The organism is Paenibacillus anaericanus, from assembly GCF_003994475.1.
In the GTDB taxonomy this organism is placed as follows: domain Bacteria; phylum Bacillota; class Bacilli; order Paenibacillales; family Paenibacillaceae; genus Fontibacillus; species Fontibacillus anaericanus.
This window is the reverse complement of sequence record NZ_RZNY01000016.1, coordinates 57,672-146,960: the sequence shown is the minus strand read 5'-3', so window position 1 is coordinate 146,960 and position 89,289 is coordinate 57,672. Positions and strand designations below refer to the sequence as shown.

Genomic DNA, 89,289 nt, shown 5'->3' with positions numbered 1-89,289 from the left:
GGAGGCTTAGCTCAGCTGGGAGAGCATCTGCCTTACAAGCAGAGGGTCGGGGGTTCGAACCCCTCAGCCTCCACCATAGTACTTCTTTTATTGGGGATTAGCCAAGCGGTAAGGCAACGGACTTTGACTCCGTCACCCATAGGTTCGAATCCTATATCCCCAGCCATTATTATTAAGAGCCATTAGCTCAGTTGGTAGAGCACCTGACTTTTAATCAGGGTGTCGAAGGTTCGAGTCCTTCATGGCTCACCACTTTATTGTTAAAGTGATGCCTAGTAACATTGTGCGCGTGTGGCGGAATGGCAGACGCACCAGACTTAGGATCTGGCGTTTCACGACGTGGGGGTTCAAGTCCCTTCACGCGCACCATATTTTTGCGGACGTGGCTCAGCGGTAGAGCATCGCCTTGCCAAGGCGAGGGTCGCGGGTTCGATTCCCGTCGTCCGCTCCATAATTTGCGCCCTTAGCTCAGCTGGATAGAGCGTTTGACTACGAATCAAAAGGCCGGGAGTTCGAATCTCTCAGGGCGCGCCATATTATCTTTATAACTTCATAAATCATGAAGCATTTTATTTCGGGACGTAGCTCAGCTTGGTAGAGCACCTGGTTTGGGACCAGGGGGTCGCATGTTCAAATCGTGTCGTCCCGACCATTATAAAATGCGGGTGTAGTTCAATGGTAGAACTTCAGCCTTCCAAGCTGATAGCGTGGGTTCGATTCCCATCACCCGCTTTTATGTATAACAGTAACATCATCTGACACGATGATGTTTTTTGTTATAATTTTTTCGTATTCCACAAACCTTGCAATTCACCGCTTCACCGTGTTAGAGTTAATGGAAGGTCGTTTTGCCATAATTGCAATATAGAAATAAGTGCATAAATATTAATTTAACCTTCAATGATGCGACGGGTCAATTCCTTTTAGAAAAAGGTGGAAAATAGGTTATCGGCGATTCGAATTATGCGAACTATTGAATAATAAATCATTAGACTTCATTGTTTTTTTGCTGAATTTCTGAAGTTTTTACAAATAAAGTGAAGATTTTCAGGGGAGTTTATTGTATTATGTTAAGAAGGCTTTAGAAAGACGGTAAAGGGACGAAATGGGGGAGAAATATGACTGAATTAACGGTAACCGCAGGAAAGAGCAACTCCAATAACCTGCTTCGACGCGACATTCGTTTTTTGGGCAATATTCTAGGAGAGGTCCTTGTCCATCAAGGCGGTAATGAACTCTTGGATATTGTCGAGAAGATTCGTGAAGCGAGTAAGTCACTGAGGGCTGTATTTTTACCCGAACTATATGAAGAGTTCAAAGCGATGATCAATTCTCTTGAACCCGGGATTCGTCACCAAGTTATTCGAGCATTTGCGATTTATTTTCAATTAGTAAATATTGCTGAGCAAAATCACCGAATTCGTCGAAAGAGGGATTATGAACGTTCAGCAGGGGAAAGTGTACAGCTAGGCACTCTTGAAGCCTCTGTTAAGGATTTGAAGGACCGAGGATTTACTTTTGTAGAAGCTCAAGAGATATTGGAAGGGATGTCACTAGAACTTGTTATGACAGCCCACCCGACGGAAGCTATGCGACGGGCCATTCTAGATATTCACAAGCGGATCGCTGATGATGTTATGCAACTTGATAATCCTACCCTTACTTTCCGTGAACGGGAGCAACTAAGAGAAAAACTTCTTAATGAAGTAATTACTCTCTGGCAGACGGATGAACTACGTGATCGTAAGCCAACAGTACTTGATGAAGTGCGTAATGGGATGTATTACTTTCACGAGACGCTATTCCATGTGCTTCCTGAGGTATATCAGGAATTAGAACGTTGTCTTAGCAAGTATTACCCAGAGCATTTGTGGCATGTACCGACGTATTTGCGCTTTGGTTCGTGGATTGGAGGAGACCGAGATGGTAACCCGTCTGTAACCTCTGATATTACTTGGGAGACCTTGCGGATGCAACGGAAGCTAGCTGTACGTGAATATCAGCGTATTCTGTCGGAATTATTCAAACACCTCAGTTTCAGTACAACGATTGTTGATGTAACAGATGAGTTGTTGGCATCGATTCAGAAGGACCGCTTACAGGTTACATTGAACAAAACACCTAAGTGGAACAACGAGAAAGAACCATACCGTGTAAAGCTGACATATATGACAGAGAAGTTGCACAATCTTCTGGATGAATCGAAAAAGGATACAGAGGAACGGTATTCTGATGTAAGTGGTTTGATTGAGGATTTGAAAATTATAGATCGTAGTCTGCGTCATCACTATGCTGACTATGTAGCCAATACGCATATTAAGAAGTTGGTTCGTCAAGTGGAGTTGTTCGGATTCCATACAGCCACATTAGATATTCGCCAGCATAGCCAAGAGCATGAAAATGCGATGACTGAGATTTTGGCTAATATGAATATTGTAAGTAATTACGCTGAGCTGCAAGAGGAAGAAAAAGTGAAGCTGTTAGAGCGATTATTGAATGATCCTCGTCCACTGACTTCGTCTCATCAGGAATACAGCGAGAGCACGTCGGAATGTCTTGAGGTATATCGGACCGTGTTCAAAGCGCAACAGGAATTCGGGAAGAAGTGTATAACTAGCTACCTTATAAGCATGGCAGAAGCAGCTAGTGATGTTCTTGAGGTCATGGTCTTCTCTAAAGAAGTAGGCTTGTTCTATAAAGAAGCCGATGGTACGGTAGTATGTACGTTGCAATCCGTGCCGTTATTTGAGACGATCGATGACTTACATGAAGCTCCAGAGATTATGCGCCAACTGTTTAGTATGCCAATCTACCGTCAATCTGTAGCAGCTATGAATGATCTCCAGGAGATCATGCTTGGTTATTCAGATAGTAATAAAGATGGTGGTGTGGTTACCGCTAACTGGGAACTACGTGTTGCAATGAAACAAATTACAGCTGCGGCAAATGAGTTTGGTGTGAAGTTGAAATTCTTCCATGGACGCGGAGGAGCACTAGGACGCGGAGGGATGCCGCTTAACCGTAGTATTCTCGTTCAGGCTCCACAGACGATTGGTGGCGGAATCAAAATTACGGAGCAGGGTGAAGTGATCTCTTCTCGTTATTCACTCAAGGGTATTGCTTATCGTAGTTTAGAGAATGCGACATCGGCGTTAATTACCGCAGCCATTCAAGCGAGGCTTAATCAAGGGTATGATTCGGATGAAGAGAAGTGGGAGGAGATCATTGCAGGCATCTCTGAAACTTCGCTTAATAAGTATCAGGACTTAGTATTCCGTGAGCCAGACTTCTTGAAGTTCTTCAAGGAATCAACACCTCTTCTTGAGGTTGGCGAGTTGAATATTGGCTCGAGACCATCCAAACGTAAGAATAGTGATCGTTTCGAAGATTTGCGTGCTATTCCTTGGGTGTTCGCTTGGACCCAAAGCCGTTATTTATTCCCAGCTTGGTACGCAGCAGGGACAGGGTTAAACGAATTCTATCAGAATAATGAAGAGAACATGAAGGTTCTTCAAGATATGTATGAGAACTTTTCGTTCTTCCGTTCGCTTATCGATACGCTACAGTTCGCAATTGTAAAGGCTGACCTAACTATTGCCAAGGAATATGCCAATATGTGTAGCGATGAAGTGGTTCAAAATCGGATTTTCGAACAGATTGAGGAAGAGTTCCATTTGACGAAAGCTATGATTCTAAAAATCACAGGTCTTACTGAGATTTTGGATAATGCACCTGCCTTACAGGAGTCGATTCGTCAGCGTAATCCTTATGTAGATCCGTTAAGTTATTTACAAGTTCAATTACTGGCTGAACTTCGTGAGATCCGTGAACAGGGGCAGGATGATCCAATCCTACTTCGAGAGGTACTACTTACGATTAATGGCATTGCAGCAGGTCTCCGGAATACGGGCTGATATAAGAACGATTATATAAGATGACAGGAGCAAGCCGGATCCTTATACAGAGGACTCGGCTTGTTTTTTCCAATTCTATTGCATTTTAGAGGGACTTGATTTAACATTTGAATGAAGTGCTTACGTCTGGGTGTAACTGGTTGAAAAACCAGGCCACAAGATGACCGGACAAGCTGGGTGTATGAATGAAGCCCGTCCATATGATATGGGGGAAATTCAATGGTGGAACATTTTGAAGCGAGAGTGGTGAAGCTAGCCCGAAAGGGTGACCAGGGAGCTTTTGCCGAACTCGTGGATTTATATAAGGACAAAATATTTCATTTAGGTTATCGGATGTTATCCAATCGTCATGAGGCGGAGGATATCGTGCAAGAAACGTTCCTACGGGTGTATAAGAATTGGGAGCGGTATGATGAAAAACAGAAGTTTTCTACTTGGATTTATCGTATTGCGACTAATTTATGTATTGATCAATTACGTAAGCGTAAGCCGAATTATTATCTTGACGCTGAAATGAATGATCAAGAAGGTATGGATGGATACACACTTATTCCTGGTGATGATAGAACACCTGAGACGGAATATTTAGTATCAGAGACACAACAGATGATACATCATGCAATCGAAGGTCTACCTGTAAAATACAAATCGGTTATTATTTTAAGATATTTGCAGGAGCTGTCGTTACAAGAAATCGGTGAAGTACTTGATATGCCGGTAACTACGGTCAAGACGCGTGTTCACAGAGGGCGTGAATTTTTGCGTAAAAAGTTGGAGAATAAAGTATTATAGTCTCCTATACTTTGGAATCCTTCTGTCTTTTTTTTTTGTGAAACGTATTATATGTTGGAACGTATTGTAGGTAGGACGACTTTTCTATACTGTATAGTTAGTTTCCCATAGATTGATACTGAAAGGATTGGCTGATATGGATTGCAAACAAGCATCCTCATTAATGCATGATTATCTGGATGACGATTCGTCTACTGCGCAGAATATTGAGCTTAAGAATCATCTTCAGGGATGTCCGTCGTGTCACATGCAATTTAAGGAGCTCGAGCAAACAGAAATGATGTTGTTTGCTACAATCAAGCATAGCACCTTTTCGGCTTCAGATGATTTGGTGGATCGTATTCTTGGTAAGATCCCGAGTCAACGTAAACAACAGGATTGGGCTAAATGGATTAAGAGACACCCGGCGATAACAGCTGCAGCAGTATTCCTTTTTGTTATGCTAATCAGCATGGTTTCATTCTGGGATAGTGATGAACAACTTGTTGTGAAGGGTGTAGACCTTGACCAGGTGATTATAAATGGAAACACCGTGACGGTGCCAAGTGGAACTACGATTGCAGGGAATCTGACTGTAGAGAACGGTAAAGCTGAAATCTACGGTGAGGTACAAGGCAATCTTACGGTAATTGATGGGTCTTACTTTCAGGCCTCAACAGCTAAGATATCAGGACATGTTAAGAGCATCGACCAAGCATTGGACTGGATCTGGTACAGGATTACCAATACGTTTACAGAAGTCGCCTACAGGTAATGATTTATAATGGAAGGTATGATTCGGCGCTCCCCTTCGGGAATTTGGGCGCCTTTTTTATTGAATTTCAAGGAAATTTTTTCATGTAGTGGGGAAAGTTTCAAAAAAAGTAGGCAACACTTGCATCTGACTTCCGAACGTTATAACCTAGAGTTTAAGGGGAACATATAGAGACAAGTTGAATGCGTATGATTTCATACAGGAACTGAACCATTTGGCTTAAGCAGTACATAGCGTTTCTTAATTAAAGTTGACTTGTAATAGGGGAACAATTGGGGGTTGCACCATGAACTATTTGGCAAATCTGACGTGGCAGGATTACATTAAAGATGCCGTTGATATACTGATCGTTAGCTATATTATTTACCATTTGATTCTGCTTGTTAGGGGTACAAGGGCGGTTCAACTACTTAAAGGTATCCTAGTTCTGATTGTAATCTGGGCAGTAAGTACATTGTTTGACTTGTACACTTTGAAGTGGCTTATGAACCAAATGTTTACCTTTGGTGTTCTCGCCATATTTATTATATTTCAGCCTGAGCTTAGACGAGCCTTGGAACAACTTGGCCGTGGTAAGTTATTTGGGAGAAATACGGCTGATGAGGAAGAGTTTAGTCGAGAAGTCGGCGAGATTATTAAAGCCATTAATTATTTAGCACGTAGAAAGATTGGGGCGTTAATTGTCTTTGAGCGGGATACGGGACTTAATGAATATACCGAATCTGGAATTCCAGTTCAATCTGTTATTACCTCACAGCTGTTGATAAATATCTTTATTCCGAATACACCACTTCATGATGGTGCAGTTATAATACAAGATCATAAAATTTCTGCAGCTGCTTGTTATTTACCGTTATCGGAAAACCCTTTTATCAGCAAAGAGTTGGGTACAAGACACAGAGCTGCGATCGGGATCAGCGAAGTGGGCGATGCTATCTCAATTGTTGTATCTGAGGAGACCGGTCAAATCTCGCTTGCAGTTGATGGACAAGTTGTTCGTGACATCAATGAGGAGTCACTGATTTCTAAGTTGTATATTGAACTTGGACCAAATTCCGCTGAAAATGAGAAAAAGCCTTTCTGGAGAAAGTGGGGGGCTAAGAAGCATGGATAAATGGCTAAGTCACAACAATTTCGCGAAAGTGATCGCGCTTATTTTCAGTGTGATTTTGTGGGCGATGGTTCATTTGGATAGTGGGACTCCAGTGCCTCCTACGACATCGGTTCCCACGAAGTTTATCGAAAATGTGCAAATTCAAATGGTTGGTTTTGATGAGGATAAGTATGTGCTCTATGTAGAACCGGATAAGGTTAACATAGAAGTGAGGGGAAAACGTACGGATATTACCACTAATTTTACTGATTATAAAGTTAAACTGGACTTATCACATGTGAAACCGGGAACGATGACGCTCCCATTGACTACTGAGCTTCCTCCTGGAGTACAACTTGTATCGATGGACCCTTCCTATGTGAACGTAACGATTGAGGCCAAGATAACGAAGGAGGTTCCCGTAAGCATCGTGACCAAAGGAACGCTGGCTGCTGGTCTGCAAATGGGAAGCCCTGTAGTAGCCAAAGAAGGTTTAGTTAAAGTGACTCTACCAGAGAGTGAGATCGAGGAACTGGACAAAGTACAAGGGATAGTCGATATTACTGGTTTAGAGGAAACATTGAAAGGCAAGGCAGTGAAGTTAGTCGCATATAATAAACAAGGGCAAGAAATGAGTCATGCTGAAATATCTCCTGCATCTATTGAGGTTGATATACCTATTAATAAATTGTATAAGAGTGTCCCTCTGGAGGTTAAGGCTACAGGTCAACTTCCTGATGGATACATTCTAGCTAGCATTGAGAAAAGTGTTGAAGGAGTGGCTCTCTACGGATCGAAAGAAGCTTTGGATGGAGTTGATACTCATACCGTTACTGTAGACTTGAATCAGTTTCAGGAAGGAACTGAGATGAAGTATACAGTTAACTTGACGCCTCCTGAAGGTTTTGAGAAAATCGAACCAAGTACTGTATCGGTTACTGTGAAGGTTGAACCTGTCCAACAGAAACTGGTGAACAGTATTCCTATTACTTTATTAAATATGGGAGAGAAGTTTTCTGCCAAATTTATTTCGCCTGTAGAAGACAAAATTTCTTTGACTGTTCTAGGGTCCGAAGTACATCTTGCAGAACTCAAACCGGGTGATATCACGGTGACAGCTGACTTAAGTAATCTTGGAGTAGGGATACACAAGATACCACTTGAGGTTAAGTTGCCTCGATATATAGAACTTGCGGATAAGTCCCTATATGTGGAGATTGAGCTGACCGACAAATCAAATCCAACGGTGACGGTACCGGTACCAGAAGATCCACCAGAGGACACAGGGAATGACGAAACTCTTCCTCCTCCTACCGAGGAGAATCCTACTGAAGGTAGCACAAATAATAATGGTGGCTAGTAGCAATAGTCTAGCCACTTTTTGAACACGAAAATGATGGATTGATTGTAAAGCTTCTAACAGCTTTGCGTAAAATTGAAGGAGTGAAAGTAAAATCATGGGGAAATATTTTGGAACAGATGGAGTTCGGGGAATCGCTAATAAAGAATTAACTGCAGAATTAGCCTATAAAATTGGCCGTTGTGGTGGGTATGTACTCACAGGTCAAGCATCAAAGCCTAAAGTGATTATAGGAATGGATACACGAATTTCTGGAGTAATGTTGGAGTCAGCGCTTGTCGCTGGTCTATTATCTATTGGTGCGGATGTAATCCGTATTGGTGTTGTCACGACTCCTGCTGTAGCCTATTTAACACGCCTCTTAAACGCAGATGCTGGTGTTATGATCTCAGCTTCACACAATCCGGTTGAAGATAACGGTATTAAATTTTTCGGTAGTGATGGCTTTAAGTTATCCGATGAGACTGAATTAGAAATAGAAGAACTGTTAGACAAGGATATCGACGAGCTTCCTCGACCGATTGGGGGAGATCTAGGTAATGTAACAGTAGATACTAAATTGAAGTATAAGTATTTGGAACATCTAAAAACGACGATTACTTCTTCGTTCGAAGGGATTAAGGTGGTACTTGACTGCGCAAACGGAGCAGCATTCGAGCTGGCTCCACAATTGTTCCGTGAATTAGGAGCGGATGTTCATACTATTGGTGCGGATCCAAACGGTCTAAATATTAATGATCACTGTGGTTCCACACATCCGGAACTTTTGAAAGAGGAAGTCATTCGTTTGGGAGCTGATCTCGGACTTGCATTTGATGGAGATGCGGATCGCTTGATTGCCATTGATGAGAACGGAGAAGAAGTAGATGGAGATTACCTCCTGTGTATTTGCGGAGATGCAATGAACCGGGCTGGCAAGCTCAAGGACAGTACTGTCGTATCTACAGTAATGAGTAACTTTGGATTCTATAAAGCGACCAAGAAGCTGAATCTAAACACGGCACAGACGGCTGTAGGTGACCGTTATGTTATGGCTGAGATGATTCGGGGGGGATATAACCTGGGCGGGGAGCAATCCGGACATGTAATCTTTCTAGATTACAATACAACAGGTGATGGTATCCTGACAGGTATTCAGCTTGTGGATACTCTACAAGCAGAGGGTAAGAAATTAAGTGAGTTGAAGAAAGTGATGAAGCAATACCCACAGGTATTGGTGAACGTACGTGTGCAGGATAAGAGTAAGTTTGAAGGCAATTCAGCGATTGAGGAAGCGGTAAAGGCGGTAGAAGCTACACTAGGCGATAATGGGCGGGTATTAGTACGGGCCTCAGGAACGGAGTCGTTGATTCGTGTTATGGCTGAAGGTCCGGATAAGCTTGAACTAGAGCAACTGGTTTCGCAAATTGTGATGGTTGTGGAGAAAGAATTGGTATAATAAATTACTTATATAATGGATTTATACAATACGCCGCTGAGATGGGATACTCCTGTTTCAGCGGCTTTGTTATTGTTCCCTATAAGCTTGGGTAAGATGATCATTGCCAAATCACTAGTAGGTGCATATAATTAAACATATTCAAATACAGAGAGTGAGGATCGTGAGGTTACAGCATAATAAGCGCCAGAGCTTCATTTCGCGCGGGGGAGATTGTCCATAGGAAGGAGAACATCTTGTTTCTCGCTTTACCCATATGGATTTATTCCACGGCAAATGCAAGCTGACGAGGTGGAGGTGTTCGAATGTTCGGCGGGGGCCTCCCGGTAACGCATCTAAGCCGTAACCGACAAAGACAAAAGGAATGGGCGACTATTCCCACAAACTTTTCGGAGAGATGCATGAGAAGAATATAAAATCATGAATGTACGAAAGATACGCGGAAGAACCGCGGTGGCCGGAGGGAAATGCGCATTCATGAAAATAGCCGTGTAAGATTTTGAATTATTTTCATATAAATTAAATATTTCTGTCTCGGAGCACCGCATATAGGTCTTCCGCTTCTTTCATCTTATGACTATAAAATCTAAGAGAATTGAAACGGAGGATATATAAATATGTGTGGTATTGTTGGATATATCGGAAAAAGAGACACGCAGACGGTATTGATCGAAGGGCTTAAGAAATTGGAGTATCGTGGTTACGATTCTGCAGGGGTCGCTGTGTATACACAGGAGGGTCTGCAGATATCGAAGTCGCTAGGTCGCCTAGCTAATCTCGAATCGAAATTAGAGGGAGCTCCTTTACAAGGTAACGCGGGCATTGGCCACACTCGATGGGCTACGCACGGTAAACCGTCTGATGTAAATTCACATCCACATACCGATCACACCCAGAAGTTCTCGGTTGTGCATAATGGTATTATCGAGAATTATTTGGATCTGAAAGAAGAATTGATAGGCCAAGGTTATGTGTTCGTATCGGAGACGGACACGGAAGTGATTTCCCACTTGGTCGCTCGTGAATATGATGGTGATATTGTAAAAGCAGTTCAGAAGGCAATAAGCTACATGCGTGGTGCTTTTGCACTCGGTGTATTGACCGAATATGAACCAAACAAGTTGGTCGCTGTTCGTCAGGCAAGCCCGCTCATTATCGGAATTGGTGAAGGTGAGAACTTTATCGCTTCAGATATTCCGGCAATATTGAACTATACGCGTAATGTGTATATTCTGAATGACGGTGAAATCGCGGTACTGACAAAAGATGCTGTCGAATTAATGACCATAGAAGGGAATTTTATTTCTCGGGAAATGATTTCTGTCGATTGGGATGCGGTTACCGCGGAAAAGGGCGGTTTCGACCATTTCATGTTGAAGGAGATTCATGAGCAGCCCAAGGCATACCGTGACACGATGAGAGGACGAATTGACGAGGCTGGACAGAGTGTTGTGTTCCCTGGGTTGAATTTAACTGAGGAGAAAATCCGCAGTTTAAATAACGTTCATATCGTAGCTTGTGGTACGGCATATCATGCTGGATTAGTTGGCGGTACGGTTATCGAGCAACTCGTACGTATTCCTGTCGCGAACGACGTCGCTTCAGAATACAGATATAGTTCGCCGCTAGTTACGCCTGAGACGCTTGTGATCGTCGTTAGCCAGTCAGGAGAGACCGCTGACACCTTGGCTGCGCTACGTGAAGCGAAGAGCAAGGGAGCGCATGTGCTCGCGATTACAAATGTAGTTGGAAGTTCCATCGCCCGTGATGCGGATGATGTCATAGCCACATTGGCGGGACCTGAGATCGCGGTTGCGTCGACAAAGGCATATACATCCCAACTCATTGCATTCTATCTGTTCGGCTTGTATTTAGCCCAAGTTCGTGGGACTAAGAATAGCGACGAGGTAGCTCATGTGATTGCTGCTCTGCAGTCATTACCAGAACAGGTAGAGAGCATGCTCGCTAATGTAGACGCGATTAAAGCATACGCTGAAGAAATTGCGAGTCATCAGAATTTGTTCTTCATTGGGCGTGGTATGGATTATGCCGTAGTTCAAGAGGGATCGCTGAAGCTCAAAGAGATCTCCTACATTCACTCGGAGGCTTATGCAGCTGGTGAGTTGAAGCATGGTACGCTAGCACTTATCGAAGAAGGGATCCCTGTCATCGCTCTGGCGACTCAGGAGGCCGTTCTAGAGAAGACAGTAAGCAACATCAAGGAAGTGAAAGCCCGCGGCGCTGCTGTCATGGCCATCACCCATGAGGAGCATGTAACGGACCTGCTTAGATCCGTTGACCAGGCGCTGTCCATTCCGAAGACTTTGCCGCTGCTGACACCGGCACTATCCGTTGTACCGTTGCAATTGCTGGCTTACTATACTTCGCTCGCCCGTGGCAACGACGTTGATAAGCCAAGAAATTTGGCGAAGAGTGTGACGGTGGAGTAGGGGAAGTATTAGAATACGTGTGAATGTCAGGTGATAAAATAGTGTGGAACCAGTAAAGAAAGTCTGGAACTATTAAAAAAACAGTGGAACCAGTAAAAAATGTGTGGAACCATATTAAAGACATCATGAGCCGTCCTGCGATATTTTGGGGCGGCTTAATTTTTTCTAGAGGGGTGAAATCATGAAGACTATTGGAGGCAAGGTAAAAGCCATTCGATTAAAGCATGAATTAAACCAAATTGCCTTTGCGGACAAAATAGGGATTTCGCAAGGAAGGCTTAGCGAAATCGAACAGGGAAAAACTAAACCATCAGCTGAAACTCTAAAAGAGTTAAGGAAGAAATTAATGTTGATTTGAACTGGTTATTCGATGAGAGTATATAGAAAACCGAAGTTCCACCTTGTTCCTCTGATTGACATATGAAGGTATCCGGCGGATCTCGTTTAATTGTAAAGTGAAACCTTTATCAGGCAGGCAAATGCTGCCGATGTACTCAGTATGCGGTGATTAATGCCGTTTCTTGTTCTTGAAGTGCTACCTTAGATGACCAATATATATTTGATAAGGGTCATCTGAATCATACTTTCATGAACGGTTTTGTTTAATTCATGTACAATCAACGCAAAATCCCTTGAATTTGGATTGAATCCACAAGTCCGTTTAACAGGGCGATAAAAGTCAATTAGTATTTCTTTAGCTTTATCGAATTCATAACCTAAATCATTCAAGTTTACTAACACCCCTAGAGGATAAGGACGATTAAGCTATGATAGTTATGCAATTTATAACCTTCCAATTACGACGATTTAAACGGAAATTATTTCCTTGTTTCATTATCGTTCATGGTTACACCTCGAGTGTTTTAAAAACATTAAAGACTCTATAGACTCAGAAAAACTGTGAATGGAGAACAACCCCGTCAGCCTTAAGTGTATTGTGAGGACTCTAATCTTATAGGTTACTTGATGGACTATGGCGGACTCCTTGAAGGATACTCCCCGGTAAGTATCAGATTGCAGGTGGCTGGCTCTTCAGGAGGTAGTTGAATTTAGAGCACATGTTGTAGTGTGAATATTATTGTACAAGATCGATGCGAAAATAGTGTAGGGCGGTACGCCATTAAGCTATCGGGCAGGATAGTTTAACAAATCATTATTTACTGTCTAACCAACGTGCCTCGTAATAAAAATAGAATTTTATACCAATAGAATATTAGGAGTGATAATTCCAATGACCAGCCTAATAGTCCCAAGTAACAATATCCCTATCAAATCAACCGAGAATCCGATTGTATTCATATCTGATTTGCATTTTGATTTTACGAAAAGAAAATTTAAGGCGAAAGCAGCTTTGCGAATGAAGGATGATTTTATTACATTTGTAAAAGAGCGTTATTCTGGTAGCATATTATGCTTGGCGGGAGATTTTTTCAATAGCTATAAAAAGACACTTTCGTTCGTGAAAGAGCTTGAGAAAAATCAAATAGTAGGGTTCTTTGTTCTTGGAAATCACGATTATTGGAACAATGGCTCAATGAGTCATCGGGATATTATCAATCTTTTTTCTGATGTAACAAAAGATAATCAATATTTCAGATTTCTTGTTACTGGTCGCAAATATTATTTTAACGATATTTGCATTGTTGGAGATACTGGTTGGACGAGTTTTCGGAGGGGGAGACGACAAGTCGAACTGAATCAGTTTATGTGTCTTCCTGATGCTATGCAAGTTAAGGATTTCAACCCTAGAAACATTATAGATTTGCACAATGAATGGGTGTCTTTCGCCAATGATGTGCTAAAAAAAGAAGAAAAGGTATTAATAGTTACCCATTTCCCTATGGTTAATTTCACGAAAGAAGATAAAGATTGTTGGTGGAGTTCAACAACTGCACTTAAAGGTGATAATAGTTGGCGGATATTTGGTCATACGCATAGAAGTGGTCAGCGATTTAACAATATTTCCTCGCAACGCGGATATGTGAATAAAGATGCGAAAGACTTGGAACGACAATGGGTGATGCAGTACACGTCCGCTTGTTTTGGTAAAATCGAAAAGTCCGGTTACCAAGATAACATTAGTTCTGTGAGTAACTTTGATTCCATATCAAATTTTCATTCTCCTATTGTTGTAAAAAACGTCACAGATGATGTGGCATTAATTTTAACCGTAAAACTAAGGGGTTACAAACGGTGTGCTGCAAACAAACATAATTTCACCACTCTTGCTAATTCACCAGAAGCTTATCTTGAAATAGTAAAAAAGGTAACTAAGGGGTATTTAAGAGATACATATATCGGTTATGTTTTGTCAGGACCCTTACCCCAAGAAATTATAAATGCCATCCAACATTCAATCGAAATCATAGAACGCAGGGATATGTCTGATGTAAGAGCTTTTATCACTGCTGCTGTAATAACTGGTTATGTTTTTAATGAAATGCCATTCCTTATAAAAGACATGCGCCCTTTGGATGATTACGATATATTAAGATTTTGGTTAATGTTATTAACAATAAACCATTATGGAATTAACATGGAGTCGATTAATACTGTGCGGAGCGACAAAAAGAACCCTATTAGATTTTGTAATGTTGATTTGTATGTACCGGCTGTAAACGACTTGTCATTGACTTCAGATGAGGTAGAAATGTTGATGCATAAAACGCCGTTATCGCCTCGACCAGCCGTATTATTAGAATTAGTGGATGATTGAATCTTTCGTCTTCCACTGTTAATTCGGCAAGGTTCATTACGCTAACGGGAAACAATAGTTGAATAACACATATTATTGAGCAGGCTACCGGAGTCTGCTTAAGCTAATGGGCAGATAGTGAAGAAATATGCTACCAATTCCCAAGTGCGAGTCATTGAACCGTTGCCTACAGTGATAAAATGGCATAAAATGTAATTAATCCTGACGTATTTCCAGTCGGTGTTCAAATTGTTAAGGAGTGAATCGAATTGCGGGTATATTCAAGGGGTGTACGAATAGCTATCATCGGTGTTGTATTTGTCATTGGGGTAGTGGCTGGAACGATGGTTCTTGATAGTACAAAAACTAAAATAAATAATAATCAAAGTTCTTTGCAAGTTCCAAGCTTCCCTAAAAATGAAAATGGACAAACTTACGGCTCCGCAGCGGACGCCGTTTCACCAAGTACAGAACCAGATTTAATTAAAGCGATGGGAGTAGACGGCACTGAGGGATATGTACTGAAAACGGATTTAGATGGTAAGATGCCCAAGAACCCTTCGGAAGCTTTAGAACAACAGCGTAACGCTCCAAAAAGCCGCACAATACCGTTGTACGATGTTGATGGTAGGACCGTCATTGGACATTTCAAAATCGGAAATGGTTAAATGTCAATAAACTAATGAGTTATGCTAATGGAGAACAAGAGTTGAGGAGCTTGCTTGAGTCGGCTCCTTTTTGATTTGTTGAAGTAACGGGCAGTTTAGCGCAACTAAATATTTCCTTTTTCGTTAAAGTAATAAGGGGTGAAACAATGAGGAATATTTCTTTTTCTTTTCTAGTAATGATTTTTTTATTAAGTGGATGTAGTAGCAGCAATCCAACCGAAGAAAGAAGTAAATCAATGCTCTATGATTTCTATGAACCATATAGATTTCCATTTGAAGTTAATGAAGTTCGCACGGAAATAGCAATTGATAATCCTGATGTACTTCAACAGTATATTTTTCATTATAAAAACAAGCAGACCACGCAAGAATTAAGGTATATCTTGAGCAAGGTTATTGATGAACCAGAGAAAATATCCTCGCAAGGCAAGCAACCCTTTGAACTTGAAAATGGGAAACAAGCATATTACGAAGAGGACGAAACCAGTCAATCAATTTGGTGGGAAGGTGAAAAAGGATTTTTGGCTCGATTTGTTTATTATATTAACGGGAACCTTAATCAGTTAAACAATTATAAATTAGATGAGTCCGACCTAATTGATTTAGCTAATCAGGTTCAATAGTATCTTTGCGCTAACGGGAAACGTTAGTTCAATTTAAACAGTGGTAGTGTAGGACTTTATTTTATGTCCCTAACTAATGCTGTTTCTTTTTTTGTCAGTCTAAAACTTATTTAAATGAGTCGGATTGTTTTGTAATACAAGGAGTCCCGTGAATCAATAAATACAGACAGACATCAAATATTCTATTTTCCTAAGACGGACATCATGTATGAATTATCCGAAAACGGATACTATCAGCCGAAAGGAGAGATTTTATGGACTTTAATGAGATTGAAATTGTTTGAACTCGTTTACAGTGAGAACGCTCAACTCTCGGTGCACTTCTTGAAATCTGTTAATCGTTTGTTTCACTAACGCAGAAATAAGCTTTTTACTTTGATAGTTAATTATAGGTCAATCCCGGAATTTAAAACCTTTACCAAGTCCCAACTGGCCTCATTTATAAAAGAGTAATCAATTGCGGAAAGGTTCACGATATTGAGTTAGTAAAATCGCTTAAACCAAGAAGAACTACTACTGTCCACTTAGTGTCAGCTCTGCATATAGATGGAGGATATTTATAAAAGATTACTTAGAAGCTTTTTCTGTATATCCGTATCTTTTAGATTTTAGTAATCAAACTTATGGTCAATGGTACAAGATATTTAATAAACACTCTTCTGCTCTAATTCAAGCCCCATATAAAAATTTACAAAAGTTTGATAGCGAATATCGCGATTTTAGCGAGTTTCCAACATATCGTACACCATCCGGTACAGCAAAAGAAACGATTAGTATATATACTGGTACCAAAAATTCAGAGCACCCTGCAGTTAATACTATTCACTCTGTAAAAGGTAAAGATTTTGAGGGAGTAATGGTAGTTTCTAGCCAGCGAAATACGGGGAGCGGCCACTGGAAGCAATGGATTGAGAGTGACGGAGAAGCTAAAAGAATAGGTTACGTTGCAAGTACTAGGGCTAAATATTCTTTGATATGGGCGGTCCCTACTTTGAAAAAAGGAGAGAAGATTATAATTGAATCTTATGGTTTTAAGGCTATTGAGATTAAAGACGATAATCTTGGAGAAGGCAAAACTTATACAGAAAGTGAGGACGAGGCATGACACACGAGTTTTTTTAGTGACAAGGAACTTGGAAAAAGGAATTGAGGTCCGAAGAAAGAACCACTTCCATTTATAACGGAATAAGTGGCGTAATCATTAGTTAGATGAAAAATATAATAAGCAAGTATACTCGCAAGAATATAAAGATATTTAGTCCTATGTACAGGAATAGTACAGAAGAATTAGGTGAGAAGTTTACAAGATAGTTGAATGATTTTTTATGAAAAAGGATGAGCATAGTGAAACATAATCGCTATGCTTATCCTTTTTATATGTTACTATAGTCCGGATCATTTTTGGGAAATTATTGTGAATAAAGTAGGATTTTCTTGTTAGATGTCGAATTTATACAAATGCCTTATAGTTCATTATACATAAACTTTGAGAGTGATTATTTGGATTTAAAAGAAAGACAGTACAATAAAGAAAAAAGTATGGTCAGATCCAGTAGTCGATTAAAAGCTCCAGATAAATATTATGTTGGTGTCACGCGGGCAAAGTATAGCTTGGCCTTTGTGGTTGAGAGGCTCAAACCCAACAGATATTTTTTTGAAGATAGTATCAATTTAAACGGTAATAACGTTAGAGTTTTAAAGTTTAGATTATAGTACTAATTATTATAACCATTCTGTTGGTGATGAGTTTCACTAACGAATTAATAATTACAATATTCATCTCTTACAGGACGCTCCATACTAATAAATGTCGAGGTGCACTGCAATGTGGTCAGATAATGAAACTTCTCAGGACTTATTGGGTTTTAAAGTCCATGCTGATTTGATAAGATCGGTTGTTACTGATCCTAAACTACTACCTGTTACATTAGGAGTTTTTGGGGACTGGGGTAGTGGGAAAACAAGTATTATGAAAATGTTAGAGTACGATTTGAATCCTGAGCATTATCCATTGGACTCACCTGAAAAGGAGAAATACGAAAAAATAGCAGTGTTATATTTCAATGGCTGGCTCTTCGAAGGTTATGATGATGCCAAATCAGCGCTTCTTAGCTCGATTCTTTTGCAACTCGGCGAGAATAAAAGATTCGGTCCAAAGATTAAAGGAAAAGTCGCGGGGCTCTTAAAATCTGTGAATTGGATGCGAGTTGCAAAATTCGGTGTGAAAGAAATTGGGATGCCAGCACTGGCAGCGTATATAACAGGCGGAGCGAGTATTGTTCCCAGTCTAATGGGTTCTGGTAAAAAGATAATGGAATCAATTCTGCCGAAAACAGACGAAGAAGAGTCAGGAGAAGAAGGCGAGTCAACATCCGAGATTAATTGGGAGGAAATGATAAAGGGTGATAAAAGCGAAGCAAGCGCCATGGATGTAAGAACATTTCGTCAGGATTTTGAAAAGCTGTTGGAAGAAACCAATATTGAATCTTTGATCGTGTTAATTGATGATTTAGATAGGTGTTCAAACGAACGCATCATAGAGAATTTAGAAGCAATCAAATTATTTTTAAATGTTGAAAGAACAGCATTTGTTATAGGAGCTGACCCGCGCATAGTACGCCATGCAATCGAAGTTAGGTATTCGCAAATGAAATTCAAGGATGAGCGAGATCCTGTTGAAGCTTCAGAGAGGCTTGTAACCGATTATTTAGAAAAGCTAATTCAAATTCCATATAGGCTTCCAAAGCTATCTCCGGCTGAAGTGGAAAGCTATATGTCACTTTTGTTCTGTGCTAGGGATATTGAAGATAGAACCTTGCTGGGTATGGTTCATAAGGCTTGCGAGGATCAGAGGTGCGCGAATCGTTATTCCGTATTTGGTTACGCTGCCGTGAAAGAAGCATTTGGAGAGACCGAACTTCCGGCTACACTAAGTGAAAGTTTGATTTTCAGTTCCAATATTGCTCCGCTCATTACTGAAGGACTTAAGGGAAATCCAAGGCAAGTTAAGCGATTTTTAAATGCCTATTTTCTGAGAAAGCAATTAGCAAAAATTGCAGGTCTACAGAGCATTCGGGATGACGTTCTGGTAAAATTGATGGTCCTTGAATACGGACACTCTAAACAATTTATGAATTTATTCGAGTGGCAGGCTAAACAAGAGGGAAGACCTAGCGAGTTAAAGCAACTTGAAGCGGTGCTAGCACCGCCCGATGGTAATTTCGAAAATGAAGATGAGGCCAAACAAATTGCTCCGGAATGGTCTTCTTCTTTTATGCGCCGCTGGGTGGCAATGGAGCCGTTGTTGAGCGATATAGATTTGAGGGATTATTTTTGGGTAGCAAGGGACAAGCTGAGTTCAACTTTATCAGGGGTATCTATGATTCCACCATTTGTAAGAACTATACTTGAAGACATTCTGTCCTCTAATGCAGGAAGGATGGGACGTGCGTTTGATTCTACATTAAAACTAAGTACAGATGAGCGCATTTTACTGCTAAATCAAATTGAAAAGCATATCCTCCGAAATCCAGATCAAAAAGTTGGCTATGATGCATTAAGAGGATTAATAGAAAAGGATGTCATTGAAAGTATTGAAATTCTCGCTCGCATTTTATTAAATGTTCCTGCGGATGCTATCCCCCCGGCGGTTGGTAACGATTTGATTACTTTGCAAAGAAGTAAACAAGAACTGAATGAGCATTTTGAACCCGTAATTAAACAATTGAAATCAACCGAGACAAAAATTGGTCGAGCTTTAAAACCTATCGAAAAAAGGAGGTAGATATTCAATGGGAACATCTAAAGGCTACGATGCACCAACAACCCCTCAATGGGGAGATCTGAAGAGTAAAGTTTCAAGGCTAGCTAAAGTAGGTCGCCCTGGCTCTGATAACTCCAAGGAATTAGTGGGACAGTTTATTCGTGCCAATGGAGGTACGCAAGGTGTAGCAAAGAATGGAGGTATGGGTGCTAAAAGCGCTCAAGCTGTTGCAAAGAATTTAGGTTCATTTCTTTCCTTAGTAAACCGTCTAGGAATCAATGAAGCACTGAAACAAACGGGATTAGAGCATTTAAAGGGAAAGGCAACATCGGATATTGTTTTGTCGCTTATTGATTATTTTGGGGAAGAAGCAAGTACTATCGATCAAGTTGATGCCAGAAATGCTCTATCTCAACTTATGGACGAAATGTTTGAGAAAGTTGAGGGGATTGATGAAATCACTCAAGTACTAGAAGGATGTTCAAACCCAGACAGTTTGACGGAGATGCTGGAAAAGTTTTTTGGTTATTATGTTTATCAACAATTTTGTCGATCTTTTTATGAAAGATTAGCTTCTAAAGTTGGTAATGCTCAAGCCGATGCATTCCTAAATGATATATTGGATTATATTAAATCAGAAATTACAGTCTTTTCTCTCGATAAAGACATTACACAGGTAGATTGGAGCGGGCCAGAAGGCGAATCAATATGTGTTCAAGTATTAGAAAAAACACTAGATGTATTTGGAGGTTAGCCATGATAAATGTGACGGTAAGCCCGGCGGAAAAAACTAAACTCGAACTAGCAAAAGTATCCCTTCAGAATACCGATACTCAAGAAGTCAGTAATCTTGATTTGGATTTTAAAACACTATTTCAAAGATGTGGAATTCCAAACGATACTGTCTTAGACTTCTTGTTTATGGCTACTGTGTTCTATGCCACAGATAAATTTGTTGGGAGAAAAAGTGTAGAGGATAAATGGACTCGGAATATTAAGATTAAAATCCCTGTATACGAGTTGCTGAAGTGGCAAACTGTAAAGGGAAATTTGGATAAGTGTATGTCATTTTTAACCGGAGATATTTGGGATATTGAGTTTTATCAAAATACTTCTTCGTTGCATAGACCAAATGAAAGAAGACGTTCACCAAGGCGAGTCTTGTCACGTGTTCAAGCGGATTTGGTTTGCTTATTTTCGGGTGGACTAGATTCATTAGTTGGTGCTGTGGACTGGCTGGAAAGTAATCCACAAGGAGATATTTTACTGGTGGGACACTATGATGGACAAGTAAGTGGACCTAAGACAGATCAGAGTAATCTTTTTCAACATTTGCAGCAGCATTATGCTTCCAGAATTGATTCATTACAAGTTAGGGCCGGTCAGAGTCCTTCAGGAAAAGAAACAACTTTCAGAAGCCGCTCTATTTTGTTCCTTGCCATCGGAATCTATGCAGCTGCAAGTATTGGCGAGGATGTACCATTGTTAATACCGGAGAATGGAACAATTGCTTTAAATATACCTCTTACACCATCTCGAAGAGGCTCTTGCAGCACGAGAACTGCTCATCCAAGCTATTTGCGAATGCTGAGTCATATTTTACAAGGTGTCGGAATTACAAATCCAATATTGAACCCGTTAGGTATGAAGACCAAAGGAGAGGCAATTAGCCAGTGCAGAAATCAACAAGTACTACAGAATGCTATTCCCGATTCAGTGTCTTGTGGTAAGAGTGGACATAAATCCAGTTGGATTAGAAGAGATGCAAAAGGTTGTGGGAGATGTGTTCCCTGTATTTTTAGAAGAGCATCATTGCATGTAATTGATGCAGACAATGAAAACTACGGGATTGACATTTGTAGTGATGAAATCGATTTGTCAAGTAATAAAGTCTCTATTAGTGATTTTAGGGCTGTATTGGCATTTCTGGGGCACAACTATAATGTTGAGGAAATAAAAAGATTATTGCTTTCAAGTGGTGTGTCTATCGAAGAAATTGATGAGTATTCAAATCTTGTTATTCGAGCGATGGCTGAGGTAAAAGAACTTGTTAGTGACAAAGGAACAACTGGTATTAATCAATTGATCGGTCTTACTTAAGGATGTGAATTAAAATGATCGATGCTCATTGCCATATAGATTTGTACAAGAACCCTTATACAGTAGCTAATGAAAATGAAAAAAAAGGTATATCAACTATTGCAGTTACAAATTTGCCGAGTCACTATGCATTGGGCTATCCTCATTTGAAAGAATTTAAATATATTAGAGTGGCCCTAGGTTTACATCCACTCTATGCCGATAAGCATACACCTACTGAAATGAAAAAATTTATTGAATATGCAAAAACGACATCATATATTGGAGAAATTGGACTGGACTTTTCAAGAGAAGGCATAAGTACAAAAACAAAACAACTCCAAAGCCTGCGTCATGTGTTAAGCCATATCAGTGATAGACCTCGATTTATTTCGCTTCATTCAAGAAGGGCTGAATCTACAGTCCTGCAAATGCTAAAAGAGTTCTCAATTCAACGGGCTGTTTTTCATTGGTACAGTGGTTCATTATCCTTAATAAAAGAAATTGTTGAAGCAGGTCATTACTTTTCAGTTAACCCTGCAATGCTCCATTCGTCTAACGGATGTAAAATTATCGCAAAGATTCCTCGAGACCGATTGTTAACTGAGAGTGATGGACCCTTCATCAAAATTGAAGACAAGATTATTAAATCCCAAGATATAAGGCTAGTTCAAAAATACTTGAGTTCGCTTTGGGGTTGCTCTTATGAAGATGTCGAACGGCAAATAAAAGAGAACTTTAACCGGGCTTTGCTCCCAATTAAACAGCATAGAACTGGGAGTTGATGTACTTCAAAATGGATAGAAACAAGAAATGAGGTATTTGGGATGCTTCCGTGCAGATCACCAGAGGTTAGAGAGAAGTTGGTCCAAGAATATTTTATCACACCCATTGCTCATGTCCGGTTGTTGAACGGGCAAGAACGCCGAAGTTGTACTAAGGACTTACTTACAGATAGCTATTATTGTTTTTCTTATCGAGCGAAAAAAGATGATATTACCGGGACCTTTTTGTGCGGCACTTATGCAGCCAATCATTTCCTTGAACTAATTCATCACCCTAAACTAACACTTTTTGACCCGTTAGCATCTGAAACCGTTGGAATGGGAACAAGTAGCACCAATGGAAATACAGTTTTTAATGAAACGTGGCATCCAGCTGCAAAACAGTTGTTTAATGCAATTATCTTGTTAATAATATGTTGGGGAATTGTCCCGGGAAATGTACTTCAAGAAATCAAAAGAGATCTTGAGATAAATAAGAGTCGTGAACCACTTCCTAGACAAATTAAAGCAATCAATACGATCATTTCAAGGGATAAGAGAGGTCGCACGCTGCAACACATGCTTGATGAATTGCGGAACCACAACAAAGAGCTCCGAAGTTTCTGCTTTGATTTATTAAATGAGGCTTTATTTAAAAATAAAATCGAAAATTCCTTTTTTGGCTAAGCACTTTGACTTCATTTGTAATGCAGTGAGCTTGTCTAGGACAAGACAGTTTAAAAGTTAGGCATCAAATTTTTTATTCTTAGCCCTCATCATTTGAACAAAGTGGGGGCAATTTGACAATTACGCTCGTAATACTTTCATCATGTTCATAGGTACGAATATGCGATAATAAATAGAACGAAATATGGAATGAAGCGATATCTAAATAGAATGGGGCACAAGAATTGACGATATCTTGCAAAAAGTGTGGATATGAACTTATGCAATTCGGACTAAAATATGTATGTCGAAATGAAAATTGTGATTATCAAGAGGTTACAGTAAGCAAAAGTTGGTATAGCAGGCTTGCCGATGATCCTCAACTTTGGAACATTGCAATTTTGCAGGAAGGGCCCTCGATTATCGCTCAACAATACGAGAAGTTACGTCGACTCTTGTCGGCAGGATCGACCTATGGGGCTCAATTGAAATTGAAAGACATGTTTGAAATGCTTGTAAAATTCTCTACGCTATTATTGGTTTCTGAAATGGTTGAAGTAGAGAAAAACAGTTCTGAGTATAATGAAATCCTGTCTTTCATGACAAGTAAACCACTTAGCCTTGGGGACTGGCAGCACGTAGCATACAAGCTTATCGATACCAATCGTTCGAGTAACAGCAGACTGATAGGTATTCTAAAGGACATTCATGGAATATATACGAAGTATAACATCGTTTCGTGGCGCAATGACAAGATTGGTCACGGGGCACTATTACTCGACGATAGTCTTGATTTCCAAATTGATATCGAGAAAAAGGTTCATACAATAGTAGAGCACTTTCATCGCTGTGAGGAGTTGTATTCGGGGGTTCGTATATTGCTCAGAAACAACTATAATTCGTTTTTTTTGATCGGAAGCGGGGATACTTACTCCGAAAGTATGGTTGACGAAAAACTAATCGTTCAATTTGACGGAAAGGAAATTAAGCTCGAACCTTTTGTCCAATATATCGATAACAACGTGTATTTATTTGACTCATATTATAGCATGAAATCAACCGCTTCTTTCATCAACTATTCGACAGGCCATAAGAAAAAACAAAAACCTACTACACTTACGGACATATACAATAGCATGCAAAGAAAGCATACTTCAATGATTGCAACTGCATCGGCAGAAAATGACATTTATATCCGTTCGCAAGCGGATACCATTAATCGAATAATGAGCTCGGAGGACCTAATTGAATTTAAATTTCTGCTGGAGGATTTAAAGAGAGCTATCGAAGAAAACGACAGGGGCTACATTCTCTTGGAAATGGCTAACGGCATGGGGAAATCGACATTTGCCAAAATGCTCGATCCATTGGTTTACGATCTTGTCCGTCTAGACAACATTGTATGTCGAACCTATTATATAAATGATATATTCTCACATGTTCCTTCTATATTTGTTTCGAAATTATCAGATCTCCTTAGACAATTGGATCGAAGTGGAGAGATGTTGGATGGAGATATTCCAAATATCGACGTCGAATCGGCTGCATCGGAGAAGAATGTGTCTAAGCTGTTGAATACTCTTTTTACTGCCCATAAGAAATATAAGTCCGCTGAAAAAATGATCCTTATTGTGGACGGCGTGGATGAGATACCGGCACGAAGTGGAAAATCGATCTTTGATATGTTACCAAGTCCGGAAATGCTTGATGATGGTATATATATTCTCATCACTTGCCGGATGGATGAACAACTTTCCTTGTTTACAAAAGATAAGCTTGCCTTGATCTCCTTCATAAAGAAAATGTCTGTCGAACCAACAGATCCGAGGTATCAGGAGATGTTGGAGGAGTTTGTCGATTTCAAATTAAAGGAACAAAAACTAAAGCCAATTACTGAAGATGTGAAAAAGCTGATTCAGATTAGTGAAGGGAGTTTTATTCACCTACGTATTTTAATTAAAGCTTATTTAGAAAAAGGAATGGAGGCGGTCCATGCTTCGCCTATAAAAGCCGAAGAGCATTTCCTCGAGTTGTTATCCAGAATGTACGGAGAACAATATTTTAGAGAAATGCTTGGGGTTCTCATGTCCTTATCTTTCTCCGCAGTATCACCGAGTATCAAACAATTATCTCAAACTTTTGGAGAAGAAGAAATCAGCTTTAAGTTTTTGTGCTTCCTGAATGAACTAAAGCCACTGCTGGATATCCGACGAACAGGAAAAGGTAATCTAATAAGTATCCATCGCAAGGAATTACGAGAAATACTTGAGGACAAATATGAGCCAGCCATCGATCAATATATGACAAAATTAATTGAAGGTGTTCACTTCATAATCGGAAATACTCAAGAAAGGCCATTAGAGGATGATGAGGCAGTATATATTGTTAATGCACTAACGGCATTACTTAACCGTAATCACGATACTTTTGGATCGAAGATTGGAGAAAGGATATCACCTATATTCAGATTATTGTCATATCATTTTCAGCAAGGTGGTGCCTACAGCAGCGAGCAACAACAACAATGCTATTATCTACTCTATACCCATATTAATTTAGCTATACGAGCGCTTGCCAAAGCTCAAATTCCATTTAATCCAGATGACTATCTCTTCCTTATGGAAACGATAAGCAAACTATTGATAAACGCGAATATGCTAGATGTTGCCGTTGAAAAGCTTGAAGAAGGTTTGTTTTTGTTAGAAGAACAACATATATCGGTTGGTCAGCTTCCCTTGTCAGAGTGCTACAACAGCCTGGCAACGCTGTATTCAAAACAAGGAATTAAAAGTAAGGCTGAGCAGTATTTTATGAGGGCCAAAATGGAGAGAAACAATATTAAGGGAAATACGATAGATAGTAAGGTTAGGGTCTTGAAATCGGAATTGGTTCAAATGCTAAATGAAGCCATTTTTTATAAAAACAGAAATAAATCGAATGAAGCGCTCACCATTTTGAAACAACTAGAGAGAAAGATATCCCGGTTTGAGGAACAGGGGGGGGACGGAAAATTAATTGTCTCTGAGAAAATTAATATGTTAAAAACGGCTTGCAACATTTTCAAACGAACAAATCCTCAAGATGCACTTAATTTAGCCATCAAGGCAAGGGAGCTACTTCCATATATGTATAAGCAGGATGAGATATTGGCTCGAGGAACGGAAAGTGACTTGCTATTAAACCTGGGACAGGTGTATCGACAGTTGGAAATGCCCGATAAAGCAATTAATTGTTTTGATGAAGCAATAAAGATGAATATGCGGGTTTTACAATTAGGAGGAACAGTTGTGCCTGAAGAAATGGTAAAACTCTACAACAGCAAAGGTAATATTCAATATGATGAAAATAATTATAAACAAGCTATCACCTTGTACAGCCAAGCGATAGAGCAATATGAGGAGTTCACAGCACAAGGAAGACAAATATCTACCACCTTATTTTTTCAGATACTCATCAGTCGTAGAAATGCATATCAAGCGGAGGGCAATTTCGAAAAAGCGGAATCTGATTTTCAACGAGCTTCTGAAATTAAATATGATCGTGAACTAACTGCTTATACTTTGCAAGGGAAATTAAAATGAGGAGGTGAAGAGTTATAGAAACTTTAGCTTGAAACATGGCCAACACTTTAAATTTGGTTTCCCACCTTCTTTACAGGGTAATTTATAGTGGTTCCACACTTTCTTTTTTTCGCCTTTATCACGTGCCTGGGCAAACCCAGTAAAATCAACAAAATTGGTTCCACAGTTTTATTACACCTGACAATAACTGTCTGGTGATATAAAAGTGTGAAACCAATAAAAAAACTCGTAAACCACTAGTCAGTCCCGATGATGAAAAACATTATCGGGACTTTTTTTATTTATAGGGGAGGGGGATACTGTAGCTTTGTAAAAAAAGATTGAATAAAGTTTGGTACAAATCACTTCTTTAGTAATCTTACATTTAACCTCGAGACATATTATCTATATTGAGGTAACTGGGCAATAGCTCAAATATCATCTCAATGATGAGATAGTGGTAAGCTATAGATCATTGTCAGATTTGGAAAAACAATTGCAGGTTTATTATTGAAATCATTGGTCTCGGCGGAAAAGGTTTAAGAGCAGCATTCAGCCATCCTATAAAACTTTTTTACATTCAAAGCCAATAAGGCATGAGTTCGGACGAATACCGAACTCATGCCACATAAAGACATACTTTTATAACTGTCTATTTGATAGGTAAATGTTTAGTCATAGACAGGCTTTGATAATTAACATGGCATGTTCGATAACCATTCGTTCATCAACTCCTTATTTACTTAAAAAACGTTTTACTCCCTCGACAGCATAATCATGATCGAGTTGAGCCGTAAGTCCTGCTACGGTTACAGTGCCAATTACGCCTACGTCTTTAATGCGAATAGGGAATGAGCCGCCTACAGCTTGATAATCTGATGATTGAAGAAGAGAGCTTTCATCATGGGTCGTTCCCTGTTTTTCAAATCTTGCTGCAATATAATGAGAACTTCTATTGTAATGATCTACTACGCGTTTTTTTCGATATAACCAAAATACATTTTCTTCAGATGTACCATCCATTAGATGGGTGAATAAAGGTACTCGATTACGCTCAATATGAATAGCTACTGCTTTGTTATTTTCCTTTGCATAATTAATTAATGTCATACCAAGGTTTAGAGCATCTTCATTTGTAAATGATTCAAATTGTAAATCCTTTTCTACGTTTTCTAGTTGTTGTAAGTTCATAAATAACTCTCCCTTAAAATAATTTTTGTTTTTTATCTAATTTATAATTCAGTACGGATAGAAGAAAGGCGAATGCCACCATAATCGCACCAATCCATGCCGTATCTAAATACGTTAAATAGTTTACTGCTAATCCACCTAAGGTAGATCCTGCAGCGATCCCTACATTAAAAGCTGATATATTAAGTGCAGATGCAATATCTTTTGCAGAAGGAACCAATTTTTCAGCAAGCATTACAATGTACGCTTGAACTCCTGGAGACATCATAAATGCAAACAAACCTAACAAAATAATAGATAAAATACTTAATCCTTTACTAGGTAGTAGTATTATTTGTAATAAAAGTACGATACCTTGGAGTAAAAAGACGAAGCGTAATGATTTAACGGGATGCTGATTGGCCATTTTCCCACCTACTATATTTCCAATGGCAACGGCAACTCCATAAACTAAAAGCAGCAATGAAATAGATCCAGCTGAGTAGCCACTGATTGTTTCCAGTATAGGAGCGAGGTAGGTAAATAACGCAAAAGTTCCACCAAAACCTAATGCGGTCATTAATAGTGCCAGTAGAATTCGTTTATTTTTCACAAGTTGTCCTACATCTTTAAGAGTTGGAGGATTTGTTGGTCTGCTCACTTTATCAACAGCAAATACATTTACGATTAGTCCAATAATGCCGAGTATAGCTACCGCACCGAATGTAGCGCGCCAACCAAACTCTTGTCCAATATAAGTCCCCATTGGAACACCAGCTATGGTTGCTACTGTTAATCCGGTAAACATAATTGAAATAGCTGTTCCTCTTTTGTTTTCTGGTACGATATCGGCAGCAACTGTAGCTGCAATTGCAAAAAATACCCCATGTGCGATAGCAGTAATAACTCGTGAGATCATTAATAGCTCATAGGTTCCTGCAATGGTCGAAAATGCATTACCTAGAATGAAAACCATCATTAAGATTAGTAAAAATCCTTTTTTCGGAATACGCCCTGTAATAGCTGTAACAATTGGAGTTCCAACAGCTATTGCTACTGCATAACCAGAAATTAAAGCGCCAGCTTTTGTCACCGAAATAGATAAATCATCAGCAACTGTTTGAAGTAAACCGACAATGACGAACTCGGTTGTTCCAATGGCAAAAGCACTAATGGCCAAAGAAAATAATGCAATGTATACTTTTGTTGACATCTCTTTCATCATAATCCCCTTCCTCATATTTTAGGGTGTTTTCCATCAAAGCATTTTCGAAATACGTGAACTACATTGAATAAGTTTTTTGCTTAAAGTTCTATCTAATTTTTTATTCAACCGAAGGGCTGGACCAGATATCGCAACTGCTGAAATCATATTTCCCTCAAAGATGACAGGAGCAGCAATACAGCGTAAACCTATTTCTGTCTCTTCGTCATCTACTGCGTATCCTTGCTTACGAATGACCTTTAGATGTTCTTTTAATAAGTGCAAGTCTACAAATGTATTTTTTGTATTTTGAACTAATGTCAATTCTTTAAGGATTTCATCGAGCTTGGTTTTATCTAAAAAAGCTAATATGACTTTTCCTAGAGCACTTAAATGTACAGGAGCCCTGTCACCAACCTCGGAGTGTGCCCTCATTGAATGAGTGCCATCAACAACTTGTGAGGTGACTACTTCCGTACCATAAAGGATTCCAACATAGGTTGTTTCTCCAACTTCTCTACTCAGCTCATATAAAGGTGGAACCGATAACCAATTTGCTTTTGAGTTAAAGGAAGTAGATAAAAACCCCATCTTTTTAGTAAGACTATAGGAATTATCAATCTTTTTAACATAGCCCATTATTTCAAGGGTATATAACAAACGAAAGGCTGTTGATTTATTAAATGAGAATGTTTGTATAACTTCACGAAGAGTCATATCCTTTTCTTGTAAAGCATCTAAAATTAGAAGTCCTTTTTTCAGTGTAGCTACTTCGTATTGCTTCAATGGATTCACCTCTCTTTCGTATGTTGTTCATAATAAAATATTGAGAAATAAGATTCAAAAAAAGAGAAAAAGTTTCTATATTTGAAACAAAACCTTTGAATAACGATAGTATTAAGTAATGGGGGGCATCTTATATTTGAAAATATAGGGGGATAGGTGATCATGAGATCTTATTATAAATTATTACTCGTTATGGCCTTTTTTATTTTATCTGCGTGTAATTCATCAGAACAGTTAAAGCCGATCAAAGAAGAAAGTATTGATTTCGATATAAAAACTGCCATTCAAATGGTTGAGAAGAAGGAAAAAATCATTATTGATTTAGCGTTGAGAGAAAAAGTCTCAATAACGGAGTATGAGGAATTAGAGAAATCTTTTGACGAAGAGTTTGGAAAGTATTCTAAAGATATTTTATCTATCTTTTTTCTAAATACAATGGAATCCGTGCCCGAGTCGGAGTCTGGTATGTATGTAATACAGGATACATTTTACCCAACTGTCTTCCATGAAGGAATAACTGTAACAAATGCGGTCATTGATAAGAGTTACTACGAGAATGAATTTTTCAATGTAACTAGTTTAAGGATTATGGAAGAATATGTTGGTGATGACGAGAAGTTAAAGGATTGGAAACGAGAATATATTTTCACTCCAAATGAGGATGGGGAATGGGAAGTTCATGGATTTTCTGGGGTGATGAATTTCTTGGGAGAAGAATATAGCATGAATTATTTAGAGTTAAAGAAGTAAAGAATGAGTAGTTGTTAAGTCGTAAAAATAGCTGTCGAGACTTTCTCGACAGCCTTGGTACATATTAACTAATATGTTCTCCCTTTTGTTATAAACTTTGATTGATACGGTAGTGAGTCATAAACTGTTACAAAGCTAGCATTTAATATGTTTACCTAAAAGCTTCTGGTGAATGAAAACGATTGAACTACGTAATTAGACCTCTAAAGATTTGGATTTATAGTCTAAAAGTTGTATTGACCAGGAAAAGTTTGAAGCCTATAATCGAAAACAGGGAAAAATCATTATATATGGATCTAATTGTAATTTTACGACTTCTTTACAGCTCTATTTGTAAACGCATACAATGATATTTTTCCATGCTTCTACGAAGGAGGAGATTGATAATATCGAGTAATTTTTTTTCTTATAATTGCAAACGTTTGCACGGAGTGATTTGTATTTAAAATTAATAAGGAGGTTTTTTATTTGCTACGAAAACAATCAAGGCGTTTTGTTTCTTGGTTAGTCATTTTTTCGCTTTGCTGTAGCTTATTCGGATTATCCGGTGGGGCTTCGGCTAGCAACAATGATTATACAGTCACCTATACAAACTCTACAGCGACTGCTGTAACACTGCATTGGACCTCGAATAACTGGACGGATATTATGGACACAGCCATGTCCAAGAATGGAACCACGTTTACGGCGAATATCAATGTCCAGGAGGGCGCCACACTTATTTATTGTTATCACATCACGGCCCCAACGGATAGTTGGGATAGCAACGGAGGCAAGAATTGGACGGTTGTTATTCCGGTTGCTGGAAAATACGAAGCTGAGAGTGCTAGCTTATCAGGTGGCGCAACAATAAATACGAATCACACCGGATATTCGGGAACTGGTTTTGTTGATGGTTACACAATTACAGGAGCGACGACTACTTTCAACGTTCAGTCTTCCGCTTCGGCGGAATATAATGCCACGCTCCACTACGCCAATGCGACCGGCAGTGCCAAAAAAGTTACCATTTATGTAAATGGAGCAAAGGTAAAGCAGACCACTTTGGCGAACTTGGCAAACTGGGATGCATGGGGTGACCAAACAGAAACGCTCTCCTTACAGGCAGGGAATAATACGATCGCTTACAAATATGACACCGATGATACTGGAAATATCAATATCGACTATGTGACCCTTGCGGCCGGACCAACACCAACACCAACACCAACACCAACACCAACACCAACACCAACACCAACACCAACACCAACACCAACACCAACACCAACACCAACACCAACACCAACACCAACACCAACACCAACACCAACACCAACACCAACACCAACACCAACACCAACACCAACACCAACACCAACACCAACACCAACACCAACACCAACACCAACACCAACACCAACACCAACACCAACACCAACACCAACACCAACACCAACACCAACACCAACACCAACACCAACACCAACACCAACACCAACACCAACACCAACACCAACACCAACACCAACACCAACACCAACACCAACACCAACACCAACACCAACACCAACACCAACACCAACACCAACACCAACACCAACACCAACACCAACACCAACACCAACACCAACACCAACACCAACACCAACACCAACACCAACACCAACACCAACACCAACACCAACACCAACACCAACACCAACACCAACACCAACACCAACACCAACACCAACACCAACACCAACACCAACACCAACACCAACACCAACACCAACACCAACACCAACACCAACACCAACACCAACACCAACACCAACACCAACACCAACACCAACACCAACACCAACACCAACACCAACACCAACACCAACACCAACACCAACACCAACACCAACACCAACACCAACACCAACACCAACACCAACACCAACACCAACACCAACACCTACGCCGACACCAACAGTAACGCCTACTCCTACGCCAACTCCGGCGGGTTTAACGGTTCATTTTAAGAAACCATCAAGCTGGAATTCATCGATCCGAATCCATTACTGGAATCTAAATCCGACAACTGTTCCAATAAGCGGAGCGTGGCCGGGAGTTCTAATGAATTCGGACGGAAATGACTGGTACAGCTATAGTATTGCCAACGCCACCGGCACAAGCCTTATCTTTAATGATGGTAACGGCAAACAGACTGCCGACTTGTCCCGCAGTGTGAAAGAGGGATGGTATAACGCTGATAATGTGTGGTATGACGCTAATCCGGAGATTCCCAAGATTCCCGTGATTTCAGTCTCGTTAGCGCCGAAAACATATGATTCTGCACAAACCGTGAAGCTTTCAAGTGTCAACAGTGACGATAAAATTTACTATACGACAGACGGGTCGACACCTACGACATCCTCTACCTTGTACACCACTCCAATCCAAGTATCATCTACTATGACTATTAAGGCATACGGGGTTAACTCCATCGGTCAAGCAGGCAGTGTAGGCTCTTTTGCTTATGTCATTGACCTGAATATCGATCTGCAAGCCCCAACCATAACAGCGAATTTGCCTGTTGGGAATTCAAGTTCAGCGGTTACCGTATCTTTTAATATAAAAGACAACAAGACCGCAACGACAACAGCTTATTACACGGATAATGGTACGGAACCAACCACTAGCTCAAATGTCTATGTCTCAGGAAATGTTTTAACTGCTTTGACAGGACCGTCCATCCTTATCAACAAGACCACGACACTGAAGTTTCTTGTGATAGACGGTGCCGGAAATGAAACTAAACAGAGCTTTGTCTATTCTATTGGAAATAAGGGCGATTTCCGTGAAGACACCATTTACTTCGTGATTACTTCCCGATTCTATGATGGCGATCCGAGTAACAACGTGCATGCATGGGATGATACCAAGGCAGGAAATTCGGATTCAGACCCAGCTTGGAGAGGTGACTTTAAGGGACTGATCCAGAAGCTCGATTACATTAAAGCCCTCGGATTCAGTGCTATTTGGATTACGCCTGTTGTGCAGAATGCCAGCGGTTATGATTATCACGGATACCATGCAATAAATTTTTCCAAAGTAGATCCAAGGTATGAATCAGCGGGAGCTTCTTATCAGGAATTGATCAATGAGGCTCACGCCAAGGGGATAAAGGTTATTCAGGATGTCGTCGTTAATCATTCTGGTAATTTTGGTGAAGAGAATTTGTTACCTATGTTCAAGAAAGATCCAACTGCAGCGGACACTGTGAATAACATGATCAAAATTACGGATAAGCTGCCAGCTAACTATGATACCATGACCCCTGATCAGCAATATCAGGCAAGACTCGCAATAATGAAAAATGCGGAGACCAACAATAACATGTACCATACCGAGAAAAGTCTTTCCTGGGAATCTTACACCGTACAGACAGGACAGATTGCAGGAGACGCGGTGGACTTGAACACGGAGAATCCTGTAGTTAATGAGTATCTAATTGACAGCTATAATCAATATATAGACATGGGTGTTGATGCTTTCCGGGTCGATACTGTGAAGCATGTGAGCCGGTATATTTTTAACAAGTACTATGTTCCTGCTTGGAAAACAAGAGGGGGCTCAAACTTCTTTGTATTTGGTGAAGTGGCTACTCGGTACAGAGATGTGTGGAACAGTGGGATTCCAGCAATATCGACACCATTTTATACTTGGAAAAGTTCGAAATCCTATCCGGGCGACGGCACAAATGATTACGCTTCCAACAAGTTGTCAGTTGAACAAGAGTGGGCGGATAACTCTACTACAGTAGGACAGCCAACCTCGAACAATGCTTTTTTAATAGGTAATAATTATCATGCTCCTGACTATTCGATGAAATCAGGTATGGATGTCATTGACTTTCCTATGCATTGGGCGTTCAAAACTGCACAGGAAGCATTCAGTATGAAGAGCGGGGATCAATTTTATAACGATGCTACCTGGAATGTTACTTATATTGACTCCCATGACTATGCGCCTGACCAAGCACCAGAAAATCAAAGATTTGCGGGGACACAAGACACTTGGGCTGAGAATCTCGCTTTGATGTTCACCTTCCGAGGAATACCTGCGATCTACTATGGTTCTGAAGTTGAATTCAAAAAAGGATCAGTCATCGATGTAGGTCCAAATGCACCACTCAGTTCAACAGGGCGTGCTTACTTTGGAGATCTCATTGAGGGTAGTGTTACGGTTCAAGATTACGGTAAATATACCAATGCTACCGGCACACTTGCGGATTCATTGAATTATCCTTTGGCAAAACATATCAGACAACTCAATTTAATCAGAAGAGCTGTCCCAGCCTTGCAAAAAGGCCAATATTCTACAGAGAATGTAACGGGTGATTTGGCATTTAAAAGAAGATACACCGACAGTACGAAAGGAATTGATAGCTTTGCACTGGTTACGATCTCGGGAAATGCGACATTTACCGGAATTCCGAACGGAACCTACGTGGATGCGGTAACTGGCGATACCAAAACTGTTACGGGCGGCACGATTACTCTGATATGCTCCGGCAAAGGAAATGCGAGAGTGTATGTATTGAACGGTAACGGTGGAATTGGAGTGACAGGAACCTACTTGAAGTAGAGTGAATATCCATATTTCTACCTGTGTTTAACGCAAACATCATACCACTTCATAAACCAATCATACTGTTCATTGCAGAATTTATGAGATATACGTTGCAATCCTTGGCACTTCACTATTCTTGAGATGATTTGAAAATGCCTAATCGCAATAATAAGTAGACAATGCTAAAAGACCACGGAACCTTGGGAATAGGTTTCGTGGCCTTTTTAAATTTTTTTGGCAACTCTTTAGGAGAGAAAGCTCCTTACGTTTCATTTCGGCTTAATCAATTCACAGGGTTAAAAGGCGGATTAAACCGCTAATCTCTTTGGTTCATTTAAAGAGTGACGGCCGCTAACCGCGAGCATGACTAAAGAAATAATGACGAGTATTAAACAGAATACAAATGAATAACGGTAACCTACAATACTGGCTAATCCTCCACCAACAAGACTACCAATCAATCTTCCGATCGTTGATGCATTTGAGTAGAGCGTGGATGCATACCCAGGCATGCTTGGAAGCAGATCTTGGATGTAGCTAATGCCAATCGCTGAGATAACGGCAACAAAAACAGCGAGTAGAATTTGAGCTGCAAGCATCTGCCACATAGCACCTGAGATAAGGACCACGATATAATAAGCTCCTCCTAAAATGGCACCACACATCATCAAGATTCGGTTACTATACTTTGCACTGAGTAGACCAAGCGTAATCATAAAAGGAATTTCCAGTGCAGCGCAAATACTGCTGACTAGACCGACATCACTTGTCGTTCCACCGAGATTGTGCGTAATAAATAGGGCGGTATTGATGCTACTCGTCCAGTGAGCTATATACATGAGTGTTAAAACCAGAAAAGGAAGCAGAATATTACGGTTCTGACTCAGCCGGAAACTTGTCACTTTTACTTTAGTATTACTGGGTTTCAGTTCTGTATTTGATTTGAGAAATAGGGTAATAAGTAAGGCAACAATCATGAAAACTCCGATCGTGCCCGAGAAAATCCCCTTAAATCCAACAGCAGCAATTAGTAGGGTACCGATTAATGGACCTGTAATAAAGCCGAGAGAGAAAGCAGAACGTAGAGTAGAATTAGCAAACGCATGATCAGTTAAATGACTCTTATTCACAGCTTCTCTAGCAATGGCGAACAATTGAGGCATCCCTGGTGCACCGAGGGCGGTGAACACGGTCATGTAAATAAACAGGGTCGTAAAATCCTGGAAAAGTAAGTATCCGCTATAAGCAAGAGCATTACAGAGTGTGGAGATGAGGTAAATGTTCTTTCGATTCAAGCCATGGTCAGAGCGTCTTCCGATTAGCGTACTGATCCATATCCCTACAATTAACGTGACTGCTAGAAAAATACCAAATATCCCGACTGATACTCCGAGTTGTTCAGTGAAATAAATCGATAAAAAGGGTGCGCTGAGTGAAACTCCCATTCCCTGTAGTAACATACATAAAAAAAGTAAGGCATAAGAGGGGATTGAAAATAGTTCAGTGAGTCTTTTGATCATAATCGTAATGTTACTCCTCTATAGTAGTTTAGATAGATAGTCCAATTATATTATATTTGAAAAAGGAAGTAACAATATATACGATATTTAACTGAAAACTTATCATTTAAGTGAATGGAAAGAAGGGGAAGAGACAGAAAGTAGAGAATACTAATTAAAACTGTTCGGTATGACTCAGGAAATGAATACTCTGATGTAATTAGCAGCAGAATAAATAATGAGTTCACTGAAATGTAACAGTTCTTAGATTAGAATTATTATAAAATAGCTTGACATATTTCGTGATTTAGTTGAGAATGATTATTAACAAGTGTATTCAAATTGTTTTGTTCACAGCTCAAGAATATACTATCAACTATAAAACAAACTAAAAGGAGATATAAAAAACATGTCACTAATTGGAACAGAAATTCTACCATTCAAAGCAAACGCATTTCAAGAAGGCAAATTCATCGAGGTTTCCGAAGAAAATTTCAAAGGTAAATGGAGTGTAGTATGCTTCTATCCAGCGGACTTTACATTCGTTTGTCCTACAGAGCTTGAAGATCTACAGAACCAATACGAAACTTTAAAGAGCCTTGGAGTTGAAGTGTATTCCGTTTCAACGGATACTCACTTTACACACAAAGCATGGCATGAAAGCTCTGCTGCAATTGGTAAGGTTAAGTACATTATGATCGGTGATCCTTCCCATGTGGTTTCTCGTAACTTTGATGTCCTGATCGAAGCTGATGGTCTAGCTGATCGTGGTACATTCATCATTGACCCAGACGGTGTGATCCAAACTGTTGAGATTACAGCTGGTGGCATTGGCCGTGATGCAAGTGCTCTTGTAAACAAAATTAAAGCAGCTCAATATGTTCGTAACCATCCAGGTGAAGTTTGCCCAGCGAAATGGTCGGAAGGCGCAGAAACACTGAAACCAAGCCTAGATCTTGTAGGTAAAATTTAAGGTGGTAATATAAATGGCACTAGACCAAGAAATAAAAAACCAATTAGAACAATATCTCGGTCTTTTGGAAAGTGATATTGTACTTAAAGTTAGTGCAGGCGCCGATGATGCATCTGCTGAGATGCTTGCTCTGGTAAATGAACTTGCCAGCATGTCTTCTAAGATCACGTTGGAGCAAACAAAACTACCTAGAACACCAAGTTTTAGTGTCAATCGTATAGGTGAAGACACAGGTGTAACATTTGCTGGAACACCATTGGGACACGAGTTTACTTCATTAGTACTCGCTCTACTGCAAGTTAGCGGACGCGCTCCCAAGGTTGAGCAGAATGTAATTGATCAAATCAAAAGCATTCGTGGCGAATATACATTTGAAACTTATATCAGCCTAAGCTGCCATAACTGTCCTGATGTTGTGCAAGCTCTTAACTTGATGAGTGTCCTCAATCCTGGTATTACTCATACGATGATTGACGGTGGAGCATTCAAAGAAGAGGTTGAAAGCAAGGATATTATGTCTGTACCAAGCGTTTACCTGAATGGTGAATTTTTCGAAAGCGGTCGTATGACCGTTGAAGAAATTCTTGCTAAGCTGGGTAATGCTCCGGACGCATCAGAGTTTGATAATAAAGCTCCTTATGATGTACTTGTTGTTGGCGGTGGCCCAGCAGGTGCAAGTGCTGCGATTTATGCGGCACGTAAAGGTATTCGGACAGGTATTGTTGCTGAACGCTTTGGCGGTCAGGTCAATGATACATTGGGCATTGAGAACTTTATCAGTGTGAAACATACTGAAGGTCCTCAGCTCGTGGCGAATATTGAACAACAAGTGAAAGAGTACGACATTGATGTGATGAAACTTCAACGCGCTAAGCGTCTAGAAAAGAAGGATCTCATTGAAATCGAACTCGAAAACGGTGCTGTTCTCAAGAGTAAGACAGTAATCCTTTCGACAGGCGCACGTTGGCGTAATATGGGTGTACCTGGTGAAGTAGAGTTCAAGAACAAAGGTGTGGCTTACTGCCCGCATTGTGACGGTCCTTTGTTCATCGGTAAAGATGTTGCGGTTGTTGGCGGCGGTAATTCAGGTATCGAGGCGGCAATTGATCTTGCTGGTATTGTGAAGCATGTAACCGTTCTTGAGTTTGCTCCAGAGCTTAAAGCTGATGCTGTTTTACAAGACCGTCTTTACAGCTTACCTAATGTGACTGTGCATAAGAACGTTCAAACCAAAGAAATTACCGGAACGGACAAAGTCGACGGTATTTCCTATATTGATCGTGAGACAGGCGAAACACATCATGTTGAATTGCAGGGTGTATTCGTACAAATCGGTCTTGTTCCAAATACAGATTGGTTAGGTGACACAGTTGAACGCATTCGCGGAGAGATCGTTGTTAATAGCCATGGTGCTACGAACGTTCCTGGCGTGTTTGCTGCCGGCGATTGTACCAATAGTCCGTATAAACAGATCATCATTTCAATGGGATCTGGCGCTACTGCGGCTTTAGGTGCTTTCGATTATCTAATCCGAAATTAAGCGGTTTTTTTATAAAAGTAAATTGCGATGGTATACCCCTTTAGATATGATTATCTAAGGGGTATTTTTATGTCTAACAGGTGAGGGTGACTTTTTAAAATACTATCGTTGAAAAAAGAAACATAATAGAAAAATATAGAGATTTATGATAGTGTTTCTACATACATATATTAGCATTAAGAGGGAAAAAATAGATGGAGGTAGATATGGAGAATATACAACCAGAATTCAGACGAGGCCACACAGTAGATCGGAATGGCTGTGCAGTAGCCTCATTTATTTCAAGTCTAGTGGGCTTATTTTTATTTGTTATCTTGTTAGTTAATGATGTTGATGATATCCCAGATAGTATATTTATAGTATTGTTTCTACCCATGATTATCCTACCTATTTTGGGAGTGATATTTGGTTCTTTGTCTTTTAACTCCATGAGGGGTAAAGGAATGGGGATAGCTGGATTTGTTATAAGCGTAATTTTACTTTTGCTTATCTTTCTTCTATTGATTGCTGGTAGTATGGTATAGAGCGATCGCCGCATAAGTTATAATTTTTTCTGTTACTTCTGCTTTTGATGATGTCGAGTTGTACAAGCAGTAAGATATTTAATTAAGCTAAGTCAGAAAAAAGAGGTTATCCTACGCAGGCCATAATCATGGTTGCTACAGGATAACCTCTTTAATTACCGATATGACTATTAATTTCTCAGTCCCAATTTATATTGCAGAAAGTGTTCGTATTGGCCGATTCATTCGCCTTTATGCACATTAATGCGCTTAGGAGGCCGTCGTCCAGTGAAGTGAGAGATTGCTCTCGTCCTCGCATAACCTGGATAAAGTTATGGAGGAGTTTGGAGTCTCCTCCCGAATGTCCATTGGGATCAACATCAAGTTGATGCGTTTCAATTCGTGGTTCATGATGCATATGGATCTCCAGTTTATTCGTATACCAATCAAATTCCAAAGTTCCCTTATAGCCGAGTAACCGTACTCCACGTTTTGCTGCGCCACGGCGGGCGAAGAAGTTTTGCGAGTAGGAGAGATGCATCCCTGACTCATAATGAATTAGTGCGCTACCTGAATCTTCGTTTCCGGTATCCTCAGCAAAGCTGCAGAATTCTCCAATTTGATTCACGATCGTACTTTCGGCGCAAGTATACTTTTCATCACAATCCGTACACTTCAGATTGGCGGGTTTATCTCCTTTAAAGATCTGCTTAGATTTCATTGCGCAAATGGCTAAGGGCTTATGCCCTACCAAATAGTTAATATAGTCGAAATCATGTGTAGCTTTCTGCAGAAATAAGCCTCCGGTAATCTGCTCGTCTCGATACCAACTGTGATAGTATACACCGCCATAGGGAACATTGTTCACAGCTTGTACGTGCTCTACAGTGCCAAGTTTACCAGAGTCAACGATCTCCTTAGCTAGTTCAACCAATGCTGTATGGCGCAAGGGGAAGGAGACAACAACTTGCGACTTCGAGTTTTCATATCCTGCTTTTAATCGAGTTAAATCATAGATATTCGTAGCCACCGGTTTTTCGAGAAAAAGTGGCAAATTCCTCTCTAGTATCTTAAGTGCGATATCCGTATGTAAATCACATCGTGTACCCACCATTACGCCATCTAATTGCATATGCTGAAGCATCTCATCTGCACTTTCAAAAAAAGTGATAGATTCCGCTTCGGCCCCCATATCTGTTCTGATCTCCTCTATACGAGGATCGACAATAGCGACGACTTTGCAATCCGGGAATACTTTTGATAAGAGAACGTGCAGAGACCTAATCCGTAACCCGTATCCAATTATACCAATCTTCATAGTGATCCCCCTTAGGATAGCTCCATAAGAATTTCGCTGATAATTTCCTCATAATCTGCATTCTGCAATGAGAAGAGTTCTTCTCTTTTCTTCCTAGCGCTTGGATGAAGTTCATCAATTGTCTGCCATAGGAATACCTTTTTCATTTGCTGATCAAGCTTATCCCGGTCCCCACCTTGATTGATGTAACTATTGATGATTTCGTAATCCCGAATTCCTTTCTGGAGAAGTTTATACCTCAGTGTAAGCAAGGGCTGTCCGTCTCTTCCGGGATAGACAAAGTTAGTATCACCTGCCGCGAAAATTGGATAATGATAAGCGATCTTATGGAGTGGATCATTCGGCCAAACCGTATAATTCCATCTTAAGAAGCCATCCATGTTCATGTGAAAGGCCAGCCAAGGAATAAGTCTACTTTCTAGCAAATGAGAGCTAATGAATGTGTTGGGAAGTTCAGGAACACAGCAGACATAATAGGTCATGCTTCCCTTAATTTCATTCTTCATTTGTTGTATTTTTTCGAATTCACTGGTGATACAGTCCAGAACGGGAACATAATCTACAATTCCTTCGATCTTTTGCTCTATGAAGGAGGCATGATTAATGGCCGCTTTATATTTTAAGGAGGGTGCCATTTTTTTTAACTCGTCAAGTCGGTCTGTGAAGATCTCAATATCAGAGGGTTCATCTGCGATTACACGTACCTTATCGATCCAACCCTTATGGATGAAATTTTGTTCTAAGGCCTGAACATATTTCTCGAAATCCTTCTTATGCTTCATAAACTTGTAGGTATTGCTATGCTCATCCCAATACCGGATTCGGACTGCATCATTGTAATCCTTCATCACACCGCCGAAACCTGCATCCTCAAGAACCCAAATATTAATCAGTCCAAATACCTCAATTTCTTGAGTTATCCCGTGCTTCATACCCAATTCTATATATCGATTCAAGGCATTGAAGTCAAAGTACCAATCGCCATTTTTCAACAGCGTTGCTTTCACAATATTGTATTCAAACATGTTAGCAGGATCAATTTGATCATAGCTGGACGCCTGTCCCGACCAGGGGATTTCTGAGACAATAACGCTTAAGGCCTTTTGCCCGAGATCGGCCAAAGAGGAGATATAGTTATCCATGATGGCAAAATGCTCATCACTCCATAGGCTTAGGTCGTATTTTCTAGCAATATTAGAATTGTGCTGCCATAAGTTCAGGTTAAATGAATAATCCTTCGCATCGCTTAGCGTCGTATTCATGACCTGTATTTCAAATGACAATTGTCTAATCAATTCCTCGTCTTCAAACATTCGATGTCCTAGTACGGTGATCTGAGGAGTATAAATACCAGGTTCAACATCTTTATCAATCTCAACTTCGATCCATACGGGTTGTATTCTTCTGCCAACGACATGAATGAATGGCTGCTGGAGGATTATATCGGATTTTAATTGTCGATCATCATCCTCGACAAGCCCAATTAGGTTAGCTTTAATGCTACCCTTTTTCAGACCAGGAACTTCCACACTCACGCGGACAATGTCGATAGCACCTCTTTCATAGAAGCAAGTATCCTCATTTACACATACCAGCATTTCCTGCTCGGAATAGACAAGGAGTTGAACGGCAACACGATCATTTTTACCGCACACAAGTGAAATGTGCTTATTTTCGTCCATAGAAAAGCTAGGTTTGTTCAAAACTCCATATACGTACTTATAGCTTGCATCTTCTAAACCCAGTGATATATTCATAGGGAACCCTCCAGCTAATTCATGTATTTGTCATTAAAAGTATAGATCCCTATTGACCGAAACCATATGCATATTTCCCTTATATATATGGATTTTTCGCGTATCAAAAGAAGATTATGCTAGAATATATTCAAGAGGTGACGAGGGTGAAATATTCTAGCACATATCGTATTCCGGACGAAGATGATAGGGGAAGTATTGATCTAAGTAGCTTTTTACTCGTAAATTCCGTCGGTTTCTACGAATATGAAGCTTATTTTAGAATGACCCATAGGAAAGAAGGGCGTAAGGACTTTTACCTTGCCTATAATTATTCTGGACCGATGACAATACGCAGTAAAGGGCAAGAGCATATCTTACAACCAGGTAGCTTGTTTATATATCGTCCACATGAAGAGCAGTACTATGGTCATTACGCCGAACAGAAGTTTATTTCCTACTGGGTGCATTTTACCGGTTACGGAGTAGATGAGCTTCTTATTAACGCCAAGCTTGCCGAAGATGGCCCATTCTTTGTGGGTATTGATAACGATATAGCTGCAAAATTTGAAGATATGATGAATGAAATTCGTGATAAGAAAGTAGGATATGAACTTGCTTCTGCCTCAATTCTTTCTTACTTGCTGTCGATGATATCCAGACAGATTGAGCAAGGGTCGAACGTTAGAGCCAATAACAACCGAACGGAGATCTATGAATCGATCAAATATATACACGATAACTATGCGCAGGAAATATATGTGACTAAGCTTGCCGAAATCGCGTACCTTAGCACCGATAGGTATACAACACTGTTCAAAATCATGATGGGGACGACTCCGTTGCAATATATCAATAGATTCAGGTTGCAGAAGGCGTGTGAGCTCATGAAGCATACGCACTTAAATATTCAACAGATCTCAAACCTTGTAGGCTTTGAAGATCAGCTTTATTTCAGCAGACTGTTTAAGAAGTACTATCATGTGACGCCTTCTGAGTACCTTACAAGGTTTAATTAAATATTAGCTAGTCAAGAAAGAATTTGAGCCCGTGCAGGGTTATAGATTAGGGGGATTTTTGACATGGATTTGCAATCATTTTGTGAGGGGATAAGACTTATCCCAGACGCCAGACAGGTTTTGTTCGATTTTCATATGGATGAAGAAGTATATCAATTACATAAACAACAGTTTTATAACGATAGATTTTCTTTCTTTGAAAATGTAAAGCAATCCTCAAATTATCGGCAATTATTCTTATATTTGTATGTCAGATTTGCTGTTGATGCATATGAAGAGTATGCCGTTAGAGGCATCGATGATCAGATTTATTTCGATACGTTTTCAGACATAGAGCTTTGGTGCTCTAACTGCAGAGGAGATTTTGGTGAATATGGTATTCAAGAATATGAATGGTTACAAGAACATATCCAGCTGCGGTTATTCCGATTGGGAAGATTACAATTTCAACCCTGCGTTTTTGATCGTGAATTAGAGGTAGAGGGCCATAAAATCTATAAAAACCAAATTGTACTAAATGTGCACATCCCATCGGGAGAGCCGTTGGAATCTCAACAAGTCGAAGAATCCTTTGAAAGTGCAAGGAGATTCTTCAGAGGGATTACGCCGGTCTTCATTTGTAACTCATGGATGCTTTGCCCGAATTTAAGCGAAGTATTACAACCAAGCTCTAATATTATGAAGTTCCAAAAGAAGTTCTTTATCTATCAGGTGGATCATGAAGCAAGACAGGCCGAAGAACGGATATTTAATAAGGTAAGTTCCGACCCGTCCGAATACGAGGAGCAGTCATCTTTGCAACGAAACGCGAAGTCCTATCTGATGGCAGGAAATAAACTGGGCACTGGTTATGGAATCATGGTAAGTTAAATTTGCATATAAAAATATGACAAAACGCTTGGATGCAAATCCAAGCGTTTTCAATGCGTCAAGGTTGAAAAAAAGATGAAAAGTAGACGAATTTGGCTGTTTAGGTTATATTGTGATACACCTCAAATTTGGCTGCTAAGCTTGCAAAGAAAGAAGGATGTATAACCGTGTTAAAAGATGTGAAATTAAAAACCTTATTCTCAAAGCTTGTACTTCTTATTTTTATTTTGATTTTTGTTATGGGATATAATGCTCTGTTTGGAGATGTTAATTTACTCATGGGGGTAGCCATTATCACGGGGCTACTTATGTTTTTGAACATGGATATTGGAATTAAAAAGATACAAGCATCTCTACTCATTGCAATTACATTTCCCGTTATTGGAGTCTTATCGTATGTATCTGGCATGAATCCAGTGCTGGGTCTGATGGTTCACCTTGTTACCATATTCCTTATTATGATGCTATTCTCAGAGAAGATGGAGACAAAGGCATTTTTGCCTATTATGCTATGTTATGTGTTTGCTCAAGGAAATCCAGTAGTGTATTCCCAAACTGGGTCCAGAATATTTGGTTTGCTGGTGGGTGGTGTACTAATTAGTATTATTTATTATGTTAAGCACCGTAAAAGTGATGATACGACTTATGCGAATTTATGGAGTCTTTTTGGTCAATTTGATAAAAATGCTGTTCGTATTGAATATGCCATCAAGATGGCGGTAGGTGTAAGCATAGGGATGCTAATTGGTGATTTATCTCATGTTCAAAAGGGCATGTGGATTAGCCTTACGATATTCTCTATCCTGCAACCACATTATACTCATAGCAAGCAGCGGGTAAAGCACAGACTTATGGGAAACATCATTGGTGCTGTTGTATTTGTTGTTCTATTCATAATGTTGCCTCCACAGTTTAGCATGGTTATCACGCTAGCACTCAGCTATATTTATATGTTTGTTGTAGAGTACCGTATTCAGATGATTTTTGTAACCATTAATGCATTAAGTGCCGCACTCGTATTATTTGATTATTCGGTCTCTATTCCGATGCGAATCAGTTTTATTATCATAGGAGCTTGTATCGGAATCGGAATTAGTATAATCGATCTAAAGGGTATATTCGCAAGAAGAGGTAACGCTAATAGTTAAGTTATATGATATTGAATTGAATATAAAAATAGGCGATCTCCCTCCGGGTAAAATACGGAAAGGTGATCGCCTTTTAATTTACTTAAAAACAAGTAAATGAACTGATTTGGTTCAAATCAATCCCAAAGTACGCCCATCTTCCTCCGAAAAATCTAAAACCGGCGACGGACCTAGGTCCGACAAAAATGGGAAAAAACCAGAAGCTATCTCTATTTCTCAACCATACGTAAGTATTTCGAAATAAACATCCGGAAATAGCTCCTGGGTCAACAGCATAGGGCGATATCTGTGGTACAAACGAAGGGGGAGGAGCAGTTGGTGCCTGTTGTCCAATAGATCCTGGAGACCCTGGTGGTGGCCCCGGAGGTCCGGGTTGTGGAAAAAATGGTCCGAACGGTCCTTGAGAAGGTGGTGGCGGTGGTGTAAACCCCATAAGACTTCACTCCTTTTAAAGTAGGCTAAAACAATGTATGTTGGAATGAATTCATGGGTTTGGGCAGATACCTAATAAAGGGCAATTAACTTTGTAGGTGGTATGGAAACCATTAGTCTTGATGAAATGAAAGTAGTTCCATCCCATGTCAGCAGGTTTTGAATATAGCCTAATGTGTCCGCATTAATTGTACCAATGATTCGTTGCAAAGCTGTTAAATCATAACTCGAACTTTGAAAATCTGTAACAATGGGATACAGTCCGCCTAGCGCAAGAACCTCGCCTTGGACCGGACTTTTGAGCTTTCCATTATCATTGTAATATTGGGATAAATAATCGGCGCCCTTATTACTTATATCTATTATGAACAGCACATCTAGTTGAGGACTTCCGATACTAACTTTGTAGTAGTCTTCATAATTCACATTGAACTTATATTGACGATTATAGGCTTCGCTATCAAACAATTCCCGAAGATGGTTATCTCTGAAGGAATAGATATAAGCACTAATGTATCCTCCGCTTCCCCCTGAATCAATATTTACTAGAATATCTGCTATACGGTCCTTATTGAAATCCCCAAGAAACAGTCTCGCGTTATATCCGGCGTTATCCTTAAGATTAACCACTGTTCTTTGGTGAGAGTACCCGTCTTGGAGGACAAGGGTAATGTTATCAGCAAAGATGCCTGATGCGCCATCGGGTTTATTTCCATACAAAAAAACGGTATCCAATAGTCCATCTCCGTTTATATCAGCTTGTTTCATATCCAATAAGAAAATAGTACTAGAAACTGTATTCGTTCCAAATCTTTGATGGGGGTATTCATATAATTGCCAATTCATTGTAGAACCTCCGTTTACGATTAGCATAGTTTCTTCATCATACGCAGATGCCTAATGGAGGGTGCTTTTATATTTAAGGTTGATGTAAGGTTCACATTAAAAGGGTGTAAGATGGGCAAATTATAATAGCCTTAACACAGTTAACAGGAGGTACTTATGAGATCCATACTAAAGGCTATAAATGTACAAAAAGTATTTGGTGTTAAAGGCAATGTATACAAAGCATTGGAAGATATAAATTTAGAGATTCAAGAAGGTGAGTTTGTTGGGATCATGGGTCCATCAGGTTCTGGCAAATCAACATTACTCAATATTTTGTCTACAATTGATACACCGACATCAGGTGATATCATTATCGATAATCAGAATATTATCAAAATGAATGAGGAACAATTGTCTGATTTCCGTCGCAATAAGTTAGGCTTTATTTTTCAAGATTACAACTTACTTGATACGTTAACCGTTAAAGAAAACATTTTGCTTCCCCTTGCCTTGTCTAAGGTACCTGCTAAGGAAATCGAACAACGCGTAAATGAGTTGGCCGATACCTTTGGGATTCGGGAAATTCTAAATAAATATCCATACCATATTTCTGGAGGTCAGAAGCAAAGAACAGCGGCCTCGCGGGCGATTGTTGCAAATCCCAGCTTAATCTTGGCCGATGAACCAACAGGCGCATTGGATTCGAAATCTGCTACAAGCTTACTCGAAAGCTTAAGCACGTTAAACAAAGTGAAACAAGCGACCATTATGATGGTCACCCATGATGTGTATGCAGCAAGCTTCTGCAAACGGGTGTTATTTATTAAAGACGGTAGGCTTGTTACGGAACTTCATAAGGGACAACTGCAACGTAAGGAGTTCTTTCAGAAAATATTAGACATCCTCGCTTCCCTCGGAGGTGGTGACAATGACGTTATTTAGTATTGCTAGTAAAAGCATAAAGAAGAATTTTAGTAATTATTTTCTTTACTTTGCATCGATGATATTTAGTATTGTCATTTACTTTGTATTCGTGTCGTTGAAATACGATACTACGATTCAGGCTACAACTGAAGCTTCACAAAAAATCAGCTCCGTATTTAGCGGAGCGTCAGTTGTGTTAATCATTTTTGTAGCTATTTTTATTTGGTACTCTAACTCGTTCTTTACACGGAAACGTAAAAAAGAAGTCGGATTATATTCCCTACTCGGAGTACGTAAGAAACAAATTGGTCGCATGCTTTTTTATGAGAATTTTATTATGGGAGCTTTAGCCCTAATTGTTGGAATTGTGCTAGGTTCGGTATTGTCGAAGTTTTTTGTGATGATCTTAATGAAGGTTATGGGCTATAGCGTTATTACGAATTTCACCATTTCAATTGAAGCGATTCTGAACACGATTGTTGTATTCACTATCATTACGCTCGTTACATCGTTCCATGGATATCGTTTAATTTATCGTTTTAAATTGATTGAGCTTTTCCAAGCAGACAAAGAAGGGGAACAAGAGCCGAGAGGATCTTTGATCATAGCTTTGTTATCCGTAATATTCATTGGGATTGGTTATGGACTTGCACTCCAAGATTTGATGGATTCAGCGCTGTGGAGAACAATGGGGTTTATGATTACCCCGCTGGTCATCTTAATCACCGTGATCCTCGGGACGTACTTCTTATTTAGTACCTTAACGGTATATTTATTGAGGATTTCTCGAAAGAACACGAAGAAATATTGGAGTGGGATTAACTTAATTGGCACATCCCAGCTATTATTTAGGATCAAAGGCAATGCCCGCACCCTAACGGTAATCGCCGTGCTTAGTGCTACGACATTAACAGCCGTTGGAACAGCTTATAGCTTGTATTACAACAACAGAAGTAATGTAGAAATGGCTGATCCAAGTAGCATGATGTTTATTATGGTAGACAATAACGTAGATGAAAAAGTAAAAGACTTAGTCACAAATAGTAAAGACCATGAACTGGTCTATCATGAGACGATACCGACGCTTCAGATAGATGCCGATGTAACCAACCTAAATAGTCTATTTTCAAGTGATGAAATGATTTATACCGTTATTTCAAACGGTGGTTATAATAAATTAGCAAAATTACAGTCCAGAAATGAGATGCTTTCTTTAAAAGCAAATGAAGCAGCTGTTTTGGATGCTGCCTACAACGAAAAGTTCTCACCTGCATATGTCGGGTCAGCGGTTTCTTTAAAGGTGAATGGTCAAAATGAGGATATTACGTTTAAGTTTTTGAAGAAGTTTAATGTACTCAACTTAAGAACTGCTGGCGCAACTATTGTTGTTAGTGATGAGTTGTTTACCAGTTTGAAACAAGAAACAACCCAAGAGAACATGGTCGCATATAAAATCACCAAAGAAGATGATGCAAAGAAATTAACTGAAGAAATTCAAGCGATCATGCCAGAGCAAGCTAACTTCTCTAGTTTCTATGAAGATTATGCTGCGGGCTTAGAGTCATCAGGTTTAATGATATTTATGGGCGGGTTTTTAGGACTAGTGTTCCTTACGGCAACAGGTAGCATTATCTACTTCAAACAATTAACAGAAGCCAGCTCAGACAAAGAGCGTTATGAGATTCTACACAAAATCGGTGTGAATAAAAGAGAAGTAAAAAGAACCATTGCCAAGCAAATGTTATTTATCTTTGGCCTACCTTTGCTGGCCGGCATTGCGCATTGTGCTGTGGCATTAACTGCTTTTTCAAGGTTGCTACAGATGAACTTAGTTATTCCAGTACTGATATGTATGGGGGTTTACACATGTATCTACATCGTTTATTACTTCTTAACTGTACATGCTTACTATAAAACCGTGACGACAACAAAATAAAAGAATGTGAGGGAATAATTCATGAAAAAGGTAATCATAGTTGTATCAGCCATGATCGTAGTAGTCGCTGGACTATTGATTTTTTTGCAAAATGTTAATTTAAACAGACTAGGTGCAGATAATTATTATGTTCAGATTAAAGGTGGGGGAGAGAAGACAGAAAGTAAATTAGGTAATGGGGAGAAGTTTGTAACGTATGAATATACATTACCCGCCTTTAATGAAGCAGGAGAAGAAAAAGTATTTACATTTACAAGTAGTAAGCAACTTCGTGAAGAAGCGTATCTAAACTTATTTGTGAAAGATGATAAAGGGGTAACTTCCTATCAAGAGGTACAGAAAGAAGAGATTCCGGATAAAGCAAAGGCAAAACTAGAAGGGATCTCTTGAGAAACGTGTGACGAAGGACTTAGTTATTCTGATCAAAGATAACTAAGTCCTTTTTTCACTATGAAATAACACATCAATGAAATGCTGTTGTTTCGTTTTCTTTTGTTTAAACGGGCGACCAATGCATTATACTATCACTACTACAGAGGATTTGTAGGGGAAGGAGTCATGAATTAAATGTCACTTAAAGAAGCCAAGGTTTTGATTATTGATGATGAAGAGGATATTTTAAGAATTTTGAAAACCGTGTTAACCAAAGAAGGAATAGATCGTGTATATACCTCGACAACTGTAAAAGAAGGATTTATGCAATTTAAGCAAACACAACCTGACATTGTTTTGTTGGATATTATGCTGCCTGATGGAGAAGGGTACGAAGTTTGTAAACAAATAAGAAGCATCTCTAATGTTCCCATTCTATTCTTGTCTGCAAAGACAGAGGAGATCGATAAGATTCTGGGATTTGCTATTGGTGGGGATGACTATATTGTAAAGCCATTTAGCCCCAAAGAAGTTGCTTATCGTGTAAAGGCACAATTACGTAGAGCTGAATATATTCAGATCGATAAAGAAGATCATCTATTGAAAGCGGGTCCCTTCGAATTAGATGAGCAAAGAACAGAATTCAAAAAAAATGGGGAAACCATTGAATTAAGGCCTAAAGAGCTTGGGCTAATAACGTATATGCTTAAGAACGTGAATCGAATTATAAGTAAAGAAAGCCTATGTGAGCAGGTGTGGGGAGAAGACTTCATAGGTTTTGATAATACGGTCATGGTACACATCCGCAGGTTAAGGGAGAAAATTGAGGAGCAACCTTCAGATCCACAGTATCTAATTACAGTAAAAGGCTTGGGTTATAAACTTGTTGTGAGGGACGAATAATCTATGAAGTGGTGGTTAACTGGAAGATATTTATTATCTGTTGTTTTAGTTGTCATACTAGTGATTATTATAAATATTCTGATTGTATTGGGCTTGCTAGTGACCTATGCTGTGGCGCAGGAGCCTCTTTTTCAAACCAGAGAGATCTCTGCAGAAGCATTTACGACAGCATTTCGTGATTATGTAACGATAACTAATGATCAGGTGACAGTTACTGAAACAGGAAAGGAAGAGCTTGAAGCTAAGAAGGCTTGGATACAAATATTAGATGAAGATGGTAGTGAAATATATAGCTATAGACTGCCTGAACAGGTACAGAAGAAATATACACCGTTAGATGCTATTCAAATGTACAAGTATAAGGAAGTTGATGGAGAGACTACTGTTTTTGCTAGTGGAAAAGAAATAAATCAAAAATACTACAGTTACTTTATTGGCATTGTAGATCGTAACATCGGTAAATATGTCTTGTCATACGATTATCGGACCATTTTCCAAATTTTCAAAGTAGGCAGCGTTACTTTTATAATTGTTGATGGATTAATTGCTTTATTGATCGGCTATTTTTTCAGTAAAAGGCTTGCCAAGCCAGTAAACTCGTTAATTGAGGGGATCAAACGGTTAGCTAATAAAGAATACAATTTAAATTATGAGCCAAAAGGAATCTATAAAGATGTGTTTTATAATGTTAATTATTTATCCAATGAACTCAGAGTAAACGAGAACGAACGAAAAAAACTAGATAAGATGAAGGAAGAGTGGATTTCGAACATTTCTCATGATATTAAAACGCCTTTAGCTTCCATTCTAGGTTATGCGGAAATGATGAAAGATGCCGAATACTATTTTTCATTAGAGGAAATGATGGAATACGCTGAAATTATTGAGAGTAAATCACTATATATTAAAGAAGTAATTGAAGATTTAAACTTAACCACGAGATTGAAGAGTAAAGAATTAACTTTAAACACAAAGACGATCAATATGGTGACTCTTTTACGGAATATGGTGATCGATATCCTGAATGACGCCAAGTATGCTGACCGACACATTGAATTTCAGTGTAATCAAGAAACGATATTGAGCGATGTTGACGAGATCTTGATTCGGAGAGCCATTAATAATTTGATCTATAATGCGATTGTCCATAATGATAACAATGTAAAAATTGTTGTTCGTATTGAAAAAAAGGAACGGATCCACATTACCATACAAGACGATGGAAAAGGGATTCAGAAACAAGAACTCGATAGAATCTTTGATCGCTATTACCGAGGAACAAACACAGGCGAGTTACATAAAGGTTCGGGGCTCGGTATGGCTATTGCAAATGATATTGTCAAAGCACACCATGGAGAAATAAAAGTTAATAGTATTATGGATCAGGGGACAACGATTGAGATTCAATTATAAAACAAGCTCTAGAATTATTTCTAGGGCTTTTTTACGTAGGGGAGTCAAATTTGACCTATAAGAGGTAAAAATATGACCTGTCTAAGGTCAGTATTCATCCTAGGATTTCGCATTGCTTACTCTATATTAGAGGCAAGGTGCTAAATATTGAACAGACTGAATCAGGGGTGAAATTATGGGTAATAGCAACTGTAAATTAATAGAGAATCGGCCAGCCAGTGTTTGGACAGAAGCATTTCCTATTGGTAATGGTCGTTTGGGTGGGATGGTTTTCGGTGGCGTGCAGAATGAACGAATTCAATTAAATGAAGATTCGATGTGGTACGGTGGCCGCCTGGGGAACGACAACCCGGCATCTGTAGGAAAGCTGGAGGAAATCAGAAGGTTAATACAGGAAGGTAAGCCACAGGAGGCTGAAAGATTGGCCCTACTAAACATGACCAACGCACCACATTATTTTGGTCCATATCAACCGTTAGGCGATGTATTAATCAAAATTGAAGGTGCAGAGACAACGTCCGACTATCAGCGAGAACTTGATATTCAGACAGGTGTGGCTTCAGTTAAATATAAGGTAGGCACTACTGAGTTTAGTAGAGAAGTCTTTTCAAGCGCAGTCAGTCAAGTTGTGGTCCTGCATTTGACGGCTTCGCAACCAGGCGCTCTTTCATTGACAGCTAGGCTGAGTCGCAGACCCTTCGAAGGAGAAGTTGGCAAGGTAGATGGTGGTATACTCACAATGCAGGGTCAGTGCGGACCGGATGGAGTAAGTTATGCAGCAGTATTACAAGCCGTTGTTGATGGGGGCGGAACACAGGTTGTTGGAAATTATCTAGACATTCGCCAAGCTAATTCCGTTACCTTAATCCTTGCGGCACAGACCTCTTTTCGATATAACGATCCTTATAGTGAGGCGATAATGCAGGCAGCTTGGGCAGCTTCAATACCGTATGCAGAGCTTAAGAAAATGCATGTTCAGGATCACCGCCAATTATTTGATAGGGTTTTATTAAAATTAGGCAGTAATGACAATAAAGAGATTGAAGAAATATCTACTTCTGATCGACTTTTGAGTTACAAGAAGGGGAATACCGATCAGGGTCTTGAAGCACTATTCTATCAATACGGGCGCTATCTTCTTATCGCAAGTTCGAGACCTGGTAGTCTGCCCGCCAATCTGCAAGGGATATGGAACGAAAGCTTCACACCGCCTTGGGAATCCGATTTTCACTTGAATATCAATTTGCAGATGAATTATTGGATCGCGGAGACTGGTAATTTACCAGAATGTCACGAACCGCTATTCGATCTAGTTGATCGTTTGGTTGTGAACGGTCGGGATACAGCGCATAAATTATATGGTGCAAGGGGATTTGTCGCCCATTCTACAACTAATATTTGGGCGGAAAGCGGAATTTTCAGCGCATGGGTTCCGGCCATTTTTTGGCCGACAGGAGGTGCCTGGCTAGCACTTCACTTATGGGAGCATTACAGGTACAACGGTTCGGAATCATTTCTGCGTGAACGGGCATATCCGGTACTTAAAGAAGCTGCGCTATTCTTCTTGGACTATGTAGTCGAAGATGGAAGTGGTCAGCTTGTAACTTCACCATCTCTTTCCCCAGAGAACAGCTATGTAACAGAAGGTGGGGAGATTGGTGTGTTATGTGCTGGACCTTCTATGGATTCACAGATATTGTTTGCTCTATTAACCGCCAATATGGAGGCAGCAGAACTTCTTGGTCTTGATCAATCATTCCAGCAAGAATGTATGGAAGCTCGGAGTCGGCTTCCTAAACCGCAAATTGGTCGTCATGGTCAGATCATGGAATGGTCAGTTGATTATGAAGAAGCGGAGCCCGGTCATCGCCATATTTCACATTTGTTTGCCTTGCATCCGGGCGAACAAATTCTGCCTCATCGTATGCCGGAATTAGGAGCAGCAGCACGGGCTACACTTGAACGGAGGTTGGCGCATGGAGGCGGACATACCGGGTGGAGCCAAGCTTGGATCGCGAATTTTTGGGCCCGGTTGGGTGATGGTGATAACTCGCATAATAGTCTGCAAGACCTTCTAAGCAAAGCTGTGCATCCCAATTTATTCGGCGATCATCCTCCGTTCCAGATTGATGCCAACTTTGGAGGAGCAGCAGCAATTCAAGAGATGCTCTTGCAGTCGCATGGGGGCGAACTCCGCCTGTTGCCTGCACTTCCATCTGCATGGACCTCAGGTATTGTTAAAGGGTTGCGGGCAAGAGGTGGGTATACCATCGATATTGATTGGTGTGATGGTATTTTACACGAAGCGAAGATTTGTGCAGAATCCGAAAGGGAGTGCGCGATTTATAGCGAAGTGCCGCTTGAGATTCGCGGGCCTGAAGGTAATCTTATAACGGTTAATAAGATGGAGCATACTCATTATTTCATTATTCCAGCTGGAGTAATGTACCGAATTAGCATATTAAGAGCGCCCATTTGATATTTCAGAGAGCTCCGACCTTTATATTCTGTTTGATCATCATGGTGCACGAAAAGGTCAAAATTTTGCACATCCCTACAAAAATTTAAACCTATTAAACTAGAATATGTTTGCTATGATGGATCGTAATCAATGATCAAGTATATGGGGGTTATGATACCATGATGTGGAAAAATGCGATTAATGACGCTATTACCAAGACGTTAAGAAATATAGACAGATTCGGTGAGAAATTCCCTCACGTCAGTCGTAATGCAAATTATGAATTAATTGATAATAATGACTGGACCAACGGATTCTGGACCGGAATGCTCTGGTTATGCTACGAATATTCCAATGACGAGCGTTTTCGCAATGCGGCGGATAAATCGGTGGCTAGCTTTGATCAACGGTTACAAGATCATGTAGTGCTTGATCACCATGATATCGGTTTTCTGTACTCGTTATCCTCCAAAGCACAATGGATTGTGGAGAAGGACGATTCCGCTCGGCAATTAACGCTGCAAGCAGCAGACGTACTTATGAATCGGTGGCGTGAACCAGGTCGCTATATTCAAGCATGGGGGAAGAAGGGAGATTCTAAGGAGGAAGGGCGGATTATTATCGATTGTCTGCTGAACCTTCCGCTGTTGTACTGGGCGAGTGAACAAACAGGTGACTTAACATATAGAGATGTTGCTGTAACCCAAGCGGAGAAATCAAGACGCTACCTCGTAAGAGGCGATGACAGTTCCTATCATACATTCTTCTTCAACTCGGAAACGGGGGAACCGATCGGAGGGGCGACGCATCAAGGTTATACGAACGGATCAACATGGACGAGGGGGCAGGCCTGGGGCGTATACGGATTCGCACTCTCTTATCGATATACGAAAGATCCCCTATTCTTGGATACCTCCAAGCGACTTGCCCGGTACTTCCTTGAACATTTACCGGAAGATCATGTAGCTTACTGGGACTTTAATGCTCCTGTAGGGGCAGATACCTATCGGGACAGCTCGGCTTCTGCGATTGTAGCTGCTGGTCTGCTAGAGTTGATATCCCACATGGATGAGCAGGACACCGAGCGTGATTACTTTCAGGAAATGTGCATGAAGTCGATGACATCACTTGTTGAACGTTATGCCACGATCGGGGAAGAAGGTGCAGAGGGATTACTCAAGCATGGTTCGTATTATGTACATGGAGGGTTATCACCTGATGATTATATGATCTGGGGAGACTATTTCTACTTGGAAGCACTAATAAGACTGGAGAAAGGAATAGGAGGTTATTGGTATGAACGTGAATAACCCAATAGGTTATGAAAATAGTCTATTTAGTCTGCTTAACCTTGATCATCCGGGTTTGGAACGTGTCAAGAAGGCTGTTCTTGATGAACGGTATGATGAAGGCTTGATGGCGTTCAAACAATATTTGTTGTCCAGAACCTATCCTAAGATGTTTCTCTGTAAGGAAGATCTAGCAGAAGTTTGTGAGTATGTAAGTTTGCATTGTCCAGAAGAATTACGGGAAGTGATGAAAGCGGCAGATGAAGTCGTTGCTCAAACTTTCCTCTTCCGTTTCCCATGGGATATGGAACGTACTTGTGTACCCGTAACCTTTGACGGTCCAATAGACTGGAATCATATCCCCGACGGAGATGTCGAATGGGCTTACATGCTCAATCGCCACAGATACTGGCTGGCACTTGGACAAGCATATCAGATGACCGGAGATGAGAAATATGCAAATACCTTCTGCCTCCAACTAGAGGATTGGATCGAACGGAATCCTGTTCCCTCTGAGCAAACTATGGGTACGTTAACGTGGCGTTCTATCGAAGCCGGGTTGCGTTGCGGCAACTGGATCAAAACATTGCCTTTTGTGATGAACAGCCCACATATGACATCGCATCTCCTAACGAAGGTATTCATCTCAATGCATGAGCATGCCGAATATCTAGCCTCTTCATTTACAGGCTGGAAACATATTAGCAATTGGGGCGTACTTGAAACATGTGGATTGATTGAGATGTCTGTATTTGTGCCAGAATTCAAACGATCGTTTCATTGGCAACAGTTGAGTATCGAGAGAATGGGAGAAACGGCCAGGCTACAAGTAATGAAGGATGGAATCCATTGGGAGCAGTCTCCCACTTATCATCATGAAGTATTGAATTGCTATCTAGATATGTTGACTCTGACTATCAATAATAAGATTGAAATAGAGTATTCCATTACGGAAACTATTCGGAAGATGGCAATTGCTTCCCTCTACTGGGCTAAGCCAAATCATAGGCAGATCATGCTAGGAGACAGTGATAATAATGATATCCGGTCGGTTCTGACCGCTTCGGCAATTGTGTTACAGGATGCTACGCTTCGGTTCGGCGGATATGATCGTATCGATTTTGATAATGTATGGAATTTCGGATCAAACGGCATCCGCTATTATGATGAATGTCCTGTTTTGGTGCCACCACGGCTATCCCACGCATTTGAACATTCGGGACATTATGTGATGCGATCTGGTTGGGATGAGCAAGCTTTATATTTGTATTTTCGCTGCGGTCCTCTTGGAGGGGGACACGGACATGCCGATATGCTTCATATTGATATTCATGCGTACGGTAAAGAACTGCTTACTGATCTAGGTAGGTATAATTATAGTGATCATACGCCTCTGCGTAGGCAACTTAAACTATGCAGTTCCCATAATACAACTGTGGTTGATGATATCGAATTTACGGAAGTTATCGATACATGGCAATTTGGGAGAGTAGCTTCAAAGACATGTAGCGAATGGATTACGGAGACCGGCTATGATTACGTAAGTGGGAGCCATAATGGATATAAACATCTCGATGATCCAGTATATCCCTCCAGACAAATTATTTTTATTAAGCCATACTATTGGTTATTGGTAGATTACTTTGATAGTCAGCATGAACATACATGTAAGCAATACTTTCATTTTGCACCGGGTGAAATAAGTACTTCGCAGGAAACGGGCATTTGCCGAACTGAAAATAAGCATGAGGCCAATCTTTGTATCATTCCTGTTCATGCTTCAGAATTAAAGGTAGAGCTAAGCGAGGGTGTTATTTCTTATGAATATAATCTGGTAGAACCAAACTATCATGTAAGTTACGAACGGACCCACTCCGGAGCGTTCTCTATGATGCAGGTTCTGTACCCTTTACGGGCCGGGGAAACTACTCTTCCGATCGTCAAGAAAATAACGGTATTCCTGTACACCGGGGAATTAGCCGACGACAGTAGCGTAGAAGCGTGCAAGATTATGTTGCCACAATCCGATGAGGAACATATTATTGTTGTATGTCATAGACCACCTGCCCGAGCTATCGACTCTTATGTGGTTGATGGGATACAAATATTCGGTGAGGTCGTGCTTATAGTAACAAAGGGCGAAGGTAAAGAGATCACGGTTATAAAGTGAAAAAGCAGCATGAGAGAGGCGCGGTAAATCATGTTTAAGTTGACCTTTTACCGAAGAATACAGCTATCGTTTCTTCTTTTCATTATCGTACCCATCATTACCGTTTCGGTCATCTCTTTTATTCTAATTAAAGAAACAATGGTAGAGAAGCTGCAGTTAAGTAATGAGAACTTCTTGAATGTAATTATTGATGAAATTGGAAAGACGATTGATGATGTTACGTTTTCCTCACATTTTATTGTTAACGATACGAGTTTTAGGACGTATTTGAAAAAATTTGCGGATGCGGACAAGCTGCGTACTTATGATGATTATATAAATTTTAACGAAATCAAAGGTGTATTTTCCTTAATTACATCTAAACCATTAAATAATAACATTAGTATGTATCTGGTAAATAGAAAGCGCTTTATCATTCCTTCTAATGAAGAAGACTTGAAGCTAGTCAATCGGAACCTAGATCATTTGTATGAAAAAATCGATTTCAACAAGCCTGAAACCCTTCAATGGCTCGGTATGGTCACAGGTAAGTCTAGTAACGAGGGTACCTATTATATGGCCAGAGTGATTCATGGTAGTCATGAAAAAGAGTATCTATCTGTTCTTATCATTGGGATTTCGGAATCGTATTTTGAAAGACTACTTAAGCCAGTCGAGTTTGGGAAGATTGTTCTTTTAGACGCGGGAGGAAATCGAATCGCAGGAAATACTAAACTTTCGTCGCATGATTCAGACCCAAAGAGTTCTAACCTACGCTCTGAGGTCACATTAGACAAAACGGATTGGACTCTTGTGTATGAAGCGAATAAAGAAGCATTTACGGGTAAAATTTCAAGAACATTTTTTACGGGTATTGGAGGGGTTATTCTTTTCTTTATCCTTTTCAGCATAACATCCTTATTTATGGCCAGAAGACTGCACAGACCTATTCAAAAGTTGCAGCGAGTGATTCGACAGTTTGGAATGGGGAACCTGGACGTAAGGATTGAAGTGAAGGGGGGAGATGAAATCGCCGAGTTAGGACACACGTTAAATACGATGATGGATCAACTTAAGGGACTCATTTACGATATTGAGCAAGAGCAGGAACAAAAAAGGGTTATGGAACTGGATGCATTGTTTATGCAGATTCGGCCACACTTTTTGATTAATACGCTAAACTCCATCAAATGCAGCCTGATATTGCAAAAGGATCAATTGCATAGCGGAGTGATTGATTCATTAATGAGTCTGCTCCGCGCCTATTTGAAGATCAATGAACCTACAACATTACTGGAAGAGTGCGAATTGCTAGGGCATTATATAGATATCATGAAGATCAGGAATGAAATTCCCTTGGAACTGGTGGTTGATTTAGAGCCCGACTTGAAACAATGGGTTATTCCTAAGTTGATGCTGCAGCCATTAATTGAAAATGCAATTGTACATGGTTTAGTGGACAATCCTGATGCGAAAATATCGATTCATGCTAGAAGAGATCAAAATTGTATTATGATCGATATCGAGGATAACGGAAGTGGTATGGAGGAAGAACAACTATCAGTGCTGAATCAACAGCTCCAATCAAACGATACGGATCAGCACGCCTCTTATACAAGAGTAGGGCTTATTAATGTGGTCCAAAGGTTGAGGCTTTCATTCGGTCCAACTGCAACTTTATGTCTATATCAAAATAATATGGGTGGAGTAACTGCCTTCCTCCAAATTCCTGTTCATGATCATCAAGTTTTCATACCGGGAGGACGAAGCTATGATGCATAAAGTTATGTTAATTGATGATGATGTCCCTATGCTTAAAGTTTTGCAACAGATGGTAGAGTGGGAGTCGCTCAATCTACATGTTGTTGGATCAACCTACTCGAGTGCAAAGGCTCTTCTAATGTTTAAGGAAACATCACCCGATATTGTCATCACTGACATCGGATTGCCCAAAAAAAGCGGAATTGAACTTGCAGCTATCTTCCGTCAAATGAAGCCGGATATTAGAGTGATATTTTTGACCTGTCATGAGGATTTTCATTATGCTCAGCAAGCAGTAAAGCTGAATGCCGACGATTATCTTCTCAAGGATAAATTGACTGCGGAGCAGCTCGAACAAAGTTTGAAAAATTCAATACGCTTGTTAGAAAAGACAGCAAGTAGATTAGATAAGGATGTATCAAGTTATAACAGGGAACTGTTCAAACAAGGTCTAATTCAAAAAGTCATCGATGGAGCTCCTCCTGAATCAACTGTGGAATATGCAGCCCAACTTGGTATTTCATGGGGATACCCTTGCTTTATGATGGGGACGGTGAATATCAAGTTCTCAACATACGAACGACTGTATGATCAGAGCAACCTTCCTTTAATATTCTATGCCATTTACAATATTGCAATGGAGTTATCTGTGTCTTATGAGGGAATCACACCATTTATGGATCAAGAAAAACTTGTTGTTTTATATAATTACAGGGTCAACCTGGCGAGTAATGCCTACCTCCATTTTCAAAAGTATTTGCAGGAGCTGGAGGATCGTTGTTCCCGGTTCTTGAAATTGCAATTAAGCATGGTTACCGTGACAGATAGAATAGGATTACAGTCGCTTGGATCTTTCTATCATCAGATTGTTCAACATAAAAATGAGTTTTATGAGAGTAATGAACTAGTAGTTAAGGATGTGCAACTCTTGTTACAGCATATATTCTTACCCTCACCTCAAGGGTTGTTGGATCCTTATAAGAGTGATATTGAACGTGCAATACTGAAGGATGATACAGAAAGTATACGTAACATTGTCTCAACCATGGGAAGGAACGCACAAGAGAAACGTATTGAGCCAAGTGAATTCGTCCAGGATTTATTAATTCTATTGCGCAGTATTGATATCATGTTTTCAAAATGGAAGTCGAATGAAGCGATCTATTCTTACCTGTCATTTGCAAGGACGTTAGAGGATGTAATGGAACTGGTAGTAAGTAAACTTACACATATTACACAATATCGCCAGAAGGGTTCTGGAACGGCTGTCAAAGAACCCAAATTGCAGATTATTCAACAATTTATCGATAAACATATATCTGAGAATATTACTTCAATCGATATGGCGCACTACTTATATTTGAATTCAAGTTACTTTTCACGTTATTTTAAGCGATTAACCGGGATCAATTTTACCGATTACGTTCATCAATATAAAATGGGGATTGCTACAAAGATGATGAAAACGTCTAGTCAAACGCTTGAATCTTTAGCGATGGGACTTGGATATTCGGACAGGACTTATTTTTCGAAAGTATTTAAGAAGTATATTGGAATGACTCCTAGTGAATATAAAACAAAGCATGCTGTAAGCAGGTATGCAAAATAAAAGAACTACTCTTTATGAACCATGTAAGATAACCTGTCCATTTATGGATAGGTTATTTTTCTTTCTTTAATTCATATTTTCCGTCAATACTGCGCCATAAAAGGTCAAAATATTACTCGTACTTGGTCATAATCCATCCTTCGTCTGTTGTGATTTTTAATTATCATAGTATTAACTTATTAAATGTTGAGGTGATACGAAGTGGAATCTGCTAAACCAACCATTACTCCTGAAAGGCTTCAGATGCCAAGTAAATTCTGGACTCCGAAGCGGAAAGAAGCTTTGATAGGCTGGTTATTTCTAGCTCCGGAGATCATAGGCATGCTATTGCTAAATGTATTTGCTCTTGGGTTCTCTCTTTACTTAAGCTTTACCTCTTGGGATCTGTTGTCAGGGGTATCAGGAATTAAATTTTTAGGGCTAGACAATTTCATTCACATGTTTCAAGATCCAACCATCATGAAAGCATTGAAGAACAATTTGATTTATACGGTGTTAACGGTGCCCATTCCGATGGCCATTTCACTGGTACTGGCAGTTCTTATCCATAACAAGGTGTTTTGGAAGGACTATTTTAAGGTAGTGTTCTTCATTCCTTATATCTCGTCCATTATCGCGATTGCAGCAGTGTGGAGTGCATTATTTCACCCTTCGTTAGGACCTATTAATCAGTTTCTTATGGATCTTGGAATTTCCAGTCCGCCGAAATGGCTTGTGGATCCTAAGACGTCGCTCTTGGCTATTGCGATTATCAGTTCTTGGGCTGGACTCGGATATACAATTATTATTTACTTGGCTGGGCTGACAAGTATATCGAATGAACTATATGAAGCTGCAGAAATTGATGGTGCAACTTCAATAACAAAGTTTTTCAAAATCACGATTCCGTTACTTCGCTCCACTACCTTTTTCTTGTTTATTACGATGTTGATCGGTTCATTTAAAGTATTTGATATCATCTCCTACTTGACTGGAGGAGGACCGGACAATTCCTCTACGGTTATTGTATTCCGGATCTATCAAGAAGGATTCGTGAATTATAACATGGGATACGCTTCGGCTATATCGTGGCTATTGTTTGCCATCATTGCTGTGATTACTGCGATAACCTGGAAGTTTAGGAATGAGGAAGATTAATAAAAAGGGAGGGACTTCTGTTGCTATTCATTAGACAAAACATTTCCAAATTGATCACTACCATTCTGATGGGAGTGCTATCCATTTTCTTTTTGATTCCATTTGTATGGATGATTTCATCTGCTTTTAAATATGAAAAGGATGTTATGCGTTTCCCCATTGCGTGGATTCCTAAATCCACAAATGTGGTGTACAATTTCAAAGCGGTTTGGATGGGGAAAGTACCATTTCTTCATGTTTATTTTAACTCGATTAAAATTGCTGTTATTGTAACATGTATTACTTTGGTCATTTCAACAATGGCGGCTTATGCATTTACGAAACTCCGCTTTCGGGGAAGAAATTTAGTGTTTACGGCTCTGTTATCATTTATGATCATACCAGATCAAGCCACGTTGATTCCTCGTTTTATGCTGATTCGCTGGTTAGGCCTTTACGATACTCACGTAGCACTGATTTTCATGAGCATGTTTTCTATTTATTTCACGTTCCTACTCCGTCAGTTTATGGTTGGCATTAGTGATGAGTATCTTGAAGCGGCTAAAATTGATGGAGCAGGTCAAGTTAGAACATTCGCGTCTATTATCATTCCGCTATGTCAGCCAGTACTTGCAACCGTTGCTATCATTAAATTTATTTGGTCATGGAATGACTACCAGAACCCACTTATTTTCTTGCAATCCAAGGCACTTTATACGATTCCGCTCGGCATGACCTTGTTCAGAGATGATTATACGACAAATGATGCCATTATGATGATGGCGTCCTTATCAGCCATTATTCCTTTATTGATTTTATTTGTCACTTTGCAGAAACAAGTTATTAGTGGAATTGCACTTGGTGGTGTGAAAGGTTGATGTTCGAAAGGAAAAGGTCAAAATAGTAATCCTTTTACCTCAAAATCTTACACTTGCACTAATAAGCCAGTCATTATACTGATGTTGATAGATGATTGCTTATTTTACAAAACAGGGGGCAAGAAAAATGAACCAAAAGAAGAGTACACGTAATTTTTTAGTTTCAATATGTCTAATGTTAGTTGTTTTTTCTGTGTTAAGCGGCTGTGGTAGCAATTCCAAATCAGCTGAAAACTCTAACGGTGCACCTGCAGGGGATAAGAAAGAGGAGCAAGTAACTATAAAGTATTACAACTGGGATAATGCAGATCAAGAGATTGGTACTAAAGCGATGCTTAAGGAATTCGAGGCAGAGAATCCCAATATCAAAGTTGAGCAGGTCATACTTGTTCCTGGTAATTCGGTCGAAATGCTAAAAAAACTAGATTTTCTAATTTCGTCTGGGGAAGCTGTCGACGTAGTCAGCGTTCCGAGTGAGGGATCAGTTGTTGAAAGAGCAGCTAGAAATGCATTGGCTCCGTTGGATGAGTTCTATAAGGCCGAAGGCCTTGTTCCTGAAGATGAATATTATGTTAATCCAAAGATTGATGGTAAATATTACGGCATGCAAATGACAGCTGGTTACCAGTTTGTTTTGCTAAACAAGGATGCTTTGGATGAGGTTGGACTGCCTGTGCCAACCTATGGATGGACATGGGACGATTACCGCGATTATGCTAAGAAGTTGACCAAAGGAGAAGGGGTCGACAAACGTTACGGATCGTATTTCCATACATGGCAGCTTTATATGAATGCTCCAGCACAGACGGTTATGAAAGATCCATTCCGATATGATGATGGAACGACTATCTTGTCAGACCCGACTTATAAATACTTCTTCCAGTTACGCAAGGATATGGAGTCTGTGGATAAATCGGCTAAACCTTATGCTGATGTTCTTGCAGCTAAACTTAACTACCGAAGCGAGTTTTTCAGTGGTGATGCTGCTATGATCCTTTCCGGGAGTTTCATGATCCCTGACCCAGGCAATACAGAACAATATCCACATGATTTCAAGACTGCATTTGCTCCAGTACCGCTTCCAACTCAGAATGCGTTGCCGAAAGATTATGAAGGCGGAAAATATTTTGTAGGTGGCTCGCAACTTGTAATGGGGGCGACTTCGAAACATAAAGATGCATCATTTAAATTGATGCGGTTCATGACAACGGCGGAATCGGAATCAAGAACGGAGTTTTCGGGCTCTAAGAAGTCGGATCAAAATGCACTCATTGATCGTTTAATTGGCGATAACATCGACAAATATGATGTTGATTCACTCAGAAATACATTGTTTGGTCCTGACATTAAATATTTGGATGCGACACAAATTGTTACAAAAAGTTCGTCTGATTTAACTAAAATTATCGATGATGGATTTAGTAAATTTATGTTAAGTAACGATTCGATTGATGATGTACAGAAATGGATGGTTGATGAAGCAACGAAAATCATTAATGAGAAAGAGTCTAAGTAAAGAAATAGTTAGATGAATTAAGAAATGAGGAGCTTAGAGCAGTCTAGACATGGCTGCTTCAAAGCTCCCTTTTTCGTGCCGGATCAATGAGAGCTTCAATAAATAGAAAATTAGTTGCATAGAAGGGAGATCTAGAAATGGACAACTCATCTACATTATTACCGATACCGACAAAGCAGCAGCATCGCTGGCAGGATCTTGAGCTAGGAGTTTTCTGCCACTTTGGAATGAACACGTTCTGTGATCAGGAGTGGGGCGAGGGAAATGATTCGCCGTCCTTATTTAATCCAGTTGAGCTTGATGCTCGCCAGTGGGTACGTACAGCCAAGGAGGCAGGATTCCGCTATTTTGTGCTCACGGCCAAGCATCATGACGGCTTCTGTCTTTGGCCGACCTCAACGACCGATTATTCGATAACCTCTAGTCCTTGGAGGGATGGGAAAGGGGATGTTGTACGGGATTGTGCCGATGCTTGCCGCGAAGAGGGAATTGGATTTGGTCTATACTTATCCCCTTGGGATCGACATGAACCGTGTTACTCCGATCCGCAGGCGTATGATAATTTCTATGCTAATCAATTGGAGGAGTTGCTGACGGGTTATGGCCCGCTCGTTGAGATCTGGTTTGATGGGGCAGGCTCAGAAGGCAGAGAATATGATTGGAAACGAATCATGAACTTGATCAAGCAGTATCAGCCGGATGCTATGGTATTTAACATGGGAGCACCAACCATATGCTGGGTAGGTAATGAAGATGGGCTTGCCCCTTATCCTTGCTGGAATACCGTTGAATCCGCTCGCGAGAGTATGTTTAGTGAGGCGTCTTTGAAATGGCTAACTGGGACACCCCGCTGGGTACCAGCCGAATGTGATGTGCCCATTCGCAAGGATCGGTGGTTTTGGCATCCGGATGAGGAACATTTACTGCTTCCCTTGGAGCAATTAATGGATATCTATTACCGGTCGGTTGGTCATGGGGCAACGCTACTTCTGAATTTAGCGCCGGATAACCGGGGACTTATACCTGAGGTGGATGTGAATCGCGTTATTGCCTTCGGGGATGAGATACATCGCCGATTCGATCATTCACTTGCAGAAATATCGGGTGAGGGGGAAGTGATCGAAATTGAGTTACCAGAGAGTCTCATCATTGACCACATTATCACTATGGAAGACATTGCTTTTGGAGAGCGGGTACGGGACTATATAATTGAGGTTCACTCCGGTGGCGAATGGATGGAGATTATCCACGGGAGTGCAATCGGGCACAAAAAGATCGACAGGTTTAAGCCAATCTCTGCCGACAAGGTACGCTTAACGGTACTCGAAGCGTTTGAACATCCAATGATAAGACGATTTGCCTTGTTTAATTGTAAATAAATAAGTTTGTATGTTAACGATGTTGAATTTCGCTCAAGATGAATAGTTCCGCTAGCTGAGCAAAACCGATGTGTTCATCCTTGGAGTACAAGTTATAAGTGAAATTGGATCTTTAATACGAAGATTCTTTTCAATATCTCATAAAAAGTATAAAACTACCATATATTGTGAAAAATAGGACATAAGGTTTTTAAATTGGAAAGGGGTGAGTGTATTGGATGCTACACTTGGTGCAGATGAGGTTATTAATCGAATAAGGCTACTCCAATCTAATGGAGGCGCGGTTGGTAAAAAACAAGTAAAGCAAAGTGATCCTGAGTTAATGCGGAATGCGTTGTTTTATTTTCCAAGTTGGGATCATGCATTGAAGAACGCGGAGATTTTATAGGTAAGATAGTAGAGTGTTGCCAAGATATATGATTTTAGATACTGGAAAGAGCCCTATACCTACTTACGACAGGTATAGGGCTCTTAGTGAGTTTTAAGTTAATAATGTTTACCAAGCATTCACACCGAGCTTCTTGATCGTTTCACTAATAAAGGCTGGCTCGTCTTCTGGTTTGCGCGATGTGACTAGATTGCGATCAACGACAACCTCTTTATCTACGTAATATCCTCCGGCCGCCTTAATCTCATCGGCTAGTCCGGGATAGGACGTTAATGTACGTCCTTTAAGTAAGCCTGCCGCATTCAATATTTGCGGGCCATGACAGATGGCTGCAATCGTTTTGTTTGCTTTGTCTGCTTGCTGCACGAACTTTTGTATATCCTTGTTGTTCATTAAGTGAGCCGGGGAACTGCCACCGGGAATAATGACAGCGTCATAATCATCCACATTTGCATCTGTTATAGACATATGTGCCGTATAGCAAATCGTCCCCTGTTTACCTTTCAATTCTTCCGTATCCTTCAATCCAATAATAACGGCTTCATGACCGTTCTTCACCATTTCATCGTACGGATTCTTCATTTCAGAATCCTCAAAGCCATCAGCCAGCAAGAAAGCAACCTTTTTCATTTGTTCCATAAAGACACTCACCTTTCATATTTCGAGTTAAAGTACATTACCCCTAGAGAAGTCATATAATCAGGAATTTATTGACACATCGATCAAATAATTTTATTCTATTATTGTAGTAGTTTTATTGAATTTAAGGGCAATGCATGTCTTTTCAATCCGCTGTTAATGGGTGAAGAGCACAACCCCAAGCCAATTTACGGGGGGTGTGCTCTTTTTTGATGGTTATTAAAATTTTAAATAGATCAGGAGGAATTTTATTATGAACAAAGAGGCCTTATATCATCGTCCCAAGAACAATTATGCCTATGCCTATGATGTGGATACTTTGCATATCCGACTCCAAAGTAAGAAGGGCGATCTGGAGAGTGTCAAACTGATTTACGGAGATCCATATCGTTGGGCAGAGGATGCGATGCTTTCGGATAAAATACCGATGCATATATCTGGCTCAGATGAACTTTTTGATTACTGGTTTATCGCAATCAAGCCGGAGAATAAGAGATTCGTTTATATGTTTGAGGTATCGGACGGCACCGAGTGTCATGTATACGGAGAAAAAGGATTTACACCGGATGAGAAGGAGAACCGTTTCTTCCGTTTTCCTTATCTGAATGCGATCGATGTATTTGATGCACCGGCGTGGGTTAAAGACACGGTCTGGTATCAAATTTTCCCGGAACGATTTGCTAATGGTAACCCAGGGCGCAAAAACAATGTTACCGATACTTGGGGGGATGATCCTAAGCCTGATAGCTTTTTCGGCGGGGATCTGGAAGGGATTACTGAGCATATAGATTACCTTGTGGATTTAGGGATAACAGGTATTTATCTAAATCCTATCTTTGAATCTCCTACGAATCATAAATATGATACGACGAACTACATGGAAATAGATCCACAGTTCGGGGACAAACAAACCTTCAAGCAGTTTGTCGATGTGTGTCATGAACGTGGAATCCGTGTCATGCTGGATGGGGTATTTAATCATTGTGGATACCAGTTTGCACCGTTCCAGGATGTGCTGAAGCGTGGGGCCGAATCACCTTATGCAGATTGGTTCCATATATACGAGCATGCCGTAGAGGAGGGCGAACTTCCATCCTACGAAACATTCGCTTTTGTGCCAGAAATGCCAAAACTAAACACGAGTCACCCTGAAGTGAAACAATATTTACTTAGCGTAGCAAAGTATTGGATTGAGGAATTTCATATCGATGGCTGGCGTATGGATGTGGGAAATGAAATCGATCATCAGTTTTGGCGGGAGTTCAGACAGACCGTGCGATCGGTTAATGATGAACTTTATATCATAGCTGAAATATGGAATGATGCGATGCCTTGGTTACAAGGAGATCAAATGGACTCGGTTATGAATTATCCATTTACGGAATCTGCGATCGACTTTACCGCCAAGAATAAAATAGGGGCACGTGATTTTGGAAATCAAATCGTGAAGCATCTCCATCTTTATCCCGAAAATGTTAATGAAGTGATGTTTAACTTGCTAGGTAGTCATGATACCGCTAGAATTTTGACGCTATGCGGTGAAGATACAGAAAAGTTGAAATTAACTTACTTACTTCTGCTTACCTATCCGGGCTCACCTTGTATTTTTTACGGAGATGAGATTGGGTTAACGGGAGATGGGGATAACTTTGCCTACTATCGTAAATGTATGGTTTGGGAGAAAGAACATCAGGATACCGATTTGCTTACTTTTATCCAAAGACTAATCCAACTTAGAAAAACGCTCAAGCCACTCACTGCGGATGCACAGTATTCCATTGTTGAGGCGGATAATACAACGAATCATCTCGTCTTCAGTAGAACATATGGCAATGAGAAAATTGTCGTTGCTCTGAACAACGGCGAGGAAGACACAACAATTGTGTTGTCAGACCACATTGTGGGCAAGACACCAACAAATGCATGGACCAATGAATCATTGCTTCTTGAGTCAGACAATCTCCATATTACTCTGTTGCCAAAACAATTTATCTTCATCCATACTGTACTATAAGATGAGAATAATTGTTGCACGGTGAAAGATAGAGTTGCCGGAGCTCCATCCAGGAGGAAGACATGGCCCAACTGATTTTTGATCAAGCTGGCTATTTAGTTAAGAGTGGCACGGATACGATTGTACTGTTGGCTAAAGAATATGCTTTGCTTGAATTTCTCTACTACAATCGCAATCACACATTTACACGGGAGCAATTGCTGGACCGAGTATGGATGCTGGAATACCCTTCGGAAAGAACCGTGGACGATCATATCTATCGCTTACGGAAGAAGCTTCATCATTGGGATCATATAACCATTAACACAGTCCGAGGATATGGATATACTTTAACGCTAAACGAACGAAGACAGGTTGATAATCCATCAGTTCATGATGAAGAAATGAAGAATGCGATTGGGGAGATGTTTGAGAAATATCATCGGTTTGGGCAGAGTAAGTCCATGTTGGCTCTGGAAACTCAGCAAGATGTATTAGGCTTTGAGATGGACCCGTTCTATCAAGTGTATCTTCGGTTTATTCAGGGTGATATTCCATGGTTTCTTGGAGCGGAGGAAATACCACTCCAAGAGCGGCTATATTGGCTGTTACTTCTATATCGGGGAATGTCATCTGACCCCAATGATGTGTTGCGGAAGTGTCAACTGGCACTGGATTCGGGTATCCTGCCGCCAGAGCAACATAGAGAAATGGAGATATTGAATATACTAGAATTATACGGTGAGGCAGGGCTGCCACTTGAAGCTATTTCTAAGTTTCCTATTACTCGCAAGCGAATTGAGGAGGATAAATTATCTTCTTTCGCGATGCCTGTAGCTTTAATGCAAATGTATGTGTGCTTACTTGCGGAACAAATGATCGAGGTTGAGCGAATATCTTGTCGGTTGGAACGATTTTTGAAGGATACACCTTATTTACGTGAGATCGGACGATATCACATTTTAAAAGGGTTATGGTTATTAGCGCAAGGGAAGAGAAGCCAGGGTGTTGATTTGCTTGATGAAGGACTGGAAGTACTCCGTATGTCGATAAATGCGCCGCTGCTTTTAATTTCTGTATCCCAAATCCTGCTGTATGTACAGAATCATGTGCCTGACTCTGAGTTGGAACACAAATATCAAGGAGTCTATGCTGCGTTAGATAGAGAGTACGGCCTGTCCAAGTATCGACACGACGTGGAACGTACATTAGAACAAGCGTTGAATGTACGTTGATCCTCTGATATTCCTCTGATAATTGTAGGATACGCTAATTGTATCTTACGGATCATATGGAGGAATTACAGATGAAACTTAATAAACGCGTGGCACTACTATCGAATCGTAACTTTCGGCACATGTTCATCGCTTATACCCTTGCTTCCTTTGGTGATTGGTTTGACGCTATCGCGATTCAGGTCCTGGTTGCTTATCGCTGGGGCGTTGACCCGTTCATGTTGGCGCTTATCCCAGTAGCAATGGCACTGCCCGCTGTTCTACTCGGCTCCTTCGCAGGAACGGTTACGGACCGTGTGAACAAAGCAAGACTAATGATAGTATGCGACCTTGTGACTGCTGGACTGACTTTGGCTATACTGTTTGCTCCTAATATGCTGCTGTTACTACCATTGCTTGCACTTCGTGCAGCTGCCAGCGTATTTCATGGACCCGCACAGCAGGCGTTGACCAGGCAAGTCGTTCCAACAGAACAGCTGTTTCAGGCTACGTCTTTGAATGGATTGGTTAATCAAGGATCGAAGGTGGCAGGACCGTTGTTAGGTGCTATTACATTGGTACTTATGCCTGCTCAAGCATGTATTATTTTGAATATAGGTGCTAGACTGTTGTCTGCACTGTTTCTCTCAAGAGTATCGCAGAGTTCACAAACTGCCTTATCTGAAGTAGATGAATCCAGTAACAAGATTGAAAACAAGAAGCGGAGCTTTTTTGCTGAGTGGCGGGAAGGGTGGATGTTTCTCCTGCGAGCCAAAATAGTACTTCACACCATACTATTTGGCTTTATTGGACTGATATCAATATTGATGATCGATTACCAGTTTCCTACATTGTTGCGTGAGATAGATCCTACTAATGAATCGTTAATCGGTTGGCTTATATCGGCCATTGGTGCAGGGGCTGTAACAGTTCTTCTAGTGTTAAATCGCTGGAACCGTATCTCTTATGGATTGGGACTTGGTAGTGGTTGTGTACTGATTGGGACGGGGATCGCTCTACTAGGGTTATGTCCTCCTGGAACAGGGACCATTCTCCTCCTGGTATTCGGGTTCTTGCTTGGCATGGGAAATGGTTTTTACATGGTCACTCAGAATTATATATTACAAAAGGAGTCACCTCCAGAAGTCATTGGACGTGTGTTCGGTATTCAAAATACGATTTCAAGCCTTGTTATGTTGACCGCTCCACTTGCGGGAGGAATTCTTATCCGTTCAATCCAAGTAGGCCATGCCTTTATGTTAATCGGGATTACGAACGCAACTTTGGGGATATTAGCTATTTTATTTGGAAGGATGTTATGGCCACAGCCGGTTACGAGAAGCGAATTCGGTGATCAAGTCGTTAAGGACATGCAATAAAATGAAATGGATCAAAGGACCACTGGAGTGTATTTCTCCCGTGGTCCTTTTGCGTACCAATTTCTTTCGTATTGGACTCCATTGGATTGTTTATATTTTTTAAGTGGATGCTCAGCTTTCATTCATGTTAGGTTCAGCAAAGCAGACTAGGCTAGTAGTAATAGGAAAATTGAACCAACTATACATAAGAGAGCTGGAGGAATTCTGTTATGCAACGATTACAACTACGCTCAATCCGCTACAAAATTTTAAGTGGCTTCACTGCTGTGATCCTGCTATTCATCGTGGCTATCGTGAGTAACACCGTGTTACAAGGAAGAATAACTTCAATGACAGATCAGATTAACCGAAATATGGACAAACTCTCATCGATTCAGCAACTCACTGATAAAATTCGACAGGCCGACGAACTGGGTGCCCGCTACCTCATGAGTGAGTCAGAAGAAAAGATGAGCACTTATTTAACAGCCTTCGATCGATCGCTTGTAGAGGTTACTACGGACGTTGAACAGATGAAGAAGAGCAATCTAAGTGAGGATGAGCAAGCAGCAGTTAGTTCTTTTGAGACACAGTGGAGCAAATATTTAATTGATTTTAAGGAAGCCTCTCAATTGCTGCAGAACAAGAAATTTGCGGAGGCTCATGATAAGTTCACTGAAATATCTTTGGATTCTGTTATAAAGTCACAGCTAGAATTTGAGGATATATTATCGAAGCAAATCGATGACCAGCAGCGTATATCGGAATCGAGTCGGTCACTTGCTATGATGATCATGTTGGTAGGTACCTGAGTATCCATTGTATTAGCTGTGGGGGTTTCCTTGTTCTTAGCGAGAGCCATTTCGAGGCCCATTAAGGATGTAAACAATCAACTCAGAGAAATAGCGCAAGGTGACGCGGATTTGACGAAACAGCTCACGGTGAAATCGAAAGATGAGGTTGGCGATTTGGCGAGGAACTACAATTTAATGACAGAAAACCTTAGAATGATGATCATTCAAATAAGTGCGTCTTCGAGTGATCTTGAGCGTTCCTCTGCGAAGCTTACTTCTGATAGCAATGTGACAGCTCAGGCAACGGAACGTATTGCTGGTATCATGCAAGAGGTATCAAATGGCAATGAACAGCAGATGAACGATTTACATAATAACATGGCTACCCTCATGGAAATTTCCAGTGGGATAGGGCAAATCGCACATAGTATTACGGAAGTATCTGGAGCCTCACTTCGTTCTTCTGAATTCGCATTGATAGGAAATAACTCCTTACAAGCAGCTAATTCCCAAATGGATAACATTAACCATTCTATTCAAGAACTATCGAGTATAATTGAAGGTTTTGCGATTCATTCCAAGGAGATTGGAAAGTTTGTAAATATTATTACCGAGATCTCAGCTCAGACAAATTTATTAGCACTTAATGCATCGATTGAAGCAGCGAGAGCCGGCGAACAAGGAAGAGGTTTTGCAGTTGTTGCTGGTGAAATTCGCAAGCTGGCGGAGCAGTCTGCTACCTCTGCGAGTCACATCGCCAAGACGGCCAATATAATTCAAACCGAGGCTGACCTGTCAGTGTCAATGATGAGAAATAGCATGAAAGAAGTTCAAGCAGGGACGACCGTTATAGGGACGGCGGATAAATCATTTGGAGAGATTCGGGAGTCAGTTGAAGGATTGACCGGCCAGGTTCAGGAAGTCTCAGCCGCAATTGAGCAAATTACAGCCGCTACGGATGAGATTTTACATTCGATTCAGTGTGTAACCCATATCTCAGAATGTAACACGGTCAAGGTAGAAGAGGTTTCTGCAGCTTCTCAAGAACAGATGAGCTCCGTAGAGTATATTGCTCATTCCGCGGAAGGGCTTAGCAACATGGCTATAGAATTACTGGAACAAGTGAAACGGTTCAACGTTTAGACAAGGTTAGATTTACAAGAAGTCGTTATGGTATCCTATATGGGATCATCATATCGGCCTTTTCCTATTTATATAGGAAAAAATATAGTGGTGATATCTATGGTGATTCAAAGCTATAATAGAAATATATATTTACAAAAGGAGGGCGAATATGAACGGAGCTTTGGATATCATGGATTATTTAACAGAACAGAATCTTGAACTTCTGCTGTTGAAATATCGATCCATGGGACCTCTTCCTGGAATTTTCCTTACATTTATGAAATCATTCATTCCTCCCTTGCCCACGATCTTGATAGTTGGTGCAAACGCCGCCATTTATGGCATGTGGATGGGATTCTTATATTCATTGTTCGGCTTAGTAGCGGGTTGTATGGTAACCTTCTTAATTATTCGTAGAGTAGCTACTTCTTCCTTCTTACAACGTTGGGAGAGAAAACCGAAGATACAGAAAGCGATGGTCTGGGCTAGAAAGAATGGGTTTAGCTTTGTCTTCTTATTCAGTATGTTGCCGGTCGGCCCATTCGTAGTCATCAATATGGCAGCGGGCCTAACTCGCATGTCAATTCGTTCGTTTCTAGTAGCCGTTGTTCTAGGTAAGGGAATTATGGTATTCTGTGTTTCATATATCGGAACTCATATTTCAGATTTTGCATCGCAACCTCTGAAGCTACTAGGAGTAGTCGCATTCATTGCTGGATCCTTATGGTTGAATAGAAAGCTGCAAGCTTACTTCATGGCAACCCGGAAGAGCAGTGTACTTCCTACACCTGAACAACCACCACAAGTATTTGTAGAATAAAAAACAAAGGCAACGGCTTACAGCGCCGTTGCCTTTGTTATATAGATTTACATTTTCTCTAATCGTTCAATTCTAGATTCGATTGAAGGATGAGTGCTGAACCAACTTGTTCTTTTCTTCTTTCTTTCCTTGCTAAACGGACTGGAGAAATACATAGAGGCGGTAGAGCCTTTTGCTTTCCTTACATCGAGATCGCTGCCGCTGATTTTGAGTAGAGCGTGCTTGAGTCCTACTGAATTTCTAGTCAATTCTACAGCTGTTGCATCAGCTAGATATTCCCGGTTCCGTGAAACGGCGAAATGAACAAATCTAGCTGCAATCGGAGCAAGTATGACAAAGACTAGGGCGATTATAAGTACTGCTGGATGTGTCTTCTTATTGTCATTACCTCGTCGGTTATGGAATAACATACGTGTTCCCATATCAGCCAAAATTGCTACAACAGAAATGAGCGCGATACTGATAGTCATTAAGCGAATATCGTAATTGCGAATATGTCCAATTTCATGTGCAGCTACAGCTTCGAGTTCTTCCCGATTCAGTCGTTCTAACAGGCCGGTTGTGAATGCTACCGAACCTTTCTCTGGTTTAATTCCTGTTGCGAATGCATTGGGAGAAGGATCATTAATTATGTAGATCTTAGGCATCGGAATGCGTGCTGGAATACATAAGCTTTCAACAATGTTGTAAAGCTGGGGGTGCTTCTCTGGGGTAGCCAGTGTAGCACCCGATAATCCTAGCACCTGCGCATTTGCAGACATGTATGTAATCGGGATATAAAATACAAGCACCACTGCCGCCACGATTAGACCAAGCAAGATATCTCCATAGCCTAGGTAACCAATGGCACCGCCTATGCCTGCTATCAAAAGACAAAAGAACATGACCAACATAATCGTTTTTCGTTTGTTTTGCTCGATTTGTTTATACAGCACAGAAATCACCTTACTTTCATGAATCAATCCATCCAATATCAAGGCAGATTAAAATGTAATCTTAGGAACTTCCTTCTCTGCTTCTGGAGTAACAAGTAATTGTTCTACCTTGAAATTGAATATCCCGGCAATCATATTTGTAGGGAACGATTCCCTTTTTGTGTTATATTCGGCTACTGTTTTGTTATATAGCTGGCGGGAATAGGCTACTTTGTTCTCCGTATTTGCGAGTTCCTCTTGAAGCGACACAAAGTTCTGATCGGCTTTCAAATCAGGATAAGATTCACCCAGTGCAAATACCGACTTCAAAGCTCCTTGGAGCTGACTATCAGCTTCGACACGCTCACTCGGTGAGCCTGAGATTAACCCATTACGAGCTTGGATGACTTTCTCTAAAGTCTCTTTTTCATGCTTAGCATAACCTTTAACTGTTTCTAGTAAATTGGGGATCAAGTCATGACGACGCTTTAACTGAACATCAATCTGACTCCATGATTCTTTAACCCAGTTCCGAAGTTTTACTAAACCATTGTAAGCGACAATAACATAAATTAAGATGATCGCTACAACACCAATTACGATCCATTGCATGTACATCATTCCTTTTCTGTTTAATAGACTCCAATTTACTATAGGAAATCAATTTAATTGTACCATAAATATACAATGGAAAATGTTGATGAATCATCAAAATCTACTATTGTCTCTACTAACTTCTTGATTTCGTTCAAAAGCAACAATCCACTCACCTTGAGTTGCGGCGTATCCGGTATCTCCTTCGGCGACAAGTCCGTAAATATTTTTGACATCTAAGTATTCTTTACGTTCACCATTGTCAAACTGCAGTGTGATGTAATAATAAGTATGTGAAGAGTTGGTGGTATGCATTTGATCGTTAGCATCGGTATGGGAATAGAACTGCACATCCATGCGCTTGGAAGTAATGGTTGCATATACAGATTGCCGGGGGGAACTGGCGTTGTTGGCGTAACGCGCACCACTTCGGATCATACTAAAGATAATTAGTGCAAGAATGATAATGAAAAGAATTGGGAATAACGTACTTATCAATTCAAAACCGCCTCCACCAGTTGAAGGGAAATTTGGCATAATTATTCCTCCTCTAATATCTATAGGTAAACTGAGTCATGTAGATAACATATGAGGTTGTTCATTTGAACATACTTATGGTAAAATAGACTTAATTTACATGAACGGAGGGTTTCCCGTGTTATACATTAAATTCCGTTTTTCCACTTTGCGCGGCTAATTGAATAGTGCTCAAAGGCTCTGCTCCTGTGCAGGGTGAACGGGATTGGTCTGCTATGATAAGGGGAACTTTAGAATAGAATATACCGACTTGTTGACGTCGCTTACGGTAAGCGTTTATTTCGCCGTAGGTCCGCTATGGTCATCATATCTCGTTTGCATTCTACACAGGCCTGCTGCCTGTGTTTTTTATTTTTTCTTTAGGAGGAATGCAGTTTATGGAACAATTAGAACAAAAGGCGATATTAGTTGGGGTTAATCTGAATCATCAAGCTGATTTTGAATATTCGATGGAAGAATTAGCGAATTTGGCAGAGGCATGTGAAGTTGAGGTTGTAGGAACAATGACTCAAAACTTGCCACGTGTGAATAAATCTCATTACATTGGAACAGGAAAAAGTACAGAGGTGCTTGCACTACTAGAAGGGGTGGAAGGCAATCTCGTGATTTTTAATGACGAGCTGTCACCTTCACAAATTCGTAATCTCGAAGCCGATTTGCAGTGTAAGGTGATCGACCGGACGATACTGATTCTTGACATCTTTGCACGACGGGCGAAGACGCGCGAAGCTCAGTTGCAGGTGGAAGTAGCGCAACTTAGATATATGCTACCTCGTTTGATTGGGTTAGGGGAATCACTGGGAAGACAGAGCGGGGGAGTAGGTACTAAGAACCGAGGTGCGGGTGAGACGCGACTTGAGCTTGACCGGCGGCGGATTGAAGAGAAGATCACGGTGCTGAGTAAAGAACTAGAGGTGCTCGTTGCTCATCGGCAGACCCAACGTAAACAGCGGAAGAAAAATGATGTTCCTGTTGTTTCACTCGTAGGATATACGAATGCTGGAAAATCTACGATTATGAATGCCTTGATGGAACAGTACAGTATAACTCCAGAGAAGCAAGTGCTTGAGAAAGATATGTTGTTCGCCACGCTGGAAACGTCAGTTCGTGACATTCCACTGCCGGACAATAAATCATTTTTGCTTACGGATACAGTTGGATTTGTAAGTAAATTGCCGCATCATCTCATCAAGGCGTTTCGTTCGACGCTAGAAGAGGTGGCCGAGGCAGATCTGCTGATTCATGTGGTCGATTATAGTAATCCGGAACATGAACGACTGATCGATATTACTGTTCAGACGCTGAAGGAAATTGGAATTACAGATATTCCGACGCTTTACGCTTATAATAAATCTGATCTTACGGAACGGAGTATTCCCGAGGTTGATGGGGATAAAATATATATTGCCGCAAAACCACGGATCGGTATTTCTGAATTGGTCGAGGCTATCCGAGAGCGTATCTTCAAAAATTACATTCAATGTGAGATGCTTATTCCTTATGATCAAGGGGCTGTGGTGTCTTATTTCAATGAAAGTGCAAACATTCTGTCTACAGAATATGAGTCTGAGGGAACAAAGATCACTATGGAATGTAAGCTAAGCGATTACGGTAAATACAAACAATATGTCATCGAAGTAACGGAATAAAGGGGTACCTGATCGTACAAGAGGCCGAGAGTTCAAGCACATCAATTGTGCTGAATCCTCGGCTTTTTAATGTGTTATTTTAAAATAGGAAGTACCACTTGAAATGTTGTTCCTTCTCCTACTTCACTATAAACGCTGATACTGCCGCCATGAGCTTCGACAATGGAATGTGTTATCGAAAGACCTAATCCAGCACCACCATGTTTACGAGTACGTGAAGAATCACTACGATAGAAACGTTCAAAGACATGGGGTAAATGCTCTTTAGAGATACCCTGGCCGTTATCCTTAATGGTCAATTTGGTGCGATCTTGATGGGAGGATAAGGTTAGTGTAATAGCGCCATCAATCGGGTCGGTGTGTTGGACGGCATTATGAAATAAGTTTAGTATGACTTGCTTTATCTTATCAGAATCGTACATACCCGGACTGCAAGGCGATATATTCAATTGAAGATTTCGTTCTCCCGCAAGAATTTGCAGACTGGGCTCCATTTCTGTAATAAGCAAATCTAATCGTGTCTCGGTTAGTTGAAGCTCAGGGGCACGATCTAACTTAGCTAACATCAGCAGATCTTCTACCAGCTTTTTCATGCGCTTAGATTCCCCATGCATACTGTTCAAGGCGGCATAGAGCTGTTCTGGTCTATCAACGGCACCACGTAAAAGGACCTCCAAAAATCCGTGAATCGAAGTTAACGGGGTGCGTAGTTCATGCGATGCATCGGCGATGAATCTTCTCATCTGTTCTTTGGCTTCCCGTTCAGCATCGAAGGACAACTCTAATCGCTCAAGCATACCGTTAAATGAATTGGCTAACCGATCGATCTCGAGTTGTCTCTGCGTATCGGGGAATCGATGATTTAAGTTACCTGCATTTATGGCCTCAACGGTTTTTATCATTTGGTTGAGCGGATTAAGTGATCGGCGCAGAACCGGTAAATAGAGCATCAATCCTCCTGCTAGAGCAAGTAAGGATAAGATAAGAAATGTCCTAAGTTGCCTTAAAGCGATCTCTCGTATTGGAGCGGTGAGTGTACCCATTTGAATGAGCTCGTGACGATTATCGGGTCCACCCACCACCGTGATCACGACAAGTTGTTCATTCCCAGCAGTGTCTTGAACAACTTGATAATTACTATGGTCCTTGTATCTTGTATTTTCTAAAATCTCAGCGTACTGTGCATCGGTAAGACGCGGGGAGGGTATACCGTATTCTTCTGTTAAGTCCGTAAAACTTCCGTCTTCACTGATGTAGGCCAAGGAAGTGCCAGCAAGGAAAAAGATAGGTCCACGATTTCCCTTGTCGGGACTAGGTAGATCGGTATTTGATCCCCCTTCGTCTCTCCATTCAGGGGCTGGAGTATTCGTACCAAGCAGGTTCTTAGGGATACTCCGCAATTGAGAGATCATCGTCTCCGACTGACTGCGGTATAAGAAGTCTTTCATCAGAACGTACTGCAGTGATCCAATGAGTAATAGCAGAGCCGCCAAGATGAACAAGGAGCGCGAGAGTAACTGGAAGCGAAGAGAGCGGGGGGCAAAAAATGTCTTGATTTTGCCGAACAACCCCCTCTTCATGGCAGATCGACGCGGTAACCCGCGCCCCGGAGCGTGCGAATGAGCCGATGCTCTTTGTCGTTTAATTTCTCGCGAAGCGATCTTATATATACTTCAACGATATTCTCCTCACCACCGAAATCATAACCCCAAACTTGATCTAAAATCGTTGACTTACTTAATACAATGCCTTGATTAATAACCAAATATTTAAGCAACTCGTATTCGGTTGGAGATAGCTCCAGTACCTGCTCAAGATAGGTTATTTCTTTCCTGCGGTCATCGATACGAAAGGGTCCTAGCATGACTTCTCCAAATAGAGTTGGAAATTGGTTGCGTAATCGCGCTCCGATTCGTGCTAGCAATTCTTCGAAGCTGAAGGGTTTGACGACATAATCATCAGCGCCGATATTTAGTCCCTTAACTCTGTCATCAACCTCATCCTTAGCTGTCAACATAATAATGGCGATGTTGCTCATATTTTTCTTCAATAATCGACAGACTTCCCAGCCGTCCATTCCCGGCAACATGACATCGAGCACGACGATATGGGGATGGAATTCAGCTGCTATGTTAATAGCACTCATTCCATCACTAGCTGACCGTATATCGAATCCTTCATTAGTTAAGCCGAATTCTAGAAATTGAAGAATATGTGGTTCATCGTCGACAAGTAATATTTTGATACCCTTCACGTTGTTCATGTTATGTGCCTCCCTAACTATTAAACCTTACTCATAGTACATATTATCTATGATTAGGCTGAGTGCCTGCTGAAGACTACCTGAGTGAAGACTTAATGTCATTCTTAGGACTTATTATCTCCTTGACCCTAGTTTGTTTGCAATGCGTAATAAATATTAAAGCTATCATCTTGATTGTCCAGCTAAATCTGAGATATACTTTTCTAAGTTGATGACGAAAAGGAGAGTAATTAGATGGAAAAAGTATTGATTTTCGGTCATAAAAATCCCGACACAGATACCATTTGCTCAGCAATTGCTTACGCAGACTTGAAATCCAAGCTAGGTTGGAACGTTGAACCTGTTGCATTAGGCAACGTTAACGGGGAGACGGCGTTTGCTCTGGATCGTTTCGGATTTCAGGCCCCTCGGGTTATCGAGGCGGTAGCTGGTGAAGTGAAAGAAGTCATTCTAGTTGATCATAATGAACGGCAACAAAGCGTTTCGGATATCGATCAAGTCCGGGTCGTTGAGGTTATTGATCATCATCGTATTGCTAACTTTGAAACGAGTGGACCGCTTTATTATCGCGCTGAACCCGTTGGTTGTACGGCTACAATATTAAATAAATTGTATAAAGAAAACGGAATTGCGGTACCCAGCAATATAGCTGGCTTGATGCTGTCTGCTATTATTTCGGATTCACTACTATTTAAATCACCTACATGCACAGAGCAAGATGTTAATGCTGCTCGCGAACTAGCGGAAATTGCAGGCGTAAATACTGAGGAATATGGTCTTGACATGCTGAAGGCAGGAGCCGATTTGAGCGACAAGACAATTCAGCAACTCATCTCCCTTGATGCTAAGGAATTTGATATGGCTGGATCTAAAGTGGAAATTGCTCAAGTAAATGCAGTGGATGTAAACGATGTGCTGTCACGGCAGTCTGAGATTGAAGCCGCTCTTAACGGAATCATCGAGAGTAAGGGACTGGACTTGTTCTTGTTTGTTGTAACTGACATTCTCAACAACGACTCTGTAGGACTAGCACTCGGTAAGGATTCTGCTGTTGTAGAAGAGGCTTATAGTGTGAAACTAGCCGATAACAAGGCAGTACTCAAAGGCGTCGTATCCCGTAAAGCGCAAATCGTTCCGGTATTGACGGACATTTTTAACAAACGATAAGCAAACTGGCTATATATGAAGAAAGAGTCCTGTGCAAAGATGATCCCTTGATCATCTTTACCAGGACTCTTTTTATATGCAAGTAATTTATGCAGGGTTAGCAGTTTCTGCTGTTACAGTAGGTGCTGGTTTATGTTTGAATATCGGAATGAGAATGAGTGCACCTATTAACATTACGATACCAGATATAACGAAGATTTCGACCAGCGGAAACATTTTCTTGAGAACTCCGGCCACCGACATCATGATGACCATCATCCCCATAAACATCGGACTAAGCACTCCGTTTACCCGGCCTACATAGGACTGTTCTGTCCATTGAAGGATCATGGTGTTAATCCCGATTTGGATGCAGGGCATGGTAAGTCCGTTTAGGAATTGTAACGCCAAGGTTAATGGGATACTAGTGGAGAGACCCATACCAACAATACATACAGCACTAACGGCTATACCAAAAGCGAGCAAGACTTGCGGAGCGATCTTTTTGGCAAGCGTCATAATGACGGCTCCACCGAGCAACATAGCGACCCCGTTGACCATCATCAGAAACTGTAAGAACTCTTTAGGTTGACCAAGCCGCTCTGTAACGATGAAGAGGGAAAGTGTCTGGATGGTACCTATGGAGAATCCAGCAATCGCAAATGTGAGACCGAGGACTTTCAATACAGGACTGCGCCATACATAACGGAATCCATCACCAAGCTCTTGCCATATTTTTGTGCTGCGTTCACCCTTGGCCTCTGGCTCCTCATCAGCTGGGAGTCGGAATAACACAACCGCAGATAATAAGAAGGCTACGCCCATGACTCCGATTGAAATCTTAATGCCGAATTGGTGATATGAGAATATACCAAGGGAAGGTCCGAGTACCATGAAGATGGCAACCAGGGATTGAAATAGGGCCATCCCTTGCTGTAATTTCTCGGGATGAACATGTTGTTTGAATAGTTTCATGACGGAAGGTTGGGAGAATTGTGATAGTATGGCCGAGACGAATGTTGCTAAGTAGACGGCCTCCCATGAACCATACAGTAGGGTAAGTAGTACAGCGAATACAGAGATGGCGGATAGGAAATCACACCAGATCATGGTTCGCTTGGGCTTCCAACGGTCAGCGAACGCACCTCCTATGAAGGAGAAGACGAAGATTGGAGCAAATTCAACTACAGAAATAAGCGAAATTGCCAGTGGATCGTTGTTAGTCTGATCTGTCACGAACATGAGAATGGCAAAATTTCTAACCCAAATCCCGATTTGTAGAAAGATGTTCGAAATCAGGATCGTTTGGTAAAACCGGTTTTTAAACAAACTGCCTGAAACGGGCGAAGCATGTGCATTACTTGACATCTAATTTCTCACCTCAGTATAGTTTTCTCTCTAATAAAATTTCCCATATACAGAATAAGGTATTATAGTCTCCATGGAAAGAGAAAAAATAAATATAAGAAATTAAGGCTACATCCAAAATCGGAGTGCTACCCTAATCTGAAGCGCTCTAATTGGTCCCAGAGCTCCTCTTGTTGGAGGATTTCACGTTGCTTTGGTCCGAGTAGATCAAAATGGGGGAAGGGGGAGCGATTATGGATGTATTGTGGTGGGAGATCATGTTCGATACACCAGGAAGTTAGACGTTGCAAGTCGGAACAGCCGACCTTGGTAACGGTCGTGATACCGGGAAAACGGGGATCTAGCCAAAAGTGTGTCAAGAAGGCAATCTCCCCGCGGGAAACTGCTTCTTTCCAAGCATTTAGTTCTTCTCTTTTGACGCCGAAAGCCATATATATGATCATCCTTTGTTTGTTATGGGCTTACTCACTTATGAATACCTCTCCAAAGGAAGGATACGATCCCTTCAGCAGCCTCTTCTATGGAAGCAAATAGTTTGTTGTCATCTGTATATTTACGTTCCCCAACCTTTAGCATGGACACGAAAATGTGAGCGGCTATAAAGGAATCGTTGCAAATAATTTCTTCATTTCTGACGGCTGCATCGAATCCCTCTTGTAATCTCTGGTACAACGCATTCTCATGAATAATTAGTGATTCTTGTTGTTCAGGAGATAGATGGTGCCGCACCTTCTCGACCATCCCATCCATATGGACCTGTGGGATTTTCAAATAGTTTGTAGCAATGTTAACTAGACGAGAACGGAAGCTGCCAGGCTGCTCTAGAATTGTTCTAATACGTTCGTTAACAAAGGACAATACCTCGAGCATCGAAGCCATAAATAATTCTGTTTTTGTTGGAAAATAGTAATAAACGGCCGCTTTAGTTACGCCGGAAAGTTCTGCAACCTGATTCATCGAAACGGATTCAAATCCTTTTTCTATGAAGAGCTTCGAGGCAGCATGTAATATAGTCTTGGAAGTAGGTAAGCCTTCTTGTTGTCCAGAAGGTCTTCCTAAAGGCCTTTTTTTCGGGGATTTCATCCCAATCACCTCAATCCCTTGTACTGACGAACTATTATACCATAAGCGATTTGAGGAGAACAAAGGTGGAATTAAATTTTCGATTGATAATTAACCTTCCGGTATATATAATTACAATATGATTTATGTCACACCACTAATCAATGGAGAAAATGGAGATGGAGAAGATATGGATATCCTACTGGAGCGTATGGGTCGCTGGGTTGCTGGGAGAAGAACGAAATGGGTCACACTGGTCGCGTGGATTGTTCTTGCTGGTGTGCTAAGTGCAGTCTGGCCAGGCGTTAATCAGAAAGAAGATAATACTGCGGCTAATCTTGATTCTCTTCAGCCATCGGTTCAGGCGGGACTATTATCCGAGGAAGAGTTTCCAAGTGATTCCGGATTACCGGCGTTGCTCGTATGGAAACGAGATGGTGGACTTCTTGATGAGGACTACGAGAATATACAGAAGTTAACCGCTTATTTTACGCAGAATCCGCTTGAGGGGCAGGAGTTAGTCGTACCCTTCGATCGTATTCCTCTGCCAGCGTTGAAACAGCAGGCGTCTGAGGATGGAACAGCTATTGTATTGCCGTTTTTCTTCAACAAGAATATTGATTCTGATCTGCTAAAGCAAGGGATTGCCCAGATTCAGGAGCAAGTGAAGACCGACTTCGGGAGCGATCCGTTCGCTGCTAAGCTTGATGATCATGGTGAACTATCCGTCCGTGTATCAGGACCTGCGGGAGTTTCACTCGACGCGGTAGGGTTATTCTCCAATGCAGACGTTTCATTACTTATGGCAACTGTACTGTTAGTTCTGGTCTTATTACTGCTTATTTATAGATCGCCTATCTTGGCGATTATACCTTTGATTGCAGTTGGCTTCGCTTATGGAGTAACTAGTCCGATACTGGGGAAAATGGCCGATATGGGCTGGATCACATTTGATTCACAGAGTATTTCAATCATGACTGTCCTTCTGTTCGGTGCGGGAACGGATTACTGTTTGTTCCTCATATCCCGATTTAGACAGCTCCTGATGGAGGAAAAGGATAAGTCAAAAGCGTTGGTAAGAGCGTTCCGAGATTCATCTGGTGCTATTGCAATGAGTGGATTCACCGTGGTCATGGCATTACTGGTATTGTTATTTGCTAAGTATGGTTCTGTCCACCGATTCGCCGTTCCTTTTAGCTTGTCGATTCTGATTATGGGCATTGCCAGTTTAACCTTGGTTCCGGCGCTGTTGGCCATCTTCGGACGGGTTTCATTCTACCCGCTTGTTCCTCGAACACCAGAGATGGCAGCTGAACGGGCACGTAAGAAAGGGAAAGCAAACATTTCTAAATCGCACAAAAAAAGCGGAGGTCGGGTCGGACGTGTAGTAACGAAGAGACCTTGGCTAATTGTAATTGTGACCCTAGTGATTCTTGGAGGGTTCGCTGGTAATGCGCTACGGATTGAATACACCGTGGATATCTTATCTTCTTTTCCGGAAGATAGTCCTTCTCGTGAAGGATTTGCCGTTATTGCAGATAAATTCACGCCAGGTGAGTTAGCACCAGTTAAGCTTATGGTAGATACTCAGGGGAAGGAAGTTCCACTTGAGAAGACCTTCTCTGAATTGCCTTTTGTTAGCAAGGTGTCAGAGATTACCCAGGGGAAAAATAATAATGAGATTAACGCTATAGATATCGAGTTTAATTTGAATCCATATTCTAATGAGGCAATGAAGCATATTCCTGATATACGAAATGCTGCAGTGCAAGTTTTAAAGGATGCCGGTGTAACATCGCCAGAGGAGCGGGTTTGGGTTGGGGGATTGACGTCAACTCAGTTTGATACGGAAGCGACTAATGCACGAGATCAACAGGTCATTATTCCAATTGTAATCGGCTTGATCGCCATTTTATTACTAGCGTATCTACGCTCCGTAGTCGCCATGATCTATCTAATATTGACAGTCGTGTTATCCTACTTCTCCGCACTTGGATTGGGCTGGTTCGTTATCCACGACATCATGGGCGCTACGGCGATTCAAGGTCTGATTCCACTCTATGCCTTCGTGTTTCTTGTGGCGCTAGGTGAGGACTATAACATTTTCTTGATCTCAAGCATTTGGAAGAAGCGAAAAAGTATGCCGCTCAAGCAGGCCATTCAAGAGGGAGTTACGGAAACAGGGGGAGTCATCACCTCGGCGGGCTTAATATTGGCGGGTACCTTTGCTGTGTTGGCAACATTACCGATTCAGGTATTGGTACAATTTGGCCTGATTTGCGCCATTGGAGTACTACTAGATACATTTGTAGTCCGTCCACTACTTGTTCCGGCAATTACGATGCTACTGGGACGATGGGCTTTCTGGCCGGGAACAGTGGAGGGAAAGACTGAAATATCTCAGCATTCATACCACAAACAAAAACAACTAAAATGATATAGATCGCTTTGGGCAGGACTGCGGGATGATTATATTCCTGTGTCCTGCTTTTTTATTTTCGTTTTTTAGATAGATCCACTTGTAAAACTAATGGTATTAGTTATAATATAAACTAACGGCATTAGTTTTTATAGAATAGTAATGAAATAGACTGATAAGGTGAGAGGGAGGCAAGGGTTCATGAGAATAATTCAGAAGGAAAACTTATTCCAATTATCATTTCTCCCAAGAATTTTCCCTGTTAACTGCTATATAGTTGAAGAAGAAAACGGGGTTACTTTGATCGACGCAGCGTTGCCCTACAGCGTGAAGGGCATTATTCATACGATCGAAAAGGTAGGAAAGCCATTATCACGTATTGTACTGACACATATTCACAATGACCATGTAGGTTCTTTAGATGAGCTGAAGTCTCGCTTTCCCAAAGTTCCAGTATACGTTTCATCAAGGGATGCGCGGCTGATGGATGGAAACCTTACATTGGATCCAGATGAACCGCAGACTCCCATTCGTGGAGGAGTGCCCAAGGCGCTACAAACTCGGGCCGATGTTCTCGTTGTTGATGGTGATGAAATTGGATCACTGTTGGTCATCGCTAGTCCGGGTCATACACCGGGATCGATATCTCTGCTAGATCAACGAACTGGCGCACTGGTGGTTGGCGATGCGATACATACTCGCACAGCCGTCGCGGTGAGTGGGATGATGACTCCTCTCTTTCCGTTCCCGGCTATGGCTACATGGAATAAGCAGGTGGCGCTGGATAGCGTTCGGAAGTTAGTAGCGTTGAATCCAACGCTATTAGCAGCAGGACATGGCAACCTGATCTTAGACCCCATTCAGGCTATGGTCAGCGCGGTTAAGAAGGCGGAACTGGCATTTGGATCTGTGTCAGGCGAAAGCGAGAGGAGTAAACCCCATGTCACCTAGAGCCGGACTTAATGCAGAGTTGGTTTTACATGCTGCCTGGGGGATTGCTGATTCTCAAGGTATAGCGGCTGTAACTTTGTCATCCGTAGCTCAAAAACTAGGGGTGCGTTCGCCTTCACTTTACAATCATGTCAGTAGTCTTGATGAGCTTCGAAGAATGTTGGCTGCACAAGTTCTGAATCAATTGCATGAACGTATCGTTGCTGCCATAGAGGGACTTAATGGAGAGGCGGCGATACGTGCATTTGCTAGTACTTATATAAACTATGCTCTAGAGCATCCAGGATTATATGAAGGTGCCCAAATAGCTTCTGATCAGAGAGATCATGAGGTTACCAGGGCGGGTGGAGCTATCGTAGATTTAACGCTTCAGTTATTGAGTCACTATTCTTTGAATGAAAAAGAGGCATTGTACGCTGTACGCGGATTGCGAAGCCTGGTACATGGTTATGCATCTTTAGAGCGACTTGGTGGATTTGGACTTCCACTCGATTTGCAAGAGAGCTTTGTGTTTAATTTGAACATCTTTCTTGGGGGACTGAGGCACGGCAGTTGTTGACAGTATTTTTAACTCTGTGATACTTTAGGTTTGAACTCACAGTAAAGTCAGAACTAACCGAGGTGAACTGAAAATGGCCAAAAAGAAACCACGTCCAACGCCTCCCGTTACTTCCAGTGATCAACCAGCTACGCTAAAAGACTTGCTCAGCCCTGATATTGTAAGCAAGCTAAAGGAGCAGGCTGCGGATATGAAACGGGAAGAAGAGCAACGGAAAGAGGAAATTCGGATCCAAGCAGAGGAAGAACGTAAGGCGAAACAGAAACAACTGGATAATAACTTTGAGCATTTGCTAAGTAAAAATGATATGGATTGGCATAAATATAAATGAACTGGAGCTCCGGATAGGAGCTCTTTTCTATGTATTGTTGCGGTATTATCAGGAGTCTTATTGTATGATGAGCAGGTAACGATTACAATACTACTATGGATTCAATATAGTTTAACGAGCGATGATTCCCTGTGACTACTGGTTAGCTAGCGGCACAAATAATAAGTACGAAGGTGGATGAGTTTTTTATTTATGAGTAAATTCAAACGAGACTATATCATAATGATGGACGATATTATACGCGAAGGCGACCCCATTCTCAGAACTGTAACGGAGCCGGTAAGTGTTCCTCCAAGTGAGGAAGACAAAGAAGAAATGGCGGCAATGATGCTCTTTCTGAAGAATAGCCAAGACCCTGAACTAAGTAAAAAATATAAGCTCCGGGCAGGGGTAGGCTTGTCTGCTAATCAAATTGGTTTGAATAAGCGCATGTTCGCAGCGTTGCTAACTGATGATAAAGGTGTAGATAGAGAAATT

The 89,289-nt window shown here is 40.7% G+C and carries 71 protein-coding genes and 8 tRNA genes (1 of these 79 cut by a window edge); 62 read left to right on the top strand and 17 right to left on the bottom strand.

Features of this window, described 5'->3' with window-relative positions:
- The 26 genes from EJP82_RS18855 to EJP82_RS18730 all read left to right on the top strand — a co-directional run bounded on the left by EJP82_RS18855 (nt 1) and on the right by EJP82_RS18730 (nt 26,640).
- Nucleotides 1-76, top strand: a tRNA-Val gene (locus EJP82_RS18855).
- A 15-nt stretch (nt 77-91) separates the two neighbouring features.
- Nucleotides 92-166: transfer RNA gene (locus EJP82_RS18850), tRNA-Gln, on the top strand.
- Nucleotides 167-176: 10 nt separating this feature from the next.
- Nucleotides 177-252, top strand: a tRNA-Lys gene (locus EJP82_RS18845).
- Between the two features lie 33 nt (nt 253-285).
- Nucleotides 286-369 (top strand) — tRNA-Leu (locus EJP82_RS18840).
- A gap of 7 nt (nt 370-376) precedes the next feature.
- Nucleotides 377-451: transfer RNA gene (locus tag EJP82_RS18835), tRNA-Gly, on the top strand.
- Nucleotides 452-457: 6 nt separating this feature from the next.
- A tRNA-Arg gene (locus EJP82_RS18830) sits at nt 458-534 on the top strand.
- Nucleotides 535-575: 41 nt separating this feature from the next.
- A tRNA-Pro gene (locus EJP82_RS18825) sits at nt 576-652 on the top strand.
- Nucleotides 653-661: 9 nt separating this feature from the next.
- Nucleotides 662-732, top strand: a tRNA-Gly gene (locus EJP82_RS18820).
- A gap of 386 nt (nt 733-1,118) precedes the next feature.
- Nucleotides 1,119-3,914 (top strand): phosphoenolpyruvate carboxylase, encoded by a 2,796-nt coding sequence (gene ppc, locus EJP82_RS18815; protein ID WP_127193615.1) that lies wholly within the window; start codon nt 1,119-1,121, stop codon nt 3,912-3,914.
- Nucleotides 3,915-4,133: 219 nt separating this feature from the next.
- The gene (gene sigW, locus EJP82_RS18810; protein WP_211350187.1) at nt 4,134-4,706 is read left to right on the top strand and encodes an RNA polymerase sigma factor SigW; all 573 of its coding nucleotides are present in this window, start codon (nt 4,134-4,136) and stop codon (nt 4,704-4,706) included.
- Between the two features lie 136 nt (nt 4,707-4,842).
- Nucleotides 4,843-5,460, top strand: a complete 618-nt coding sequence (locus tag EJP82_RS18805; protein ID WP_127193614.1) for a zf-HC2 domain-containing protein — start codon at nt 4,843-4,845, stop codon at nt 5,458-5,460.
- A 286-nt stretch (nt 5,461-5,746) separates the two neighbouring features.
- On the top strand, nt 5,747-6,574 hold the full coding sequence (cdaA, locus tag EJP82_RS18800) for a diadenylate cyclase CdaA (RefSeq protein WP_127193613.1): 828 nt from the start codon (nt 5,747-5,749) through the stop codon (nt 6,572-6,574).
- The gene (locus EJP82_RS18795; protein ID WP_127193612.1) at nt 6,567-7,913 is read left to right on the top strand and encodes a CdaR family protein; all 1,347 of its coding nucleotides are present in this window, start codon (nt 6,567-6,569) and stop codon (nt 7,911-7,913) included. Before cdaA ends, EJP82_RS18795 begins: the two co-directional genes overlap by 8 nt.
- 97 nt (nt 7,914-8,010) lie before the next feature.
- Nucleotides 8,011-9,351 carry a phosphoglucosamine mutase gene (glmM, locus tag EJP82_RS18790; RefSeq protein ID WP_127193611.1) on the top strand — a complete coding sequence of 447 codons (1,341 nt, stop codon included), beginning with the start codon at nt 8,011-8,013 and terminating at the stop codon, nt 9,349-9,351.
- 617 nt (nt 9,352-9,968) lie between these two features.
- Nucleotides 9,969-11,801, top strand: a complete 1,833-nt coding sequence (gene glmS, locus EJP82_RS18785; RefSeq protein ID WP_127193610.1) for a glutamine--fructose-6-phosphate transaminase (isomerizing) — start codon at nt 9,969-9,971, stop codon at nt 11,799-11,801.
- 181 nt (nt 11,802-11,982) lie between these two features.
- Entirely contained in the window at nt 11,983-12,159 is a 177-nt protein-coding gene (locus tag EJP82_RS18780) for a helix-turn-helix domain-containing protein (protein WP_127193609.1), read from the top strand.
- A gap of 873 nt (nt 12,160-13,032) precedes the next feature.
- Nucleotides 13,033-14,517, top strand: coding sequence for a metallophosphoesterase (locus EJP82_RS18775; RefSeq protein WP_127193608.1), 1,485 nt, complete (start codon nt 13,033-13,035; stop codon nt 14,515-14,517).
- 248 nt (nt 14,518-14,765) lie between these two features.
- On the top strand, nt 14,766-15,164 hold the full coding sequence (locus EJP82_RS18770; RefSeq protein WP_127193607.1) for a peptidase M56 BlaR1: 399 nt from the start codon (nt 14,766-14,768) through the stop codon (nt 15,162-15,164).
- Between the two features lie 146 nt (nt 15,165-15,310).
- Nucleotides 15,311-15,787 (top strand): hypothetical protein, encoded by a 477-nt coding sequence (locus EJP82_RS18765; RefSeq protein ID WP_127193606.1) that lies wholly within the window; start codon nt 15,311-15,313, stop codon nt 15,785-15,787.
- 553 nt (nt 15,788-16,340) lie between these two features.
- The gene (locus EJP82_RS28740) at nt 16,341-16,892 is read left to right on the top strand and encodes a 3'-5' exonuclease (protein WP_127193605.1); all 552 of its coding nucleotides are present in this window, start codon (nt 16,341-16,343) and stop codon (nt 16,890-16,892) included.
- A 720-nt stretch (nt 16,893-17,612) separates the two neighbouring features.
- On the top strand, nt 17,613-19,571 hold the full coding sequence (locus EJP82_RS18755) for a KAP family P-loop NTPase fold protein (protein ID WP_170220232.1): 1,959 nt from the start codon (nt 17,613-17,615) through the stop codon (nt 19,569-19,571).
- A gap of 7 nt (nt 19,572-19,578) precedes the next feature.
- Entirely contained in the window at nt 19,579-20,304 is a 726-nt protein-coding gene (locus EJP82_RS18750) for a hypothetical protein (RefSeq protein WP_127193603.1), read from the top strand.
- A gap of 2 nt (nt 20,305-20,306) precedes the next feature.
- Nucleotides 20,307-21,650: a Qat anti-phage system QueC-like protein QatC gene (gene qatC, locus EJP82_RS18745; protein ID WP_127193602.1), complete on the top strand. Its 1,344-nt coding sequence runs from the start codon at nt 20,307-20,309 to the stop codon at nt 21,648-21,650.
- Between the two features lie 14 nt (nt 21,651-21,664).
- Nucleotides 21,665-22,414 carry a Qat anti-phage system TatD family nuclease QatD gene (gene qatD / locus EJP82_RS18740; RefSeq protein ID WP_127193601.1) on the top strand — a complete coding sequence of 250 codons (750 nt, stop codon included), beginning with the start codon at nt 21,665-21,667 and terminating at the stop codon, nt 22,412-22,414.
- Between the two features lie 78 nt (nt 22,415-22,492).
- Nucleotides 22,493-23,080: a hypothetical protein gene (locus EJP82_RS18735; protein ID WP_127193600.1), complete on the top strand. Its 588-nt coding sequence runs from the start codon at nt 22,493-22,495 to the stop codon at nt 23,078-23,080.
- A 260-nt stretch (nt 23,081-23,340) separates the two neighbouring features.
- Nucleotides 23,341-26,640 (top strand): tetratricopeptide repeat protein, encoded by a 3,300-nt coding sequence (locus tag EJP82_RS18730; RefSeq protein WP_127193599.1) that lies wholly within the window; start codon nt 23,341-23,343, stop codon nt 26,638-26,640.
- A gap of 714 nt (nt 26,641-27,354) precedes the next feature.
- On the opposite strand, the gene EJP82_RS18725 is transcribed toward EJP82_RS18730, so the two are convergent.
- From EJP82_RS18725 to EJP82_RS18715, 3 genes are read right to left on the bottom strand one after another with little or no spacing between them, the layout of a single operon-like run.
- Nucleotides 27,355-27,810, bottom strand: a complete 456-nt coding sequence (locus EJP82_RS18725) for a heme-degrading domain-containing protein (protein ID WP_127193598.1) — start codon at nt 27,808-27,810, stop codon at nt 27,355-27,357.
- A gap of 13 nt (nt 27,811-27,823) precedes the next feature.
- A complete protein-coding gene (locus EJP82_RS18720) occupies nt 27,824-29,014 on the bottom strand; it encodes an MFS transporter (RefSeq protein ID WP_246054266.1) in 1,191 nt (396 codons plus the stop codon).
- 33 nt (nt 29,015-29,047) lie between these two features.
- On the bottom strand, nt 29,048-29,779 hold the full coding sequence (locus EJP82_RS18715; RefSeq protein ID WP_127193596.1) for an IclR family transcriptional regulator: 732 nt from the start codon (nt 29,777-29,779) through the stop codon (nt 29,048-29,050).
- Between the two features lie 162 nt (nt 29,780-29,941).
- Here EJP82_RS18715 and EJP82_RS18710 point away from each other — a divergent pair, with 162 nt between their 5' ends.
- Together EJP82_RS18710 and EJP82_RS18690 are read left to right on the top strand one after the other, a co-directional pair.
- Entirely contained in the window at nt 29,942-30,529 is a 588-nt protein-coding gene (locus tag EJP82_RS18710) for a hypothetical protein (RefSeq protein ID WP_127193595.1), read from the top strand.
- A 468-nt stretch (nt 30,530-30,997) separates the two neighbouring features.
- Nucleotides 30,998-35,131, top strand: coding sequence for an alpha-amylase family glycosyl hydrolase (locus EJP82_RS18690; protein WP_170220231.1), 4,134 nt, complete (start codon nt 30,998-31,000; stop codon nt 35,129-35,131).
- A gap of 293 nt (nt 35,132-35,424) precedes the next feature.
- Here EJP82_RS18690 and EJP82_RS18685 read toward each other — a convergent pair whose 3' ends face one another.
- Complete coding sequence (locus EJP82_RS18685; protein WP_127193594.1) at nt 35,425-36,636, bottom strand: sugar efflux transporter; 1,212 nt, start codon at nt 36,634-36,636, stop codon at nt 35,425-35,427.
- 388 nt (nt 36,637-37,024) lie between these two features.
- Here EJP82_RS18685 and ahpC point away from each other — a divergent pair, with 388 nt between their 5' ends.
- From ahpC to EJP82_RS18670, 3 genes are all read left to right on the top strand, one after another.
- Entirely contained in the window at nt 37,025-37,588 is a 564-nt protein-coding gene (ahpC, locus tag EJP82_RS18680) for an alkyl hydroperoxide reductase subunit C (protein ID WP_127193593.1), read from the top strand.
- Nucleotides 37,589-37,601: 13 nt separating this feature from the next.
- Nucleotides 37,602-39,128, top strand: a complete 1,527-nt coding sequence (ahpF, locus tag EJP82_RS18675; protein WP_127193592.1) for an alkyl hydroperoxide reductase subunit F — start codon at nt 37,602-37,604, stop codon at nt 39,126-39,128.
- A 206-nt stretch (nt 39,129-39,334) separates the two neighbouring features.
- Nucleotides 39,335-39,652, top strand: a complete 318-nt coding sequence (locus EJP82_RS18670; RefSeq protein WP_127193591.1) for a hypothetical protein — start codon at nt 39,335-39,337, stop codon at nt 39,650-39,652.
- A 178-nt stretch (nt 39,653-39,830) separates the two neighbouring features.
- Here the strand turns inward: EJP82_RS18670 and EJP82_RS18665 are convergent, their stop codons facing one another.
- Complete coding sequence (locus EJP82_RS18665) at nt 39,831-40,949, bottom strand: Gfo/Idh/MocA family protein (protein ID WP_127193590.1); 1,119 nt, start codon at nt 40,947-40,949, stop codon at nt 39,831-39,833.
- A gap of 11 nt (nt 40,950-40,960) precedes the next feature.
- Complete coding sequence (locus tag EJP82_RS18660) at nt 40,961-42,706, bottom strand: DUF4091 domain-containing protein (RefSeq protein ID WP_127193589.1); 1,746 nt, start codon at nt 42,704-42,706, stop codon at nt 40,961-40,963.
- 146 nt (nt 42,707-42,852) lie between these two features.
- Here EJP82_RS18660 and EJP82_RS18655 point away from each other — a divergent pair, with 146 nt between their 5' ends.
- From EJP82_RS18655 to EJP82_RS18645, 3 genes are all read left to right on the top strand, one after another.
- On the top strand, nt 42,853-43,704 hold the full coding sequence (locus tag EJP82_RS18655) for an AraC family transcriptional regulator (RefSeq protein WP_170220230.1): 852 nt from the start codon (nt 42,853-42,855) through the stop codon (nt 43,702-43,704).
- 63 nt (nt 43,705-43,767) lie between these two features.
- Nucleotides 43,768-44,574 (top strand): acyltransferase domain-containing protein, encoded by an 807-nt coding sequence (locus EJP82_RS18650; RefSeq protein ID WP_127193587.1) that lies wholly within the window; start codon nt 43,768-43,770, stop codon nt 44,572-44,574.
- A 167-nt stretch (nt 44,575-44,741) separates the two neighbouring features.
- Nucleotides 44,742-45,722 (top strand): FUSC family protein, encoded by a 981-nt coding sequence (locus EJP82_RS18645; RefSeq protein ID WP_127193586.1) that lies wholly within the window; start codon nt 44,742-44,744, stop codon nt 45,720-45,722.
- A gap of 82 nt (nt 45,723-45,804) precedes the next feature.
- Here the strand turns inward: EJP82_RS18645 and EJP82_RS28485 are convergent, their stop codons facing one another.
- Entirely contained in the window at nt 45,805-46,155 is a 351-nt protein-coding gene (locus EJP82_RS28485) for a collagen-like protein (RefSeq protein WP_127193585.1), read from the bottom strand.
- A 71-nt stretch (nt 46,156-46,226) separates the two neighbouring features.
- Nucleotides 46,227-47,000: a VCBS repeat-containing protein gene (locus tag EJP82_RS18635; RefSeq protein ID WP_246054264.1), complete on the bottom strand. Its 774-nt coding sequence runs from the start codon at nt 46,998-47,000 to the stop codon at nt 46,227-46,229.
- A gap of 156 nt (nt 47,001-47,156) precedes the next feature.
- Here EJP82_RS18635 and EJP82_RS18630 point away from each other — a divergent pair, with 156 nt between their 5' ends.
- From EJP82_RS18630 to EJP82_RS28000, 15 genes are all read left to right on the top strand, one after another.
- Nucleotides 47,157-47,924: an ABC transporter ATP-binding protein gene (locus tag EJP82_RS18630; RefSeq protein WP_127193584.1), complete on the top strand. Its 768-nt coding sequence runs from the start codon at nt 47,157-47,159 to the stop codon at nt 47,922-47,924.
- Nucleotides 47,911-49,842: an FtsX-like permease family protein gene (locus EJP82_RS18625; protein ID WP_127193583.1), complete on the top strand. Its 1,932-nt coding sequence runs from the start codon at nt 47,911-47,913 to the stop codon at nt 49,840-49,842. The genes EJP82_RS18630 and EJP82_RS18625 overlap by 14 nt, the downstream gene beginning before the upstream one ends.
- A 21-nt stretch (nt 49,843-49,863) precedes the next feature.
- Nucleotides 49,864-50,232, top strand: a complete 369-nt coding sequence (locus EJP82_RS18620) for a YxeA family protein (RefSeq protein ID WP_127193582.1) — start codon at nt 49,864-49,866, stop codon at nt 50,230-50,232.
- Nucleotides 50,233-50,409: 177 nt separating this feature from the next.
- Nucleotides 50,410-51,117, top strand: coding sequence for a response regulator transcription factor (locus tag EJP82_RS18615; protein ID WP_127193581.1), 708 nt, complete (start codon nt 50,410-50,412; stop codon nt 51,115-51,117).
- Between the two features lie 3 nt (nt 51,118-51,120).
- Nucleotides 51,121-52,530 (top strand): sensor histidine kinase, encoded by a 1,410-nt coding sequence (locus tag EJP82_RS18610; protein ID WP_127193580.1) that lies wholly within the window; start codon nt 51,121-51,123, stop codon nt 52,528-52,530.
- Nucleotides 52,531-52,705: 175 nt separating this feature from the next.
- Nucleotides 52,706-55,009 (top strand): glycoside hydrolase family 95 protein, encoded by a 2,304-nt coding sequence (locus EJP82_RS18605; RefSeq protein ID WP_127193579.1) that lies wholly within the window; start codon nt 52,706-52,708, stop codon nt 55,007-55,009.
- Nucleotides 55,010-55,173: 164 nt separating this feature from the next.
- Nucleotides 55,174-56,301: a glycoside hydrolase family 88 protein gene (locus tag EJP82_RS18600; RefSeq protein ID WP_127193624.1), complete on the top strand. Its 1,128-nt coding sequence runs from the start codon at nt 55,174-55,176 to the stop codon at nt 56,299-56,301.
- Nucleotides 56,288-58,450: an alginate lyase family protein gene (locus EJP82_RS18595; protein ID WP_127193578.1), complete on the top strand. Its 2,163-nt coding sequence runs from the start codon at nt 56,288-56,290 to the stop codon at nt 58,448-58,450. Before EJP82_RS18600 ends, EJP82_RS18595 begins: the two co-directional genes overlap by 14 nt.
- A gap of 30 nt (nt 58,451-58,480) precedes the next feature.
- Nucleotides 58,481-60,211, top strand: coding sequence for a sensor histidine kinase (locus tag EJP82_RS18590; RefSeq protein WP_127193577.1), 1,731 nt, complete (start codon nt 58,481-58,483; stop codon nt 60,209-60,211).
- Nucleotides 60,201-61,799, top strand: a complete 1,599-nt coding sequence (locus EJP82_RS18585) for a response regulator transcription factor (RefSeq protein ID WP_246054261.1) — start codon at nt 60,201-60,203, stop codon at nt 61,797-61,799. The genes EJP82_RS18590 and EJP82_RS18585 overlap by 11 nt, the downstream gene beginning before the upstream one ends.
- Before the next feature lie 243 nt (nt 61,800-62,042).
- The gene (locus tag EJP82_RS18580) at nt 62,043-62,936 is read left to right on the top strand and encodes a carbohydrate ABC transporter permease (RefSeq protein WP_127193622.1); all 894 of its coding nucleotides are present in this window, start codon (nt 62,043-62,045) and stop codon (nt 62,934-62,936) included.
- A gap of 68 nt (nt 62,937-63,004) precedes the next feature.
- Entirely contained in the window at nt 63,005-63,793 is a 789-nt protein-coding gene (locus tag EJP82_RS18575) for a carbohydrate ABC transporter permease (RefSeq protein WP_127193621.1), read from the top strand.
- A 127-nt stretch (nt 63,794-63,920) separates the two neighbouring features.
- Nucleotides 63,921-65,309, top strand: a complete 1,389-nt coding sequence (locus tag EJP82_RS18570; RefSeq protein WP_127193576.1) for an ABC transporter substrate-binding protein — start codon at nt 63,921-63,923, stop codon at nt 65,307-65,309.
- A 137-nt stretch (nt 65,310-65,446) separates the two neighbouring features.
- Nucleotides 65,447-66,688: an alpha-L-fucosidase gene (locus EJP82_RS18565; protein ID WP_127193575.1), complete on the top strand. Its 1,242-nt coding sequence runs from the start codon at nt 65,447-65,449 to the stop codon at nt 66,686-66,688.
- Nucleotides 66,689-66,893: 205 nt separating this feature from the next.
- Nucleotides 66,894-67,076, top strand: coding sequence for a hypothetical protein (locus EJP82_RS28000; RefSeq protein ID WP_341190649.1), 183 nt, complete (start codon nt 66,894-66,896; stop codon nt 67,074-67,076).
- A 108-nt stretch (nt 67,077-67,184) separates the two neighbouring features.
- Here the strand turns inward: EJP82_RS28000 and EJP82_RS18560 are convergent, their stop codons facing one another.
- The gene (locus EJP82_RS18560) at nt 67,185-67,706 is read right to left on the bottom strand and encodes a type 1 glutamine amidotransferase domain-containing protein (protein WP_127193620.1); all 522 of its coding nucleotides are present in this window, start codon (nt 67,704-67,706) and stop codon (nt 67,185-67,187) included.
- A 262-nt stretch (nt 67,707-67,968) separates the two neighbouring features.
- Here EJP82_RS18560 and EJP82_RS18555 point away from each other — a divergent pair, with 262 nt between their 5' ends.
- From EJP82_RS18555 to EJP82_RS18530, 6 genes are all read left to right on the top strand, one after another.
- Nucleotides 67,969-69,729 carry an alpha-glycosidase gene (locus tag EJP82_RS18555; RefSeq protein ID WP_127193574.1) on the top strand — a complete coding sequence of 587 codons (1,761 nt, stop codon included), beginning with the start codon at nt 67,969-67,971 and terminating at the stop codon, nt 69,727-69,729.
- Nucleotides 69,730-69,791: 62 nt separating this feature from the next.
- Nucleotides 69,792-70,943, top strand: coding sequence for a winged helix-turn-helix domain-containing protein (locus EJP82_RS18550; protein ID WP_127193573.1), 1,152 nt, complete (start codon nt 69,792-69,794; stop codon nt 70,941-70,943).
- A gap of 71 nt (nt 70,944-71,014) precedes the next feature.
- Nucleotides 71,015-72,301 (top strand): MFS transporter, encoded by a 1,287-nt coding sequence (locus EJP82_RS18545; protein ID WP_246054259.1) that lies wholly within the window; start codon nt 71,015-71,017, stop codon nt 72,299-72,301.
- A 209-nt stretch (nt 72,302-72,510) separates the two neighbouring features.
- A complete protein-coding gene (locus tag EJP82_RS18540; RefSeq protein ID WP_127193572.1) occupies nt 72,511-73,092 on the top strand; it encodes an MCP four helix bundle domain-containing protein in 582 nt (193 codons plus the stop codon).
- 18 nt (nt 73,093-73,110) lie between these two features.
- Entirely contained in the window at nt 73,111-74,217 is a 1,107-nt protein-coding gene (locus EJP82_RS18535; RefSeq protein WP_246054258.1) for a methyl-accepting chemotaxis protein, read from the top strand.
- Nucleotides 74,218-74,368: 151 nt separating this feature from the next.
- A complete protein-coding gene (locus EJP82_RS18530; protein ID WP_127193570.1) occupies nt 74,369-75,019 on the top strand; it encodes a TVP38/TMEM64 family protein in 651 nt (216 codons plus the stop codon).
- A 47-nt stretch (nt 75,020-75,066) separates the two neighbouring features.
- On the opposite strand, the gene htpX is transcribed toward EJP82_RS18530, so the two are convergent.
- From htpX to EJP82_RS18515, 3 genes are all read right to left on the bottom strand, one after another.
- On the bottom strand, nt 75,067-75,954 hold the full coding sequence (gene htpX / locus EJP82_RS18525; RefSeq protein WP_127193569.1) for a zinc metalloprotease HtpX: 888 nt from the start codon (nt 75,952-75,954) through the stop codon (nt 75,067-75,069).
- Between the two features lie 48 nt (nt 75,955-76,002).
- On the bottom strand, nt 76,003-76,545 hold the full coding sequence (locus tag EJP82_RS18520) for a LemA family protein (RefSeq protein WP_127193568.1): 543 nt from the start codon (nt 76,543-76,545) through the stop codon (nt 76,003-76,005).
- Nucleotides 76,546-76,641: 96 nt separating this feature from the next.
- Nucleotides 76,642-77,064 carry a DUF2500 domain-containing protein gene (locus EJP82_RS18515; protein ID WP_127193567.1) on the bottom strand — a complete coding sequence of 141 codons (423 nt, stop codon included), beginning with the start codon at nt 77,062-77,064 and terminating at the stop codon, nt 76,642-76,644.
- Between the two features lie 377 nt (nt 77,065-77,441).
- Here EJP82_RS18515 and hflX point away from each other — a divergent pair, with 377 nt between their 5' ends.
- Nucleotides 77,442-78,713, top strand: coding sequence for a GTPase HflX (gene hflX, locus EJP82_RS18510; protein WP_127193566.1), 1,272 nt, complete (start codon nt 77,442-77,444; stop codon nt 78,711-78,713).
- Between the two features lie 74 nt (nt 78,714-78,787).
- On the opposite strand, the gene EJP82_RS18505 is transcribed toward hflX, so the two are convergent.
- Together EJP82_RS18505 and EJP82_RS18500 are read right to left on the bottom strand one after the other, a co-directional pair.
- Entirely contained in the window at nt 78,788-80,293 is a 1,506-nt protein-coding gene (locus tag EJP82_RS18505; RefSeq protein WP_127193565.1) for a sensor histidine kinase, read from the bottom strand.
- Nucleotides 80,290-80,976, bottom strand: a complete 687-nt coding sequence (locus tag EJP82_RS18500) for a response regulator transcription factor (RefSeq protein WP_127193564.1) — start codon at nt 80,974-80,976, stop codon at nt 80,290-80,292. Before EJP82_RS18500 ends, EJP82_RS18505 begins: the two co-directional genes overlap by 4 nt.
- Nucleotides 80,977-81,210: 234 nt before the next feature.
- Here EJP82_RS18500 and EJP82_RS18495 point away from each other — a divergent pair, with 234 nt between their 5' ends.
- A complete protein-coding gene (locus EJP82_RS18495) occupies nt 81,211-82,143 on the top strand; it encodes a manganese-dependent inorganic pyrophosphatase (RefSeq protein WP_127193563.1) in 933 nt (310 codons plus the stop codon).
- Between the two features lie 87 nt (nt 82,144-82,230).
- On the opposite strand, the gene EJP82_RS18490 is transcribed toward EJP82_RS18495, so the two are convergent.
- From EJP82_RS18490 to EJP82_RS18480, 3 genes are all read right to left on the bottom strand, one after another.
- Nucleotides 82,231-83,490 (bottom strand): MFS transporter, encoded by a 1,260-nt coding sequence (locus tag EJP82_RS18490; protein WP_127193562.1) that lies wholly within the window; start codon nt 83,488-83,490, stop codon nt 82,231-82,233.
- 128 nt (nt 83,491-83,618) lie between these two features.
- Complete coding sequence (locus EJP82_RS18485) at nt 83,619-83,921, bottom strand: hypothetical protein (protein WP_127193561.1); 303 nt, start codon at nt 83,919-83,921, stop codon at nt 83,619-83,621.
- Nucleotides 83,922-83,955: 34 nt separating this feature from the next.
- Nucleotides 83,956-84,573, bottom strand: a complete 618-nt coding sequence (locus tag EJP82_RS18480) for a TetR/AcrR family transcriptional regulator (protein WP_127193560.1) — start codon at nt 84,571-84,573, stop codon at nt 83,956-83,958.
- A gap of 169 nt (nt 84,574-84,742) precedes the next feature.
- On the opposite strand from EJP82_RS18480, the gene EJP82_RS18475 reads away from it, so the two are divergent.
- From EJP82_RS18475 to def, 5 genes are all read left to right on the top strand, one after another.
- Complete coding sequence (locus tag EJP82_RS18475; protein ID WP_127193559.1) at nt 84,743-86,989, top strand: MMPL family transporter; 2,247 nt, start codon at nt 84,743-84,745, stop codon at nt 86,987-86,989.
- A gap of 183 nt (nt 86,990-87,172) precedes the next feature.
- Complete coding sequence (locus EJP82_RS18470) at nt 87,173-87,922, top strand: MBL fold metallo-hydrolase (protein WP_127193558.1); 750 nt, start codon at nt 87,173-87,175, stop codon at nt 87,920-87,922.
- Nucleotides 87,912-88,481: a TetR/AcrR family transcriptional regulator gene (locus EJP82_RS18465; protein WP_127193557.1), complete on the top strand. Its 570-nt coding sequence runs from the start codon at nt 87,912-87,914 to the stop codon at nt 88,479-88,481. Before EJP82_RS18470 ends, EJP82_RS18465 begins: the two co-directional genes overlap by 11 nt.
- Nucleotides 88,482-88,554: 73 nt before the next feature.
- Nucleotides 88,555-88,812, top strand: a complete 258-nt coding sequence (locus EJP82_RS18460) for a YqkE family protein (protein ID WP_127193556.1) — start codon at nt 88,555-88,557, stop codon at nt 88,810-88,812.
- A gap of 192 nt (nt 88,813-89,004) precedes the next feature.
- Nucleotides 89,005-89,289, top strand: the 5' portion of a protein-coding gene (gene def / locus EJP82_RS18455) for a peptide deformylase (RefSeq protein WP_127193555.1). Its footprint extends 279 nt past the window's final position; 285 of the gene's 564 nt are visible here — the first part of the coding sequence; its start codon is at nt 89,005-89,007; its stop codon lies off the right edge, out of view.

What these genes read in the sequence shown, in the direction of transcription:
- EJP82_RS18490 (WP_127193562.1), bottom strand. Translation starts at nt 83,490, where the DNA reads ATGTCAAGTAATGCACATGCTTCGCCCGTTTCAGGCAGTTTGTTTAAA.
- EJP82_RS18765 (WP_127193606.1), top strand. Translation starts at nt 15,311, where the DNA reads ATGAGGAATATTTCTTTTTCTTTTCTAGTAATGATTTTTTTATTAAGT.
- glmS (WP_127193610.1), top strand. Translation starts at nt 9,969, where the DNA reads ATGTGTGGTATTGTTGGATATATCGGAAAAAGAGACACGCAGACGGTA.
- EJP82_RS18610 (WP_127193580.1), top strand. Translation starts at nt 51,121, where the DNA reads ATGAAGTGGTGGTTAACTGGAAGATATTTATTATCTGTTGTTTTAGTT.
- EJP82_RS18565 (WP_127193575.1), top strand. Translation starts at nt 65,447, where the DNA reads ATGGACAACTCATCTACATTATTACCGATACCGACAAAGCAGCAGCAT.
- hflX (WP_127193566.1), top strand. Translation starts at nt 77,442, where the DNA reads ATGGAACAATTAGAACAAAAGGCGATATTAGTTGGGGTTAATCTGAAT.
- EJP82_RS18625 (WP_127193583.1), top strand. Translation starts at nt 47,911, where the DNA reads ATGACGTTATTTAGTATTGCTAGTAAAAGCATAAAGAAGAATTTTAGT.
- EJP82_RS18570 (WP_127193576.1), top strand. Translation starts at nt 63,921, where the DNA reads ATGAACCAAAAGAAGAGTACACGTAATTTTTTAGTTTCAATATGTCTA.
- EJP82_RS18615 (WP_127193581.1), top strand. Translation starts at nt 50,410, where the DNA reads ATGTCACTTAAAGAAGCCAAGGTTTTGATTATTGATGATGAAGAGGAT.
- ahpC (WP_127193593.1), top strand. Translation starts at nt 37,025, where the DNA reads ATGTCACTAATTGGAACAGAAATTCTACCATTCAAAGCAAACGCATTT.
- EJP82_RS18650 (WP_127193587.1), top strand. Translation starts at nt 43,768, where the DNA reads ATGGATTTGCAATCATTTTGTGAGGGGATAAGACTTATCCCAGACGCC.
- EJP82_RS18475 (WP_127193559.1), top strand. Translation starts at nt 84,743, where the DNA reads ATGGATATCCTACTGGAGCGTATGGGTCGCTGGGTTGCTGGGAGAAGA.
- EJP82_RS18500 (WP_127193564.1), bottom strand. Translation starts at nt 80,976, where the DNA reads ATGAACAACGTGAAGGGTATCAAAATATTACTTGTCGACGATGAACCA.
- ahpF (WP_127193592.1), top strand. Translation starts at nt 37,602, where the DNA reads ATGGCACTAGACCAAGAAATAAAAAACCAATTAGAACAATATCTCGGT.
- EJP82_RS18505 (WP_127193565.1), bottom strand. Translation starts at nt 80,293, where the DNA reads ATGAAGAGGGGGTTGTTCGGCAAAATCAAGACATTTTTTGCCCCCCGC.
- EJP82_RS18520 (WP_127193568.1), bottom strand. Translation starts at nt 76,545, where the DNA reads ATGCAATGGATCGTAATTGGTGTTGTAGCGATCATCTTAATTTATGTT.
- EJP82_RS18590 (WP_127193577.1), top strand. Translation starts at nt 58,481, where the DNA reads ATGTTTAAGTTGACCTTTTACCGAAGAATACAGCTATCGTTTCTTCTT.
- EJP82_RS18730 (WP_127193599.1), top strand. Translation starts at nt 23,341, where the DNA reads ATGCAATTCGGACTAAAATATGTATGTCGAAATGAAAATTGTGATTAT.
- EJP82_RS18550 (WP_127193573.1), top strand. Translation starts at nt 69,792, where the DNA reads ATGGCCCAACTGATTTTTGATCAAGCTGGCTATTTAGTTAAGAGTGGC.
- qatC (WP_127193602.1), top strand. Translation starts at nt 20,307, where the DNA reads ATGATAAATGTGACGGTAAGCCCGGCGGAAAAAACTAAACTCGAACTA.
- EJP82_RS18710 (WP_127193595.1), top strand. Translation starts at nt 29,942, where the DNA reads ATGAGATCTTATTATAAATTATTACTCGTTATGGCCTTTTTTATTTTA.
- EJP82_RS18575 (WP_127193621.1), top strand. Translation starts at nt 63,005, where the DNA reads ATGGGAGTGCTATCCATTTTCTTTTTGATTCCATTTGTATGGATGATT.
- EJP82_RS18685 (WP_127193594.1), bottom strand. Translation starts at nt 36,636, where the DNA reads ATGATCAAAAGACTCACTGAACTATTTTCAATCCCCTCTTATGCCTTA.
- EJP82_RS18465 (WP_127193557.1), top strand. Translation starts at nt 87,912, where the DNA reads ATGTCACCTAGAGCCGGACTTAATGCAGAGTTGGTTTTACATGCTGCC.
- EJP82_RS18485 (WP_127193561.1), bottom strand. Translation starts at nt 83,921, where the DNA reads ATGGCTTTCGGCGTCAAAAGAGAAGAACTAAATGCTTGGAAAGAAGCA.
- EJP82_RS18585 (WP_246054261.1), top strand. Translation starts at nt 60,201, where the DNA reads ATGATGCATAAAGTTATGTTAATTGATGATGATGTCCCTATGCTTAAA.
- sigW (WP_211350187.1), top strand. Translation starts at nt 4,134, where the DNA reads ATGGTGGAACATTTTGAAGCGAGAGTGGTGAAGCTAGCCCGAAAGGGT.
- EJP82_RS18630 (WP_127193584.1), top strand. Translation starts at nt 47,157, where the DNA reads ATGAGATCCATACTAAAGGCTATAAATGTACAAAAAGTATTTGGTGTT.
- cdaA (WP_127193613.1), top strand. Translation starts at nt 5,747, where the DNA reads ATGAACTATTTGGCAAATCTGACGTGGCAGGATTACATTAAAGATGCC.
- EJP82_RS18720 (WP_246054266.1), bottom strand. Translation starts at nt 29,014, where the DNA reads ATGATGAAAGAGATGTCAACAAAAGTATACATTGCATTATTTTCTTTG.
- EJP82_RS18660 (WP_127193589.1), bottom strand. Translation starts at nt 42,706, where the DNA reads ATGAATATATCACTGGGTTTAGAAGATGCAAGCTATAAGTACGTATAT.
- EJP82_RS18665 (WP_127193590.1), bottom strand. Translation starts at nt 40,949, where the DNA reads ATGAAGATTGGTATAATTGGATACGGGTTACGGATTAGGTCTCTGCAC.
- EJP82_RS18805 (WP_127193614.1), top strand. Translation starts at nt 4,843, where the DNA reads ATGGATTGCAAACAAGCATCCTCATTAATGCATGATTATCTGGATGAC.
- EJP82_RS18480 (WP_127193560.1), bottom strand. Translation starts at nt 84,573, where the DNA reads ATGAAATCCCCGAAAAAAAGGCCTTTAGGAAGACCTTCTGGACAACAA.
- EJP82_RS18750 (WP_127193603.1), top strand. Translation starts at nt 19,579, where the DNA reads ATGGGAACATCTAAAGGCTACGATGCACCAACAACCCCTCAATGGGGA.
- EJP82_RS18755 (WP_170220232.1), top strand. Translation starts at nt 17,613, where the DNA reads ATGTGGTCAGATAATGAAACTTCTCAGGACTTATTGGGTTTTAAAGTC.
- EJP82_RS18495 (WP_127193563.1), top strand. Translation starts at nt 81,211, where the DNA reads ATGGAAAAAGTATTGATTTTCGGTCATAAAAATCCCGACACAGATACC.
- EJP82_RS18595 (WP_127193578.1), top strand. Translation starts at nt 56,288, where the DNA reads ATGAACGTGAATAACCCAATAGGTTATGAAAATAGTCTATTTAGTCTG.
- EJP82_RS18470 (WP_127193558.1), top strand. Translation starts at nt 87,173, where the DNA reads ATGAGAATAATTCAGAAGGAAAACTTATTCCAATTATCATTTCTCCCA.
- EJP82_RS18530 (WP_127193570.1), top strand. Translation starts at nt 74,369, where the DNA reads ATGAACGGAGCTTTGGATATCATGGATTATTTAACAGAACAGAATCTT.
- qatD (WP_127193601.1), top strand. Translation starts at nt 21,665, where the DNA reads ATGATCGATGCTCATTGCCATATAGATTTGTACAAGAACCCTTATACA.
- EJP82_RS28485 (WP_127193585.1), bottom strand. Translation starts at nt 46,155, where the DNA reads ATGGGGTTTACACCACCGCCACCACCTTCTCAAGGACCGTTCGGACCA.
- EJP82_RS18725 (WP_127193598.1), bottom strand. Translation starts at nt 27,810, where the DNA reads ATGAACTTACAACAACTAGAAAACGTAGAAAAGGATTTACAATTTGAA.
- EJP82_RS18605 (WP_127193579.1), top strand. Translation starts at nt 52,706, where the DNA reads ATGGGTAATAGCAACTGTAAATTAATAGAGAATCGGCCAGCCAGTGTT.
- EJP82_RS18555 (WP_127193574.1), top strand. Translation starts at nt 67,969, where the DNA reads ATGAACAAAGAGGCCTTATATCATCGTCCCAAGAACAATTATGCCTAT.
- EJP82_RS18780 (WP_127193609.1), top strand. Translation starts at nt 11,983, where the DNA reads ATGAAGACTATTGGAGGCAAGGTAAAAGCCATTCGATTAAAGCATGAA.
- ppc (WP_127193615.1), top strand. Translation starts at nt 1,119, where the DNA reads ATGACTGAATTAACGGTAACCGCAGGAAAGAGCAACTCCAATAACCTG.
- EJP82_RS18580 (WP_127193622.1), top strand. Translation starts at nt 62,043, where the DNA reads ATGCCAAGTAAATTCTGGACTCCGAAGCGGAAAGAAGCTTTGATAGGC.
- EJP82_RS18540 (WP_127193572.1), top strand. Translation starts at nt 72,511, where the DNA reads ATGCAACGATTACAACTACGCTCAATCCGCTACAAAATTTTAAGTGGC.
- EJP82_RS18635 (WP_246054264.1), bottom strand. Translation starts at nt 47,000, where the DNA reads ATGAATTGGCAATTATATGAATACCCCCATCAAAGATTTGGAACGAAT.
- EJP82_RS18545 (WP_246054259.1), top strand. Translation starts at nt 71,015, where the DNA reads ATGAAACTTAATAAACGCGTGGCACTACTATCGAATCGTAACTTTCGG.
- EJP82_RS18460 (WP_127193556.1), top strand. Translation starts at nt 88,555, where the DNA reads ATGGCCAAAAAGAAACCACGTCCAACGCCTCCCGTTACTTCCAGTGAT.
- glmM (WP_127193611.1), top strand. Translation starts at nt 8,011, where the DNA reads ATGGGGAAATATTTTGGAACAGATGGAGTTCGGGGAATCGCTAATAAA.
- EJP82_RS18560 (WP_127193620.1), bottom strand. Translation starts at nt 67,706, where the DNA reads ATGAAAAAGGTTGCTTTCTTGCTGGCTGATGGCTTTGAGGATTCTGAA.
- EJP82_RS18775 (WP_127193608.1), top strand. Translation starts at nt 13,033, where the DNA reads ATGACCAGCCTAATAGTCCCAAGTAACAATATCCCTATCAAATCAACC.
- EJP82_RS18600 (WP_127193624.1), top strand. Translation starts at nt 55,174, where the DNA reads ATGTGGAAAAATGCGATTAATGACGCTATTACCAAGACGTTAAGAAAT.
- EJP82_RS18670 (WP_127193591.1), top strand. Translation starts at nt 39,335, where the DNA reads ATGGAGAATATACAACCAGAATTCAGACGAGGCCACACAGTAGATCGG.
- EJP82_RS18795 (WP_127193612.1), top strand. Translation starts at nt 6,567, where the DNA reads ATGGATAAATGGCTAAGTCACAACAATTTCGCGAAAGTGATCGCGCTT.
- EJP82_RS18620 (WP_127193582.1), top strand. Translation starts at nt 49,864, where the DNA reads ATGAAAAAGGTAATCATAGTTGTATCAGCCATGATCGTAGTAGTCGCT.
- EJP82_RS18515 (WP_127193567.1), bottom strand. Translation starts at nt 77,064, where the DNA reads ATGCCAAATTTCCCTTCAACTGGTGGAGGCGGTTTTGAATTGATAAGT.